This window comes from Aureimonas sp. AU20 (assembly GCF_001442755.1).
GTDB lineage: Bacteria > Pseudomonadota > Alphaproteobacteria > Rhizobiales > Rhizobiaceae > Aureimonas.
The window spans coordinates 1-114,598 of the sequence record NZ_CP006368.1; the positions used below are offsets into that span (position 1 = coordinate 1).

Sequence of the window (114,598 nt, forward strand, 5' to 3'; positions counted from 1 at the left end):
CCGGGGGCGGGGCGTCTTCGCCCCCTGCCCGCTCCTCACCGCCGAACGATTTTATGGCCGGCGCCTCTCACCGGGCGCCGGCCTTTTTTTATTGGCCGATGCCCCCTCGCATCCAAGTCGGGCCGAACAGACGACGCACCATCGGGGCCGGCCCCGCAGATCGATGTGTCGCCCTTCGCGTTACAGCAGGATTCTCGCTTGGGCGGTCGCATCGACACAGCGACCTCGTAACGGAACAATTCCGGATTTCGCTGGATATAAGGCAACGTCCGCTGCTCGTTTACGAACTGTATCGAAACGCGGCATCCAAACAAACCGATGCCCGAAGCCTCACCTCTCCCCGTTGCCTTGATCCGCCATCGCTGAATGAAGCTGTTCTTGTTTCAGGTTATGGGCTTCGGCGAGACTGGGAAGTCTCTGTATAAGGCCCGAGAACGCGGCCTCGCGGGAGCAGACCGGAGAATCGCATCTTGCTTGAGAATCAAAGTCTGTGAGATCGTTGTTTCGAGCCGGACGTCCCTGGTCGATGAGCGTTGAGAGCGATTGACAGATGTCAACGCGGCTTGGAAACCGAGAAACCATATTAAGACAATGCGTTGCGCGGCATCAGGGGTGTGGCAAGCTCACGGCCCGTCGGCAACACCCCCTTCATCTCTTACCAAAATATGAACCCCGTTTGACTCTCGGGTCCACTGGCCGCATCCTCGTTAACGGTTTGGGCCGTTACATGAGCAGAGTGCCGTTACTGATGGATAGGAGCGCAAGCCTCGGGATTGACCCGGATGCTTATGAACGGGCGGAGCCGGATGCTCAATCCGGTCGCCGGTCCGGCCGTGCCGCGTCGCGGAACGGAGATGATCAGCCGCACCCTGCCCGCTCGCGGGCCGCGCGGATTCCAAAACGAGGCCAAGCGGTGTCCAAGCCGAAATCCAGATCACTTGAGTTCAAGCCTGCCGACGAGCAGATTGCCGCCGACGCGCGCCTCCTGTCCAGCCAACTCCAGGCGATGCGCCAGCGGCTATTCCCGCCGACTTCGTCGAAGACGCTGCGCCCCTTCACCTCTGGCGAAGCGGCGCGACTGATCGGGGTATCGGACAGCTACCTCAGGCAATTGTCGATCTCGGGCGAAGGGCCGCAGCCCGAAGTCGGCCCCTCCGGCCGCCGCTCCTATACGCTCGGCGACATCAACGCCCTGCGCCGGCATCTGGCCTCGCAGCACGAGGCCGGCTCGCCCAAGGCGCGGCAGTATTTGAAATGGCGCCGACCCGAAAGCGACGAGCATCTGCAGATCATCGCCGTCACCAACTTCAAGGGCGGCTCGGGCAAGACCACGACCTCGGCGCATCTTGCGCAGTATCTCGCTCTCCAGGGCTACCGGACGCTGGCGGTCGATCTCGATCCGCAGGCATCCTTTTCCGCGCTCCTGGGCTACCAGCCCGAGCTCGACCTTACCGGCAACGACACGCTCTACGGCGCGATCCGCTACGACGAGGAGCGCGTCTCGCTGGAGAGCATCATCCGGCCGACCTATTTCGACGGGCTCGATCTCGTGCCCGGCAATCTCGAACTGCAGGAGTTCGAGCACGCGACGCCTCGGCAGCTGGCGGAGGCGCAGCGCGAGGGCCGCGCCGGAGAGCGCCTGTTCTTCGCCCGCGTGCAGGACGCTCTGCGCGAGGTTGAATCCAAATACGACATCGTCGTCATCGACTGCCCGCCCCAACTTGGCTTCCTGACCCTGGGTGCGCTTTGCGCAGCGACCTCGGTCCTTGTGACCGTGCATCCCCAGATGCTCGACGTCGCTTCGATGAGCCAGTTCCTGTTCATGACCTCGGACCTGCTTCAGGTCGTGCGAGAGGCCGGCGGCAATCTGAACTTCGACTTCTTGCGCTATCTCGTGACGCGCTATGAGCCGCATGACGGGCCACAGGCGCAGATCGCGGGCTTCCTGCGCGCGCAGTTCGGCAGCCGCGTCCTTACCAACCCCATGCTGAAGTCCACGGCGCTGAGCGACGCAGGCCTCACCAAGCAGACGCTCTACGAGGTGGCACGGGAGAATTTCTCCCGTTCGACCTACGACCGCGCGATGGAGTCGTTGACTGCTGTCAACAGCGAGGTCGAGGCGCTGATCCTGGAAAGCTGGGGGCGGGTGTGATGACGGGCGATTTCCCTCTCGTTCCGGGCATCGTGGATAGTCTTTTCGGAGGCGCGGCATGAGCCGGCGTCGCGACGAGTTGAAGGCGTTGCTCGGTGGCGCGCCGCCGGCGGAGGCGGAGACGCCCGCCGAGGCGGAAGCCGCCTCCGCCGCTCGGCCTCGCGCCCATGCGAGTTCCGGCGCGGTGAAGGCCATGGGCCTGGCGCTCGGAAACCTGCGCGCCGAGGCCGAGGACGCGAGAGCCCTGCGCGAACAAGTGGCTCGCGGTGAGCGCGTCGTGGAGATCGACCCGAACCGGATCGAGCCGGCTTTCGTAGCCGATCGCCTGTCGCAGCCCGATCGCTCCGACGAGGCCTTTGACGCGCTTTGTCGCTCGATCGAGGAAGGCGGACAGGAGGTGCCCGTGCTCCTGCGCCCGCATCCGGACGCGGAGCGGTCGCAGGCGGGCTGGTATCAGACTGCCTACGGCCATCGCCGCGTCGCCGCCGCGCGGGCTCTCGGCATCAAAGTGCGCGCCGTGGTGCGCCCGCTCAGCGATGTCGAGCTGGTGGTGGCGCAGGGCAAGGAAAACTCCGAGCGGCGTGATCTTTCCTTCATCGAGCGCGCGCTGTTTGCCGAGGCGCTCCTGCAACGCGGGTTCGAGCGGGCAACCGTCCAGTCCGCTCTGTCGCTTCACAAGGCGGAAATGACGCGGCTGCTCCAGGTGGCGGAGGCGGTGCCAGATGCGATCGCGCGGGCCATCGGCCCGGCGCCGCGCGCGGGCCGCACGCGCTGGATGCTCCTGGCCGAACAGCTGAGAACGGCCGGTGCACGCGATAAGGCCGAGCGCGAAATCGCGACGGAGCGGTTCGCCAAGGCGACGAGTGATGAGCGCTTCGTTCTTATGCTGGAGCGCCTGACCCGCCGCGCCAAGACGGTCAGCCGAACGGCCGAGGCGCTATCTGAGCCGAGCGGACGCGTCGTGGCGTCTTTTAAGCCAGACGGCAAGCGGTCCGTCATCGAGTTCAAGGGCGAGGGGGCCTTCGCCGCCTTCGTCGCTTCCGAAATTCCCGCGCTCTACGCCGCCTTCAAGGCGCGAGAGGGCGAGGACTGATCGGCGGGACCAACCGCCGGCGAGACAGACGACGCGCAACGAAACCAGGAAAGGACAGAGATCGAGGCGATCAAAAAAAGGCCCCCGAAACGTGATGCTCCGGAAGCCCTTTCAAGATGTAGCAATCTGAAAGAATCATGTCCGGCATGCTCTGTCAAGAGTCGGTCGCGTTCCGGCAACGCCTCTGCTTTGCCTCGAGCCTGAAGCAGAGCCATGTTCGAGATCCAATGGAACTCCCCTTTCGGGGCGCGGCCGATATCGGCTGCCCTGATTCGGCGGGAGGATGGCGTGCGCCGTGCGCAAGCGCGTCTGCGCGCCGAGAAACCGGATGCTGACGAGGACGCGGGCGCCGATGGCCCCGACAAGTGGGTGCTGCTGCGGGCGCTGACAGAGGCGCGTGCGCATTTCCGCTTGTCCGATCGCACTCTGTCCGTCTTGGAAGCGCTCTTGTCCTGCCATGGGCAAAAGCGCATCGATCCTTCGCGCCCGCAGATCGTCTTTCCTTCGAACCGCGAATTGTCGCTGCGCACGCGCGGCATGGCCGACGCGACTCTGCGCCGTCATCTCGCCAGCCTGATCGAGACTGGCCTGCTTCTGAGGCGGGACAGTCCCAACGGCAAGCGCTACCGTCGGCGCGACCTCGAAGAGGGGGACGAGGCGTTCGGGTTCGATCTGTCGCCGTTTGCCCTCTGCGCGACCGAGATCTTCGCACGGGCCGAGGAGGCACGCGCAGAAGCGCGTAAGCTGCGTCGTCTGCGGACCGAGATCGCCATCTGCCGACGAGACATCCGAAAGATCCTGGATGCTGCGTTGATCGAGGAGCGCGCGGGCAATTGGGGCGCGTTGGAGCAGGCTTGGCAAGAGCTTTCCCGGCCGCTGTCGCGGAGTGCCACCGCCAGTGAACTCGAACAGATGTCCGCGCATGCTATCGAACTTCGCGCTAAGAGCGAAACTCTTTATCTTTCAGTGCTTTCTGAACAAGAAATGAGCGGCAATGACGCGCACGGCGAGCGCCACTATCAAGATTCAAATGCAGACTCTCATACTGAAATAGCCCAGGAAGAAAAGAACGAAGAAAAATCCGAGGTCGAGCAACCGATGCGTCACGATGCAGACGCTGCACCAGTGGGGCAGGGGGGCGAGGCGTTGCGCCGGTTGGCGGAGCGAGAGGCGCCTGATGTCGGAACCGTTATGACGATCTGCCCGACATTGGCGGACTACAGCCGCACGCCCATCCGCTCCCGCCGCGACTTCGAGGTGACGGCCGACCTCGTTCGCGGCTTCCTCGGCATTTCGTCGGACGCCTACCGCGCGGCGCAGGCGGCGATGGGGCCCTATGAGGCCGCCATCACCATCGCGGCGCTTCTGGAGCGCGCCGATCGTGTACGCTCGCCCGGCGGCTATCTGCGCGCGTTGACGGCCAAGGCCGGCACCAAGCGGTTCCGCGTCGGCCCGATGCTGGAGGCATTGCGCAACCAGTCTCTGCGGTCGTGACGGGGTATCGAGGGGATGTCGGATCGGGTTGGGGGAGAGCGGTGGACGATCATTGCCGCCGACACGTCTCGATCCAGGACGGGGCAGGGGCTTTATGGCTCGTGTCGCGCGAGGGGACGGGGAATGCGGCGATGCCGTGGAAGGGCGATGCAACTCGAAGAACGCGACGGGATGGAAGGTTTCCTCACCTCGTTAGCCAGGCGGCGTCTTGCCGCCGTTGGCCGCAGCTTGCCGACGCGATTGCATTTGCCTCCCAGGACCGGAGGCTTTACGCAAAGGGAATGGGCGCAGGGAATCTTCCCGGACTTGTCGAACGGACTGCGCACCCGGGAATGGTCTTGCGCATGCATGCTCCTTCATCGCTCCCCTGTCAGGCTTCAAAGCCTTCGCGACCCCTTCAAGCCGTCGCTCGGCCGGATCGGACGCTCCCATGAGCGCTGAGGACAAGCAGGTCATGGCGCGAACCGGCGTTCCCGGCCTCGACGACATCCTCTCCGGCGGCCTGTCCAAAGGGCACGTCTTCCTGCTGGAAGGCAGTCCCGGCACGGGCAAGACGACGATCGCGCTCCGCTTTCTCCTGGCGGGCGGCGAAGACGGGGACAAGGGCCTCTACATCACGCTGTCGGAGACCGAGCGGGAACTGCGCGAGAGCGCGGCTTCGCATGGCTGGACGATCGGTGAGAGCGTCGAGGTCTTCGAACTCGTGCCGCCCGAAGTCGCGCTGGATTCCGATCGCGAGCAGAGCCTGCTTTATTCGTCCGACCTGGAACTGGGAGAGGCGACGCGCACGATCTTCGAGGCCTTCGAGCGCGTGCGGCCCGCCCGCGTCGTGCTGGACAGCCTGTCCGAGATCCGGCTGCTCGCGCAAAGCTCGCTGCGCTACCGCCGGCAGATCCTGTCGCTGAAACATTATTTCGCACAGCAGGGCGCCACCGTGCTGCTGCTGGACGATCTCACGTCCGAGTCCATGGACAAGACCGTCCACAGCGTCGCACATGGCGTCATCAAGCTGGAGGAACTGGCTCCGGCCTATGGCGCCGAGCGGCGCCGGCTGCGCGTCATGAAATATCGCGGCCGCGCTTTTCGCGGCGGTTATCACGACTTCACGATCCGCAATGGCGGCGTGTCGGTCTTTCCACGTCTCGTCGCGGCCGAGCACCGCACGGGCTTTACCCGCACGCGCATGACGAGCGATATCGCCGAGCTCGATGCGCTGCTGGGCGGCGGCATCGAACAAGGGTCGAGCACGCTTATTCTGGGCCCCGCCGGAACCGGAAAGAGCACCTTCACCTTCCAGTTCATCTCGGCCGCGATTGCGCGGGGCGAGAAAGCGGCCATGTTCATCTTCGACGAAGAACTGGGTCTTCTGTTCGACCGCACGAAAGCTATGGGCTTCGATTTCCAGGCCATGCAGAAGGAGGGGCTTCTCCACATCGAGCAGGTGGACGCGGCGGAGCTTTCGCCTGGCGAGTTCGCCCATCGCGTGCGCCAGCGCGTCGACGAAGGCGGTATGAAGACCGTTCTCATCGACAGCCTCAACGGCTATCAGGCTTCGATGCCGGAGGAGAATGCCCTCGTCCTGCACATTCACGAGCTTCTGCAATATCTCAATCGGCGGGGTGCGACGACCTTCCTGACCGTCGCCCAGCACGGGTTGGTCGGCGACATGAAGGCGCCGGTGGACATCACTTATCTCGCCGACACGGTGATCCTGCTGCGCTATTTCGAGGCACTGGGCACCGTTCGCCGGGCCGTTTCCGTCATCAAGAAGCGCGCCGGCTTCCACGAGGACACGATCCGAGAATACCGGATCGCCGAGAACGGGCTGACGCTGGGCCAGCCAATCAGGGGGTTCCAGGGCGTGCTGCGCGGCGTTCCCACGCTGATCGAGCAGGCAAACGCCGGCGTGGCCAACACGACCACCGACTGAGAAGCCTGACGTGCGCGAAACGAATGTCCTGGTCCTGGCGCCGCGCGGGCGCGACGCAGAAGTGGCGGCAGCTCTCCTGTCGGAATGCGGACTCGCGCCGCTGGTCTGCCCGGATTTCGAAACGCTGACTCGGCGGATCGACGATGACGCCTGTTTTGCGGTCGTGACGGAAGAAGCTTTGCGCCTGTCCGATCTCAGCGACTTGACCGAGCGGTTGAGCGCCCAGGCCCCCTGGTCGGACTTTCAGTTCATCGTGCTGACCCAGCGAGGCGGCGGGCCGGAGCGCAACCCCGCTGCCGCGCGATTGTCCGAACGTCTAAGAAACGTATCCTTCCTCGAGCGACCGTTCCATCCGACCTCCTTCGTCAGCCTCGCCACGACGGCCGCGCGCGGGCGCCATCGCCAGTTCGAGGCACGGGCGCGCATGGAGGAGCTGCACGAGGGCGAGGAGCGTCTGCGGACCGCGCTCCTGGCGGGCCATCTCGGCTCCTGGGAGCTCGACCTTTCGACTTGGACCCTGGTGGCCACGAGCACCTGCAAGGCCATTTTTGGATATGGCCTGGAGGAAGCCTTCTGTTATGACGACCTCCTCCGCAGCGTCCACCCCGGCGACCGCGAGCGGATGCAGGCGGCGGTAGAGCGCAGCGTCTCCGGGGGCGAGGATTACGCGATCGAATACCGCGTCCTGTGGCGCAACGGTTCGGTGCACTGGACCGCGATCAACGGTCGCCTGGTGCGGGACCGAAGCGGGCGGAAGATCCGGCTTGTCGGCGTTTCCGCCGACATCACCGCCCGCAAGGAGGCTGAAGCCGATCTGCAGCGCCTGAACGAAACGTTGGAAGCCCGCGTCGCGGAGCGCACGGCCGAGCTCGAGGCCGCGCACCGGATCGTGATGGCCGAGGTGGAGCAGCGCGAGCGCACCGAAACGCTTCTGCGCCAGTCGCAAAAGATGGAGGCGATCGGCCAGCTGACGGGCGGCGTCGCGCACGACTTCAACAACCTGTTGATGGCGGTGCTCGGCAATCTCGATCTCTTGCGCAAGCACATTCCCGACGACCCGCGCACGGCTCGCCTGATCGACGGCGCCTTGAAAGGCGCGCAACGCGGCGCGGCGCTGACCCAGCGTCTTCTCGCCTTCGCGCGCCGCCAGGATCTCGTGGTGGAAGCGCGCGACCTTGCCGATCTCGTGCGGGGCATGACGGATCTTCTTGAGCGCTCGCTCGGCGGCAATATCGAGCTGACGCTGGAACTCGACGACGCGCCGTCCACCGCGCTGGTCGATGCCAACCAGCTGGAACTCGCCATTCTCAATCTGGCCGTCAACGCGCGCGACGCCATGCCCAACGGCGGCGAATTGCGCATCCGCATCGATCGCGGCCAGGGCGAGGGCGAACTCAGTGCCGGCGACTATGTGCGCCTGTCGGTCAGCGACACCGGGCAGGGCATGAGCGCCGAAACGCTGAAGAAGGCGACGGAGCCGTTCTTCTCGACCAAGGGCGTGGGCAAGGGCACGGGCCTCGGCCTGTCGATGATTCACGGCCTCGCGGTTCAGCTGAACGGCGCCCTGCGGCTGACCAGCCATCCGGGGGAGGGAACGCGGGCCGAGCTTTGGCTGCCTGCGGCCGATGCCCTGCCTGCGGTCCGAGCCGAAGCACCGAGGGTCGAACCGAAAGCGGAGCGCGCGCCGGTGCGAGCCCGCATCTTGGCGGTAGACGACGATCCGCTGATCGCCATGAGCACGACCGACATGCTGGAAGATCTCGGGCATGAGGTGGTCGAGGCCCAGTCCGGAGCGCAGGCGCTACAGCTTCTGGGCCAGGGGTCCCCCTTCGATCTGATGATCACCGACTTTTCCATGCCGCGCATGAACGGGGCGGAACTCGCCGAAGCCGCTCTGGCGCTACGCCCAGGTCTGCCGATCCTTCTCGCGACGGGCTATGCCGAGCTGCCCGCCGGCGAGCGGCTCGGGCTGCCCCGCCTCGGCAAGCCCTATAGCCAGTCGCAGCTTGCCGACGAAATTCAAAAGCTTCTGGCGCGCTGACCCGCTGGTCGCTTCAAGGTATAACGCGACCCTGCAGCGAAGCGGCGAGGCGTGCCTGGCCGCTCAGCCGGCCCCGCCATCCGCGTCGCCGGTCTCCTTCTCGTCCGGCAGGCTGCCGGCGCCGGGCGTCGCATCGGGATTGGTGAGTTCTGGCTTGGCGTGAGGACCGGCGGACGGCGTCTTCTCCTTGGGCTCCTGCTCGTCGCGCGGCGGGGTGGACGGATGATCTGACATGGGTTCGCTTCCCTCGTGCGAAAGGCACGGATCTTCAACGATCCCGGCGCCCATCCGATCCGAGCGCGCCGTTCGTGGCTCGACTGCCGGGCCACGCCCTTCCCGTCGGAAGCAACACGAGCCTCGTCTTCACCTCCTTGCCTGTTGGCGGGCGGCGCGGAGGCGTGATAGCGAAGCGAGGGCTCGTTCGGGCCGGAACGGGCGGACCCGAAGACCGGCGGCCTCGCCGCGACCAAGAGGCGGAACCTTGCCGAGCGTGCCCCCATCTCCCAAGCCGAACGACGCCCCGCGCGGGGCAGGGCGCGTGGTGCGAAACACCCTGGCCAGCCAGATCACGGCCGAGATCCGCGCTCTGATCCTCGACGGCGCCTTTCCTGCCGGAAGCCAGCTCAACGAGTTCGCGCTTGCCACGCAGTTCGACGTCAGTCGGGGCCCGGTTCGCGAGGCGTTCCAGCGCCTGATTCAGGAAGGGCTGCTGCGCTCCGAGCCCCATCGCGGCGTCTTCGTGCCCGATCTCGGCACGAGCGACATCGTAGACATCTACTTCACCCGCAAGTCGCTGGAGATCGCCGCGATCCGCCGCGTCATGGCCGGGCCCGAGCGCCGTCGGCTATCGCAAGAGCTTCAGGGCCTGACCGACGAGATGGCCGAACGGCTGGCCAAGGGCGAGTGGCGCGAGATCGCCGATCTCGACCTGCACTATCACCTACGGATCGTGGAAGAGGCGCGCAGCGAGCGCCTGTCGCGCAGCTACCGCACGCTCCAGGCCGAAACGCGGCTTTGCCTGCGCATCATGATGGCGGGCTACCGGCAGAACCGGGCCTTGATCGAGGAGCACGAACGGCTCGCGGCTTTCATCGGACAAGGCAACCCGCGCGACGTGGAGGAGGAGATGGATACGCATTTCGGCGATCCCGTGCGCATTCTCGCCCGCGCAAAGGCGGCCTTGCGCGATCATCCGATCGGGGTCCCTGCTCCAGCGGGCGGCGCCGACTGAACGCTTGGCAACGGGCGCGCTCCCTGCCTCCTATGGGCGGAGGAGATGCTCCAAGGCTTTTCCGAGCGCTGCGATCCGCTCCGGCGTCGCGCCGCCGATACCGAACAGCAGGCCGGGGCGCGGCTCGTTCCTGTAGAAGGGCGAAAGCGCCATGGCGCCGATCTTCGCCGCGTGAAGCGCGCGCGCCACTTGCCCGTCGTCGGCATCGCGGTTCTTGAACCAGGCGGCGAGTTGAAGGCCGCCGTCCCCTGACCCAGGTTCGAGGACGCCATCCCCGCTTGCCAGCACCGCCGCGCGCGTCGCCCCCATGCGCTCGCGATAAACGGTCTGCATCCTTCGGATATGGGCGCGAAGGTGCCCCTCGTTCAGAAAGTCCGCGAGCGCCGCCTGAACATGGATCGGCACAGAGCTTCCCTCCCGGCGCAGAACCGCGCGCGCCTGCGATAGAAGCGAAGGGGGCAGAACCGCATAGGCAACGCGCAGGCCCGGCGCGAGCACCTTGGAAAAGGTGCCGACATAGACCACGCAGCCGGCGCGATCGAGCCCCTGCAGAGCCGCGAGCGGCCGCGAGGCGTAGTGAAACTCGCTGTCGTAATCGTCCTCGATGACAACAGCGCGGTTGGCCCGCGCAAAGTCCAGAAGCTCCAGGCGGCGGGAGAGGCTCATGGCCACCCCGGTCGGATACTGATGCGATGGCGTGACGTAGATCAGGCTCGGCGGCGGCCCTTCGCCGCGCGTGATCGCGATCCCTTCCGCGTCGCAGGGCACGGACACGAGACGGGCGCCCGCCGCCAGGAAAATGTCACGGGCGATGACATAGCCCGGCTCCTCCAGCCAGACGGGGCGCTGGCCGCGAACCCCCGCGATATCAGCCACCATCGCCAGAATCGAGGCGGCCGACGGCATGACGATCACCTGTTCGGGATCGGCCAGAACGGCGCGGGCGCGAACGACATGCGCGGCGATGGCCTGGCGCAGTTCCGGCAGGCCGGCTTCCTCGCCATAGCCGAGATCGTGAAGGCGCAGATGGCGCGCCCGCGCCGCCAGACATCGCGCCCAAAGCGCGGCGGGGAAACTGTCGAGATCCGGGAGACCGGGGCGGAAGGGAAGGAAGCGCTCCGGCTCGGGCGCAGCCCTCGGCAAGGGCTCGATCGGCCGGGCTCTAGCGCCCTGCGGCGGAGTGGCGAGGCGGGCGACCCGCATTGCCGCCCCTTGGGCGCCTTCGATGAAGCCTTCGGCGCGCAGCCGCTCGAAACCGCCGACCACGGTGGACCGCGCGATCCCGAGCGAAAGCGCGAGCGCGCGGGAGGAGGGCAGGCGCTCGCCCGCCTTCAGCCGCCCGTCCAGGATCTGCTCCCGGATCCCGGCCTGAATCTGCGTTTCGAGATTGCCGGCGGCGCGGTCGAGGAGGAGCCATGCGTCGGGGAGGGGAAGCGTCATGCGAGGGAGTGAACTGGACTGGCCGATTTTGCGCAAGTGGATGGTTTCGCCCATCCTGTTTTGCGGAACACTAGGCTTTCTTAGCGAGGAAACGCCTATGTCCCGCCCAAGCCCGACCCCGGAAAACCTCACCTATCTCGTGACCGAGCGCAGCCGGGTGCGCCGGCTGCACAAGCGCGCGAGCCATGAGGCGGCGGCTGTTCACGCCGTCTTGGACGCCGCGCCCTTGTGCCATGTCGGCTACGTCATCGACGGGCAGCCCTATGTGACGCCGACGATCCACTGGCGGGAGGGCGAACGTGTCTATTGGCATGGCTCAGCCGCCAGCCGCTTTCTTCGAAAGGTCGAGGGCGCGCGCGTCTGCCTGACGGTGAGCCTGATGGATGGCTACGTGCTGGCACGCTCGGCCTTCAACCATTCCGTCAACTATCGCTCGGCCATGGTGTTCGGCACGGCAAGGATCGTGGAAGAGCCCGACGCCATCGCCGGGGCGCTGCGCCGCTTCACCGACGGGCTCTTTCCAGGCCGCTGGGACACGCTCCGGCCCATGACGGCGCCCGAACTCAAGGGCACCAGCGTCCTTTATCTCGACATCGAGGAGGCCAGCGCCAAAACCCGCGCGGCGCCTCCGGGCGACGACGACGAGGCGGACTATCCCGTTTGGGCCGGCGTCCTGCCGATGGAAACGCGCCTGGGGATGCCGCAACCCGCGCCGGACCTAACCCAAGGCATCGCCCTGCCGGCGGGCTTGGCGGATTTGGTTTCTTCGGGCCGGCTGCGCTGAGCGTCGATCCGGACAAGGGCGATCGCCTTCGCCGCATCGCCCGTGTCCTAGTCCCGATAAGGCCCCTCGAAGAGGTCGCCGATCGCCTTGCTCGCCATCCATCGATAGCGGCGTCGGCGGCGATGCTCGGGGCGGTCGTGGTTGAGATGGCAGCGCTGGCAAAGGGCCGCGAGATTGCTGGAGGCGTTGTTGGCGGTGTCGTGGTCGAGATGGGCGCAGGCCAGCCAGACGCGGGTCCAGGTCAGCGACAACTCCGGGGGAAGCTCGGCCGGGGCGGGCCGCGTTCCGCGCAAGGGGCGGCCTCTTCCGTCCCGCCAAAGCGCCTCGCTCTCGTCCCACCAAGTGCCGTCGATGCCGACGCAGACCAGCGCCCCATGTGGGCGGCGGCAATGATCGCACCGGCCCTTGGCGCGCCGGAAGCGGACGGAGCGTGAGAGTTCCCGCCAATCGATGGGATAGAAGCCGCGCATGTCGCGCCGGATCGGCATGGTGGGTCTTGTGTCCTCGCAGCAGGTCGCCAGGGCGGATCGGATCGCTCAGCGGGACTCGATCCAACCCTCCTTGTCAAGCAGGGACGCCGGCTTCCGTCTATCCCCGACGCGGAATGCCTGCGATTCTTTCGGCTATCCCTCTGACAGACAAGCGATTCGCCGGGTTGCCAGCGGTCAACCCAGCGAATCACCCGAATCAGCTTAAGCCGCGATCGCGCGTCGGATGAGGTCGGCAAGGCGGGGAATGCCCTCAGTCACCGCGCGCTCATCCGCCAGCGTGAAGGAAAGGCGCAGCGTGTTCGCCCCGCTGCCGTCGGCATGGAAGGCATTGCCCGGCACGAAGGCGACCCGCGCCTCCGCGACGGAGCGAGCCAGCAGCGCCACGGCATCGACGGATTCGGGCAGCGTCATCCAGACGAACATGCCGCCCTCGGGGCGGGACCAGGAGACGCCCTCCGGCATATGCCGCTCCAGCGCGGCGAGCAGTGCGTCGCGCCGGGCGCTGTAAGCCTCGCGCGTGCGCTCGATCTGTTGGGCGTAACACCGCTCCGCGACGTGATGCACCACCATCTGGTTGATCGAGGGCGAGTGGAGGTCGGCGGCCTGCTTGGTCAGCACCAGCTTCTCGATCAGGCGGCGCGGCGCGACGATCCAGCCCATGCGAAGCCCCGGCGCCAGGATCTTCGAGAAGGAGCCGCAATAGACCGTGCGGCCCGCGTCCACCCCGCCCGAGCGCAGCGCGTCCAGCGCCGCGATGGGGGGCACCGGCTCGCCGCTGTAGCGAAGCGCGGCATAGGCGGCGTCCTCGATCACGGCGATGCCAAGCTCTTCGGCCAGATCCAGCACCGCCTCGCGCTGGGCGAGCGTCAGCGTCTCGCCGCTCGGATTGGCGAAATCGGGCACGAGATAGGCGAACTTCGCCGCGCCCCCGGCTTTCGCCGCCGCCTCTCGATAGGCGTCCGGCGTCATGTTGCCGCCGGCGGGCGAAAGCCGGTCGTAGCGCGGCTCGTAGGCACTGAAGGCCTGCAAGGCGCCGAGATAGGTCGGCCAGGTGACGAGCGCCGTGTCGCCCGGGGAGAGGAACAGCTTGCCGAGATAGTCCAGCCCCTGCTGCGAGCCGGACGTGATGAAGACGTTGCCCTCGTCGCAGGGAATGCCGATCCGCCCCATCTCGCCGGCAATCCAGCGGCGCAGCGGCAGATAGCCCTCGCTCACCTGATATTGTAGCGCCGCGTTGGCACTGGAGCCACCGAGGATCTCGGCATAGGCGGTGCGGAACGCTTCGTGCGGAAACAGCGCGGGGTCGGGAATGCCGCCGGCGAAGGAGATGATGTCGGGCTGGTCCAGGAGCTTCAGAAGCTCGCGGATCTCGGACGCCTTCATGCGTCCCGCGCGCGTGGCGAAAAGGTCGGTCATGTCCATGATGGTCCTCCTGGCTTGCCGGCGCGCTTCGTTCTGCAATCGGGGCGCGCATCTTGCGAGCGTGGGGCCTGTTAAAGCGCTCTTCCCCCAATTATGTCAACAATGCTGACCTACTTTCTCCAAGGCTCGGCTGCAAACCCTCGCCGCCCAGGCGAATGACAGCTGCCGACACGTCACAAAACGCTAGTGCGCGCGGGGCGCAGGCCCTATGTCCCGAAAGGCGACTTCGCTTCGGCGACTGGGATCGGGATGGCGCGACATGCTGACGGCGAAAGGCAAATACGGGTTGAAGGCCATGCTCCATCTGGCCGATGCCGAGCCGGACATGCTGGTCCTGTCCGAGGAGATCGCCAGCCAGAACACCATCTCGAAGAAGTTTCTCGACACGATTCTAGGCGAATTGCGCAACGCTGGGTTCATCTACGCCAAGAAGGGGCGGCGCGGCGGCTATGCGCTGGCCCGCCCGGCCGAGGAGATCGCCGTCGGCCATGTGCTGCGCGTGCTCGACGGCCCGCTGGCACCCATCGCCTGCGCCAGCCGCACGGCCTATCGCCGCTGCACGGACTGCTCGGATGTGGAGCGGTGCCGGGTGCGCCTCGTCATGCTGGAAGTGCGCAACGCCATCGCCACCGTGCTGGACAACAAGTCGTTGAGAGAACTCCAGGGCATGCGCGCGCTCCTAGAGATCGACCCCGTGCATTGGGCCGCCGCCGTCTGAGGCAGCGGGCCAATCGTTTGGCGTTTCCGGCATGAGGCGCGGCGCGCCTAGTCCCGCCGCGCCTTATCGCTGCCGGGCAGTTCGCGGTCGAGCCCAGCGCGAGGCCGACCAGAGTGGGGAGACCCAGGCGAAAGGCGATCTGCGAGGCGTCCATGCTCTCCTCCCTTGAGAGAAGTCAGAGCGCCGGTCGAGGCCGAGCGAGAGGAGGCGCGGCGGCCTCGAGATTTCGTGAGCGTCCGAGCGCGGCAGAGGCTTCCCCCTCCGCCGCGCCCGTCGCCTTGGCCGACCGCGCCTCAGACAGGCAGGGCGGCCTCGCGCGCGGCCGGTGCCTCCGGCGGGTGGCCGAGCGCGTGGAGAATGCCCCGAAGCTCGGCGAGGCCCCGCATGCGTCCGATCGCGGGATAGCCGGGCGTCACCGCCTTGTGGAGATCGTCCAGCATCCGGTGGCCGTGGTCGGAGCGGAAGACGATGGTGCCGTCGCCCGTGCGTTTGCCGTCCTCGGCCACCAGTTCGCGCAGCACGGCGACCATGTCCGTGTCCCCGTCGAGATGGGCCGATTCGTGGAAGCTCCGCGGCTCCGCCTCGCGGCGCGTGTTGCGTAAGTGCGCGAAATGGATGCGCGAGGCGAAGCGGCGGGCGATGGCCGGCAGGTCGTTGTCGGCGCGAACGCCGAGACTCCCCGTGCAGAAGCACATGCCGTTGGCCGGCGAGGGCACGGCGTCGAAGATCGCGGCATAGTCGTCCTCAGTGGACGCGATGCGCGGCAGGCCGAAGAGCGGGCGCGGGGGATCGTCCGGGTGCAGCGTCAGCTTCACGCCGACGCTCTCGGCGGCGGGCGTCACGGCCTCGAGAAATTCGACGAGGTGCCGGCGCAAGCGCGCCGCGTCGATGTCGCGATACTCCTGAAGCTTCTCGCGAAAGCCGGGAATCGTCATCGGCTCTGTGGTGGAGCCGGGCAGGGCGCTGGTGATGTTGCGGATGAGATCGGCCTTGGTGGCCTCGTTCATGGCGGCGAAGGCGCTTTTGGCGCGGGCCTGCTCGGCGGGCGTGTAGTCGCGCTCGGCGCCCGGCCGCTCCAGGATGAAGAGCTCGAACGCGGCGAACGTGTCGAAGTCGAAGCGCATGGCGGTGGCGCCGGTGTCGGTCACGAAGTCCAGCTCCGTGCGGCACCAGTCCACCACCGGCATGAAATTGTAGCAGACCACCGGAATGCCGGCGCGGCCGACCGCCTCCAGGCTGGCGATCCACGCCTCGATCTCTTCTTTTGCCGCCCCGCCCCGGCGCTTCACCGCGTCGGGAATCGGGATGCTCTCCACCACGCTCCAGCGCAGCGGCACGCGGCCGGGCGGTGTCGTCTCGATCAGGTCGCGCCGCGCTTCCACGGCCCCGCTCGTCCACGCCGCGCCGATCGGCTCCTCGTGCAGCGACGAGACGATGTCGCTCGCGCCGACATGGCGCACCTCGTCCAGCGTCACCGGGGCCTTCGGGCCGAACCATCTCCAGCCTTGCCGCATTCTGTCGTCTCCTCCCGCCCTGGCCGTCCGCCCGGGCTCCTAAATGAAATAGTCGGGGTAGCGCCCCTTGAGCGCGGCCACGTCCGGCAGCACGGCGCCGAGATGGTGTTCCATCGCCGCCTTGGCGCCCTCCACGTCGCGGGCCAGGAGGTGAGCGCGGATTTCCTCGTGCTCGGCGATCACCTGTTCCATGCGCCCCAGCACGGGCAGGGTGAGACGGCGGGCCCGGTCGATCTGAATCTTGACCTGCGTCAGCAGCGTCCAGATGCCGACATGGCCGGACAGTTCGGCGATCGCGGCATGAAACCCTTCGTCCGCCTCGTGAAAGGCGTCGGTGTCGCCAGCATGGGCGGCGCCCTTCTGGCGCCGGATCGCGAGATCAACGGCGCCGAGAGTGTCGGGCGTCGCCGCCCGCGCGGCGTGCTCCACCGTGATCCCCTCCAGCGCCTTGCGGATCAGCACCGCCTCGGGAATGGCGCCGACAGGCACGCGCGAAACGAAGGTGCCGGACTGGGGAAAGATGTCGACCAGACCGATCTCGGACAGGCGGATCAGCGCCTCGCGCACCGGCGTTCGGCTGACGCCGAAGCGCTCGATCAGCATCCGGTCCTGCAAGGGCGCGCCCGGCGGCAGGCGCGAGGCGACGATCTCGGCCCGCAGCGCTTCGAAGATCTGCGTGGCCGAGGTCACGCGCCGCGCCGGCGCGCTTCGGCGGGCGGGCGGCGAGGGCGCTTCGATCGGACTCTGGTCGGACATGACGGGCTCAAGCGCTCGGGCGAATTGACATTCTAGTATACTAGTTGCTAAGAACTGCCAAGGCCGATGGGAGCCCGCACGAAGGCGGGGCGGCTGGAGGGAGAAACGATGGCGCTCAATCCAGATAGGCTCCTGCCCGTCGAGGCATCCCTGCGCCCCATCGCGCGCCGGCTCTTCGCGGAGGTCGAGACGCTGCCGATCGTCTCCCCGCACGGGCACACCGAGCCGTCCTGGTATGCCGAGAACCCTCGCTTTCCCGATCCGGCCGCGCTCTTCGTGGTGCCCGACCATTACATCTTCCGCATGCTCTATTCGCAGGGCGTGCCGTTGGAGGCGCTCGGCGTGCCCCGCGCCGATGGCGGCCCGGTGGAGCGGGACGGGCGGCACATCTGGCGCCTCTTCGCCCAGCATTATCGCCTGTTTCGCGGCACCCCTTCGCGCCTCTGGTTCGAGCATTCGCTTCAGACCGTGTTCGGCATCGAGGAGCGCCTGTCGCCGCAAAGCGCCGATCGCATCTACGACGACATCGCCGCCGCGCTGGAGACGGACGCGCTACGCCCCCGCGCGCTCTACGACCGCTTCAACATCGAGGCTATCGCCACCACGGATTCGGCGCTGGACGATCTCGCCCATCACGACGCGGTGCGCGCCTCCGGTTGGCACGGCCGCATCCTGCCGACCTACCGGCCCGACGCAGTGGTGGACCCGGACCGGCCGGGCTTTGCCGAGGCGCTCCGCCGCTTCCTGGCGCTCGCCGGAGAGGCCGAGACCTGGAGCGGCTATCTCGACGCGCATCGCACGCGCCGCGCCTATTTCAAGGCGCGCGGGGCGACCGCGACCGATCACGGCCATCCGTCCGCCCGCACGGCCGATCTGGCCCCGGCCGAATGCGAGCTGCTCTTTTCCAAGGTCCTGGCGGGCAGCGGGAGCGCGGCCGAGAACGAGCTGTTCCGCGCCCAGATGCTGACGGAGATGGCGCGCATGAGCCTGGAGGATGGGCTGGTCATGCAGATCCATGCCGGCTCCTCGCGCAACCACAACCAGGCCCTGTTCGAGCGCTTCGGCTTCGACAAGGGCGCCGACATTCCCCAGCGGACCGACTATGTCGGGGCCCTGCGCCCGATGCTGAACGTGGTCGGCAACGAGCCGGGGCTGACCATCATTCTCTTCACGCTGGACGAGACGGTCTATGCCCGCGAACTCGCCCCGCTCGCCGGCCATTATCCCGCGCTGCGCCTCGGCCCGCCCTGGTGGTTCTTCGACAGCCCGGACGGGATGATGCGGTTCCGCGAGGCCGTGACCGAGACCGCCGGCTTCTACAACACGGTCGGCTTCAACGACGACACGCGCGCCTTCCTCTCCATTCCCGCCCGGCACGACGTCGCGCGCCGGGTGGACTGTGCCTTCCTCGCCAAGCTGGTGGGCGAGGGGCGGCTGGACGAGGACGAGGCGCGCGAGGTCGCCGTGGACCTGACATATCGCCTGGTCAAGGACGCCTATCGCATCTGAGGACTGCCCCGCCGGATGGGAGCCGGCGGGTTTCAAATTGGGAGGATCGACCGATGCACATCACCCGCAGACGCTTCATGGGAACCACGGCCGCCATGGCCGGCGCGACGCTCTTCGGCGGCCGCGCCTTCGCGGCGCTCAAAGCCCCGTCAAGCCCCGTCACCATCACGGTGGCCGACGTCGCCGGCAATCTGGCGCTGACGCAGGCGGCCATGGAGCGCTACACCGCCGCGCGGCCGGAATGGGCGAGCCGCATCGCCTTCACCAAGGCGCCGGCCCCCGAGCTTCCCGCCAAGCTGAAGGCGCAGCAGGCGGCGGGCCGGGTGGACATCGACCTCGTGCTCACCGGCACGGACGCGCTCGCCGCCGGCCTCGACCAGGGCATCTGGACCGACCTTTCGCCCTACAAGGCCGACCTGCCTCCTCTCGAAACCATCTACATTCCGCAGGCCTTCAAGATGCAGGCCATGGCGAAGGACCACGGCGTCGTCGTGTCCTACTATCCGTCCGGCCCCCTGATCGAATACATGCCGGACCGCGTCGCGACGCCGCCCAAGACCGCGGAAGAGCTGCTGGCCTGGACCAAGGCCAACAAGAACAAGTTCATCTACGCCCGCCCGTCCAATTCCGGCCCGGGCCGCACCTTCCTGATGGGCCTGCCCTATCTTCTGAAGGATTCCGATCCGCGCGATCCCGAAAAGGGCTGGGACAAGACCTGGGCCTTCTTGGAAGAGCTCGGCCAGAACATCGAATACTATGCCTCCGGGACGACGCAGACCATGCGCGAGCTGGGCGAGGGCACGCGCGACATCGTCGTCACCACGACGGGCTGGGACATCAACCCCCGCGTTCTCGGCACCGTCCCGGCCGAGGCCGAGGTCGGCACGCTGGCCGGTTTCCATTGGGTGACGGACGCCCATTACATGGTCGTGCCGAAGGGCGTGTCGGAGGAGAAGCTCGCCGTTCTCCTCGATCTCATGAACTTCATGCTGACGCCGGAAAGCCAGGCCTATGCCTACGACCAGGGCTATTTCTACCCCGGCCCGGCGGTGAAGGACGTGCCGCTTTCCATGGCGCCGCAGGAAAGCCAGGACGCGATCAAGGAATTCGGCCGCCCGCAATATGACGAGTGGATCGCCGGCAATCCGCTGGAAACCCCGCTCGACGCCGACAAGCTGGTCGTCGCCTTCCGCATCTGGGACGAGCGGATCGGCGCCAAGAAGAGCTGAGCGATTTGTCTCGCAGGGCGGCCGGGACCTCCGGCCGCCGCCTCGCGCTCACGGGTTCCCCCGGCGCCCACTTCCCTTCGGTTTCAGGAGGCCTTCTCGCGATGAACGCCCATCCCACGCATCTCAAGGTCGCCGGTCGCGCGGCGGACGCTGCCTCCGGCGGGGGGCGGCTCGAACTCCTGAACCTCCAGCGCGCCTTCGGCTCCTACCACGCGCTGGCCGGCATCGATCTTACCGTGGAGCGGGGTGAGTTCATCGCGTTGCTCGGGCCGTCGGGCTGCGGCAAGTCCACGGCGCTGAACTGCATCGCCGGCCTTCTGCCGCTAACGGGCGGGGAGATCCGCCTCGACGGGCGGCCGATCCACGAGCTGGAGCCGGAAAAGCGCGGCTTCGGCATGGTGTTCCAGAGCTACGCGCTCTTCCCGCACATGACCATCCGCAAGAATGTCGGCTTCGGCCTCGCTATGCAGGGCGTGCCCAAGGCCGAGGCCGAGCGGCGCATCGACGACGCGCTCGATCTCGTGCGCCTGCGCAGCCAGGGCGACAAGCTGCCCGGCCAGCTGTCGGGCGGCCAGCAGCAGCGCGTCGCCATCGCCCGCGCCATCGTCATCCGCCCGCCCATCGTTCTCATGGACGAGCCGCTCTCCAATCTCGACGCCAAGCTGCGCCTGGAAATGCGCGCCGAGATCCGCGCCATCCACGAGGCGATCGGCTCCACCACGATCTATGTCACGCACGACCAGGACGAGGCGCTGTCGCTGGCCGACCGCATCGTCGTCATGTCCGGCGGACTGATCCGGCAGGTCGGAACACCCGAAGACCTCTACGAGCGTCCGAACCATGTCGAGGTCGCCGACTTCATGGGCTATCGCACCCGCGTCTCGGGCCGCGTCGTCGACGGCAGCGGAACGGTGGAACTCGCCAAGGCGCGCATCGCCCTTCCGGCTGCGGCGAAGTTTGGCTCGGGAACCGCCGTCACCGTCTCGACCCGGCCGGAAGATTTGCTGGCCACGCGCGGCGGCGAGGGCCTGCCCGCCACGGTGCGCGCGATCGAATATCGCGGCCGCGCCTGGTTCGGCTCGGCGGCGCTGGCCGATGGCACGATCGCCTATTTCCGCGCCGACGGGGCCTTGTCCTCCGGCGAGAGCGTGACGCTGCGCTTCGACCCGGCCCGCACGCTGGTCTTCGAGGGGGAGGGGGCATGAGCGACGCGGCCTTCTCCACCCCGGCCCGGACCTTCGCGCGCCCATCGCTCAAGACGCGGCTCGCCGCCAAGGGCTTCGACGGCACGACGCTTCTCGTCCTGCCCGGCCTCGTCGCCGTGTTGGCGCTCTTCATCTACCCCTTTCTCTATGGCGTCGTGGATTCGCTGACGCCGGAGACAGGCGCCTGGTACGAGAACTATCGCCGCTTCTTCTCCGACCCGTTCCTTTACAACACGATCGCCGCGACGCTCTGGCTCGCCCTGCCGGTGACGATCCTGAACCTCGCGCTCGCCGTGCCCATCGCCTTTCGCGTGCGCCTCATGCGCCGGCAGAAGCTGCTCACCACGCTGCTCGTCCTGCCGATCACGCTCGGCACGGTGCTGGTGGCCGAAGGGCTCCTGAACTTTCTCGGCCCCCAAGGCTGGTTCAACCGGACGCTGGTGACGATCGGCCTTCTGGAAGCGCCGCTGCGCCTCACCAATAATTACTGGGGCGTCTTCGCCTCGCTGCTCATCACCGGCTTTCCTTTCGCCTTCCTGCTGACGCTCTCCTACGTCTCAGGGATAGACCCAGCGATCGAACAGGCGGCCGCGACGCTCGGCGCCAATGCGCGGCGGCGCTTCACCCGGGTCTTCCTGCCGCTTCTCGTGCCGGGGCTCGCCGTCACCTTTTGTCTGGCCTTCGTGCAGGCCTTCGCGGTCTTCCCTTCGGCGGTGCTGCTCGGCGCCCCGGCGGGGCCGACGCGAGTCATCTCGATCGCGGCCTATTCCGCGGCCTTCGAGGAATACAATCACTCGCTGGGTTCGGCGATCGCCATCATCATGGGGCTGGTGCAGCTTGCCGTGGTGCTGGCCGTGCTCGGGCTTCGCGGTCTCTTCTATCGCGGCCCGGCCGGCGGAACGAAAGGCTGACACCAGATGATCCGCGATCGTGGCATCGGCTCGAAACTCTGGCGCACGGCCGTCTGGGCCGTCGCCATTCTCTTCGTGCTCAATCTCCTCGGCGTCATCGCGACCGTGGTGATGAACTCGCTGGCGACGCGCTGGCTCGGCACCTGGCTGCCGGTCGACTTCACCACGCGCTGGTACTTCTCGGCTTGGCGCGAATTTCAGCTGACCGAGGTGCTGCTCGTCACCTTTCAGGTCGTGTTCGTCGTCACGCTCCTGTCGGGCCTGATCGGCATCACCACGGCCTATGCGCTGGCGCGGCGCGAGTTCGCGGGCAAGCGCTTCGCCATCCTCGTCTTTCTCCTGCCGCTTCTAGTGCCGCCGCTGACCTACGGCATTCCGCTCGCCACGCTGCTGTATCAGGTCGGGCTGGGCGGTTCCTTCTGGGGCGTCGTCATCATCAATCTCGTGCCCTCCATCCCCTTCGTGGTGCTGGTCATGATCCCCTTCATCGAGCAGATCGACCCGCGCGTGGAGGCCGCCGCCCGCGTCTTCGGGGCGGGCACGGGCAGCCTGTTCCTGCGCATTCTCCTCCCGCTGCTTCTGCCCGGCATGCTGGCGGCGCTCCTGCTCGTTCTCGTGCGCACCATCGCCATGTTCGAGTTGACCTTCCTAGTCGCCGGGCCGACCAGCCAGACGCTCGTGGTCTCGCTTTATTATGCCGTCTTCGCCTCGGGCGTCCGCGCTTCGCAGTCGATAGACGCCATGGCTGTGGTCTACATGGTGACGACCCTGTTCTGGCTCGTCCTGGCGCTGCGCTTCGTCAATCCGACGCAGATCGTCGCCCGCGCCAAGCAGTCCCAAGCCGCGCATTAGAAACGGTTCGAAGGAACTTTTGAAATCATCGCCGGCTAGGCTGGCCCCGGAGGTCGGAACTCTCGTTCCGGCTCCCCATCATCCCAAGACCTGCAGGGGAACCCGCATGAACCGCCTGTCCGAGACGACGCTTTCGACCTTGCCGGCCAGCGTCCGCAAGCCCTCCTACGAACGGTCCAAGGCGCGCGTCGGCATCGTCCATCTCGGCCTCGGCGCGTTTCACCGCGCGCATCAGGCGGTGATGACGGAACGCGTGCTGGCGGGCGGCGATCTCGCCTGGGGCATTGCCGGCGTGTCGCTGCGCAGCCCCGAGACGCGCGACGCCCTGGCGCCGCAGGACGGGCTCTACACCGTCGCCGTGCGCGGCGCGGAGGAGGACCGGTTCGAAATCGTCGGCGCGATCCTGCAGAGCCTCGTCGCGCCGGAGGACCCGGAAGCCGTCCTGGCGCTGATGGCGGCGCCCGATACGCGCATCGTCTCGCTCACCGTCACCGAGAAGGGCTATTGCCACAAGCCGGCAACGGGCGAACTCGACGAGGCCCATGCCGGCATCGTCCACGATCTGGCCGAACCCGCGCGCCCGCAGACGGCGATCGGCTTCCTGGTCGAGGCACTGGACCGGCGCCGCCGCGTGGGCCTTGCGCCCTTCACCGTGCTCTCCTGCGACAATCTCCCGTCCAACGGCCGCACCGTCGCCAAGGTCGTGCAGCGCTTCGCCGCCTTGCGCGATCCCGAGCTCGGCGCCTTCGTCACCGATAAGGTCGCCTTTCCCTCCACCATGGTGGACCGCATCGTTCCGGCGACGACGGATGCCGACCGCGCGCTGGTGGCCGAGGCGCTGGGCGTCGAGGACGCCTGGCCGGTCATGGCCGAGCCCTTCTCGCAATGGGTGGTGGAGGATCGCTTTCCCGCCGGGCGTCCGGCCTGGGAGCGGGCGGGCGCGACCTTCGTGGGCGATGTCGAGCCGTTCGAGCTGATGAAGCTGCGCCTTCTCAACGGCTCGCATTCGACGCTCGCCTATCTCGGCTATCTCGCCGGGCACGAGACGGTGGCCGACGCCATGGCCGCGCCCGGCTTTGCCGAGCTTCTGGAAGCCATGATGCGCGAGGAAATTACGCCGACCCTGCCGACCCTGCCGGGCTTCGATCTCGCCGGCTACCGCGCCGCGCTGATCCACCGGTTCCAGAATCCGGCCTTGCGCCATCGCACTTGGCAGATCGCGATGGACGGCTCGCAGAAGCTGCCGCAGCGCCTTCTCGGCACGATCCGCGACCGGCTGCGTGCCGGCCAGAGTTTCGACCGGCTGGCGCTCGGTGTCGCCGCCTGGATGATCTACGCCACCGGCCATGGCGAGCACGGCCACGCGATCGACGTGCGCGATCCCTTGGCCCAGCGCTTTGCGGCGGCAACGGCCGACAAGCGCACGGCGGAAGCCCTGGTGGAGGCCTATTTCGGCTTCCCCGAAGTGTTCGGCGCCGATCTCACGCACGAGCCCCGCTTCCGCGAGGCGGTGACGCGCGCGCTGGCGGGTCTTTTGTCGATCGGCGCGGCCCACACGGTCTTCGAAGTCGGCGGACACTGAGGAGCCGGAGCGCCCGAAGACGCTCCGGTTCGGGCGACGGCGGCGAGCGACCGCCGTCGCCTCGAAGCCCCCCACGCGCGCGCCCGACGACCTCGGCGTGTGGAGTTTTATAGTCTTTCCAAAGTAAGCCTCCCCTCCGGCGGGGGCGGACGCTTTGTTTCGCTTAGCAAAGCGAAGGGCTGAAGCGCCGATCGCTCCAGCAAAGGTGAGTATTTCCGGCTTGTTTTTGCGCGGGCGTGGGGATAGACGGCAGCCACAAGCTTTCTCGTCGGGGATCTGTTTCGTGCGTCTGTCCGCTCTTTCCACCGCTGCTGTGGCTCTTTCGCTTGGCTTCGGCCTTCTTCCCGCGCGGGCCGAGCCGACGCAGTACCCGCTGACGATCCAGAATTGCGGCGTCGAGGTGCGCTTCGACAAGGCCCCGGCGCGTACCGTCGCGCTCGGCCAGAACAGCGCCGAGATCATGCTGCTGCTCGGCCTGCAGGACCGCGTCGCCGGCACCGCCTTCTGGCCCAGCAAGGTCCTTCCCGAGCTGGCCGAGGCCAACGAGAAGGTGAAGCGGCTGACGGTCGAGATCCCGACCTTCGAGGCCGTGCTCGCCCAGGAGCCCGACTTCGTCGCCGCCCAGCTGCCCCTCCTGCTCGGCCCCGAGAGCAAGGTCGCCAGCCGCGAGGACTTCGCCAAGCTCGGCATCAACAGCTACCTGTCGCCGGGCGTGTGCAACACGCGCAAGGACACGGGCGACATCTACGGCAGCCGCGCCACGCTCTGGAACATGGATCTTCTCTACCAGGAGATCGACGAGATTTCCCGCATCTTCGACGTGCAGGACAAGGGGCAGGCGCTGATCGGCGAGTTCAAGCAGCGCGAGGCGGCGCTGCGCGAGCGGGCCAAGGCACGCGGAGAGAAGCAGTCCTTCCTCTTCTGGTTCTCCAGCCCGTCGCCGTCGGCCGACGCCTATCTCGCCGGCAAGAACGGCGCGACCGGCTTCATCGCCGACCTGCTCGGCGGTCGCAACGCGGTGGACAACGAGGCGGAATGGCCGACGCTCGGCTGGGAGGGCATCATCGCCACCAACCCGAACGTCATCGTCGTCGCCGATCTCGACCGCAACCGCTGGGAGCTCGACAAGCCCGCGGCCAAGATCGAGTTCCTGAAGACCGACCCCGCCGTCAGCCAGCTCGACGCCGTCAAGAACGGGCGCATCGTGGTCATGGACGGGCAGGCGATGAATCCCACGATCCGCACCATTCGCGGCGCGGAGCAGATCGAGAAGCAGTTGGAAGAACTCGAGGCGAAGACGAAGTGACGTCTCGCATCGCAAGCTGGAAGGGGCAGGCCGGACTCGGCCTGCTTTTTGCGCTGTGCCTGGTGCTGACGCTCGTCGCCGTCGCGCTCAGCGTGCGCACGGGCGATCTGCCGATCTCGCCCGAGACGACCTTCTACGCCGTCACCAATCGCCTGGGCTGGACCAGCGTCGCGCTGAACCGAATCCATGAAAGCGTGGTGATGGATTACCGGCTCAGCCGGGCGCTCGCCGCCGCCTGCTGCGGCGCGGGGCTGGCGCTGTGCGGCGCGGTGCTCCAGTCCCTCCTGCGCAACGCCTTGGCCGAGCCCTATGTGCTGGGCATCTCGGCCGGCGCCTCCACCGGCGCGGTGGCGGTGGTCGTGTTGGGTCTCGGCGCCGGCGCGGTGACGCTGTCCATGGGCGCCTTTGCCGGCGCCTTCGTCGCCTTCGCCTTCGTGGCGCTCCTGTCCAACGGCACGCGCGGCGGCTCGGATCGCACGATCCTGGCGGGCGTTGCCGCCTCGCAGCTCTTCAACGCGCTCACCTCCTATATCGTCACCACGGCAGCCGACGCGCAGCAGGCGCGCGACATCATGTTCTGGCTGCTCGGCAGCTTCGGCGGCGTGCGCTGGCCGGACGTGCAACTCGTTGCCGTCGTGGTCGCGATCGGCTTTCTCCTGTGCATCGTGCATGCGCGGGTTCTCGACGCCTTCACCTTCGGCGACGACGCGGCCGCCTCGCTCGGCATTCCGGTCGGGCGCACGCGGGTTCTCCTCTTCGCCGCGACCGCCCTGATGGCGGCCACCATCGTCAGCATGGTCGGGTCGATCGGCTTCGTCGGCCTCGTCGTGCCCCATGCCGCGCGCTTCGTAGTCGGGCCGCTTCATGCCCGCATGCTGCCGGCCTGTCTCGTCGCCGGGGCGATCTTCATGGTGCTGGCCGACATCGTCTCGCGCGTGGCGATCCACCAGCAGGTTCTGCCGATCGGCGTCGTCACGGCGCTGGTGGGCGTGCCCTTCTTCTCCCTCATCCTCTACCGGGCGCGGCGCTTCGCATGACCATCAGGGCCGAGAATCTCGTCTGGAAGGCCGGCAAGACGGTGATCGTCGACGACGTGTCGCTGGAGGCCGAGCCTGGGCGGATGCTCGGCCTGCTCGGGCCGAACGGCTCGGGCAAGACCTCGCTCCTGCGCATTCTCGCCGGCCTGCGCCGCGCCCATAGCGGGCGGGTGACGCTGGACGGAACCGAAATCGGCGCCCTGGCGCGCAAGGCGCTGGCGCGGCGCATCGCTTATGTCGAGCAGTCCGCCACCACGACGGCCGACCTCAAGGTGGTGGACGTGGTCAAGCTCGGCCGCATTCCGCATCGCTCCGCCCTGTCCCCCTGGACGGCGGCGGACGAGGCGGCGGTGGAGACGGCACTTGCCTCGGCCGGCATGAGCGCCAAGCGCGAGGCTTCCTGGGCGCATCTGTCGGGCGGAGAGCGCCAGCGCGTGCAGATCGCCCGCGCCCTGGCCCAAGCGCCGCGCGAGATCCTTCTGGACGAGCCGACCAACCATCTCGACGTCGAGCACCAGATCGCGCTGCTGCGCCTCGTTTCGGAGCTGAAGCTCACCAGCATCGTCGCGCTGCACGACCTCAACCACGCAGCCCTGTTCTGCGACCGGCTCGTGGTGATGAAGGGCGGCCGCGTCGTGGCGGCCGGTCCGCCCGAAGAGGTGCTGACCGAGGATCTCCTGCGCGAGGTCTTCAACGTGCGCGCCCATGTCGAGCCCTCGCGCCATCACGGGCGCCCGCACATTCAGTATCTCGTCTGAACGGCAAGGCCGGTATTTCCCCGCCCGACCCGAGCCCAAGCCTTGCGTGAGAACAGCCGCGCGCCGTGGCATGATGCCAGCCGGGAGACGGCCTGAGGCCGAATCGCTTCGCAGGGAGAACTGAACTTATGAGCCGAACCGTCGTCCTCGTGGACCCGCTGCCGCGCACGCTCGATCTCATCATGACGCCGGACATGCGCCGCCGCCTGGAAGCGCTGGGCGAGGTCGTGGTGTCGGAAGACGGCACGATGCCGGACGATCAGGTCGAGGCGCTTTTGCCCGACACTGTTCTAATCTTCGGTCAGACGGCGATGCCGCGCGAGCGGCTGGACCGCGCGCCGCGCCTCAAGGCGATCGTCAATGTCGAAACCAACTTTCTGCCCAATATCGACTATCAGGCCTGCACCGAGCGCGGCATTCCCGTCCTGACGCCGGCTTCCGCCTTTGCCGCGCCGGTGGCGGAAGCCGCGCTCGGCATGGCTCTGGATCTGGCGCGCGGCATCACCGCCGCCGACCGCGCCTTTCGTGCCGGCGAGGAAGTCTATGGTCTGGCCGGCAACGAGGCGACGTTCCGCTTTGCCGGGGCCAGCGTCGGGATCATCGGCCTCGGCGATCTCGGCCGAAACCTGCGCGAGCTGATCCGCCCCTTCCGCAACGAGGTGCGCGTCTTCGACCCCTGGCTGCCGGCGGCCGCGATCGAACGCTTGGACTGCCGCCCGTCCGACCTGGACGAATTGCTGCGCACGTCCCAGGTCGTCTTCGTCTTTGCCAGCGTCACGGCGGAGAACGAGCATTTCATCGGCGCGCGCGAATTCGCACTGATGCCACGCGGCGCGGCGTTCCTGCTCATGAGCCGAGCGGCGGTGGTGGATTTTCCCGCCATGCTGGACGCCGTGCGCTCAGGCCATATCCGCGCCGCCACCGATGTCTTCCCGGTCGAGCCGGTGCCGACAGATGATCCCTTGCGTCAGATTCCGGGCCTTCTCCTTTCGGCTCATCGCACCGGCGGCACGCGCGACGCCTTTTTCGAGATCGGCGCCATGGCCGTGGCCGATGCCGAACTGATCATGCGGGGCCTGCCGCCGCAGCTTTGCCGGCGCGCCGACCCGGCCACCGCCGCGCGCCTGCGCTCCAAGCCGGTGGACCTGTCCTGACGGTCTAATCGGCCGGCGCGGCCACGGATTCGCGCTCGATCAGCTCGGAGGGAAGCACCAGTCGCTCCGCCTCAGCGCGCCCCGCGATGCGCTCGGCCAGCATGCGCATCGCCTGCGAGCCCAGCGCGTGCGAGGGCTGGGCGAGCACGGTGACGGTGGGCGAGGCCGCGCTCATCCAGCCCGCGTCGTCGAAGGTGACGAGCGAGAGATCGCCCGGAATGCGAAGGCCCAGCGCCTTGGCCGTGCGCAGCACCTCGATCGCGATCACGCTGTCGGAGGCAAGGATCGCGCTCGGCGGCTGGGGCTCCCGGAGAAGCTCCGACAGCACCTCGCGCGCCGCCGCGCGCGACGAGGCGCCGAAGCGCAGGAAGCGCGCGGGGTCTGGCAGAGCCGCCGCCTCGGCCTCGGCCAGGAATCCCTCGATGCGCTGGCGCACGGTCGTCAGGCCGATCGTCTCAACGCCCGCAAAGCGCGGCCCCGGCAGGTGGCTCGCCGTGACATAGGCGATGCGGCGATGCCCCTTGGCGACGAGAAGGCGCATGGCGCGCCGGGCGGCGTCGCGATGGTCGGCGATGGCGGCGTCGAGATCGAGCCCGTCCGCCTCCCGGTCCACCAGCACCAGGGGCAGGCCGAGCGACAGCGCGTCGGTGAGATGCGCCTTGTCGCGCGAGGAGGCGGGCGCCACGATCAGCCCGTCCACCCGCTTGTTCACCAGCATGGAAACGGCGTCCTGTTCCTCGGCCACGTCCTCGCCCGAGTTGGACAGGAGGACGCCGAAGCCCCGCGCCTTGGCCTCGTCGGAAATGCCGCGCACCACCGAGCCGAAGAACGGGTTCTCGATATCGCCGACCACGACGCCGATCGTGCCCGAGCGCCCCGTCGCCATGGTGCGCGCCAGCTCGTTCGGCCGGTAGTCCAGCCGCTCGGCGGCGGCCAGGATCGCCGCGCGGCGCTCAAAGCTCACGGTTCCGTAGCCGCCCAGCACGCGGGCGGCGGTGGCCTTCGAAACCCCGGCCGCGCGAGCGACGTCGGCAACGGTGGCGGACTTTCGAGGCGGACGGGGGAGGGTCATTCCTGAGGCGTACAAACCATGGGCAATCTCGTCAATGGCATAAAAATTTCACAAAGAGACGGGTTTCCTCTTGCGAAGAGACCGGTCTCACGCTCTAATTTCCTCAATCTGGCCCGATGGGTCCGAGGCACAGCCGACCGACAGGTCCCGCCACCGCCGGAGCGCGGACGGGCAGATCGGGTTCTTGAAATTTCACCGTTGCCAGTTCGAGGGCGGCTTCCCCAGCCCTCGCCGATCCCGCGCGCCTTCGCGCCAGACCAGGAGACGACGTGATGACTCCCTTCAAAGGCGCCTTCAGCCGCCGCACCCTTCTGTCGACCGCCCTTGTCGGTCTCGCCCTGGTGACGGGCGGCCTGTCCCCCGCCTTCGCGCAGGACAATCCGCTCGGCCTCATCGAGCCCGGCACGATCAGCGTCGGCACGATGGGCGACGCCAAGCCCTACACGTTCACCAATTCCAACGGCGAGTTCACCGGCTTCGACATCGAGCTCTTCCTCGACGTCGCCCGTCGCATGGGCTTCGATAAGAGCCATGTCCTGTTCACCGGCCAGGAATTCTCCGCCCTCATGCCCTCGGTCGCCAACGGGCGCTTCGACGTCGCGGTGGCCGCGATCGGCACGACCGAGGCGCGCAAGAAGAATGTCGACTTCTCCGACGGCTATCTCGCCGGCTATCTCAGCGTCGTGACCTCCGAGCCGGCGATCAAGTCGGCCGACGATCTCGCCGGCAAGCGGCTCGGCGTCGTGCAGGGCACGCTGCAGGAAATCTACGCCGAGAAGAACTTCACCAAGGCCGACATCGTGAAGTTCCCCGACAACAACTCGGCGATCTCCGGCCTCAACAGCGGCTCGATCGACGCGCATTTCCTCGATTACGAGGCGGCCAAGCAGTATACCGAGCAGTTCAAGGGCCTCACCATCGCGGCCAACATTCCCTCCTTCGACGCCCCGGCCGGTTTCGTTGTCGCCAAGGGCAAGGACGCCTTCCGCACGGCGCTGAACAAGAGCCTGCACGAGGCCATGCAGGACGGCACCTGGAAGACGCTTTACGAGAAGTGGTTCCCCGGCTCGCCCATGCCCGCGGAATATCTCCCCAAGCCCTGACGCCTCCCCCGGCCGGGCGCCTCGCGGCGGCTCGGCCGGACCCATTCCACGGCCGGCATCGCGCGGGACCTTAAGCCTCGCGCCCCTGAAGGATCGGACCCCGCATGTCCTGGTACGAAATCCTCAAGCGCAGCTTCTTCGACTGGGAGGCCATGGCGGCCGTCCTGCCGAACATGCTGATGGTGGGGTTGAAGAACACGCTGATCCTGGCGGCGGCCTCCACGGTTCTCGGCATCGCGATCGGCATGTTGCTCGCGGTCATGGGCATTTCGCGCTCCGCCTGGCTGCGCGTGCCGGCCCGCGTCTACACCGACATCTTTCGCGGCCTGCCGGCGATCGTCACGATCCTTCTGATCGGACAGGGTTTCGCCCGCATCGGTCGCGAGCTTTTCGGCCCCTCGCCCTATCCGCTCGGCATCCTGGCGCTGAGCCTCATCGCCGGCGCCTATATCGGCGAGATCTTCCGCTCGGGCATCCAGAGCGTCGATCGCGGTCAGCTGGAGGCGACGCGGGCGCTCGGCATGACATACCCTAAGGGCATGCGCCTCATCGTCATCCCGCAAGGGGTGCGGCGCGTCCTGCCGGCGCTGGTCAACCAGTTCATCGGCAATATCAAGGATTCCAGCCTCGTCTACTTCCTTGGCCTCATGGCGTCCGAGCGCGAGCTGTTTCGCGTCGGGCAGGACCAGGCCGTGGTCTCGGGCAATCTATCGCCGCTCATGCTCGCTGGCGTCTTCTATCTCTTGATCACCGTTCCGCTGACCCATCTCGTCAACACCATCGACAAGCGCCTTCGCACCGGCCACCGCCCCGCCGCGCCGACCTCGGGCCTCCAGGAGGTCGAGGAGGAAGAGGCTGCGACCGCCAAGGCGAGCGAGACCCGGCCGCGTCTCAAGGGCGCCAGCCTCGACGTCGTCGATCTCGACATGAGCTACGGCAATTATCAGGTGTTGCGGCAGGTCGCGCTGTCGGCGCCGGCGGGCTCGATCACCTGCGTCATCGGCCCGTCCGGCTCGGGCAAGTCGACGCTGCTACGCTGTCTCAACCGGCTGGCCGAGCCGCAGGGCGGCGACATCCGGCTGGACGGGGCAAGCATCCTGCCGGTCAAGCCCGACGCGCTGCGCCGCCGGGTCGGCATGGTGTTCCAGCACTTCAACCTGTTTCCCGACCACACCGCGCTCGGCAACGTGATGCTCTCGCTGGAGAAGGTGAAGGGCTTGTCGCGATCCGAAGCCCGGCGCATCGCCGAGGCGCGGCTGGCGGAAGTGGGCCTTGCCGCCCGCATGGACCACCGCCCTGCCGACCTCTCCGGCGGCCAGCAGCAGCGCGTCGCCATCGCCCGCGCCCTGGCGCTGGAGCCCGAGCTGATGCTGTTCGACGAGGTGACGAGCGCGCTCGATCCCGAACTCGTCAAGGGCATCCTCAAGCTCATGGCCAATCTCGGCCAAAGCGGCATGACCATGGTCGTGGTCACGCACGAGATGAACTTCGCCCGGCGCGTCGCCACTCAGGTCGTCTTCATGGACGAGGGCCGCGTCGTCGAGCACGGCCCGCCCGAGGCGATCTTCGGCAATCCGCAGAGCCCCCGCCTCAAGCGCTTCCTGTCGGAAGTCCTGTGAGCCTGCCAGCGCAAGGAAAACCTATGTCCTCCAAGGTAAAATGGGGCGTTCTCTCCACCGCGCAGATCGGGCTGAACGCCGTGATCCCCGCCATCCAGGGGAGTGCCCTGTCGGAAGTGGCCGCCATCGCCTCGCGCGCCGAGGCCACGGCCAGGCAAGCCGCCGAGGCCGCCGGCATTCCGAAGGCCTACGGCTCCTACGAGGCGCTGCTCGCCGACCCCGCGATCGAGGCGATCTACAATCCGCTGCCCAATCATCTCCACGTGCCCTGGACGATCCGGGCGCTGGAAGCGGGTAAGCATGTCCTCTGCGAAAAGCCCATCGCGCTCACCGCCGAGGAGGCCGAGACCTTACAGGCCGTCTCGGCGCGCACCGGCCGGCTGGTGGCGGAGGCCTTCATGGTGCGCCATCACCCGCAATGGCGCCTGGCGCGCGAGATCGCGGCGAGCGGGCGGATAGGCGAGGCGCGCGCCCTGCAGACGATCTTCTCCTATTATCTCACCGACCCCGCCAACATCCGCAACCAGGCCGCCATCGGCGGCGGCGGGCTCTACGATGTCGGCTGCTACGCTGTCGCCACGGCCCGATACATTTTCGGGGCCGAGCCCGAGCGGGTCGTCAGCGCCTTCGACACGGACCCCGCTCTCGGCACAGACCGGATGATGTCGGGCCTCGCCGAGTTCCCCGGACACCGCCATCTCGGTTTCACCTGCGCCACGCAGCTCGGCCTTCGCCAGAGCGTCGAGATTCTGGGCACGAAGGGGCGCATCGCGATCGACATTCCCTTCAACGCGCCGGCGGGCCGGCCCGTCACCATCGCGGTGGACGACGGGCGCGATCTGGAAGGCGGCGGGCGCGAGGTGATCGAGATCCCGCCCTGCGACCAGTACGGGCTGCAGGCCGACGCCTTTTCGCGCGCCATCCGTTCGGGCGAGGCGCCGGAATGGGGCCTCGACGACGCGGTTCTCAACATGCGCGTGCTCGACGCCTTCTTCCGCTCCGGCCGCTCCGGCCAGTGGGAAGCGCCCTGACGCCCGGCGCCTTTCCCTCCCTTTCCCGATCCGAGACAGAAAGACAGACCCATGGCAGGTTCCCCCAAACGCCGCGTCGCCGTCATCGGCGGCGGGATCTTCGGCGTCTCCTCCGCGCTGCATCTGGCGCGCCTCGGCGCCGAGGTGACGCTGGTGACCGATGGCCCGATCGCCTCCGGCGCATCCAGCCGCTCGCTCGCCTGGCTGAACTCGGCGCGCTACCGCTCGCGCGCCTATCATGACCTGCGCATGGCCGGGCTCGACCGCTACCACACGCTCGCCCATGCCAACCCGTCCGCCAACTGGCTCCGCTTCGACGGCGCGCTGACCTGGGACGCCGACGAGGCCGAGAACGAGATCGACGCCGTCTTCGCCTACGAGACCAGCATCGGCTATGCCGCGCTGAAGCTCGAGCCCGGTGAGATCGCGGCGGTGACGCCCGGCGTCGACGCCGCCGCCGTCACGAAGCAGGGCGCGATCTTCAACCCGGCGGAGGGCTGGGTGGACCTGCCCTCGCTGATCCGCCTCCTTCTCATTCAGTTCGAAGCGATGGGCGGACGCCTCGTTCCCAATGCGGGTAAGGCGCGGATCATCGTGGAGGGCGGCCGCGCGCGCGGCGCGCTGCTGGGCGACGGCACGCGGGTCGAGAGCGACGCCGTCCTGCTCGCCACCGGCCCCTCTGTGCCACAGTCGCTGGCCGAGAACGGCATCCATTTGCCCGACCAGACGCCGATCGCGCTTCTGGTGAAGACCAAGCCGCATGCCCATCCGCTGCGCGCCGTTCTCAACACGCCGCGCGTCGCCGTGCGCCCGACGCCGGATGGTGGTTTCGTGCTGGACTCGGCCTGGTCGGAGGAGGGGATCGTGACGGCGGAGGACGGCACGCATTCCTTCCCCCCCGGCACCACCGAGCGCCTTCTCGAAGAGGCCTCCGCCGTTCTGGAGGGCCGGCCCCGGCTGGAACTGGAATCCTACGCGATGGGACCCAAGCCCATTCCGGCCGACGGCGATCCCGTCTTCGGCGAACTGGCGGAGATCCCCGGTTATTTCGTCGCCTTCAGCCATAGCGGCGCCACGCTCGGCCTGATCGCCGGCGAGATGCTGGCGCGCGAGATCGCGACCGGCGAGGCGTATCCCATGCTCGCGCCCTTTCGCGCATCCCGCTTCAAGTAAAGCTTTGAAGCTGCTTTCGGCCGCCATGGCGCGGCCGAGGGCACCCTGTCAATCGGCCGGCTGGATTTCGCCGGTCAGGACATAGGTCAGGCCCGTCGGCGCGAAGCTGCGCTCGGCGCGGCCGCCGAAATAGGCGGGAACGACCCGCTCCAGAAGCCGCGAGCCGAAGCCCATCGTCTCCGGCGTCGCCACCAGAGGCCCGTTGAGTTCCCGCCATTCGAAGCGGAACTGGCCGTCCTGGTGCTCCCAGATGATGCGCACCTGCCCCTCGGAGATCGACAGCGCGCCATACTTGGCGGCGTTGGTGGCCAGCTCGTGCAGCGCCAGAGCCAGACCCAGCGCGCGCTCGGAGGACAGCGTGACATGCGGCCCCGCGACGTCCACCCGCTGCTCGTTGTCGACATGGGGCGTCAGCGCCTTGCCGACGACCTCCTCCACGGTGGAGTCGGTGAGATCGGGCCGCACCAGCGTATCCTGCGCCCTCGCAAGCGCCGCAATGCGGCTGGTGATGCTTTCCGAGGCGTGCTCCAAGGACGTCGCGTGCCGGAAACTCTGCGAGACGATCGCCTGCACCATGGCGAGGCCGTTCTTCATACGGTGCGACAGCTCGCGCATGGCGACCTGCTGCATCTGCTCGGCGCGCCGCAGCTCGTCGATGTCGATCACCGCGCCGACATAGCCGAGAAACGTGCCGTCGGCGCCAAAGCGCGGCGTGCCGCTGTTGATGGCCGAGCGGAAGCTGCCGTCGCGCGAGCGCAGCCGGTATTCCATGCTGAATGGCTCTTGGCGCGCATTGGCTGAGAGAAGCACGCGGCGCGCGTCGGCCAGGTCGTCGGGATGCATGGCGTCGAGCCAGCCCGAGCCCTCCGCCTCCTCGCGCGACTGGCCGGTGACGGAGTACCAGGCGCGGTTCAGAAAGATGCAGCGCGCCTCCGGGTCGGTCACCCAGAGAATGGCTGGCGCATCCTCCGTCATGGCGCGAAACTCGGCCTCCGCCGCGCGCGAGGCGGAGAGAGCGCGCTCGCGCTCCACCAGCGCCTTGCGCAGCTCGAGCTGCGTCATCGCCTGCCGGGCGAGAAGATGCAGCGTGCGGATCTGGTGGCCGTCGAGTTCCTTGGGCTCGTAGCCGAGGACGCACATCGTGCCGATCGCAAGGCCCGCCTTGGTCTTCAACAGCGCGCCGGCGTAGAAGCGCAGGCCCGGCTCGCCTTGCACCAAGGGGCTGCACTCGAAGCGCGGGTCCTGCCGCGCGTCGGGCACCATCATGAAGTCCTCGGCCAGGATCGCCTGCCCGCAGAACGAGGTTTCCAGCGGCGTCTCGCGCACGCCCAAGCCCACCTCGGCCTTGAAGAACTGCCGCTTCGTGTCGACCAGATTCACGACGGCGATCGGCGTGCCGCAGACCTCGGCCGCGATGCGCGCCAGATCGTCGAACTCAGGCTCGCGCGGCGTGTCCAGCGCCTCATACGAGTGGAGCGCCGCCGAACGCGCCGCTTCGTCGGAAAGGCTGGAAGGCAGGTCGGGCGCGGCGCTGGCTGACAAGAGAGGACTCAGATTGAGAACACGGTTTGGTTCAGTCATAGGACGTTGCTGTGCGGTTGCGAAGAGCCGGCTGGCGATTTCGTCGCAGGTGATGCGTCAATGTTTTCCGTGTCATGCAGCGGTTCGGCGAAAAAACGAGAGGCTTTGTCACAACCTTGTCGTGTGAGGCCTGTCTGGCGCGAGCGAAAGGCCTGACCGAAAGGGCCGCCCGCCTTCCGCCCCCGTGTCGCGGGCGAAGAGGCGGGGCTTGCCGAAACACCGAACCTGCCGCATCTGCGCCTTCGACGCGCCGCCCCCATTCCGTTCGACCCAAAGGAGCCTTCCATGCCCGATCCCGTCTCGACTGGCCCCATCGCCGTTCTCGGCACCGGCATTATTGGCGCGGCGGTCGCGCGCAATCTTGCCCGCAAGGGCTTTTCGGTGCGCGCCTGGAACCGCTCGGCCGACAAGGCCAAGGCGCTGGAGCCCGATGGCGTGATGCCTTTCGAGGACGTGACGGAAGCCGTGCGCGGCGCGGCGATGGTGCTGACCGTCCTCAAGGATGGGCCTGCCGTTCTGGAGGCGATGGAGGCGGCACGGCCGGCGTTGGGCAAGGGCTCGATCTGGCTGCAGCTCAGCACCGTCGGCATCGAGGCGACGGATCGGCTGGCGGCGTTCGCCGGCGAGGCCGGCCTCGTTTTCTACGACGCGCCGGTGCTCGGCACGCGCCAGCCCGCCGAGCAGGGCAAGCTGGTGATCCTGGGTTCCGGCCCGGTGGAGGGGCGAGAGCACGCGCAGCCTGTGTTCGACGCGATCGGCCAGCGCACGATCTGGGTGGGCGAGGCGGCGGGCGCAAGCAGCCGGCTGAAGCTCGCGCTCAACTCCTATGTCTTCGTCTTGACCCATGGCACGGCCGAGACCCTGCGCATCGCCGAGGCGCTGGGCGTCGATCCGCGTCTGGTCCTCGAAGCGTTGACCGGTGGGCAGCTCGACAGCGGCTATCTCCAGGGCAAGGGCGGCGCCATGCTGTCGGGCGACTGGACCACCAGCTTCTCGCTGGACAACGGCATCAAGGACGCGCGTCTCATCGTGGAGGCACTGGCGGGAACGGGCGTTCGCGCCGACCTTGCGGAGGCTGGTCTCGCCCGCTTCGAGCGCGCGTCCGAGGCCGGGCATGGCGACAAGGACATCGCCGCCTCGTTCCTGGCCTGAAATAGTGACGGGCAGGCCCTGGGGCCTGCCCGGATCGCCTCTCGGCACGTTTTGGCTACCACTTTTGCCCGTTGGCGTTCGGCCCGAGCCGCCCGCCGGGGAGGCCGTGGCTCGGCCAACTGCGTAACGAGTGGACGTCGCGCCCGAGGGCCAGGGAGGGGCCGCGCTTGGGCCGTTCTCGCGCGTTTCGCACCAGCACCTCCACTGTGTCGGTGTCGGTCGAGCCGTCCGCTTCCGTGGCGGTGACGGTCAGGACATGCCGTCCGTCGGCCACCTCGCCGAAGCGCCCGCACCAGACTCCGTCCCCGTCGCGCGACAGCGTCAGGTCCCGCTCGCCGTCGAGACGCGCCGTCACCACGACTTCGTTTGAGGCCCCGAAGATCTCGGCGCGAACGGAGATCGCGGCTTCGGGGACTTGCGTGCGCGAGGTGAAGTCCGTGGCGAGCCGCCAGTCCGAGGGCGACGTAACGAGAACGAAGGGCCAGCCGCTGTCCAGCGTCTTGAAGCGCCAGGACACGACATCGCCGTCCAGCGCCGAGACGGACAGGCCGGGCGGTCCTTCCTCGATCTCGCCGGTGGAGCGTGTCGCGCCGTAGATCACGTGCCCATCGTTGAGAAGATCGTTGTAGTGGGTGTGGCCGGTGCCGACATAGGCGACGCCGCAGCGGGCGAACAGGGCGGCCACCTCCTCGCAGCCCTCCCGCAGATCGCCGGGAAAGGCGTGCATGAAGACGAGCGACCGGGCGCCGGGGCGCGCTTGGCCCAGGATCTGATGGAGCCAGGCCGTCTGCGTTTGACCCAGGCGGAAGTCCGGCCCGCCCGAGCCGGCGCTGACGATGTCGAGAAACAGGCATTGCGTCTCGCCGATCGTCTCGACGCGCGGCAGGCTCTGGGGCGCCAGATGCCGGCGGAAATCCTCGAGATGCCCGGCCTCGAAATCATGATCCCCCGGCAGGACATGAAGCGGCACGCGCAGCCGGCGCGCGACCTCGCCGACGCGCTCGAACTGTTCGGGCGTTGCGTGATTGGCGTTGTCGCCCGGCAGCACGGCGAACTGCACCCGCTCGGCAAAACCCCGATTGGCCTCGCTCACCAGCCGCTCGAAAAGGCGCAGGCTTTCCCAATCGTCGCCCTCGCAGGCATGGAGATCGCCGAACTGCAACCATCGGAGCATGGCCGAGACCTTTTCAAGACGCGCATGGAGAGGGGAAAGCGGGGAAAAGAGCGGGACGGCGAGCATGGGCTCGCCGTCCCTTCGCGAGCAGGGGTGAACGGGAGAGGGAGGATCTCCCGTTCGCCTGTGCTCAGCGCTTGGGAGGAGCGGGCTGGCGATCGGCCGGAGCCGGGGCACCCGGGGCGCCGGGAGTGCCGGGCTGCTGCGCGTCCGCCGGCGGCGGGGGAGGGGCGGGCGGCAGGGTGAGATTGGGGATCTTGTCGATCAGCGGCTTGGCTGCCGCGATGCAGCGCTCCAAGGGCTCGTCGCCGCACTCGATGCGAAGGCCCATGTCGCGGCCCATGCGCAGGTCGATGCCCTTGCCGGCATGCGGCGGCGGCGGAGGGGGCGCGTTCGGATCGCGCGGGCCGGGGCCGGGACCACGGGTGGGCGGCGGAGGCGGCATCTCGCCGGGGGCGCGGGGCGCATCGGCCGGGCCGCCGGGCGGAGGGGGCGGGGCAGCCTCGTTGGTCGGGGCGGCCGGCGCCGGAGCGCCCGCCGGTGCGGGCTGGGCCGAAGCCCAGGAAATCGAGCCGACGGCGATCGCCGTCGCAAGAAGAGCTTGCTTCATCATCCGCATCATCCTTTCACGGGGTTGTGATGTGCGGCCTGATAGCGAACCGCGAAGAGTTTGGTTCCCTCACAAATCGAAAGTCTGAAACTTTGCTTGTTGTAAGGTCGCGTTACTGATATTGTAATTGGTACTTACTTCAATAGACTCTCTTTAAAGCCTGCTGCATGCAACCTGTCGGCCGAGAGCGCATTAAGAGCCCGGTCGCCGTTGATCACGATCCTGTCAACGCAGGGAACGCGGCCGGGGGATTTTGCATGAGCATCGCGTCGGCAACGGCACTCAGTCCGGCCACAGAGCCCAAGTCCCGCTCGCTGAAAGCGTTGGGTGCGGTCAACTTCTTTCTCGCCGACGTGCGCGACGGGCTGGGCCCCTTCCTCGGCATCTTCCTGATCGGGCAAGGCTGGAGCACCGCGACGATCGGCCTCGTCATGACGATCGGCGGCATCGCGGGCATGTTGGCGACCACGCCGCTTGGGGCTCTCGCGGACGCTTCCAAGGCCAAGCGCTTCATGGTCGCCTTCTGCGCGGGCTTGGTGATCGTCGCCTCGCTCGCCATTCTCTTCCTGCCCAACTTCACCTTTGTCACCGCCTCGCAGATCGCCACCGGCATCGCGGGCGCGGCCATCGGCCCCGCCATCGCCGGCCTGACGCTCGGTCTCGTCGGGCAAGCGGGTCTGGCGCACCAGCTCGGCCGCAACGAAGCCTGGAACCATGGCGGCAACGTCTTCGCGGCGGCCGGGGCTGGCTTCTTCGGCTACGAGTTCGGCCTGACGGCGGTGTTCATCCTGATGACGGCCATGGCCGTGGGCTCGATCGCGTCCATCCTCATGATCGATCCCAAGGACATCGACCATGACGTGGCGCGCGGCCTGGACCCCAAGGCCGAGGGCGGCGACAAGGAAGCGCCCTCCGGCTTCAATGTCCTTTGGAAATCCACCCCGCTTCTGATCCTCGCCGCCACGCTGATGCTCTTCCATTTCGGCAACGGTGCGATGCTGCCGCTGCTCGGCCAGCAGGTGGCGAGCCAGGCCGAAAGCGGATCGGCGTCGTCCTCCGCCTCGGCCACCGCCGCCCCCGGCGCCTCCAGCCAGGGCGCGACACCCCCGGACGCTTCGACCCAGACTCAGGCCCGGACCGATGGCGCCACCACGATCGCCCCCGGACAGTCCACCGCCGGACGCCCGGCCACCGCGCCGGTCCAGCAGCATTCCACGCTCCAGACGCTTCTGAGCGACCCGGTTTCCTACACGGCGGCGACGGTCATCATCGCGCAGCTGACCATGATCCCGATCGCGCTTCTGGCGGCCGGCTTCGCTCGAAAGCGCGGCTATTTCCTTCTCCTCATCGCAGCGCTGGTGGCGCTTCCCGTGCGCGGTCTCATCGCCGGCCTCTGGCCCAGCCATTTCGCTCTGATTCCGGTGCAGATGCTGGACGGCATCGGCGCGGGCCTCCTCGGCGTCGCGGTCCCCGGACTTGTCGCGCGCATCCTGAAAGGCACGGGTCATATCAATGCCGGCCTCGGCGCCGTCATGACCGTGCAGGGCATCGGCGCCTCGCTGAGCCCGGCCATCGCCGGCGTGGTGGTCTCGCGCTACGGCTTCTCGGTCGCCTATCTCATGCTGGCGGGCTTCGCAATCCTGGGCCTCCTGCTCTGGCTCATCTCCGCGCCGAAGGTCGCCGCCGCCTGTAAGGGCGACTGATCCGGTACTCTCGATCCTCCTTCGAAAATCTGCTCGGCCGCGCCCGATCTCCCCTGCGCGGCGGGGCGCCATCCGCTCGCGCCTCGCCCTTGCCTGCCCCGCGCGCTTGACAGGGGCCGGGGCTTGGGGCTCACCCCTTCGCCACGCGTCCCGCCCTGCCTTTTCGAACCCCCGAGCACCATTCGATGACCCTTAGCCTGTTGCATATCGTTACCTGGGCCATCAGCGGCTTGACCGTTTTCGGCGTCATCTTCCGGCCCGGCCAATGGCCGGAATGGATCTTCGCCGTCGCGGGCGCGCTGCTACTCGTCGTCACCGGCCTTCTGCCCTGGCGCGAGGGGCTGGCCGGGGTCGAGGCGGGCATCGACGTCTATCTCTTTCTGGCCGGCATGATGCTTCTGGCCGAAACCGCGCGGCGCGAGGGGCTCTTCACCTATCTCGCGGCCTATGCCGCCCGCTCGGCGCGCGGCTCGCCCCGCCGTCTCTTCACCCTCGTCTATCTCATCGGAACGCTGGTCACGGTGTTCCTGTCCAACGACGCGACGGCGGTGGTGCTGACGCCTGCCGTGATCGCGGTCACGCGCGCGGCCAAGGTCGCCTCGCCCATTCCCTATCTCCTGATCTGCGCCTTCGTCGCCAATGCTGCCTCCTTCGTCCTGCCGATCTCGAACCCTGCCAATCTGGTGGTGTTCGGCGCGCATCTGCCGCCGCTCGGCGAATGGCTCGGCCGCTTCGCGCTCCCTTCCGTCCTGGCGATTCTGGCGACGTTCTTCATCCTGCGCTGGAACCAGGGGGACAATCTCAGCGGCACGACCGACAGCAATGTCGAAATCCCGACGCTGTCGCTCGGCGGCCGGATCGCGGCGATCGGCCTTGTGCTTGCCAGCCTCGTTCTTCTCGGCTCCTCCGCTCTCGGCCTGGAGCTCGGCTGGCCGACCTTGATCGCCGGGCTTCTCACGGCGCTGGCAGTCACGTTGGGCGAGCGCTCCAACCCGCTGCCCCTGGTCAAGGAAATCTCCTGGGACACGTTGGCCATGGTGGCCGGCCTCTTCGTCATCGTGCGTGCGCTGGAGGTCAGCGGCCTGCAGGCGACGCTGGTCGGCGCGCTGCAAGGCCCGCTCAATGCGTCGCCCGATAGCGGTGCCTTCCTGTCCGGCGTGGCGCTCGCCTTCGGCACCAATCTCACCAACAATCTGCCGCTGGGCCTGATGACCGGCGCCTTCACCAACGCCGCCGAACTGCCGCAACAGGTCGTCAACGCCATCCTGATCGGCATCGATATCGGCCCGAACCTCTCGGTGACCGGCTCGCTCGCCACGATCCTCTGGCTCAGCGCCCTGCGCCGCGAAGGGCTGTCCTTCGGCGCCTTGAACTTCCTGCGGATCGGCGCGCTGGTCATGCCGCCGGCCCTGGTCCTGGCACTGCTCGCCGTGCTGCTCCAGCCCTGGAGCTGAACCCCCCGTCGCTTCGTGCCTGAGTTTGGAAACAGGTCTGCTGAACTCGATCCCGCGAACCCATGGCGCGGGGTCGGCTCGCTGCTTCAGACGCTCTCCGCCCCGACCAGCGAGCGGTCTTGCGCCGCTTGCTGCGGCGGTTGCGTCGCCACTTGCCAGCGCTCGAACATGGCCTTCGTGTCGCGCGATTGCGTCGTGCCCCGGCCGCGCGCCTCGCGCGGGGAGCAGCCGAAGCGGCGGCGGAAGGCCTTGGAGAAGGTCGCGCTGTTCTCGAAGCCGAGCGTTTCCGCCAGTTCCCGAACGCTGCGGTGCTCCTCGGGGTGGAACAGGAGCGCGCAGGCCGTGTCCAGCCGGCGCAGTTGGATAAAGCTGGAGATGCCACCGAGCGGCGAAAAGGCGCGGTAGAGCGACGAGCGCGCGATGCCGAGATCGCGCGAGATCGCCTCGGGCGTCAGCTCTGGCGAGGCCAGATTGTGCTCGATATATCGTTCGACCCGCAGCCGAAGGGCAGGCTGGGCGGGCTGCGTCTCGGCCTTGGACAGGCGCTGGTCGTCGATCTCGCCCAGCGCGGCGGTGAGGATGGCCAGCGTGCCGCGCGTCAGGCGCGCCGCTTCTTCCTCGTGCAGCGCGGGCAGGCAGCGCATCAGCGCATCCAGATGGGCCGCGAGCACGAAGTTCCCCGCCGAGCGCAGCACCGTTCCGTGCAGGGCCGGGTTGCTCACGAGCGCATGCGGAAGCTTGTCGCGCGGGACGACCAGAAAGCGATGGTTCGAGAACGTGTTGACGACCCGAAAGGGGCGCGCCGTGTCGAAGCAGATCGTGTCGCCCTCCTCGGCTTCGATCGCGCGACCGTCCGCGTCGCCGGTCCACCGCCCCCGGATGCTTTGGATGAACTGGAACTGGCTGTAGCCATCGCCGATCTGCGAGAGCGTGCGCACGACGCGGATAGGCGCAAGGAGACCCGAACCGACGATCAGCGAATCCATCAGCCACGCCGTTTGCTCGACGCGGAAATCGGCCATGGCGGCGCCGTTCAGGTCCGTGCTGAATTGGGGCAGGGAGGCCTGCCAGGCGGCGAACGCGCCTTGCGCGCCGAGTTCATCGCTGCTGAGGCGGAGCGCCTTCAAACCGTTGTTCATTCCCACCCGTTCCTTCGCGGCTGCCTCCGCGCCATTCGGCCATTCGGCCCCTCAGGCGTCCGAGGCAGTTCCGGGCTTCCCCCATCCCGCGGCTGCCCTCGGGATCATACCCCTCTCGCCGAGGTGGTCGCGCTCTTTCCTCCCAACCCGGCCTGCCGTCAAGCGTTGGCGCGCAGCACGGATTGCCAACGCTCGAACAGCACCTGGCTGCTGGCCACGAAGGTCGAACCATTTTGGCGCGCCTCGCGCGGGGTACAGCCGAAGCGGCGCTGGAAGGACCGGGCGAAGCTCGTCGCGTTGCCGAAGCCGAGATGACGGGAGATCTCCTCCACGGACCGACGATCCTCGGGATGGAACAGGATGGCGCGCGCGGCGTCGAGGCGCCGGCTCTGGATATAGGCGGAGATGCCGCCGAAGGCGGAAAAGGCGCGGTAGAGCGTCGATCGCGGAATCTGTAGGTCGCGGCACAGCGTCTGGGGCGTGAGGTCCGGCGAGGTGAGGTTGCGCTCCACATGTCGCTCGACACGCAGGCGCACCGCCGGAATCAGGCTCCCCATATCGCCCTGCGCCTTGTCCGTGAGGTTGCCGACGCAGGCGGCCATCAGGGTCAGCGTGGCGTTGGCCATTCGCTCGGCTTCGCCCTGGTGCATCAGGGGAAGGGCGCGGCTGAGCGCGGCCAGATGATCGGCCAGAAGCCAGCCCGAGGCGGAATGCAGGACGCGGCCGTGAAGCAGGGGCAGGCTGGGCGCGAGCTCGATCAAGACCGCGCGCGGCACGTTGACCATGGCATAGCTCGAGGCCGTCGCCAGCCCATGGAAGGGGCGGGAGCCATCGAGCAGGATGACTTCGCCTTCGTTCAAGGTAAACGGCTTCCCGTCGGCCTCGCCCTGCCAGCGGCCCTTCATGAAGTGAACGAAGATGAAATTGTCGTAGCCATCGCTCAGCCGGTCGGCGTGGCGCTCCAGCCGAGTCGGCGAGGTCTGCCCATGGGTGAACACGACCTTGCGCAGCAGCCAGGCCGACAGGTCCATCCAGAAATCGTCGAGATCGGTGCCGAGCGAAATCTCGTATTGCGGCAGGGCGGCCTTCCAGGTGGCGAGAGCGGCTTGGCGGCCGAGCTTGGAACTCTGGAGGTCGAGGCGCGAGATCGGCTTGTTCATCGTTTGAAGATCGGGAATCGGGTTGCGGCGAGGTCGCATGTTCCTGGCCGCGCAGGACTGGACCCCAGGGAAAGGTCGCGAGCGCGGTCTCGGGCGAGGCAAGTCGATTGTTTCATGTGTGCCAGCATGGAGCAATTCTGAATTGCGCGATCGCGCCCGGCGCCGAGAAGGGAATCGCAAGCCGGTGGTTACGGCTCTCCCGCGCTGTCCCCATCGATTTCGCCGGCAGGCCCGCCTTTGGGCGCCAGCCCAAAGCATGGCCGGCAGCCCGACCTACGAGTTCAAGCCTCGCGCGGAAAATCCGGGCTGTTGTAGAGCGCCTCGATCTCGACGCCCTCGTAGCGCTTGGCGGAGGTATCGATCGCGCATTGATGGCGCGTCTCGCTCTTGTCGGTGACGACGAAGCGCACGGCTTCGGCCAGCGACGGGAAGGAGCGAAAGCGCATGGCGCCCTTGGCGGGGCGGCGCCGGGCGGAGGAGGACCAGAACAGATCGGCCTCGTCCGTGAAGTCGACCGGGCCCGCGCTTCCCATTATCGCGCCTTCTTGCGCACGGGCGCGGCGGGCTGGCTCTCGGCCTGCTCCATGCGGGCCTTGCGCAGGGCGTCGGCCTTGATGCGATTGGCGGCGGCCGTGGCGGCGACGCGCTCGAATGTCGTCAGCGGCGTGTCGGCCTGCACCGCCTTGAACAGACGGTCGGCATTGCTGCGTTGAACGGACAAAGTGCTCATAAGATTTTTCCTAGAGAAGAGAGTGCGCCGGGTGGGAGGGAACTTGAGCCTCAGCCTGAACCAGCGGGCAGCGGTCGACTCTTTGGATCGACGCGCGGCGGAGAGAATGAAATCGGCCCTTGCCCGGCGGCGAACCGACCGTGGGAAAGGGGAGGGGAAGATCGCGACTTGAGCCGGCACGCGGCAGGCGGCGCGACAGGGGTGAACATCCTCTGTGGGACGGACACCAGTTCGGACGGCCTGGAGACGGGATTCTTCGGGCGGAAGGCTGCGGGTCGCTGCCCTGTCGCGGCCAAGTGCCTGCAACAAAAACTTTTGGCTGCCTCGCTCGTGGTACGAGCACGCTGAAGCAGGGTTTGGATACGACGAAAAGAGGGGCCCGATCCCATTGGGCAGGTAGCTCAAGCCGCGCTGTCTGCGAAAGGGCTCGTGCTCTGCCGAGGAGGGCCGACGGCCAGGGGCTCTGGGGCCGCGTCTGGCTTGGGAGGACCGGCTCCAACCGGGCGAATCGAAATCGCCCGGTTTGCGTTCGAAAAGTCCGAGGTCTTTTCCATACCGCGCCGCGCCGAGATCGGCTGCGGGCGCAGGGTTCGGAAAAAACGGACAATGGGCGAGGTCCTGGACTCAGCGTGCGCCGCCGACCTTCGGGGTCAGGACCTTGCGCGGTGCCGAAGGAAGCAGACCCTCGCGCTGGGCGTTCTTGCGGGCGAGCTTCTTCATGCGGCGAATGGCTTCCTTCTTTTCCCGCACGCGGGCTTCTGAAGGCTTCTCATACGCGCGGCGCGCCTTCATTTCCCGAAACACGCCTTCGCGCTGAAGCTTCTTCTTCAGGACGCGGAGGGCTTGGTCGACATTGTTGTCACGAACGAGAACTTGCACGGCGTCATCCTGAATGGGGCTGGGAAGGGGGAAGCGGCGCGCGCGCCGCCCGCTTGATCTTGGGTTTGGGACTGGCCTTGGCTTTCGGGGCGGCTTTCGCCTTAGCCGGCTTTTCCGGCGGCGGCGCGGCCTCGATCGGGCCCTGCGCCAGGCGCAACGCCTTCAAACGCTCGGTCTTGTCCTGACGGCGCCGATTTTCCTCGGCGATCATCGTCATGGCGCTTCCCTTTTCGACCCGGTCCGGGCCGCGGGATCCCTTGACGGGTTCGTTCGTCTGGTCGGTCATGCCGTTACTCCCAGCGAAACAAAAAAGGCCGGGCAGTGCCCGACCTCCTCAATGTCGTCAGATCCGCGCCAGTACATCCGTGGTCGCGGACAGCGACAAATTACGCGTCGCGCAGGTTTTCGGCAGCGCTCTTGCCCGAACGGCGATCAGCGACGATGTCGAAGCTGACCTTCTGGCCGTCCGCGAGGGTCGACATGCCCGAACGCTCGACGGCGGAGATGTGAACGAACACATCGTTGCCGCCGCTTTCCGGGGTGATGAAGCCAAAGCCCTTGGTGGAATTGAAGAACTTAACGGTTCCGATGGTCATGACAGTCCCTTTCAAAGACGTGCCTTGTCGTCGACCGCACCGGATGCGCGGCCGCTCAAGTTTCGATATTGAGAGAGAAAATCGTGAGGCGCTAGAAGCGCATCGGAAAATCAGTCAACAAGTTCGATGGGCTAAACTTAGGCCCATCAGGCGACATTTGCAATGGCGCCGCGATTTTATTTTGACGCCGACATTTGGGCGGCGAGAGACAACTTTGCGAACGCCTTCGACGCTCACGATTTTGCACGCCGGCAATTACGCGGCAAGGCGCGGGCCACCGCCCAGCCGGCTTGGGGAGACTCAAACAGCGAGGCGCGCACGGCCGAACCGATGGGATGCGAACGCCTCGCGCGTTGGATGAAGGTCCAGGCTTGGACCTGCCGTTCGGTCAGACTCCTCCAGCCCATTCGGTTTTGACTGCGCGTCACGCTTAGGAAGTGTTAATACTAACAGCAGGTTTTCTTAGCTTTGTTCTACACTTTCATTTGAACGGGCCGATGCCGTTTGAAATACTGCGCTCAAGACGGCTCGGACCATCCTTCCCTGAACCCGCTCGAAGGCTGACGGCGCGACAGGCGCGCCGCGTCGCCGCGCGCTCAGTGGAGGCTTGCGTCGGGGGCGCCGGGGGCCAGTCGGCTCCCGCCGGGCGCCGGATGCGCCGAGTTCATTTGAAAGTCCCGGCGCCGGTGCGGCTGGGCGAAAGGGAACGCCATGAAGCCGATCGCTGCCATGAAGCCGATCGCTATTGTCGGGGCCGGTCTGGCCGGGCTGACCGCCGCTGCCGAGCTGCAGCGCAAGGGCCTGCCGGTGATCGTGTTTGAGGCCGGCAAAGCGATCGGCGGCATGGCCGCGTCCTTCAAAGACAAGGACGGGTTCGCCTACGATTTCGGCGCCCACTTCATCAGCAACCGGCTGGCCAACGCCCTGGGCGCCGCCGACACCTGCCGCACCGTGAAGCATTACGGCGAGGCCGTGCTCCTGAACGGTCGCTTCCGCAACTATCCGCTCGGCCTCCTGTTCGACCCGCGCCTCGTCGCCAGCGCCGTGAAGACCAAGCTCTCGGCGTCTGAGACGCCCCGCTCGGCCGCCGAGATGTTTCGCGCCAGCTACGGCGCGGCGCTGGCCGAGGACGTCGCTATTCCTTTGGCGGAAGCCTGGTCGGGCGCGGCGGCGAGCGAGCTTGCGCCCGCCGTCGGCCAGAAGTTCGGCGCCGGCATCCTGAAGTCGCTCTATCTCAACGTCGCCGCGCGCGTCAGCGGCCGGGCCGTGTGCAACGGCTATTCGCACGAGATGCCGGAGAGCGCCGGCGTCTACCACGTCTATCCCGAGGGCGGCCTGTCCAAGCTCTTGGAGCCGACCGTGCGCGCCGTGCAGCCGGCCATCCGCATGGAATCGCCGGTGGAGCGCATCGTGGTGCGCGGCGGGCGGGTCGCGGCCGTGCGCGTGCGCGGCGAGGAGATCGCGGTTTCCGCCGCGATCAGCACCGCGCCCGTCCATGTCCTGCCCAAGATCGTCGAGGGCACGGACGCGCTGGATGCGCTTTCCGCCTTCCGCTACCGGCCCATGGCCTTCGTGAACCTGCGCTTTTCCGGCCGCGACATTCTGCCCGACACGATGCTCTGGGTGCCCGATCGCCGGCAGCGCTTCTTCCGCGTCACCGAGGCGCCGGTCTCCATGCCTTGGCTCGCCCCGGAGGGGAAGACGCTGCTCACCTACGATCTCGGTTGCGAGGTCGGCGACGAGATCTGGCGCATGGCGGACGAGGATCTGGCCGAGCTTTGCCTGGAAGGCACCTGCCGCATCTTCGGCAACGACCTGCGCAAGCGCTATCTCGGCGCGGGCGGCACGCTGCGCACCCCGATCGCCTATCCCGTCTTCCTCCAGAGCTACGAGAGCGCCCGCCAGCGCTTCGCGCAGGACACCGGCGTCGCCGGCCTCTACAGCATCGGCCGCCACGGCGAGTTCGCCCATATCCTCATGGAGGACATCTACTGGCGCACGCTGCGGCGCATGAACGATGTCGCCGCCTATGTCGGCGAGCGGCCCGAGCCCTCGCAGGGCGCGCTGCGCGATTTCGCCTCGGCCTCCACCGATCTCCTGAGCGATCTGGTCAGCCCGCTTTCCCCCGCGCCCCACGCCTGAAAGTCCCGCTCTCCGGCTTGAAATCATCGGAATGAAACCCGCCGAGCCGGCATCCGGCTCGGCTTTTTTTCGTGCGTTGGCGGCGCGGCGTTTGCGCGGGGGGCTGGGCATCGAATCCAGAGGCGGTTATGGGCAATCCGTCCCGTTTTCCGTGCCTTGTCGGAGTTGTCTGCCCGATGCCGCATTCCGTCCCGACCGAGTCAGACCGCGCACAAGATCCCCTGGCGTTTCTCGCCGGTGGTGGCGAGGCGACGCGCCTGATCCTCTCGCGCGACTGGAACGGGCATGTTCTGGGGCCGCCGGAGGGCTGGCCGGTGGAGCTGAAGGCGGCGATCAGCCTCGTTCTCAACTCGCCGGAATCGATGATCCTCTCCTGGGGGCCGGAGCTCAGCTTCTTCTTCAACGAGACCTATTTCCCGCTTCTGGGCCCGCGCCTGCCCTGGGCCATGGGCGAGCGCTTCGACGTGGTCTGGGCCGACGGCTGGGCGCAGGCCAAGCCCATCATCGACGCCGCCTTCGCGGGCGAGCGGCAGCGCTTCGTGGACCTGCCCTGGAAGCTCGACACCGATCGCGGCGCGCGCGACACGTGGTGGACCTTCTCCTATTCGCGGGTGCTGGACGCCAGCGGCGCCATCGCCGGGCTCTTCATCTTCACCAACGAGACCACCGACCGCGTTTTGAGCGACACGGCGCTGCGCGAAAGCGAGGCGCAGTTCCGCGCCTTCGCCGAAGCCGTGCCGAACCATGTCTGGGCCGCGCGGCCGGACGGCTACCTTTACTGGTTCAACCAGCGCGTTTCCGCCTATTCCGGCCAACCCATGGAGGCGCTTGTCGGCGCCACGCAATGGGGCGCCATGGTCCACGACGAGGATCGGGACGGGGCGGCCGAGGCTTGGGCAGAGGCGCTGCGGACAGGCCGGACCTACGAGACGGAGTTTCGCGTTCGCCGCGCCGACGGGCAGTATCGCTGGTTCCTCGTGCGGGCCGAGCCTGTGCACGGCGCGGACGGCGCGATCCTGCGCTGGGTCGGCACCAACACCGACATTCACGAGCGGCGCCGGCAGGCGGCAGAGCTGGAACGGCTCACCGTCCGGCTGGAGGAGCAGGTGCGCGAACGCACGGCCGATCGCAACGCGCTCTGGCAGCTGACGCCGGACCTCATTCTGCGCTGCGGCTTCGACGGCACGATCAACGCCACCAATCCGGCCTGGGCCGACGTTCTCGGCTGGCACGAGCACGAATTGCTCGGCACCCAGCTCTTTGACCTCGTGCATCCCGACGACCGGGAGCGCACGCGGGAAGGCGCGCGGCAGCTGTCGCAGGGCGAGGGCCATGCCCGCTTCGACAACCGCTTCCGCCGCAAGGACGGCACCTATCGCTGGATCAGCTGGTCGACTCACCCGAGCGAAGGCGTCATCAACGCGATCGGCCGCGACGTCACGATCGAGCGTGAACGCGCCGAAGCCTTGGCGCAGGCCGAGGAGGCGCTGCGCCAGAGCCAGAAGATGGAGGCGGTGGGCCAGCTGACCGGCGGGCTCGCGCACGACTTCAACAATCTTCTCGCCGGCATTTCCGGCAGTCTGGAACTCATGGGCCGGCGCCTCGCGCAGGGGCAGGGCGTGGAGGCGGAGCGCTATCTCGCCGGAGCGCAGGGGGCGACGCGCCGGGCGGCGGCGCTGACGCATCGGCTTCTGGCCTTCTCGCGCCGCCAGACGCTGGACCCCAAGGCCACCGGCGTCGGCGAGCTCGTGGCCGGGCTGGAAGAGCTGGTGCGGCGCACGGTCGGGCCGGCCATCGCGCTCACGATCGAGCAGCCCGCCGATCTCTGGCCGGTGCTGGTGGACCCGAACCAGCTGGAAAACGCGCTTTTGAACCTCTGCATCAACGCGCGCGACGCCATGCCGGACGGCGGCGCGCTGGGCATCAAGGCGTTCAACGAGCGGCTGGACGCGAAGGGCGCGCGCGAGCGCGATCTGCCCGCCGGCGACTATGTCAGCCTCTGCGTGTCGGACACGGGGTTGGGCATGACGGCCGAGGTGCTGGAGCGCGCGATGGAGCCCTTCTTCACCACCAAGCCGATCGGCGTCGGCACCGGCCTCGGCCTGTCGATGATCTATGGTTTCGTGCGCCAGTCCGGCGGCCAGGTGCGCATCCAGTCGACGCTTGGCGAGGGAACCAGCGTCTGCCTCCACCTGCCGCGCCATCATGGCGAGGCCGACACGACTGAGGGCAACCAGCCGGCGCAGGCGATCCCGCCCGCCACGCAAGGGCAGACCGTGCTCGTCGTGGACGACGAGGCGCTGGTGCGCATGCTTATCGTGGAAGTTCTCGAAGACCTCGGCTTCGCCGCGCTGGAGGCGGAGGACGCGCCCTCCGCGCTGGTGCAGCTGCGGGGGCAAGGGCGGATCGACCTTCTGGTCAGCGATGTCGGCCTGCCGAACGGCATGAACGGGCGCCAGCTGGCGGAGGCGGCGCGCGAGCTGCGCCCCGGGCTGAAGGTCCTGTTCGTCACCGGCTATGCCGAGAACGCCGTTCTCAACGCCGAGCATCTGGGGCGCGACACGCAGGTCGTCACCAAGCCCTTCGTGCTGGACGATCTCGCCCGCCGCATCTCGCATCTCGTCTCAGGGGAGTGAGGGGTCAGACCCCGAACAATCGCCGGTCCCAGAAGACGGGCTCGTGCAGGCTCGCCTGGATCAGCGCGAACTCGGGATGGGCGGGGTTGATGAGGATGTTGCGCTCGGGCCGGGCGACGACGCTCGGCACGAGAAGAAGCGCGCTGCGCCGCTCCATGCACCATCGCTCGCCGAAATCCTTGCTGACCCCGGCCGGCATCGTGTCCCAGCCGGGCAGGGCGGGCGTCGAGACGATCTCGTAGCTGAGGCCGCGCGGCAGCGTCACCTCGATGAAATGCTGGTTCGGCGGCAGGCGCCCGCTGCCATGCACCAGCTTTTCCAGAAGCGCCGTGGCGAAATGCTCGCTCGTGTAGATCAGCGGGCTGCCCGGCGTGTTCCATCGGCCGGGCGCGATCGTCGAGCCGGTGGCATCGAAGATGGGATAGGCACCGGCGGGATCGCCGATGCGGTAGCTCGTCAGTGTTCTGTCCAGAACCTGAGGGGTCAAGCCGCGCTGCCGTATTTCAGACGGCCGAGGATATCGAGAACCAGCTCGGCGCCGATCTCGCCGCCGATCACCATGTCGATCGGCCGCCGGTCCTCCAGCATGGGATGGGTGCGGAACAGGAAGTCGCGCGCGGCCTCCTCCTCGCCCCAGACGTCGAGCGAGAGGCCCCAGACGCGGGCGACGCGCGCCAGCCGCGCGCCCTCGTCCGAAGACAAGCGATGCCGGCTCTTGCGCCGCTCGTAGGTTGCCTTGGGCACGAGCCGATATTTAAACTGCGCGTCGCCGGGCGCGAGCAGGCGCGCCACGCGGTCCAGCGCGCCGAGCGGCAAGCCGTCCTCGATGCGTGAGATCAGCCCGAAAGCGGAGAGGCTCGACGCCTCCTGCGCAGGCAGGCCCAGAACGTCGGCCATGGTGTTGAAGGCCAGCATGATGCATCTCCTCACTTGAGACCATAATTGGCCTCAGGTGAGGAAAAGCGCAAGGGCTCAGGCGCCGCGCACGCGCGTGTAGATCGAATAGATCGAGGTCGTTGCGGCGATGAAGAGCCGGTTGCCCTTCGGGCCGCCGAAGCAGAGATTGGCGACCGTTTCCGGCACGAGGATCTTGCCGAGCCGCGTTCCATCGGGGTGGAACACGTGGATGCCGTCCGCCGCGCTCGACCAGAGCCGCCCGTCGCGATCCATCCGCATTCCGTCCGGCACGCCCTTGTCGATCAGGGCGAAGACCTCGCCGCCAGTGAGAGTCTCGCCCTCCACCTTGAAGCGGCGGATATGGCGCGGGGCCTGCGCATCGTGGCTGGCGCCGGAATCGGCGATGTAGAGAAGCGAATGGTCGGGCGAGAAGCAGAGCCCGTTGGGCTGCCGGAAATCGCTGGCGACGCGCGTCACGGCGCCGCTGGCGGGGTCGATGCGGTAGACGCCCTGGCAGTCCTGCTCCTGGGTTCCCTTGTGGCCCTCGTAGTCGTCGCGGATGCCGTAATTGGGGTCGGTGAACCAGATCGACCCATCGCGATGCACGACGACATCGTTGGGCGAGTTCAGCCGCCTGCCGCCGAAGCTTGTCGCCAGAACCGTCAGCGAGCCGTCCGCCTCGGTGCGCGTGACGCGCCGCGCGCCATGCTCGCAGGAAACGAGGCGTCCGGTGCCGTCGCGCGTGTGGCCGTTGGTGTAGCCGGCGGGCGCGCGATAGACATGCGTTCCGACCTCGGGAATCCAGCGCATCATCCGGTCGTTCGGAATGTCGCTCCAGAGAAGATAGTTGCCGTCGCCGAACCAGACCGGCCCTTCCGTCCAGCGACAGCCGGTGTGGATCTGTTCCAGCGAGACGTTGATGAGGGCGACCTCGTCGAAGCGCGGGTCGAAGCGTTCATAGAGCATGGGCGACTCGGAGGAACAGGACAGGGAACAGGTTGGCGGGTCATGCGCGGCGGGATTTGGGATCGCCGGCGAGCGTGATGATGGCGATGATGATGAGGCCGGTCAGCAGCAACCGGAGCCCGGCGCCGACGCCGAACGTGTTCAGCATGGTGACGAGGAGATAGAGAAACAGCGAGGCGCCCCAGAGGCCGGCGACGTTGGACCGCCCGCCCGAAACGGACGAGCCGCCAACCACCACGACGGCGATCGAGGCGAGGAGATATTCCTCGCCCATGTTGAGCGAGGAGCCGCCGGAAAAGCCGGCGAGAACCGCGCCACAGAGCCCGGCCAGCACCGCTGAGAGCACATAGGTCGCAAAGCGCACCCGGTCGACGCGGATGCCCGCGAGCATGGCCGCGCGCGGGTTCTGCCCGATGGCCGAGACCGAGCGGCCATAGACCGTGCGGTGCAGGAGCAGCCCCATCAGACCGCACAGAACGAGGGTCGCGATGGCGAGATAGGGCACGCCGAGAATGCGCCCCGTGGCAAAGGCCGCGAAGCCCTCTGGCGGGCGAACGCGCAGTCCCCGGCCGTAGCTGATCGCGGTGGACTGGATCAGGAAGCTCGCCGACAGGGTCGCGATGATCGGCGGGATCGAAAGGAGGCGGATCAGGAGATAGTTGAAGGCGCCGACCAGGGCGCCGACGCTTAAGCCCGCCAGGAGGCCGAGAAGGATGCGCCCGTCCTGCTCGTTCATCACCACCATGGCGAACGTGCCGGCGAGCGCGATCGTGGAGGGGATGGAGAGATCGACATTGCCCGGGCCCGTCGTGATGACGAACATCTGCCCGAGGCCGACGATGACATACATGGTGGCGAAGGTCAGCGCAGTGGAGAGGATCTGCCCGCCGCCGGTGCCGCCGGTGAAGGCGAGCGTGGCGAGGAAGATCGCGAGCGCGCCGCCGAAGGAGAAGGCATAGGGGTGGCGCGTGGCGAAGCCTTCGGCCCGCGCGGAAGCTGCCGGGGCGCTCATGCCGCCCTCCTTTCGGTCTGATTGACGAGGGCGCGCAGCGCCAGGACGGCGATCAGGATCGCCCCTTGCGCGCCGATCTGCCAGTCCGGCGAAATGCGTAGGAAGGACAGGAGCGAGCCGGCGAGCGTCAGGGTCAGCGCGCCGATCACCGCGCCGACCGGCGAAACGCGCCCGCCCGTGAACTCGCCGCCGCCCAGAATGACACCCGCGATCGACAACAGCGTGTAGCGCAGGGCGATATTGGCGTCGGCCGAGGTGGTGAGGCCGACCAGGGTCAGCCCGCTCAGCACGCCGAACGTGCCGCAAAGCGCATACATCGCCATCTTCGCGCGCAGGAGCGACCAGCCGGCGCGGCGCACGGCCTGCGGATTGCCGCCCGCCCCGCGCAGCACGACGCCGAAGGACGAGCGCATCAGGAGGAAATGCACCCCGATCGCCAGCGCCGCGCTGGCGAGGATGGCGAAGGGCACGAGCGGCGTCTTCAGCTTGACCAGGGAGGAGAGCCAGGCCGGGGCCGAGCCGCCGGGCGAGGGGAGAAGCAGCACGGCGGCGCCGAGCCAGACGAAGCTGAGGCCGAGCGTCACGACGATGGAGGGCAGGTTGCGCCAATGGATCAGCGCGCCGATGCAGGCATAGGCGAGGATGCAGCCGAGGAGCATGGCGACGCCGAGCAGCGGCGTGTCCTTCAGCACCGTCGCGCCGATGCAGGCGACAAAGCTGACGAAGCCGCCGATCGACAGGTCGAGATCGTTGACCGTGATGACGCAGAGCTGCGCGATCGTGGCGAGCGCGATCGGCAGCGCCAGATTGAGCATGAGATTGAGCCCGAGATAGCTCATGGCCCGTGGCTGGATGATGAAGATCGCCGCCAGCAGAAGAATGAACGAGACCGGCGGCAGCAGCGCGCGCAGGACGCGGGGGGTGAAAAGCGCGTTCACGCCGCGTCCTCCTTGAACGAGGCGCTGAGAATGCGCGCTTCGCTCAAGGCAGCGCGCGGTAGCTCGTCCACGATCCGCCCGGTGCGCAGCACGTAGATGTGGTCGCAGCTCTTCAACTCGTCGAACTCCGTCGTGTACCAGATGAAGGTGCGGCCCTTCTCGGCCTCGGCGCGGATCTGCGCATAGACTTCCTGCTTGGTGCCGATGTCGACGCCGCGCATGGGGTCGTCCATCAGGATGATCTCGGCGTCCGAGCCCAGCGCCCGGGCGAACAGCGCCTTCTGCTGGTTGCCGCCCGAGAGGGTCAGGATGTTGTCCGTCATGTCGGGCGTGCGGATGGCGATGCGCCGCTGCCACTCCGCCTCCATGGCGCGTTCTCGCGCGGGGTCGACAAGCCCCAGGCGCGTCAGCCCTTTCAAGGAGCGGATCGTGACGTTCTGCCCGATCGACCAGAGCGGAAACACGCCGTCGCTCTGCCGGTCGCCGGCGACGAAGGCCGTGCGCCCCGCGACTTTGGCGAAGCGCGAGCCGCCCATCCCCGCGCTCTGGAGAAGCACGAGAAGCGCTGTCTGGCCATGGCCGGCAAGGCCCGCGAGGCCGATGATCTCGCCGCGCCGCGCCTCCAGCGCGCCGCCGCCGCGCGGGCTTCGAACGCTGGCGACAATGGGCGTCGAGGCACGCGACCGCGCTTCCACCAGCGCCTCGTCGGCATGGGCGACGACATGGCCCATGCTCTCCACCAGCGACTCGCGGGTGAAGCCGGAGGCGTCGCGAAGGTCCACCACGCGCCCGTCGCTCATCACGGCAATGCGGTCGCAGGTGGAGAGGATTTCGCCGAGGATATGCGAGATCAAGATGACGCTGCCGCCCTTGGCGACGAAGCTGCGGACATAGGCGAGAAGCTGGCTCGCGGCGCTGCCGTCGAGCGAGGAGGTCGGCTCGTCCAGGATCACGAGGCGCAGCGGCGTCTCGCCGCCGGCAAAGACGGTCGCGATCTCCACCATCTGCCGCTGGCCGAGCGCGAGGTCCGACAGGAGATCGCCCGGCGCGATGCCGTGGCCGGGAAAGATTTCGTCGAGCTTCTCGCGGATCAGCGCGCCGGCTTTGTGGCGCCAGCCGAAGCCGCGCAGCGAGCCGTGGCGCACGCGCGTGTTCTCGGCGACCGAAAGATTGGGGCAGAGCGAAAGCTCTTGAAAGACGCAGGCGATGCCGGCCTGGCGCGCGCGGGCGACGCCGCCCCGCCCCGCCCGGTCCTCGCCCGATATCTCCAGCCGCCCCGTGTCGGGCACGACATTGCCGGCCAGAACCTGCATGAGCGTCGACTTGCCCGCGCCGTTGTGGCCGGCGAGCCCGAGGCATTCGCCGGCCCTGATGTCGAGATCGACGCCGCGCAGCGCGCGCACGGCGCCGAAGCTCTTCTCGATCTGTTGGAGGCGCACGAAGACGCCGGCGGGTCCCGAACTGGTCATGGCTGCCTTTGGTGGAATGGAAAAGGCCGCCCGCCGAAGGGCGCGGCGGCCTCTGGAAAGACGCGCGGGCTCGCTCGAGCCTCACGCCTCTTACTTGGCGGCGATCACCTTCTTGGCGTCGTCCTGCGAGTACTCGACATTGGCGACGCCGCCCTTCTGGGTGGTCTTGACCGCTTCGTCGAGGCCGGCCTGGTCGATGCTGAGGAACGGCACGACGAGGTCCTTCGGGACCTGCTGCCCGTCGAGGATCTGCTGCGCCACCCAGAAGGCGAGGGTCGAGACGCCCGGCGCGATGGAGACCGACATGGTCTCGTAGCCGTTGGCGTCCTTCTGCTCCTTCCACCAACGAAGCTCGTCCTCGCGATTGCCGAGGATGATGGTGGGCGTCTTGCGGCCCGCCGCCTTGAAGGCCTCGGCCGCGCCGAACCCGTCGCCCCCCTGCGTCACCACGCCGGTGACTTCGGGGAGGCTCGGCAGGACGCCGGCGACCGACTTCTGCGCCACGGTCTGCGTCCAGTCGCCCTGCACTTCGCTGACGACCTTGAACTTGGAATGCGCGGCGACGCCGCTCTGGATGCCCTCGTGGATCTCGCCGTCCACCGACGTGCCGGCAAGGCCACGGATCTCCAGGAGGTTGCCGCCGTCGGGATAGCGCTTGGCGAGATAGTCGAGCTGGCCCGCGCCCATCTTCTTGAAGTCCACCGCCACGCGCCAAGCGCAGGGCTCGGTCACGATGCCGTCGAAGGAGACGACCACGATGCCGGCGTCGCAGGCCTCCTTCACCGCGCCGTTGAGCGCGGTGGGCGAGGCGGAGTTGATGACGATGGCGTTGTAGCCCTGCAGGATCATGTTCTGGATCTGCGCGGCCTGTTCGGTGGCCTGGTTCTCGGCGGTGGTGAAGGCGTCGGCGGACTTGACCACGCCGGCCTTCACGGCCTCGCCCGTCACCTTGGCCCAGCTTTCCAGCATGGCCTGGCGCCAGGAATTGCCGGCATAATTGTTGGACAGGGCGATCGTCTTGTCCGCCGTGTCGGCCAAGGCGCCGTTCGCGGCGCCGAGGCAGAGCGTTGCGGCCGACAGGGCCAGTGCGAGCTTCTTCATCATATCCTCCCCAAAGCCGGCGGTCCTGCCGGCACGCCGATCGGCCGGCCTCTTCTGGCCGGCCGGACGCCGATCGCTCTCCCAAGCGACTCTCGACACGCAGTCTGGAAGGCGCCTCGGCTTTTGTCCAAGGTGGAGCGCGCAGGTCGGATGCGGGAACCCGCAAAACCCCTGCATGCCGCCGCTCTGGCGCCGCTCCCGCGAACGTGATGGTGTCGCCCGATGAACCCGGCCACCCTTTCCCCGCCGACGCCCGCCTCCGCTCCCGGCCGAACGCGGCTCGGCAGCGAGACGCTGTTTCGCCATCTCATCCGCGTGTCGCAGGCGCTGGCGGGTCGGCTCGACATGCAGGCCGCTATCCAGGCCGTGTCGGACGAGCTTGCCGCCATCCTGCCGCACGACCATCTCGACGTCTGCATCCTGCGGCAGGATCATCACACCGCGTTCGAGGCCGGCGCCCACACGGACTGGAGCCTCAACGCCCATCCGCTGCCCATCGAGGGCAGTCCGATCCGCGCCGTGCTGCTGGGGCAGGAGCCCTATCTCATCTCGGGCGACGCGCTGGCCGACCCGCGCTTTCATTTCGACGGCGCCTTCGCCCACCCCATTCTCGACCAGAACCTTCAAAGTCGGCTGCACGTGCCGCTTCTCGTGCGCGGCGAGATCATCGGCGCGCTGTCCTGCTCCAAGCGGATGCGCGACTTCTACGACGCTAGGGATCTCGGTTTCGCCCGGCACGTCGCCGATGTGCTCGCGCCCTATTTCTACGCCCTGCGCACCGCCGAAGACGCGCGCCGCCTCGCGATCGAGGAGGCGGAAGGGCGCGCGCGGGAAGACGCCCTGCGCGAGGGCGCGCTGCGTCTGACGGAAGAGCTGGAGCGCGAGCGCCAGCGCATCGGCATGGACCTGCACGACCTGACGCTGGCCGATCTCACGCGCCTCCATCGGCGCATCGCGCGCATGCGCGAAGCCGGCATGGCGCGGCTGCGCGAGGCGGGCGGGCCAGGGCCGGAGGGCTGGGAGGCGCTGGAAGCGGTGGAGGCGGAGCTTGCCCGCACCATGGCGGGCCTGCGCGAGATCATCGACGACGCCCGCCCCAACATCCTCCAGCTCTTCGGCCTTGCCGAGGGGATCGAGGACTTTCTCGGCCGCGCGCTGGACGGATCGGGCAGCGGCATCGCCTGGCGCTTCGCCGATCAGAGCTTCGGGGCGGCGGACCATCTGTCCGAGACGCTGCGCGTCGCGCTGTTTCGCATCGTGCAGGAGGCGGTCAACAACGCCGCGCACCATGCCGAGCCCTCGCTGATCGAGGTCGAGCTTCGCCGCGAGGGTGAGGCGCTGGCGATCGAGGTGCGCGACGACGGGATCGGCTTCGCCTCGCTCGCCCAGCGCAAGCGCGTCGGTGGCATCCGCAACATGCAGACGCGCGCCCGGCTGGTGGGCGCGAGCTTCGCGATCGGCCGGCGCGGCGACCGGCAGGGCACGCTGGTGCAGATCCAGCTGCCGGTGGACGGCGCGGACAAGACGCAAGGTCCGGCCGGCGAGGGCGTGCGATGAACGTCCTGATCGCCGAGGACGACGCGGTGCACCGGGCCTTTCTCAGCGAGGTCATTGCCCAGACCCTGCCGGACTGCCGCGTGGTGGAGGCGGAAAACGGCGTCGTGGGCGAGCGGCTGGCGATCGAGCATGAGACGCTTCATGCCGTGGTGGATCTCCAGATGCCGCAGCGCACGGGGGTGGAACTCGCCCGCGCGCTTTGGGCACGGCGGCCGACCACAAGCATCGTCTTCTGGTCCAACTATGCCGACGAGGCCTATGTGCGGGGCGTCTCGCGCATCGTGCCGAGCGGCGCGGCCTATGGCTACATCCTGAAATCGGCCTCCGAGGAGCGCTTGAGTCTGGCGCTGCGCGGCGTCTTTCTCGAAGGCCAGTGCATCATCGACCGCGAGATCCGCTCCGTGCAGCAGCGCTCGGCGGACCGCTCGGAAAGCTTCACCGACGTCGAATACGAGATCCTGACCGATCTCGCCCTCGGCCTGACCGACCGGCTGATCGCGGAGCGGCGCGGCCTGTCGCTGCGCAGCGTGCAGAACCGGCTGCAGCAGGTCTACGACAAGCTCGGCGTCTACGAATCCGAGCGCGGATCGGACGTGTTCAACCTGCGCATGCGCGCTGTCACCCTCGCCATGCTGCGCAAGGCGCTGAACCGCGAAAGCCTGGAACAGGCCGAGATCGGCCTGCAGGACTGGCTGCGACGGCGCTGAGCGGCGCGCCGCTCGACTTGAGCCGACGGATCGTCAGCGAAGCCGTTTTCCCGCCATGTCGAACAGGCGCATGTCGGCCGTGTCGCAGGTGATCGCCATCTCGGCGCCGGCCTTCGGCGCCATGCCGCGCTCTCCCTGCACGACGAGCGAAAGACCCTCGCCGCAGCGGCCATAGAGGAAGCTGCTGCCGCCGAGATATTCCGTGAAATCCACGGTGAAGGGCAGCGAAGGCTCGCTGCCGCGCGCCGGGCGTAGATGCTCCGGGCGGATGCCGAGCTGGATGTCGCCGCCCTCGCCACCAGTCCCGAAAAGCGTCGGGCGCGGCAGCGACCGGCCGGCGACTTCCAGCCCGCTCTCGCTCAAGGTCGCGGGAAGGACGTTCATCTTGGGCGAGCCGACGAAGCCGGCGACGAAGAGATTGTCGGGGTCCTCGTAGAGCGTCGCTGGCGCGCCGACCTGCTCGATCCGCCCGCCGCGCAGCACCACGATCTTGTCGGCCAGCGTCATCGCCTCGGTCTGGTCGTGCGTGACATAGACCATCGTGTTGCCGAGCGTCTTGTGCAGGCGCGCGATCTCGATGCGCATCTCGACGCGCAATTCGGCGTCGAGATTGGACAGGGGTTCGTCGAACAGGAAGATCTGCGGATCGCGCACGATGGCGCGCCCGATCGCCACGCGCTGGCGCTGGCCGCCCGAAAGCTGGCCGGGGCGCCGGTCCAGAAGCTTGGTCAGTTGCAGGATCTCCGCCGCCGCGCGCACCTTCTGCTCTACCTCGGCGGCCGGGCGATGCGCCATCTTCAGGCCGAAGCCCATATTTTGCGCCACCGACATATGCGGGTAGAGAGCGTAGGACTGGAACACCATGGCGATGCCGCGCCGCGAGGGGTCGAGGTCGGTGACATCCTTCCCGCCGATCGCGATCTCGCCCTCGCTCACCTCCTCCAACCCGGCGATGAGGCGCAGAAGCGTGGACTTGCCGCAGCCGGACGGGCCGACGAAGACCACGAACTCGCCCTTGGCGATGGAAAGGTCGATGTCCCGAAGCACCTCGACCGCGCCGAAGGACTTGCCGACGCCCTTCAGTTCCAGGCTCGCCGTTGCGAGGCCGATGCCGGCCTCCAGGGGGGAATGGGCGTTCATCGCGCCCCCTCCTGCCGCAGCCAGACCAGCATCTCGCCGCCCTCGCGATTGTCCCAGGCGTGGTAGGGCACGGCGCGCAGCACCGCCTGTTCTCGCGCCGGCTCCTGGGGCGTGTAGAGCGCTTCGCCCGCCGCCGTCTCGCGGACGCCCTTGGCGACGAGACAGACCGCGCCGCCGAGATCGGCCGCCTCCTCGCAGCGGAAGGCGCTCTGGCGATCCAGCAAAAGCGAATGGAGATGCGCGCCGTTGTCCGTCTCCTCCAGGCAATAGACCAGCGGCCCGCGCTGGAGCGCGACGCGGCCCTGGTCGATCCCGACCTTCGGATGGGCATGAAGGCGTAGCACCGGCATCTCGAAGTCGAGTTCCACCGTGTCGCCCGCCGACCAAAGGCGCTCGATCGCGAGATAGCCGTTCCGCGACGAGGACGCGATGTCGAGCGCCTCGCCGTTGAGCTTCGCCACTGTTGCCCCGGCCCAGTCCGGCAGGCGAAGATGCAGCGTGAAACGGGCCGGCTCGGCGGGATCGACCGTGAGCTTCACCGCGCCGTCGGTGGGATAGGCCGTGGTCTGGCTCAGGCGCAGCTTGGTGCCGGCGACGTCGAGATCGGCCTCGCTCTCGCAATAGAGATGCACGGCGACCGCATCCTCTGCCTCGCCATACATATAGGTGCCGACCGAGGCGACGAGGCGGGCGATGTTGGGCGGGCAGCAGGGGCAGCGGTGCCAGGTCCAGCGGTGATGCGTGCCGCGGCTTTCCAGCGGGTTCTCGTAGAAGAAGCGCGTGCCGTCGAGCGACAGGCCGGAGAGCGCGCCGTTGTAGAGCGCGCGCTCCATCACGTCGCCATAGCGCCGGTCGGGGCCGAGGCCGAGCATGCGGTTCGCCCAGAACACCAGCGCCACCGCTGCGCAGGTTTCGGCATAGGCGGTCTCGTTGGGCAGGTCGTAGTCGAAGGTCAGGCCCTCGTTGTGGGCGGAGGGGCCGAAGCCGCCGGTGACATAGAGGTTCTTGTCGGTGAGATGGCCCCAGAGCGCGTCGAGCGCCGTCTTCAGGCTCTCGTCGCCGAACTCGGTCGAGACATCCGCCATGCCGGAATAGAGATAGGCGGCGCGCACGGCATGGCCGACGACATGGCGCTGCTGGCGCACGGGCTCGTGGCTCTGCGTGTATTGGTGATTCTCGAAATGGTAGTCCTTCGGGTCGCGTCCGCGCGCCCGCGCCTCCTCGTCGAAGAAGTGCGGCGGCTGCCGGCCGCGCTCGTCCACGAAGAAGCGGGCAAGGTCGAGATAGCGCTGCTCGCCCGTGGCGCGGCCGAGTTTGACCAGAGCCAGCTCGATCTCGGGATGGCCGCAATAGCCACGCGTCTGGCCGGCTTTGGGGCCGAACATCTGGTCGATGTGATCGGCATAGCGCGCCATGATGTCGAGCAGGCGCCGCTTGCCCGTGGCGTGGAAATAGGCGACCGCGCCTTCCATCAGATGACCGGCGTCGTAGAGCTCGTGACAATCGCGAAGGTTCGTCCAGCGCTTGCCGGGCTCGATGCGCTGATACCAGGAATTGAGATAGCCGTTCTCGTCCTGCAGGCGGGCATAGGCGTTGATCACCTCGTCCACCCGCGCTTCCAGCTCGGGGTCGGGCCGGCGATAGAGCGCATAGGCCGCCGTCTCGATGCTCTTTCCGAAGTCGGAATCCCAGAACATCTGGGTCGTTACCGTGTCGTTGCCGGCCTGGAAGGGAATGCTGAGGCCGGGATTGGGCCGGTCCGGGTCGATCTGATCCAGCATTCCCGCCTCGATGCAGCGGTTCAGAAGCGTGTGGGCCGTGGTGGTGGCGACCGTGTCGATGCGCGGGCCGAAGAAGCCCTGGACGCGGACCTGATGCACCGCCGGCGGCCGGAACTGGGCGCGGGGGCGCGTGACGTCGGAGGCGGGAGAGGGGCCGGCGGGGGAGGGCGTGTGCTGGTTCATGGAGGGCAAGTCCTTGCGGCTCACTTCACGGCCCCGGCCGTCAGGCCGCGGATGTAGAAGCGCTGGAGAATGAGGAAGAGAAGGAGGCAGGGGATCATCATGACGGTGACGCCGGCTTGCACCGCGCCCCAGTCCACCGCGCCGTAGTGGCCCGAGCGCACCGCCGTCATCAGGACGGGCAGCGTGAACTTGGACTGGTCGGTGAGCAGCACGAGCGCGGCGAGGAACTCGTTCCAGGCGTTCAGGAAGGCGAAGAGGCCGACGGTGACGATGCCCGGCAGAACGAGCGGGCCCATGACGAAGACGAGCAGCCGCAGCCCAGTGACGCCCTCGATCCTGGCCGCCTCCTCGATCTCTTTCGGTACGGCGTCGAAGGCGTTGCGCATCATGAAGACGGAGAAGGGCAGTTGCAGCGTCGTGTAGATGAGCACCAGGCCGCTCAGCGTGTTCTGCAGGCCGAGCTTGGCGAGGATCAGGAAGAGCGGCGTCAGGATCGACTGGAAAGGGATCATGATCGTCGACAGGATCAGGACGAAGGCGAAGCCCTTCATCGGGAAGCGGTGACGCGAGAAGCCGTAGCCCGCCAGCACCGAGACCAGGATGGTCAGCACCGTGGTGCCGAGCGCCACGAAGAGACTGTTGCCGGCATAGGTCAGGATGCCGTCGCCGAAGGCGTCGAGCCGGGCATAGCTGGCAAGGCTTGGCTCCCCTTCCGGCCAGGGCGGCAGGGGCGGGCGCACCGTCTCGCTGGCCGAGCGCAGCGAGCCCAGCACCACGAAGGCGATCGGCGCCAGGAACAGGGCCGCGCAGAGAACGCCCGTCACATGGAAGAGAACGCGCATCGGCCGGTTCTTGGCCGGACGCCGAGCGACCGGACGGTCAGTTCGTGCCTCGGAGGGAAGGGCGAGGGTCATCGGGCGTCCTCCCGGTCGCTGAGGAGCCGGAGCTGGATGAGGCTGAGGATCAGGAGGATCGCGAGCAGCACCATGGACAGGGCCGCGCCATAGCCGAGGCGGAACGAGACGAAGGACTGCGAGAAGATCCAGTAGACCGCAGTGACCGTCCGGTTCTGCGGGCCGCCGGCCAGGATGATGTAGAACTGATCGAAGGCCAGCATGGAGCCCGACACGCAGAGAATGAGCGCCAGCGCGAAGGGCCGGCGCACCAGCGGCAGGGTGATGTGGCGGAAGCGCTGGAGCGCGCTCGTCCCGTCGATCCGCGCAGCCTCGCTGAAGTCGGCGGGGATCGACTGCAGCCCGCTCATCAGGATCACCATGTAGAAGCCCGCCATTTTCCAGATCACCATGGCGGTGACGGACCAGAAGGCCGGCTCGAAGGTGGCGAGGATGTTGATCCGCCCGGCGGTGAGCCCCAGCCGCTCCATCAGCGGCGAGAAGAGGCCGCTGTCGACATTGGAGAGCCAGGCCCAGAGAAGGCTCGCCGAGGCGAAGCCGATCACCACCGGCAGGAAGAAAGCGGTGCGATAGACGCCCGCGAAGCGTCGCGGCTTCTCCACCAGAAGCGCCAGGGCGAGGCCGACGCCGAGGAGGCCGAGCGTCGCCGCCGCCGTGTAGCGAGCGGTGAAGCCGAGCGCGTTCCAGAAGTTGCGATCGTTCCAGAGCGCCTTGTAGTTGGCGGTGCCGACCCAGCGCGGCACGCCGAGAAGCGGCCAGTTGTGCAGCGACATCCAGGCCGTCATGCCGAGCGGCAGCGCGAAGAAGACGAGAACCAGCACCATGGCCGGGGCGACGTAGAGAAGACCGGACAGGTCGCGCCGACGCTTGCGGCGAGGCTTGGCTGCGGCGCGCGGCAGGCCGGGGGAAAGCGAGGTCGAGGGATGGCTGGCGACCGACATGGAAACGGCTCCCTGCATCTGGCGGAAGAGGCGCGCCTCGCGGCGGCGGGCGCCGCGAGGAAACTGGCCGGGGATCGCGCGCGGCGATCGATGGCTTGGGGGATCAGGGCGCGGTGTCGATGATGGTCTGCATCGCGTCCTGCGCCTCGCGCACGGCCGGCTCGATATCGTCCGGGCTGCCGAAGAAGGCGCGGTTCAGCATCGTGATCCAGGGGCCGTTGGCGGAGTTGATGAGGTCGTTGAAGACCGTGCTGTAGGGCGTCTTGCCCTTGGCCATGGCCTGGACGGCGGTGAGATAGCGCGCGTCGAGCCCGGCCAGCGCCTGCGTCGCCACATCGGCGCGCACCGGCAGCGAGCCGTTGCGGGCGAGCAGCGTCTGCCCGTCCAGCGAATAGGCATAGTCCAGGAAGGCCTTGATGCCGGCCTTCTTCTGAGTGCCCTTGGAGACCACGAAATTGTCGCCGCCGGCAAAGGAGGAAACGCCGCCGTCCTTGCCCGGCAGGTAGGTCACGCCGTATTCGAGATCGGGATATTGCTGGTTGAGCGCACCGATGGCGAAGGAGCCGGAGGGCGTGATGCCGATATTGCCGCTGGCGAAGGCGGCGAAGAAATTGGCGCCCGTGTCGGTCTGCGAGCCGGCCGGCACGAGCCCGTCCTTGACCATGCCCTGATAGAAGCCGAGCGCCTCGCGCATCTGCGGCGTGTCGAGCGTGGCGCGCTTGCCGTCGTCGGCGAAGATGTCGCCGCCCGAGGCCCAGATCAGCGGCGTGAAGGTGAAGATGTTGCAGCCGCCGCAATTGCCGGAGAAGTAGAAGCCCTTCCGCTCGCCGCCGAGCGCGGTCACCTTCTCGGCGTCGGTTCGGATCTCGGCCCAGGTCGTCGGCCCTTTTTCCGGGTCGAGCCCGGCTTCGCGGAAGAGCTTCTTGTTCCAGATCAGGACCGAGGCGTCGGCCGAGAAGGGCAGGCCGTAGATGCGCCCCTGCCACGTGCCGACCGCGACATGCGGCTTGGAGAGCTGGCTGAAATAGGGCAGCGACTGGGCGAGGTCGGTGATGTCCTCGAGCTGCCCGGCCGAGGCGAAGGCCGGCGTATAGATGAGGTCCAGCGAAAGGGCGTCCGGCGCCGTGCCTCCCGCCGCAGCCACGGCGTATTTCTGCACCAGCTCGTTGACCGGCACGATCTGCAGCTCGGCCTTGTGCTCGCCCTGGCTCTTGTTGAAGGCGTCCACGAGCTTGGGCATGAAGGTCGAGCCGTCCGAGCGCACCCAGAGGCTGAAGGTTTCCGCCCCGGCCGAAGCCGGCAGGGCAAGGGCGACGGCAAGTCCGCCGAGGCCGAAGAGCCAATTGCGCATAGATGTTCCTCCCCAGTGAAGCGCTCCGTTCGCGAGGCGCCGTCGATCGTTCGTTCTCGCCGCGCAGCCCTCCCGGCCGCGTGGCGAAGCATGGTCCTCGAAGCGCAGGGCACGACCGGCGCGGGGCCGGCCGCCCCGTCTTTCCTTGCGTGTCGCATCTTGCCCTCGGGCAAAAACCTCTCTTCTATCCGCCGTTCGCCCAGTCCATCGGGCGTTCCCGATCGTCCGCGACGCCGCAGGATCGGCGGGTCACCAGCCGGCAGGGGAGGCGCCGGAGGCCCGGCTCCACCGGCTTCCGATCGATCATATCGAGAAGCGTCAGCCCGGCCTGCCGGCCGAGATCCTTGAGCTCCATGTCGACCGTCGTCAGCGGCGGGCGCGTGGCCTGCGCGAACGGCTCCCAATTGTCGAAGCCGACCACGGCGACATCCTGCGGCACCCGCAGACCCATGAGCGTTAGGGCGTCGATCAGCCCGCGCGCGATCTGGTCGTTGCCGCAGAACACGGCGTCGGGGCGGTGCTTGGCCTCCGTTTCGGGTCCGAAGAGGCGCTGTCCGGTCTCGTAGCCGAATTGCTCCGACCATTCCCCGGACAGCGCCTCGCCGAGGCGTGGGAGACCCGCCTCGGAAAGCGCCCGCCGCCAGCCCTCCTCGCGCAGGGCCACGGCGGAAAAGCTCCTTGGGCCGGTGACATGGGCGATCCGCCGCCGCCCCAGCCGGGCGAGATGCGACACCGCCAGATGCGCCCCGCCCTCGTCGTCCGGCACGAAGCCGACGCCCCCCTCCGGGCAGGCCGAGACGACATGCACCACGGGCAGGCGCAGGACCGAGAGGTCGAGCGGCAGGGTCCGGTCGATCCGCCGTCCGGCGATCACCAGCCCGTCGATCTGCTTGTCGGTCAGCGCATCCAGGCTGATGCGCGCGCGCTCCGGGTCGTCCTCGACCGGACACAGGAACACCGAGACGCCGCGATCGGTCATGGCCGACGACAGGCCCGCCGCCACCGGCAGCGTGAAGCGGCCGTAGGAGTCGTTGGTGAGGAGGCCGAGCGTGAAGGAGCGCTGCGAAACCAGCGCGCGCGCCATGGCGTTCGGCCGAAACCCCAGTCGCTCCGCCGCCGCCTGCACCCGCTCCCGCGTTTCCGGCATCATGCGGCCCCGCTCGTTCAGCGCCTTCGAGGCCGTGGCGACCGAGACGCCCGCCGCCGACGCCACATCCCGAATGGTGATGCGCGCCGACCCCGCCGCAGGGCTATCCGCCAGACTCTCGGTTTGCGAACCATCCGCCATGAGACGACGCTGAACTCCCAATCCGCAATTAGGAAACCGTTTTCTCACGCTAGAGAAATCGGTTTCTCTGTCGTAGTCAACCGGTTTTGTACGAGGAATGGCAAAGGGCCAGAGGACGCTCCGGCCAGCGGGGTCGCAAGACCGACGGCGAAAGCCTGTCTCGCCCGGTCCATTGCAGGTCGGGTCAAGAGCGCTCGTCCCGACCCGCCGCCGTGAAACGGGCAGCGGCGCTTCGCCGCCAACGTCTGCGGGCGGAAGGGCGGTTCGCTCCGCCCGACCTTTTCGAAACAGCGCTTGCGCCTCGGCCTCAGGCCGAAAGGGCGAGCGCGCTTTCCGTTTCCAGCATCCGCACGGGGCGGCCGATCAGATACCCCTGCACCGCCTCGCAGCCGATCGAACGGAGGAAGTCCAGCTGGCTCGGCGTCTCCACCCCCTCGGCCAGAATGGCGATGCCGAGCTGGTGCGCGATCTGGGTGATGCCCTCGATCACCACGCGCGAATGCCGGTCCTCCTCCGCCGTCGCCACGAAGGAGCGGTCGATCTTGATGCGGTCGAGCGGAAAGTCGCGCAGGTGCGACAGCGAGGAATAGCCCGTGCCGAAATCGTCCATGGCGATCGACACGCCGAGCTGGCGGATGGCCGACAGGATTTCGACAATCTTGCGCCCGTCCTCGACGATCGCTGTTTCCGTCAGCTCGATCTCCAGCCGGTGCGGCGGCAGGCCGCTGGTGGCGAGAGCCGTCGTCAGGTGCGAGAGGAGCAGCGGCGAGCGGAACTGCACGGCCGACACGTTGACCGCGACATAGGCCTCGTCCGGAAGGGCCGCTACCTGCCGGCACGCCTCCCGCAGCACCCACGCGCCGATCGCCAGGATCTGGCCGGTTTCCTCCGCGAGAGGGATGAAGCGTGCGGGCGAGACGGGGCCGAGCAGTGGGTGGTCCCAGCGGATCAGTGCCTCGTAGCCGATCACCCGGTTCTCGCTAAGTGCCAGCACCGGCTGGTAGGCCAGATGCATCTCGCCGCGCTCGATCGCCAGGCGCATGTCGGCCTCGATCTGCACGCGCTCGGACATGGCCTCCATCATGCCGGTCGTATAGCAGCTGAGGCGCCCGCGCCCGTTCCGCTTGGATTCGTAGAGCGCGATGTCGGCGAACTGCATCAGTTCCGTCGCGTCGCGCGCGTCGTCCGTGCAGCAGAGGCCGATGCTGCAGCCGATGGTGATCGTCAGCTCGCCGATCTGGAAGGGGAAGGCGAGCACCTCGATCACCTGTTCCGCCACCGCCTTCGCCTTGTCGAGATCTCCCTGGATCAGGATCGCCAGCTCGTCGCCGCCCAGGCGCGCGACGAAGCCCTCCGGCCCGACGATTTCGCTCAGCCGCGTGGCGACCTGGATCAGGAGGAGATCGCCGACCCCGTGCCCATAGGTGTCGTTCACCGGCTTGAACCGGTCGAGATCGATGAGCAGCAGCTTGAACCACTGGCGGGGATGATAGTCCCGCTCGATGCGTGCGTTGAGGGCGCGCCGGTTGGGCAGCTTGGTCAAGGGGTCGAGGAAGGCCAGTTCCTCGATGCGCCGCTGGGCCTGGCGCTCGCCCGTCACGTCGTCGAAGGTCACGACCATGCCGCCGCGCGAGACCGGACGGATTTCGACCTGCATGATCCGGCCATCGTCCATTTCGTAGTCGATCGTGGAAAAGCTATCGACCCTTTCCCATTCCAAGAGGCGCCCGCGTGCCTTCTCACGACGCTCCGCGCTCCAGTCGTGCCGGTCGCCCACCGCCTCGACGATCTCGTGCGCGGTCATGCCCTTGAGCGACAGGCCGATCTCGAACCCGTAGATTTCGAGATAGCGGCGGTTGTAGAGCTGAACCCGGCCCCACTGGTCGAGATAGACCAGCCCGTTCGACATGTTCTCCAGCGCCGTCGACAAGACGGCCGAGTGCGCCTTTTCCTGCGCCTCGAAGCGGCGCGCCGTCAGGATCGTGGCGAAGGCGCCGAGAAACAGGATCGCCGCACCGGCCGAGGTAAAGACGCTGAGCACGATCTTGTTGTCGCCCGCGATGTCGGCGCCCTCCTGAACCACAAGCTCGGTTCCGCCGATGGCGAGGAAATGCATGCCGCCGACAGCGAAAGTGAAGAGAAGACAGGTCGCGAGCCGCGAACGGGCGAGGCGAGGGGCGCCGCGCGCGCCCGCCAGCGACAGAATGCCGATCAGCCCGGCGACGAGGCTGAGCCCCGGCGCGCGCACTTGAAGACAGCCCTCCAGCGCCTGCATTCCCGAGTAATGCATGGCCGCGATGCCTGCACCCGCAAGGCCGCCCCAGAGCGCGCGCGCCCGCCAGTCCGTCGCGCCGGCGGACAAGGCAAGGGGGCCGCCTGTCAGCGCGATGGCCAGGAGCGCCGAGGCCGCCGTGGTCCAGATCTCGTAGCTCAGCAGCATATCGGGCCGGTAGCCGAGCATCGCCACGAAATGCGTCGTCCAGACCCCGAGGCCGGCCACCACGGCGACGCCGAGCTGCCAGCGGCGGCGGACCACGCCGGAGGCTTCCGCGACCCGCGCGGACAGGTCGGCCAACAGCCATCCCGCCGCGAGGCAGATGAAGACGGCCGCCAGAACGAAGCCGACGGAATGCTGGGTCGCAAGTCTGGTGAGAAGCATCGGAGGATCGAACCCGTTTTTGACCCTCCCAGTAGAGGCGCGAAGACCTGACCAATGGGTTGCAACCATGACCCTGGGTTGGATTATTCCTTTGGCCGACTGCATAAGCCTGAGGCGTTCAATGGCCATGCGCAGAGCGGGTGCTGCCTTTTCGAGCGGCATACGAACGCCATTTTCCGTTCCTGACGGCCATCGCACGGGACGTGAGATCAGGCTGCGTCGTAACCGCGCAGGAGGCGATTGAGATGGGCGGGGCCGACTTCGTCTCCCGTCCCGTCCAGCGCCTCGTGGATCGCTTCGGGATCGAGACCCATGGCGCGCAGAAGGCAGGTCGGCTTGCGCGACAGGATCACCAAGTCTGGCCGAATTCGGCGGCTCTGCCGGCTCGGCGCCCACGGATTGACGGGTGATCGACCACGACGGACGGGCGTTTGGCGCGCGCCCTCTCGGAATGATAAGAGACTCATTGACACCTCGTCGGCGCAGAGCCGCAGAGTGATTTTGCGACGACCGCGAGGCGCCGGACTGGAGTTATGCGACGGCGCCTCCGCGAGGATTGGCAACCGTCCGTAAGGGCGAGCGAAACATTGGATGCGCTCGCGCACCACTGCCTCGCTCGCGCGGCACGTCTCGCCCAAGGCGTCGACGCAAAAGCGCCAACGGATCGGACCGAGTTGTCAAACAGTCTCTAGGATGTCTCATGTCGCTCAGCCGTCTCGAACGCCAGATCGCCTTTCTCGCGCAAGCCGACGCTCTGAAATCGGTCGAGCGGCAGAGCCGCATCGTCGGGGGGAGCCGGCGCGAGAACTCGGCCGAGCATTCCTGGCATCTCGCGCTGTTCGCGTTGGTGCTGGGGGCGGACCATCCCGCCATCGACACGGCGCGGGTGGTCGCCATGCTGCTCGTCCACGATCTCGTCGAGATCGATGCAGGCGATACGCCGATCCACGGGACGCATGACCTGGCCTTCGTCGCGCGAGCCGAGGAGGAAGCGGCCGAACGTCTGTTCGGCCTCCTGCCGGAGGACCAGCGCGACGGACTCCTTGCCCTGTGGCGCGAGTTCGAGCGGGCGGAAACGCCCGACGCGCGCTTCGCCAAGGCGCTCGACCGCCTGCAGCCCCTCCTTCTAAATACGCTCACCGCTGGCGGCACCTGGACCGAGAACGGCGTGACGCAAGATCAGGTCCACGCCCGCTACGGGCCGGTGATCGAGAAGGGCTCGCCGGATTGGTGGGCGCATGCCAGGACGCTCGTCGCGCGCCATTTCAGCGGCAGCGAGGGGTGAAAGCCCGGCCCATTTGAAGGCGGGCCGAGTGCGGTTTCGTCAGGCCGGCAGTTCGGCCAGGAGCGCCTTGATGTGGCGCGCGAGCTGGTCCGCGCCGTCTTCCGGCGTGCCGGAATTGTCGATGCGCAAGCTGCTATGCGTCCCCGGCGGCTGTTCGAGATGGGCGGGGCGCGAGAGGCGGGCGAGGATGTCCGCTTCGCTCTCCCGCCCTCGCGCAGCGATGCGCGCGGCGAGCACGGCGGGGGGCGCGGTAATTTCCACCAGCGCAAGGCGCCCGAAGCGCCGCGCCGCCTCGCTTAAGGCGCGGCGCGAGAGATTGGCCAGAACCAGCTTCCCCTCACCGACCTGCTCGCGCACCAGCATCGGCAGGCCGTAGGCCAGCCCATGCGCCCGCCAGGTCAGGCAGAAGGCGCCAGCCGCTTCCGCCCGCGCGAAGCCGGGCTCGTCCAGACTGTCATGCGCCTCCGACTGGCCGTCGCAGGCGCGCGTCACCACCCGGCGCGCCAGATGGAGGCGCGGCTCCGGGCCGAGACGCTCCAGCGCGAGGCGGATCAGCGTGTCCTTGCCGGCGCCGCTCGGGCCGACCACGGCCAGAAGCAGGCCGGCCTGGGGGGCGACGTGAGGGCCAGGGGGAAGACCCAGCGGATCAGGCGACACGGCGGCCCTCGCGCCACACGCCGCGCACCACGGGGGTCGAGACCCTCGCTTCCGGCGCGTGAACTCGGACGAGATCGGCGCGCAGCCCGGCCGCGATGGCGCCGCGATCCGCCAGCCCGGCGACGCGGGCCGGCGCCTGGCTCACCATGCGAACGGCGGCCGGCAGGCCGATCGACCCGGACAGGACGAAGGCGGCCTGGATCAGGCTGAAGGGCACGTAGTCCGAGGACAGGACGTCGAGCAGCCCCGCCTCCACCAGCGAGGCGGCGGAGATGTTGCCGGAATGCGAGCCGCCGCGCACCACGTTGGGCGCGCCCATCAGGACGGCGAGCCCGCCTTCGTGCGACAGGCGGGCGGCTTCCATCGTGGTGGGGAATTCGGCGAGCGCCACGCCCAGCGTGCGGCTTTCCGCGACATGGGCGGCCGTCGCGTCGTCATGCGAGGCGAGGCTGACGCCGGCATCGCGGCAACGCTCGGCGATGAGCTCGCGATGGCGTGTGGAAAACTCTTCGGATTCCTTGATGCGCCGCAGGCAGAAAGCGTCGAACACGGGGTCCGGCATGCCGGTCTTGCCCTGATAGTAGACGCGGTAGGTTTCGAGATCCACGAACTGCCGCTGCCCCGGCGCATGGTCCATCAGCGAGGCCAGACGCACGCGCGGGTTGGAAGCGAGGCGCTCGAAGCTCGGTATGACGTCGGGCGCCGAGACCTCGCAGCGCAGATGGAGGAAATGCTCGGCGCGAAGCGCCCCGGCCGCGCCCGCCGAGAGGATCGCCTCGGCCATCAAGCCCATGTCGGCCGCGCCGAGCTGGGCGTCCTCGTCCAGCCCGACGCGAAGCGCGTCGAAGACCGTGGTGATGCCGGACGCCGCGATCTCGGCGTCGTGCCCCTGAAGGGCGGCGTGGATGTTCCAGCGCACCTTGGGCCGGGGTAGGTAATGGCCTTCGAGATTGTCGGTGTGAAGCTCCACCAGGCCGGGCAGGAGATGGTCTCCCTCGCAGTCCACCCCGACCCGCGCGAGGCTGGGAGAGGCGGCGCCGGAGGAGATGTCCGCAATGCGCCCGTCGCGCACGAGGACGCTGCCCTCCACGATGTCGTCCGGCAGAACGATGATGGCGTTGGTGAAGACCTGTTCGCTCAAAGTCGCATTCATGGTGATCGCGTTCATGGCTCGCTGCGCAGCGGATGGAGGGAGTGGACGTGGAAAGGCTGGCCGGGCTCGGCCTGAAGAAACAGCGCAAGCCGGTCGACGGCGAGCGGCCGGCCAAGGACCGGCGCGAACCTCTCCTGCAACTCGGCCTCGACGGCGGGCGCGGCCTCGTCGGCCACGCGCCCGGTCAGCGTCATGTGGAAGCGGAAATCTTCGAACACATGGGGATAGCCCCATTGCAGGAGATGGGCGCGGGCGCGCTCGCTCAAGGTTTCGGGTTTGCGGCGCGCCCAGTCCTCGGGGCTGAGCGGCGCGCGAAACGGCTCGAAGGCGCGCACGGCCTCGCCCGCCAGCGCGTCCAGCGCGGGCTCGCCCTCGTTCGGCACCAGGGCGAAGAAGCCCGACAGACGGCGCAGCGCCAGCTGGCGGATAACGGGCGCCCGATTGGCGTTGCAGAACTGGCGCAGCGCCTCGTCCAGCGCCTCCAGAGAGCGTCCCTCGGCAAGGCGGAAGGGCGCCTTCATCGTGGCGTGGAAGCCGTAGCGCGCGGGCTCGCTCACGAGCGCCGCCCGGGCGGGATCGAGCGGTTCTGCGGGCGTGCCGGGAAAGGCGCTGCGGCCCAGCCAGTTGGCGGCCAGATGCGACAGGGGCGCTTCGGCCGGCGGCGTGTAGTAGATCGCGACGCGCATCAGATGACGCGCTTTCGCAGGGTCTGAGACAGGATATCCATAAGGCTGACCGTGGCGACGATGATGAGAAGCATGGCGGACGCCTGCGGATAGTAGAAGCCCCGAATGGATTCGAACAGGATCTGTCCGATGCCGCCAGCCCCGATCACGCCGAGCACGGTGGCGGAGCGGACGTTGGATTCCAGCCGGTAGAGCGAGAAGGAGATCCAGAGCGGCAGGACCTGCGGGATGACGCCATAGACGATCTGCTGGAGGCGCGAGGCGCCGGTGGTGCGGATCGCCTCGACCGGGCGTGGGTCGATCGCCTCCACCGCCTCGGAAAAGAGCTTGGCGAGAATGCCCGTCGTGTGGACGAACAGCGCCATCACCCCCGCGAAGGGGCCAAGTCCCACCGCCACGACGAAGAGCACGGCGAAGACCACCTCGTGAATGGCGCGGAATAAATCCATCAGGCGGCGCGAGGGCTGGTAGACCCACCAGGGCGCCATGTTCTTGGCCGACAGGATGCCGAAGGGCACCGACAGGACGACCGCCAGGAACGTGCCCCAGATGGCGATCTGCACGGTGACGACCATCTCCGAGAGATAGCTGCGCCAGGGCGAGAAGTCGGGATGCAGGAAGCCGGTGGCGTATTCCGCCATGTTGCCGGCATCTGTGAAGAGATGGGTCCATTGGCCCATCTCGGCTGGCCCCCAGCTCCAGGCGAGCGCGGCCACGACAAGGGCGGGCAGCGCCATGTGGGACAGGGCGCCGCGGGCCCGCGAGGCGTCCCGCATCGTTTGCGGCGCGCCGACCTCGGATATCGTCTTGGCTTGGGTCATGGAGCCTCGCTCGGCAAGGGTCTCGGGCGGCAGGCCGGGGCGCTGGGCGCCCCGGCCGCGACGAAGCGTTTGGCGATCAGCCCTGCGGAAGCTGGGCCATGCGGGCCTCGATGGCCGCCTTCTTCTCTTCCAGCGGCTTGATCTTCTCGGCCTTGGCGGCGTCGGAGAGCGAGGCGTCGCCCTTGGTCTGCGCGATGGTCTTGGTCAGTTCCATGACGCGAACGGGCAGAAGCTGGTCGTCGTTGGACGGACGGAAGACGGTCCAGGTCAGGTCGTTCAGGATCTTCAGCTCGGCCTGCCGGTCGCCCTTCGAGCGCTCCGTGCCGTAGTCGAGAACGAAGGTCCGCAGCTTAGTTTTGGTCTCGTCCGACAGGTCCTTGGACCAGACCAGCGGATCGGCCGCGATCAGTGGCGACTTCCAGATGATCTTGATCTTGCCGTAGGCGCCCGGCTGGTTCTTCTGCAGAAGCGCCAGGTTCTCGGTGTTGTTGGCCGCCGCGTCCAGCTGGCCGTTGGCCACGCCCATCGCGTTGGTCTCGTGATTGGCGTTGGTGACGTTCTTGAAGCAGGTCTTGGGGTCGATGTTGCGCGCCGAGAAGATGAAGGTCATCGGCACGAGATAGCCCGAGGTCGAGTTCGGATCGCCCAGGCCGAAATTCACCGACTTGTCGCACTTCAGGAGGTCGTCGAGCGAGTTGAGCTTCGAGGACGCGGGCGCCAGAATCAGCGAATAATATCCCGGCGTACCGTCGGCATGCACGGTCTGGGCGAAGACCTCGCCCTTGGCGCGGTCCACCGCTTCCATCGCGGACTTGTTGCCGTACCAGGCGAGCTGCACCTTGCCGAAGCGCATGCCCTCGATCACGCCGGCATAGTCGGTCGCGAAGAAGGGCTTGATGTCGAGGCCCGTTTCCTTGGCCATGTCGGCCAGGAACGGCTCCCACTTGGTGCGCAGGTTCTGCTGCGACTCGGTGGAGATGATGCCGAAATTCACCGTCTCGGCGAGCGCGGTGCCGGCGAAGGTGGAGGCGAGCCAAACCGCCGCCATGCCCTTGAGGAAAGCGTTCATTGCAGTCTCCGATGGTCGTTGGGAACTCAGACGGCCTCGAGGGCTCCGAGCGAGGGGTGGCGTGCCGGCTCCGGCCGGCGGCTGGGGGCTGCGGCCGGCGCATCCGGCAGGAGCAGCTCTTCCGAGGCCGAGCCGTAGAGCTCGGACAGGAATTCGTTGGTGAGGGCCGAGGACGGCCCGTCGAACACGACGCGCCCGTCGCGCATGGCGACCGTGCGGGCGAAATAGCGGCGGGCGTAGTCCACCTGATGCAGCGACACGAGAACGGTGATCCCGTCGTCGCGATTGATCGCGGCGAGCACGTCCATCACGCGCCGGGCAGAGGCGGGGTCGAGCGAGGCGATCGGCTCGTCGGCGATCAGGATGCGGGCGCGCTGCACCAGCGTGCGGGCGATCGCGGCGCGCTGCTGCTGGCCGCCCGACAGCGTGGAGGCGCGCTGCGTTCCGGCATGGCCGATGCCGACGCGCGCCAAAGCCTCGAGCGCTGCCGCCTTGTCGCCGCGCCGGAACAGGCCGAACGTGCCACGCCAGCGAGGAATGCGGCCGAGCGTGCCGATCAGGACGTTGGTGAGCACCGACAGGCGATGCACGAGGTTGAACTGCTGGAAGATCACCGACACCTCGCCGCGCACGGCGTCCGCGCCCTTCAGCATCCGCCCGCCGGCCTGGACGGGCGTGCCGAAGATGGCGATGCGGCTGCCTTCGCCTTCGCCGGTTTCCAGCCCGGCGATGTGGCGGATGAGGGTGGACTTGCCGGAGCCGGAGGCGCCGATCAGCGCCACCATCTCGCCGGGGGCGACGGAGAGGTCGACCTCGCTGAGGGCCTGCGTGGTGCCGAAGCGCTTGGAAAGTCGGGTCACGGTAATCGCGGTCATGGCGTTCGTGCCTCTCTGCTGCGGGGGCAGCCTGACATACCGAGTTGGGCTGGCAGTGACGGTTTCGTTAAGCTTGGATGACAGTCGCGTAAGCCTGACGCTCGTAGGCATCGAGAAAGGCCTCGGCGCCCAGCCGGCGGAAGTCGGCCAGCGCCTCGAAGAGCCGGTCGTGCGACCAGTTCCACCAGGCGAGCGCGTCCATGCGCGCGCCGGTCTTTTGAGAGAAGCGTTCGCGGATGAGGCGCGCTGGCACGCCGCCGACGATCGTGTAGGGCGCGACGTCGCGGCTCACCACCGCACCGGAGCCGACCACCGCGCCGTTGCCGATCGTGACGCCCGGCAGGACCGTGGCGCCATGGCCGATCCAGGTGTCGTGGCCGATCGTGACCACCTTCGAGCGGCGCTCTTCGAAAAACTCGGCCTCGTCGTCGGCGCCTTCGAAATAGTCGCCGGCCCGGTAGGTGAAATGGTGCAGCGTCGCGCGGTGAACCGGATGGTTCGTGGCGTTGATGCGCACGGCGGCGGCGATGTTGGCGAACTTGCCGATCCGGGCGCGCCAGATCCGGCAGTCCTGCATAACATAGGAATAGTCGCCGAGTTCGGTTTCGCAGACATAGGACCGCGCCTCCACCTCGGTGAAGCGGCCGAACGTGGTGTCCGACACTTCGGCGCTGGGATGGATGAGCGGAACGTGCTCGTTCAGCTTGGTGCTCATGCGGCCCTCCGGGCGGAAAAGGCGGAAACGTCGAGAATGCGGGTGGCAACCGCCGCGCGCACCGGCTCGTCGTGGAAGATGCCGAGAATGGCCGTGCCGGCGGCGAGCTTCTCGCCAATCATCGCGACCACGACATCGCGATTGGCGCTGTCCAGCGAGGCGGTCGGCTCGTCGAGAAGGAGGATCGGCTGGTCGGTGAGGAAGCCGCGCGCGATGTTGACGCGCTGCTTCTCGCCGCCCGAGAAAGTGGCGGGCGGCAGGTCGAACAGCGCTTGCGGAAGGTTCAGGCGCGTCAGCATGGCGCTCGCGCGCTCTCGCGCTGTCTCCCGCGCCACGCCGAGCCGCACCAGCGGATCGGCCACCACGTCCAGCGCCGAAGCGCGGGGAACGGCGCGCAGGAACTGGCTGACATAGCCGATGGAGCGCTCGCGCAGCGCGAGGACCGTGCGCGGATCGCCCGCGCCGAGATCGCGCATCTGCCCGTCGCCTACGTCCCGCACCAGAATGGCGCCGCGATCGACCGCGTAGTTGCCGTAGATCATCCGCAGTATCGAGGACTTGCCGACGCCGGACGGGCCGCCGAGCACCACGCATTCGCCGGGGCGAAGATCGAAGGCGACGTTCTCCACCACCGGCAGCTGAATGCCGCCGCGCAAGTGCATGGTGAAGGACTTGGCGACGCCGCTGACCGACAGGAGCGGGGCGGCCTTGTTGGAAAGCTCCGACATGGTCAGGACTCCGGGATCGAGGCGACGAGAAGCTGGGTGTAGGGATGGTGCGGATCGTCCAGCACGCGGTCCGTCAGCCCCTGCTCCACGATGCGGCCCGCCTTCATCACGATCATCCGCTGCGACAGGAGCCGCGCCACGGCGAGATCGTGCGTGACGAGGATCACCGACAGGCCAAGATCGGCCACCAGCGTGCGCAGGAGATCGAGCACCCGCGCCTGCACCGAGACGTCGAGCCCGCCGGTCGGCTCGTCCATGAAGACGAGGCGGGGATGGGTCACGAGATTGCGCGCGATCTGCAGCCGCTGGCGCATGCCGCCGGAAAACTCCACCGGCCGGTCGTCGATGCGGCGCGGGTCGATCTCGACGCGGCCGAGCCAGTCCGACGCCGCCTCGCGAAGCGCGCCGTAATGACGCCCGCCCACCGCCATCAGCCGCTCGCCGACATTGGCGCCGGCCGACACGCGCATGCGCAGGCCCTCGGCCGGGTTCTGGTGCACGAAGCCCCAGTCGGTCCGCATGAGAAAGCGCCGCTCGGCCTCGGTGAGCGTTGCGAGATCGCGCATCTCGCCGTCGCGCATGGCGTAGCGCACCGTGCCCGCGCTCGGCTCCAGCCGGGCCGAGAGGCAGGAAAGAAGCGTCGTCTTGCCGGATCCGGACTCGCCGACGATCGCCAGGACTTCGCCCGGCCAGAGATCGAGCGAGATGTCGGTGCAGCCGATCCGCGCGCCGTAGCGCTTTTCGAGGCCCTCGACGGAGAGAAGCGGGGTGGCGCTCGCGCTCATGCCGGGACCTTTCCCAGAAGCGCGCCGACATGGCCGTCTGCGCGACGGGTTTCGCAATGGTCGGTGTCGGAGCAGACGAACATGCGCCCGCCCCGGTCGTCGGTCACGACCTCGTCGAGATAGACGCCGGTCGCCGCGCAGAGCGCGCAAGGGGTGTGGAACTTTTGGATCGCGAAGGGGTGGTCGTCGAAATCGAGGCTCTGCACGTCGGTGAAGGGCGGCAGGGCGTAGATGCGCTTTTCGCGGCCAGCGCCGAAGAGTTGCAGCGCCGGCGAGCGGTGCATCTTGGGATTGTCGAACTTCGGGATGGGCGAGGGGTCCATGACGTAGCGCCCCTCGACCTTGACCGGGTAGGCGTAGGTCGTGGCGATCTCGCCGTGGCGGGCGATGTCCTCGTAGAGCTTCACATGCATGAGCCCGTATTCCTCCAGCGCATGGAGGGTGCGGGTCTCGCTTTCGCGCGGCTCCAGAAAGCGCAGCGGCTCGGGGATCGGCACCTGATAGACGAGGATCTGCCCGGCTTTCAGCGGCGCCTCGGGAATGCGGTGCCGGGTCTGGATGATGGTCGCCGCGCCCGTGCGGGTCGTGGTCTCGACCTTGGCGACGCTCTCGAAGAAGGCGCGGATGGAGACGGCGTTGGTCGTGTCGTCGGCGCCCTGGTCGATGACCTTCAGCACGTCCCGCGGCCCGATGATCGCCGCCGTCACCTGCACGCCCCCCGTGCCCCAGCCGTAGGGCATGGGCATTTCGCGGCTGGCGAAAGGGACCTGGTAGCCGGGCACGGCGATGCCCTTGAGAATGGCGCGGCGGATCATCCGCTTCGTCGCCTCGTCGAGATAGGCGAAGTTGATGGCGGGAAGGGTGAGGGTCATTGCGCGGCCTCCGCCGGCTCGGCCCCGGTCGCGTCCGCTTCGGCCGGAGCCGCCGCGCGCTCGGCGTTCAGCCGGCGCAGGAGGTGGAGCTCGGCCTGGAAGTCGACGTAATGGGGCAGTTTCAGATGTTCCACGAAGCCGGTCGAGGCGACGTTGTCGCAATGGGACAGGACGAACTCTTCGTCCTGCGCCGGGGCCAGACGCTCCTCGTCGAACTCGTCCGCCCGCAAGGCGCGGTCGACGAGGCTCATGGCCATGGCCTTGCGCTCGCTCTGGCCGAAGACGAGGCCGTAGCCGCGCGTGAAGCGGGCCTCGCCCCCCTTGGGCGCGGAGAATTGCGCGATCATCTGGCATTCGGTCAGCCGCGCGCGGCCGATCACGACGGGAAAGCCGAGTTCGGGCAGGTCCACCTCGATCTCCACCAGCCCGATGCGGATCTCGCCGACGAACGGGTGGTTGCGCCCGTAGCCGCGCTGGGTGGAATAGCCGAGGGCCAGGAGAAAGCCCTCGTCGCCGCGCGCCAGCGCCTGGAGCCGGAGGTCGCGCCCGGCCGGAAAGTCCAGCGGATCGCGCGTGATGTCGCCGGGCTCGCCCCAGCCCTCCGCCGGCCCATCGCCGTCCGGCTCGATCAGGCCTTCGCCGCGCAGAAGATCGGTGACGCGCGGCGCCTTCGCCTCGTCCTCGCGGGCGCGGCGCTCCGGCTGGGGAACCGGCTCGTCGCCGGCCATGGCGGGGTCGAGCAGCCGGTGCGTGTAGTCGAAGGTCGGCCCCAGCAGCTGGCCGCCGGGCAGGTCCTTGTAGGTGGCCGAAACGCGGCGCTCCAGCTGCATGGCGCCCGTGTCCACCGGCTCGGCGGCGCGAAAACGCGGCAGCGTGGTGCGATAGGCGCGCAGCAGGAAGATCGCCTCGATCAGGTCGCCCCGCGCCTGCCGGATGGCGATGGCGGCAAGCTCGGGATCGTAGAGCGAGCCCTCGGCCATGACTCGGTCCACCGCCAGCGAAAGCTGTCCGGTGATCTGGTCGAGCGTCAGCGCGGGCACGTCCCGCTCGCCGCGCCGACGGTCGGCGAGCAGCTTGTGGGCGTTGCGGATGGCGGCTTCCCCGCCCTTGACGGCGACGTACATTTCAAGCCTCCGCGATGCGTGTGGAGCGCGGCAGGGCGATCAGCCCGTCGCCCGCCACGAGAACGAGATCGTGACCGCGCGGAAACAGCGCGCGATTGCCGGCGCGGGCCGCGAGGAACCCCGCCGGCAGGCCTTGCGGGGCGATGGTGCGGACCGTCTCGATGCCGGGGCCCGTGAGAACGAGCGGCGCGCCGCCTTCCAGGCATTCCACCGGCAGGATCAGGGTCGCGGCGCGGTCGGGATAGGCGTCGGTGCCGATACCGAAGCGGCCCCAGCCGGCGGGGTCCGAACCGAGGGTGAGCAGCGCGAAGGCGGCCTCGCCCGGCGCCGCGACGAGGCTGGCGCCGGTGTGGAAGCCGAGCCAGGCGGCAGCCGCGCCGGCCTCCGCGCCCTCCAGAAAGATCGACGCGTCGGCATCGGCCAGCGTCAGCAGAAACACGGCGGCGGCCGGCGCGAGCGGTGCCGGCGCCTCCACCGAGGCGGCGAGACGGGCGATCGTGCCGGGCGCGGCGAAGGCGTCCATCACGGCGCGAAAGGCGTCTTGCGAGCCCAGAACCGGGTCCTGGAAGCCGCCCGAGACGGCGAGGGCGGAAAGGGAAGCCTGTGTCATGCCTGATCCTCGCCTCGAACCAGCGTGAAGAAATCCACCCGCGTCGCCTCGGTCTCGGCGGCACGATCGCTCTGCGTGTCAGTGTCGGCCTGGAGGAGCGGGGCGACGATCTCGCGCTCGATCCGCTCCTGCCACTCCGGGTGCTGCCAGAGCGCGTCGCAATGGGCGGCGAGCCGCGCCTTGTCGCTGTCGCGCCCCAGGATCATGGCGTGTCCGACCTCGCCGGTGCCCAGCCGCACCGTGGCGCGGCAGACGCTGGCCTCGCCCAGATTGAACGGCGCTCCGCCTCCGCCCGCCCGGCCGCGCAGCATGACGAGGCCGATCTCGGGCCCGCGCACCGGCCGCGCCGGCGGGGCGGCCTCGCAGACCTGGCCGTGCAGCACGCGCAGCACGGCACCATCGGCCAGCGCGAAGGCGCCGATGGCGCGGCGACGGCGTTCCTGAAACGAGATGTCCGGGTCGGAGGAGGGCTGGAGCATGGGTCGGTCCGCTCATTGGTCTATTTGTTTAGACATTTAGTCTGGACGATCCTTCTTTATCCGTCCATCGGTGACATCAGGATGACAGGCGCGAATCTTTGGGCGCGAATCTTTTGGCGGGAGCGGGCGTGAACGAGACGGACGAGGGCGTGACGCGCTGGCGGCGGGTGGCCGACAAGATCCGCTCCGCGATCATGGACGGCGCCTTCGCGGACAAGCTGCCGCCGGAAACGGAGCTGGCCGACAGTTTCGGCGTGAACCGGCACACGGTTCGGCGCGCGATCCAGTCGCTCGCCAGCGAAGGGCTGCTGCGGGCCGAGCGCGGCCGGGGCACGTTCGTCAACGCGCCGGCGCGCCGGCTCGCCTATCCCATCGGCCCGCGCACGCGCTTCTCCGAAAACGTCACGGCGCAGGGGCGCACGCCGGGCGGGCGCCTGATCCGGGCGGACGCCACGCGCGCCGACGCCGCGCTCGCCGCGCTTCTCGGCTGCGCGCCGGGCGCGCCGCTGCATCGGCTGGAAACGCTCAGCGTCGCCAATGGCGTTCCGCTGTCGATCGCGACCTCGCATTTCAGCGTGGAGCGCTTTCCCGGCATCGTGCGAGCCTATGCCGAGACCGGCTCGGTGACGGAGGCGCTGAAGCTGGAAGGCGTCTCGGACTATCGTCGGCGCGAAACGCGCATCACGGCCGAGCGCGTCCACCCGCTCGACGCCGACCATCTGGCGACCTCGCCCGACTCGATCGTGCTGGTCAGCATGGCGGTGGATGTCGATCTCGACAACCGCCCGGTGCAGGTGATCCGGGCGCGCTTCCCCGCCGATCGCATGGAGCTGGTGCTGCGGCCTTGACCTCGCGCGCGGCGCGCAGAAGCCCGAACGACGAAAGGGCAGCCCGCGCCGCCCCTTTTGCTTTCAATCGAATGTCCGGCCCCGCGTGGCCTCAGGCCAGCATCTCGCGCAGCGCCGCCACGGTGCCGGGCACGTCAAGGCGCCAGCGGCGCTGGCTCGGGCGCGGGTCGGTCCGGTCCTCCTCGCCGATCACGACGCCGTAGGCGAGACCGAGCGAGCTGAAGAGATTGGTGTGCGCGTCGAGAAAGACGCCCGTGCTTTCGATCGTCACGACCTGCGTCTCGGGCTGGCAGAACACGGTGTTGAACATGGCCGCGCCGCCGAGGCCCACCACCACCCGCGCCTTGGCGAAGAGCGCCACCTGCTCGGCGAAGGAAAGATGCTCCGGCTCCACCACGGTGAAGCCGAGCGGCACCAGCGCGTCGATCAGCTCCTCCTCGTTCAGGAGGCCGCGATAGGCGCCGCCCTTGCGGGTTCGGCTGAGGCGGGACAGGAAGACGCGCTCCGGTGCGGGCGCCGCGCTGCCATGGGCCAGCCGCTCCGCCAGATCGCGAAAGATGTCGCGCTCGTGCGGGGCGAGGATCAGGTCCCGCCCGACCATGCGCAGGAGGCTGACGCTCTCGCACCAATAGGTCGCGCCGCGCCGCTGCTCGACGATGTCCTCGTCGGCGAGGCCGAAGGTCTGGAGAAGGCTGCGCTGCCAGGGATGCTGGCGCTCGCACAGGAAACGGTCGTACCGGTCCCGATGGCTCGCGAAGTGATGCATGCCGGGCAGGCCGAGAAGCAGCCACATGCCCCAATTGTCCGGCTCGTCCGGCGTGCCGAGAAAGATCGACCCTTCGAGATGCTCGGCCCGCTCCAGCGCCTCGCGCGCCAGAACCGCCCCGCCTTCGTGCAGCTGCAGGCCGGTCGCGGCGTTCTCGTAGGTGCCGTGCGCGCGGGCCATGCGCAGAAGATCGTCCTCGCCATGCACGGTGTATCGGTCGAAGAAGCGGCCCGAGCGGACGATCCCGTTGAAGCCGACGATCCCGGCATTCTCGAAACGGTCCACCGCGCGGCCCTGCGTCAGCCGCTCCACTTTGTAGATGCGCGAGACGTCGGGCTCCTCGCCCGAAAGGTTCAGGAGAAAGCGCGGCAGGGTCTTGGCCCAGGTCTCGCGCGGCGCCATGATCTCGCGAGAGAACAGGCTCTCGTCCCCCGGCCGGGGCGCGACCACCGGCACGAAGGCGGCCTCCGCCGCTTCGGGCGGCTCGGCGTCGGGTTCGGCGGGTTCCAGTTGAACCGCGCGCAGGGCGACCACGGAGCGCTCGCCCGTCTGCAACTCGTTGAGCGTGGTGGCGCGAAGGCGCACTCGCAGCCCGTCCCGCGCCCGGGCGGGGAAGGCGAGCGACAGAGTGGCGGCGCGCGACCCGTCCGACATCTCGCACGCGGTGCGGGCGATCTCTGCTTCGCCCTGGAAGGCCGTCAGTTCGAGGCGCAGGGGCGCCACCGTCGCGATGGGGATTTCCGCCTCGGCCCGAAGCCGCGTCGCCCCAAGCAGGCGAACGTTTCGCCATTCCAGCGCGGTCTCCGGCTTCGAGGGCTCGGAGGCATGAAGCAGGAACTGGCTGTCCACCTGGCGGGACCAGTCGTGGCCATGGAGAAGCACGGCCTCGCCCCAGCCGAAATCATGCTCGCCGCCCGTGCTGCCGACCTCCGTCTTGGAGGGAAAAGGCAGCGCGCGAGGCCCGGGCCCCAGATGCGCTGCGACGGCGCCTTGCACTGCTTCCCATTCGGCGAAGGGCGCGGCTTCCAGCGCTTGGCGCAAAAGGGCCGAAAGCGCCTCGCCCTTCGATCCCGAGCGGGGGAGGGAGGCGGCGAGGACCCGCTCCGACAGGGTTTCGAGGCGGGCGAAATACGCCGCTTGGTCCGTCTCGCCCAGCACGAGCAGCCAGAAGGGCGCGCCCCCGCCAAGCCGCGTCAGTTCCGCCTGGATCATGGCGAGAAGCGCCGGTTCGACCGGCTCGGCGCCCGCAAGCACCAGGATCAAGCCGCCGCCGGCGAGGCGCGCGCGAAAACGGCGGCCGAGGTCCCGCATCCGATCCGCCTCGCGCCGATACAAGCCGCGCTCGCGCATGGCGTCGCGATCGAAACGCCAGTCGTCCCCGGCCGGCATTTCGGTGAGGTCCGAGCGCCATTCTGCGCCATGATGGCGCTCGCGCACCCAGCCCGGCGAAGCGGGCGAAAGGTCGGCTCGCCGGAAGAGGCGCGTCAGGTCGTCGTGAAGCAGGGTGAGAAGCTGATGGGGGCGAAGGCGGGCGCGGCCGAACAGGCTGTCCCCCTCGACGCCGAGCTGTCGCAGGGGCGCAAGGAACTTGTCCTGCCCCAGGAGAATTTCGAAACGCGCCGCGTCCGAGGTGCTGAAAGGGGCCAGCGGGGGCTCGCTCGGTGCTGGTGGCGTGACCGACGCCTTGGGTCCTATCAGCGAGTGGCCGAGGTCGACCCCGGCGGGGTCGGGTGGAGTCAGGAACGGCGGTATGGTCGACAAGACCCGGCGGGCCAATGCCAGCGACGTTTCAGACGGGCTTTCGGGCGTCGGGGCGAGGGCGTCGGACATGGCGGCGGGCAATCCAGCAAGGCAGGCTGCAGCCTAAAGATGGATCGTTGAGGAAGCGATAAAGCGGCGGGCTCTCCCGCAAGGCCGTGGCTCGTAGGCGCTATGATTCAGGGACGTAAAGCAGATCTGCGCGGTCTCCCTGCGTCGATCCCAAGCGTGACGCCTTTCCAAATGAAGGGCGTGGAAATGCTCTGTCGCAAAGTTTCCCCGGCCTTTCCGAAGCTGGAGTGGTCATCCCGCCATGCGTCCATCCGACAGACCATCCAACCGAGCGCGGGATGAAACAAGAAAGCTGAAGCTGGCGGAAGCGGGGACGACATCGCGGGTTCTTGACAGCCCTTCGCCAGCCGGCGTCACATGCCGGCTTCGTGCCTCGATCCGCTATCCCAGATGGAGCGGCATTTGGTACACAGCGACATGAGCATCCTCCACACGCCCGTGTCAGAGTCGCGAGCCCGGCAAGACATCAAGAAGAGCCGGTTTCTCGCCATTGCCGACACAATCTCGAGCGTCGAGGCGGCGCAGGCGTTCGTGGGGCTGCATGCCGATCCCACAGCCCATCACAATTGTTGGGCTTGGCGGTTCGGACAGAGCTACCGGTTCACGGACGATGGCGAGCCGAGCGGAACGGCTGGGAAGCCCATCCTGCAGGCGATCGATGGGCAAGGGCTGGATCGCGTCGTCGTGATGGTAACGCGGTGGTTCGGAGGCGTTCGTCTTGGCACCGGTGGTCTCATCCGCGCCTATGGCGGCACGGCCGCGCTCTGCCTCCATAATGCCGAGAAGGTGCCGCTTCTTGAAACGATACCGGCCACTTTGACGTGCCAGTTCGGCGATCTCGCGCTTCTGCAAGCTCGGATCGGCGCCCAGGCTGGCGTGGAAATTCAAAGCACGCGCTTCAACGACACGGGCGCCCAATGGTCGCTCGCCATCCCCCGCGACAAGGTCGATACGATGTCGCGCCTGGTGAACGATCTGACGCATGGGCGGGCCGACCTGCGCTTCGATGAGCTCTGCCGCGAATAGTCAGCCGGACCGCGAAGCTTCCTGTTTTTTACTTCTGAGGGGATGGAAGGCTGAACGAGCCGTTCCCAGGCCGAAGCCTCACATCGGGTCCGCCTATTCGGCATACGGAGCGAAGTGGCTCTATCTATTGCGCTCGCCTCTCAAGCCATCGCGCTCTCGTCTCGTTCCCTGTCCTGACAGGATACGACTATCCCCCCTCGCTTTCCGATTGGTCGGGTCTGCTCAAGACGTTCTTCCAGAAGTCGAAGAGCATTCGACCACTCAGCGGGAAGCGGGTCGTCCCTGTCGATCTCGCAACGCGCGGAGAACAGCCGAAACGACGATTGAAGGCTTTCGAGAAATGCGCCGTGCTGTCGAAGCCGAGGAGGTTTGCGATCTCGCCGATCGACCGATGATCTTCCGGGTGGAAGAGAATGGCGCGGGCCGCCTCCAGCCGCAGTTCCATGATGAACCTGGAAACGCCTCCAAGAGGCTGGAAGGCGCGATAGAGCGTCGAGCGGGCGATCTCGAGATCGACGGAGATCGATTCCGGCGTGAGATGGGAAGCCGATAGGTTCTGCCGGATATGCCGCTCCACTCTGGTTCGAATGGCGGAGGGCGCAAAGGCTCGGTTCGTGTCCTGGCACAGCAGGAGTTCGTCGAGCGCGGCGGCGATCAGGCAAAGCGAGGCGCGAGTGATCCGTTCGGCTTCCTCCACCGGCAGCATCGGCAGGTGACGGGCAAGGGAGATCATGTGGTCCATCAGAAACTGTGCGCTGACCGACCGGAAGACGTGACCATGCAAGTCCGGGATCGATGGAACCAGCTTGGCCAATGCCTGCCTTGGAACGTTGATCATCACCCACCGGCTATCGGTCGAAAGGCCAACCGATGGTCGGGCCGTGTCCAGACCGATCAACTCGCCGTCGCCGAAGTCGAACAGCTTGCCGTCGGCGTTCCCCGCCCAGCGCCCTTCGGCAAAAACGACGAAGACGAGATTCGTCTCGTCACCCTTGGTTGCGTTCGGCGGACGGTCCACCCAGGCGGAGGTGGTCTTCCCAGCCATGACGACGAGCGGATCGAGCAGCCAGGCGGCTGCGTCCATCTCGAAGTCTTGCATATCGCGCCCGGCCGGAAGGCGAATATCATATTGCGGGAGAACAGCTCGCCACCGATGGAAGGCCCCCTCCGGGCCGAGGTCGGCGCTGCTGATCCGAACGGACGGCAAGTGCTGGCTCATGGACGCGTGACCTCGCGGATCGACGCCGTCCTTCCCGAACCTGTTGTCGTCAGCCTGCCCGATGGCACCGCTGGGTCAGGGACCGTTCGCGCGTCCGTGTCATGCCGGGTTCGAAACCGGATATCGATGGAAACCGGATAAGCCATATTCCCCCCTATAACTTACCGACTCTTCTCTACTCGACCGGTCGAATTGATAAGAGCCGGTATTCTACATTGAGACGAACAGCCAAAACCCCGAACTTGCAGCTGGTCCGTCCATGCCGCTAGCTCGCCGTCGCAGGTATCGCAACGGGAAAGTCCAGGCCGTGCTCGACCCCAACAAAGTCCGTCTCATCCTCAAAGAGAATCCGCATTTCAAGGCGGCGACGGCGACGTTCTTATTGAGCAAGGCGAACAAGGACAGCTATCCCCCCAATCCCTGGATGACGCTCAACGGGCATGAAGGCGACAGCCCGCTGACGCAGCGAAACCTGAGCCGTCGCAAATGGAAGTCGAGGACCAGTGCGGCCTTCGACGGGGCGGGGACCGTCGGTGCTCATTTCGGGTCCGTCGTCAACACGACGAAGATCGCGAGGCATGGCGTTGCGCTCGGCTCCACCATCGCCCATGCGGTTCGGCTGGAGGCGATGGCGAAGAGGGTCCAGGACGGTGGCTCGCTTCGGGCCATGCTCGAAGCCCTCATCGTCATGAAGGGTCTGAAGGGTGTTCATCGCACCGGAAATCTCGCGCTGACCGCCATTCCCGATGTCGGAATGGTGGGAACGGCGGCCGGTCTCGTGCTGACGGTCGCTCGAAAGTTGCAGTTGAAGGCAACCGCGATCACCGACCTCGATCTGGCGCTTCGGCTGCACTGGCAGGCCTATCGCGAGTTGAAGCTCCTGGGCAGGCGGGCGGGCCGGGACCGGCCCTTTCGCTCGTCCACGAATTGACCACGAAAGGATTGCGGGGGCGCTTCGACTTCGGCGACCTTCACTCCTTCGAGCAGAACAAGCGGATCATGCTTGAGCCCGCCGGCTATGCCGTGATCCTTCTCAAGCTGACCCAGGACTGAAGCCTCGAGCCCTCCTCGTCTCGTGGCGCGCCACGCTTCGGGGCCGACCGCCCCGCTGGGCGTGGTCGCGGGACGCGAGGCCGCTCGCCAGATTGCGTCACGGACCCTGAGCATGCCGATCCCACCATCAGACCCCGACTACGAAACATGGTGCTTGGGCGAGCTGACAATCTCCGCTGAGACAGGCTCCCATGGTCAGGCCCTGAAGGCGCCGGCCACGCGCAAGCGTCGCGAGAGCAGCCTCGTCCTTCTGCTTCCGCGAGAGGGCGAAATGAGGGGCGAGGTCGAGGGGCGTCCTGTCGTGGTCGGCGCTGGCGACCTCATCGGGTTCGACGCCGCCCGCCCCTTCTGGTCTTCGACCGCCAATTGTCGATGGATCACGATCGAGGCTCCCGTCCGGAGGCTGGTCGATTTCGCGCCCGTCATGTCGGATCTTCATGGTCATGTCTTCCGGTCGCCCGGCGCGAAGATCCTTGCCCGGCACATGCCAGCCCTGGTCGAAGGCTTGCCGGAAGCGACCCCGGACGAGGCGGCTTTCGTCATGCAGGCAACTTTGCTGCTCGTGCGCGCGGCCCTGTGCGAAAGATCGACCCATCGCGGCCCTGAGAAAAAGGGCACGGCCTGCATGATCCTCAGCCGCGTCGAGCGGTATATCCTCGACAATCTGTCGTCCAACAGGCTCGCCCCGGACAGCATCGCGAGGAGTCTCGAGATTTCGCGAGCCACGCTCTACAGGGCTTTTCGAGAGCATGGCGGGATCGTCGCGTTCATCACCGAGCGCAGGCTCGACGCGGCCGAGACGATCCTTCTTCATCCGGAAGAGCACCGGTCCATCGGCGAGATCGCCGAGAACCTGGGCTTCGACAGCGCCGCGCGTTTTTCGAAGGTCTTCCACCGCCGGTTTGGTTGCGCCCCTCGCGATGCCAGGCGGTTCAGGTCCGTGCGAGGCTCGTCGTCCCGCGGAAGCCCGTCCCAGCTCGGTAACCTCCCTTGAGGCGCCGATCCCGGCTAGGGCCTGTCCATTCGAAGCGGAGGCGCTTGGCCCTTGGACGCGTTCCGCCATTCACGCGGGCTGCAACCGTAGGTCTCCCGGAAGGCGCGGCTGAACGTGTCGTTTCTGGTGTATCCGACGCTGTGGGCGATTTCCGAGATCAGTCGTTTGTCCCGCGGGTCGTGCAACGCCGCAGCGGCCTTGCGCAGGCGCAGGCGGGTCAGGGCCGACGTGATGCCGCTCGGATCGTCGAAGGCCCGGTACAAGGTGGCGCGCGAGACGCGCGCCAGCGTCGCGATCCGATCGATGTCGAGTTCCGGTTCGCGGAAGCGCTGCTCGAGGATCCAGCGGATCTCCGTCTTGAGCCGCCTTTGCGCCGCGTCCTCCGAAAGGACGCAAGGCGCCGAGGTTCCAACGCACGACAGGAACGTGCCGATCAGCCGCTCCGCCACAAGGGGGCCGTCGGCCTCCTCGAGCGCCGGCAACTCGCCCAGGTCGGACAGAACCTGCCGCACGAGCGGTTGCGCGTCGTGCCCCGACAGGACCAAGCCGTGAAGCGTTTCGACGCGCGGAACCAGGCGCGCCATCGCTTTCCGCTCCAGAGTCAAGGTGATGCAACGCGCGTTGGTCGAGGACTGGACGAACGCCATGCTCATGTCACCGATCAGGATGCTGCTCGCGGCTCCGCGATAGGCCCCGACCGACGTCACGCCATGATAGCGGCCCTCCAGGGTGATCGCGATGCTCACCCTGTCGAACCCGTCGGAACTGGCCATGGAAGAGGTTCGCTCGTAGGTCTGCCCGGTCATGCGGGTGTCGTTGAGAACGAGCGGCCCTAGGTCGAAGGCACGGGAATGCGAATAGAAGCCGCCGGCAGGGGGCTGGGTCCGCATGAGCTTGGACATGCTCGGCCACGGACGTTCGCGCCACGCGTCGTAACGCTCCCTGGCCGCGATGCTGCTGGTGGTGAAATCGATGAAACGCATACGGACTGCTGGTGCGGACGCCTCGTTCTCTTGAAGCACGAGACGCCGGTCGATGAAACGATTCTTGGCGGCGGCCTCGCAGCGCGCACGCCCGCCCGAGCCCGCGCGGAATTGCCCTATGGTGACCAGCCCTCAACGCTGGCCCCAGCGGCTCCCCTCAATACCAGACCTTTCGGTTGGCATTGTCCATCGTTCGGGTGGCCCCGGCCTGTTCGCTCAGAGCCCTTCGATCGCTGCGCGGACGGGTCTCCACGGGCGCTGGGGCGTTCAGGCTGTTGGTCTGCCCCAGGAGACCATCCCCCACCCAGCCTTTCCCGGTCCCGCTCTGCCTGACGTTGACATCCGGGATGACGATCGAACGGCCTTCGCCGACGAAGCCGACCGACCCCGTATAGCCGGTGACCGTCAGGCGATTGAAGCCCTTGGCTTTCAACGCCGAGCAGAGTTGGCCCGCGAAAGGCGCGTCCGAGGCTTTCCGGTTCAAGTTGTGGGTGGCCTTGCCGTCGTTCCAGGCGGTGGAGGCGCCGACATAGCCGCCCCAACAGACCAGCAGGCGGAGATCCTTGAAGCTTTTCGACAGCTTGTGCTTCACGAGTTCGCTCGCCAGTTCGGCTGCGGTCTTCCGGGCCGTTTTCTGTCCGAACAGCCCTTTCACGGTCCCGGCGATGACGGAGCCGCTCTTGTAGCTTCCATGGGCGAGAATGTAGAGAATGTCGTCCTGCGCGATCGTGCCGAGATCGGGTTTCTGGTGCGACAGGAAAACGGTGCCGACGCCTCCGAAGTGCTCGGCGCCATGTTTCAATTCCTTGTCTTCGAACGGGACATAGATATGGAACAAGCACGCACCTTCATTGCTCGTCGCTGACGGAACCGCCGAGGGCTCGACCTTGGAGCCCGCCGGACACGCATACCCTATCCTCATCGGACCCCTTCGACGCCTCGAAAGACTTTGCAGCGTGTCTCAAGCGCGCATCCCTCGATCCGATTGAGCGTCTTTGTGGTGGGATCGAGGAGACGGCTGACCAACGCGGGGCGCATTTGCCTCTGCGTCTCACAATCGGTTGTTTCATCCTCAAGAACATCCGAAAGCCTTGCGGCCTCTTGTCTTGGCACCCGGCCTTCCTGTTCATCCGTCTCAACGGAAGCAGGGATTCTCACATGGACGCCGTCGTTGAGGAACTCGGTACGGCCGATGGCGGATCGCTTAAAAGGTGGCGCCCCGGCCAGCCGCCAGGGCGTATGGGGTTTGCCGGGCTGACTCCGATGCGACCGGCCTTCGGCTTCACAGATGCCGACCGCTGATGTGCTCCGGCGAGTTCGTTGGCTTGTTCGGCGGCCGTTAGGGGCGCACGGAAGAAGCCTTCCTGATGGTTTCTTACGCGATCCGGCCCGACCGCTGGCCGAGGTCGGTCATTCCCTGTCCGGATCATGGCTGACATGCGTGCTTGGAGCGTCGAACGGCTGGTTGATCGGTAAGGATGCAAGTCAACGCAAAGGCAAAGCCTTACTCCACACTCGTATCTGAAAGGATCGGCCAATGCCTGCTCACATTTCTTTCAACGATAAAGTTAAAGCCCTCGGCTATTCCGTTGCCTTCACGGCGATCGGCGTAAAAGGTGGCATTCGTTGGCGGGTCGCGAAGTTGACAGGGAAAAAGGACGGATTCAAACCATCCAATATCGAGAATATGTTTCATAATCGCGGACCCCTTTCACCTGGATCGATCATGGGACACATGAGCGATCAAGAGCAGCGCGCCCGTGAAACGGATGTTTGTACCTACAAGGACTATCGGGACCATCTCGCCAAGTTTGCGCCCACCAGGACCACCGGACCCGTCGCGGGCGGGCATCGGCAGAAGGCCATCCCGGTCGCCAGCGACGAATGGGATTTGTACCTCGCCCCCGACACGGCGTTCGATCTGACGATGCAGGCCATTTTCAAGGAGAACGATGGCCGGGTCTTGGGTACCAAAACGCAAGATGTCGACATTTCCGAGCGCAAGGGCTTCTTCCGAAAAAAGGAGGTCGTGCAGGTCACGGCCCCCTATTCCGCTAGCGAGGCGGTCGTCACCTTCATCAGCAGCGCAAAAGGTGTGATCGACATCAAGCGCATCGAACTGAATGCGGCTGGGCAGGAAATTATTGCCTGGTCTCGGAGCAAGTAGGCTGTCAACGCGGCGATCCACCCTCGGCGTCAATGGGTGCTGTCAGGAGTGATCAACGAGACCTCCAGGCGACGGATGGCCTAGGAATTCCGGGGCAGGGGCGAGGAACGAGGCTCAAGCGATGCGAGGGAGGGAAGGGCCAGGCACTGGCGGCGGCAGCCACGGCGAAAAAAGCGATGCACCCGACACGAGGAGGTGTCGTCAGGTGCTCTTAAGCACGCTGGGTAGGGAAACATCCACCGGGCAGGGGGTAAGGTTCACTGAACAACGGGAGAGTGGAAGGCCAGACGCGGTGCCGCCGCGTTGCGCCGGTTCGCCGCAACCCGCCAGGCCGCCTGGACCGTCGCCTCTGCCGCGCGGGAATCTGGGCATTCCGGCCCGGGGCGTTGCGAGTGGGCGTTCGGCTTCCGGTCTTCCCTCGTCCCAGGTCGCGGTGCCGGCCGGCTTATCAGGAACGACCCTAGAATGCAGACCACCGCGCTGAACCCGACCTCGCCCCGCAGCCCGCTGCGTTGGACCATCCGCCTTCGCTTCGGCCTGGCAGCGCTGACGGTGCTCGTCCTGGCGCAGCTGCTCTCGGGCGTTCTGACGGTCTCCGCCATTCGCAAGACCGCTTTCGACGGAACCGTGACGGCCGTGCGCATCGTCGGGCACGACTGGTCCTTCCGCATCCAGAACTCGCTGCGTTTCGGCAAGCCGATCACGCAGATGTTCGGCCTGCCGGAAATTCTGGCCGGCATTCGCTCCGACCTGCCGTTTCTATCCGGCGCGCTGGTCACGCTGCCGGACGGCTCGATCGTGGAAGGTAATCCCGCCGCGGGCCTGCCGCGAGACCTCGGCGCTCTCGTGGCGGAACGGTTGGCCGCCGCCCCATCGGCGGGCCAAGGCCGGGCGCTAGGGCAGGCCAAGCTCGGCGATACGCATGTCTTCGTGCTGCCCGTATCCGGCGCCGGCGGCAGCCTTGCGGGCGCGCTGGTGATGCTGGTGCCAGCCGAGGCGATCTCGCAGGCGACGGCCGGACCGGTTTCGGACGCCGTCGCCTCGCTCGCCATCACAACGCTGCTCGGCACGCTCGCCGTGTTTCTGGCCGCTTTCGTGCTGCCCATCGGCGCGGACGGAACGGTGGGGCGCTGGAAGCTGCTCCTCGTTCCGGGTCTCGTTCTCGTGCTGGTGCAGGGCGGCTCCTCCTGGCGCAACATCGTGACCTTTCGCGACACCTATGTTCAGGCCGCGACGGAAAACGTGCAGCGCTCGGTGGATCGGTTCGGCACCGATCTCCAGCGTCTGGTCGACAAGGGCGTCAAGCTCGACCGCCTGTCCGACTACGGCTCGCCCTTCGCACGCATGGCCAGCGATATTCCCGAGCTCGCCTCCGTGCGGCTGGAGGACATGTCGGGGCGCGACATCGCCGCGTTGGACGCCACGCGCGAGCCCACCGCTCATCGCGCGCCCATCACCTACGAGATCCGTTCCGCCGACGGGACCCGCCCGGCGGCCCGCCTGAGCGCGAGCCTGTCCGACACGGCGATCGGCGAGGGCGTGTGGCATCGCGCGCTCGACGCCGGCACCGTGCTCCTGACCTCGGCCCTCTTCGGCTTCGAGCTGCTGGTCCTGTTCGGCATCCTGATGCGCCGGCTCGCTGTACGCGCGGAGGAGGGGGCGGCGGTGGACCGGGACGGGCATCATCTCCTGGCGCGCCCGGCCTCTTTCCTTCTCGTCTTCGGCTGGGCGCTACCGTTGTCCTTCGTGCCGTTGCAGATGGGCGCGCTCGCCAGCGAGCCCTTGTTCGGCCTGTCGCGGGCGGTGACGCTGGCCTTGCCGATCTCCGCCGAGATGGGGTGCGCCCTGGTCACCGCGCTGATCGCCGGCATCCTGACGGACCGTCGCGGCTGGCACGTGCCCTTCGTGCTCGGTGGCCTCGTCTGCGCCGCCGGGGCGCTGGCGGGAACGCTCGCCACGGGACCGATCACCTATATCCTGGCGCGTGCCGTGGTCGGGCTCGGATATGGCCTGGCCTGGATGGGCATCCAGGGCTACGTCTTCTCCTGGTCCAGCCCGCGCACGCGCACCCAGGCCGTCGCCAATCTGGTCGCGGGCATCTTCGCCGGGCAGATCTGCGGCAACGTGACAGGCGCCATGCTGGCCGACCAGATCGGCTTCTCCTCCGTCTTCACCATCGCGGCCGTTCTCGGGCTGGCGCCGATCCTCTTCGCATTCGGTTTCATGCGCCCTTATTTCGGTCGGCCGGCAAGCGGGCCAAACGCGGCGGCGGCGGCCCCTGCGCCTTTGCCGCTTGCACCGGCGGCGGGCTCCGCGCTCGGCGGCCTGCTGAAAGATCGCAACTTCGTCGCGTTGCTTCTGCTCAGCGTCGTGCCGTTTTCCATCGCGCAGGTCGGCCTGCTCTACTACACGCTGCCCGTCTACCTGTCGCAGCAGGGGATCGAGCAGGGCAATATCGGCCGTATCATGATGATCTACGGCCTGTCCGTGATCTACATCGCGCCGCTGCTCGGCCGCTGGGTCGACCGGCACATGCGCAAGAAGCCCTTCATCGTCATGGGCGGCCTGCTAGGCGGCCTCGGCCTCGCGTTCACCTATCTCGACATCGGTCTGGCCGCGCTCGTGGGCTCGGTCTTTCTTCTGGGCTTGGCCAGCAGCCTCGGCGGTCCGGCGCAGACGAGCTTCGCCCTGCATCTGCCGAGCGTGCAGCGCTTGGGCACGGGGCGGGCCATGGGTATCCAGCGCGCCGCCGACAAGCTCGGCCAGATGATCGGCCCGCTCGCCGTGGGCGCGCTCTTCACGTTCCTCGGAACGCGCGACGGTCTGGCGGTGACCGGCATCTACTATCTCGGCTCCACGCTTCTCTTCTTCCTGATCGCGCGGGATCATGCGTCCGGTGCGTCGTTACTGCGAAAGGGCGCTGCCGGCCATGGCTAACATGCGCACCCATCCGACGCTGGGCGTCGAACTCGAAATGCCCGTGGTCGATCTGGCATCGGGGGCGAGCTTCGATGGACGCGAGCTCTTCCCGCGTCTTTTCGAGTCGCGTCGGGGGCGACACGAGGCCGTGACGCCGGTTCTGGCGTCCGGCAGCCTGATCGGTGTCGCCGGCCCGCAGGTCGTCTCGTCCGTCGACAACGGCTTCAACAACCTGGAAAGCGCCATCGGCATCGTCGGCGGGCCGGCGCGCCCCGGCTCGAACCTCAACGATCTGGCCGGTCTCGTGCACCGGGAACTGACCGAGCTCGTGGGCGCGCTCAGCGAACTCGGCGCCGGCATCGCCAATCTTTCCCAGCATCCCGCGACGCCGATCGATGAGGCCTTCTACCAGGCCATGCGCGCGCCCAAGCCCATCTACGACTATTGGCGGGACGTGCGCGGCTGGCGGCACGAAACCGGCATGGATGCCAAGGCCCAGAACGGGCCGACCACGGGCGTCGATGCCGAGCATGCGGTCGAAGCGCTGAATCTCGCGCTCCTGGCGGCGCCGGCCATGATCGCGCTTTTCGCCAACAGTCCGTTCGAGGCTGGCGAGCCGACGGGCTGCAAGGAAAACCGGCTGCGCATCTGGACGCGCATGTTCGCCGCGCCGACCTTTCCCGGCGACCGCGCGACCCATCGCCCGCCGGTTCAACCCTTCGAGGATCTCGCGCATTACTTACGCTGGATGTTCGAAGGCAACCGCGCCATGCAGGCGCTGCCGCTCGGCGCCAATTCCTACAAAGGGTTCGGCGAGCTCGCTCGGATGGACGGCGACCCCTCGCTCTTCGCCTTCCTCCGCGCGCAGAGCTGGAGCGGCCGGCGGCTGAGCGACGGAGCGGCGATCGAGGTGACCCCCGATCTACGGCATCTGGAAAGCCTGCAGTTCTCCCAGTTCTCGGACGCGCGCATCCGGTTCAGCTTCGGCACGGCGCCGACGGTGGAAGACTTCTTCCAGGCGCTGGCGGAGCGCAAGGTCGAGGCGTTGTTCGCCGACCATTGCCAGTCTCTCTATATCGAGGGGCGAGCGGCTGGCGCGAACTTCCCGGACGCCGAACTCTGCGATCTCGACGATCCGCTCGTATCCGCCTCGGTGGCGATGGCCCCGTCGGCGATCCAGAAGGGCTTGCAGTGCAATCCCGGCAGCCTCCACCGCTTGTCCCGACAGCTCCCCTGGCGGGATCTCGGCCTCGCACGCGAAGAGGCGGTTCGCCATGGCCTCGACGGCCGGGCGGGTCTCGTTTCGCTGGCCCGCTTCGCGCGGGCCGTGGTGGAGGAGGCGGAAGAGGGCCTTTGCCCGAGCGAACGCTGGATGCTGGCCTATCCGCTCCATGTTCTCGAAACCGGCCGCAATGGCGCCGATCGGGCCCTAGCGGCGTTCGAGCGAGGAAGCGGTAGCCGCGCGACGCGCTTGCGCGAACTCGTGACGAGCCGGCTCCTGCGCCGCGTGCCGCCCGTGCCCTTCCCGCAGCGCGAGCGGATGTTCGAGGCGCCGGAGTTCGCTACGGCGTCCGTTGCGTGAGATCGGAGCCAAAGATCTCGTCGCTCGCCAAGAGAATGTCCACCGACGGATCGTAGCCGATCTCTTCGGCCGTCCGCAGGTTCAGCGCGATCTTGGCCGGCGCCTGCCAGACCTGGGGCAGGTCGCGCGGCTTGGCGCCGTTGAAGATGCGGGCGATCGTCTCGGCATGGAAGCGGCCGACATAGATGAAGTCAGACTGCGCGACGCTCATCAGCGCTCCGAGCCGCACCTCCGACTCCCCCGCCATGGAGAAGGTCGGCAGGTCGTGCTCGATCAGCGGTGCCAGGCTCTTGGGCAGGGTCGTGCCCGTCAGGCCGCGATGGACGGTGATGTAGACCGCGTCGCTCTTGGACGCGATCTCGGCGTAGCAGGCCTCGACCTTCCCCTCGGCTTCCTCCTGCGGGATGTTGTTGAAGGGCGCGAAGCAGGAAACGATCTCGAAGCCCCGGTCCCGAGCGATGCGCTCGATATCGTCCACGGCCGCGAAGGTGCGGCCCTCCGCACTGTTCTCGTAGACGAGGCCGAGCTTCTTGAAGTGGAAGATGTCGTCGAACAGCTCGACCTGCCGCGCGTAGCGCTGCGGCTCGACCTTGGCGTTGAGGTGGTCGTGACCCGAATCCGTCTCGCTCTTGACGATCTTGGAGCCGATCGGATCGCTGGTCGAGGCGACGACGACGGCGGTCGAAATCTCGTCCGTTGAAAGGTCCTGCCCGGCCCAGGTGCCGAGCGCCAGCATCAGGTCGATGTCGCCGCGCGTCTTCAGCCGGTCGAGAAGCTCGGCCTTGACCTGCGGACGCCGCTCCTTGTCGAAATTGCCGGCGGCGTAATAGGCGTCGCTGGGAAACTCCACATAGTCGCTCACCGCGTTGGCCGAGAGCCAGCGCCAGAAGCCGCCCGGCTCGGCATTGTTGCCGATTGGCAGGTCCATCGGCTTGATCCAGCCGATCGCCATCAGGCCGCGCACCGTCGCCTTGAGGATGACCTCGTAATCCTTGTACTGGCCGCCTTCGTAATAGCCGATGCGCCATTTCGTGCCGTCGGGCTTGAGGCGCGGCTCGGAGGGCCAGATGCGGGCGCCCGCCTGAGGGGCAGGGGCGGCCTGGGGCTCGGCAGCCGGTGTCTGCGCCTGCGCGCCGCCGCAGGAAGCGGCCAGCAGACCCAGGCCGAAAAGGGCGGTGCCGAAACGGGCGAAGCGGATCATGACGGCCTCTTGGACGGCTGGTGGAAGCGAAGGGCGACGAGCGTGATGTCGTCGGATTGCGCGGTGTCGCCGGCATGGGCCTGGACGTCGGCCATGATCCGCCCCACCAGCATCTCGGCCGGCAGGAACGGGTCCTGGGATTCCAGAAGCTGGACGAGGCGCTCGTCTTCGTAGAGTTCGTTGCGCGCGTTCATCGCTTCCGTCACGCCGTCCGTGTAGAGAACCAGCGTCTCGCCCGGGGCGAGGCGCGTGGCGAGGGGCTCGTAGTCCATTCCCTCCACCACGCCGAGGGCCGGGCCGCTGATCGGGCGCAGGCACTCCACCCGGCCGCCCTCGCGGATGATGAGCGGCGGATTGTGGCCGCCATTGGCATATCGGATCTCGCCCGTCAGGCAGTCGAGAACGCCGATCAGGCTGGTGACGAAGATCGAGTTCGGATTGTCGCTCGCCAGCGCGTCGTTCACGGCCGTCATCATCTGGGACGGGTCCGCCAGACGGTCCGCCGCCGATTTGATGAGGGTCTTGGTGATCGCCATGAAGAGCGCCGCCGGAACGCCCTTGCCCGCGACGTCGCCGATCGTGAAGCAGAGATGGCGCTCGTCGATGAAATAGAAGTCGTAGAGATCGCCGCCGACTTCCTTGGCGGACACCAGCGCGGCGTGAATGTCGATTTCGGAGCGGTGCGGGAAGGCCGGGAAGATCTTGGGCAGAAGGCCGAGCTGGATGTCGCGGGCGACGTTCAACTCGCCCTCGATCCTTTCGCGCTCCTGCGTCACCTGCATCACCGTCTGCACGTTGCGATGGAGCGAGTCCTCCATGAACGAGAAGGCGGACGCCAGACGGCCGATCTCGTCGCGGCCCGCCGGCCGACGCTCGGCGGAAACGGGGGGCGGAGCCTGCGTGAAATCGGTTTCCGACAGAGCCCGTGCGCGGTGCGTCAGCGCGACCAGCGGCCTGCTGATCCGCTGGGCGAGGAACCAGGCGAGAATGGCGGCCAGGAGAATGCCGCCCGAAAACACCAGCCCCTGGTTGAAGATCAGGTCCTGCGCGGGCTTGGCCAGCGCGGAGGAGGACACCACGGCCGCCACATACCAGTCGAGCGCCTTCAGGCGGAAGACCTGCGCCTCGACCTCATTCTGACCTCCAGCGGAGGCGAGCGGCGCGAGCCGCGAGGGCGCGTCGCCGTCGGAGGCCATGCCCTTCAGATCCGCCAGAACGGAGGGCGTCATCCAGCCTTCCTCGCCGGCCTTTGGGGCCACGACCGACCGTCCGCTTCCGTCGAATACGAAGACGAAACCCTTGCCCGCCAGTTTCAGCGCGTCGAGGCTGGAGCGCAGGCGCTCGACCAGCTCGGTCCGGCGCACGTCCGTTTCGCGTTGGAGATCGCCGACATCGCCGACGATGCCGATCATCCAGCCCCAGCGGGGAAAGGGCACGAACAGCCCGTATTTCTGCTCGGTGTCCGCGCCCTTCAGCGACTTCCAGCCATAGGTCAGAAAGCTCGAGCCGTAGAGTTCGCTGTCGCTCCAGGCCGTCTGCGTCACCGAGCGGCCGCGGATGTCGCGGAACCCCGACAGATCGTGGCCGACCATGGTTCGGTCGGGATAGACGAGGGCCCGGCCGTCGCGGTCGAACACGACGATGTATTCGCCCGAGACCGGGGCGAGGCCGGACAGCCAGTCGAGCGCGTTGGCGCGGGCGGCCTCATCGCTCGTCCCGGCGCGGCGGGATTGGGCCGACAGCGTGTCGAGAGTCGAGCGGACGGTCTGCCCGAACTGCCGGAAGGCTTCCTTGCGGTCCTGGATCGTGCCGACCTTGTCGGATAGGAGCTGGAGATACTGGCTGCGGATGGCGAGTTCGGCCATCTGGAGCACGTTCTCGACCGAGCGCTGCTCGGCATCCACCATGGCGGTGCGCACGGCCTGACGCGAATAGGCCATGATGCCGCCCGCCATCATCGCCAGAATGGCGATGACGCCCACGAAGATCTTGACCCTGAGGCTGTTCACGCGTCGAATCCTGTCCAGGAAGGCCGCCACCCTAGACGGTCGCCGTGAACAAATCCTTCCCCAAATCAAGCCCGACTTGGCTCTGCGTCCCACGAACCGCCCTCTGCGTCCAAGCCGTCTTTCCTTGGTCGGTCGAAGAACTTATGGGTTGTGGTGAGGTCGAAGGGTTCCCCGGACGACCGGTCCGAAAGGTGGCGTCGGATGAATCGACTGGGATACGCGGCGTTGGCGCTCGCCGTTCTCGCGACGGGCGGGGGAGCCGCCTTTTCGGCCACGAGCGCGGCGACGCCGCATGAGACGGCGGGGGCGCAGGGAAACCTCGCGACGGCGCGGATGTTGGCCGCCATGCTCCAATCGGCCCGCAGCGTCGTGTCCGCCCACCAGGGCGACATCAACGATCCCGCGCGGGGAGACAAGGCGCTTCCCGGCCGCCGGGTCCTGGCGGAGGCGGTCGACCGGTTCCGGCAGCAGACCGGCCTCGACCCCGCGAAGGTCGATCCGCAATCCTATGCCGGGCGCCTGCTGCGCGTGCAGATGGACGCCATCGTCGAGGTCATGGACGCCAACCAGACGACGATCAACCAGGAGGGCGTAGGGTTCAAGGGCTTCATTCCCGCCACCTTCGCCCGGCTGGTCAACGAGGCGTTCGAAAGGCGCGTGGGGCAGGACGCGCGCATCAAGGTGACGGCGCCACCCCAGCTCGTGCGCAACCGACAGTCGAGGCCCGACGCTTGGGAGACCGAGACGATCGAGACCCGTTTCGAGAAGCCGGACTGGTCCAAGGGCGAGCTCTTCTCGGCTCTGACCGGCGAAGGGGCGGAGCAGCGCCTGCGGGTCGCCGTCCCCGAATATTATTCGCAATCCTGCCTGTCCTGCCACGGCTCGCCGGCGGGCGAACTCGACATCACGGGTTATCCGCGCGAGGGCGCAGCGCTCGGCGATCTCGGCGGCGTCATCTCCATCCAGCTCCTGCCGCAATGAGCGAGGCGGCTCTCTCCCAGCCGGTCGCCGGCAGCGCGGTTGGCCGGCTGGACGCGCTTCGCCGCTTTTCCATCCGCGCCCGGCTCATCGTGCTGGCGGCCGGCTTCTTCGTGGCCATGATCGGCACGAGCCTCTATGTCGGCGGCATGCTCGCCCGCTCCTGGGAAACCGCCGCCGGCGCCAGCCGCATTGCCGCGACGATCGAGGTGGCCGATCGCGCCCGCACCGCCTTCAACGATCTGCGCTACTGGCAGACCGATCTCGCCGTCAGTCTTCTCACCCTGTCGGAGCGCAACGCCGCTTCGGCGCGGGACCGGCTTCGAAGCGAGCTTTCGCGCCTGTCGGAAAGCCATCCGGAGGTTTCGGCGAGCATCGCCGAGGATGCGAACCGCTTCGACAACCTCGCCCAGGCCGCCGTCGAAGCCTATACGAGCGACCAGCGCGTCATCGGCAACACGCAGTTCGCACAGGCGCGCCAGTTCGGCATCGCGGTCGACAAGGCCTTTTCCTCGCTGTCCGAAGACCTTCGGCGCGAAGCGCAGGCGGCCCGCACCGGCATTCTCGACCAGTTCTCCTCCGCCGCGTGGGTGTCGGCCATCGTCACGCTGGCGGCCGTGCTGATCGGGGCGGTGATGACGCTGGTGATCCTCGCCTCGATCCTTCGCCCGCTGCAGGGCATCGTCGCGGCCGTGCGCGCCATCACGCGCGGGGAAACGGAGGTGGACTTGCCGCCGACCTCGCGCGACGAACTCGGCCGCGTGACGGAGGCGCTTCAGCTTCTGCGCGAGAACATGGCGGAGCGCGCGCGTCTGACGCAGGAGGCGGAGCGGCAGCGCGCCACCTTGTCGGATGCGATCGAGAGCATTGCCCAGGGTTTCGCGCTCTACGGCCCCGACAACCGGCTGCGCGTCACCAACGCGCGGTTCCGCAGCTTCCATCCCGGGTTCGGCGCGATGGCCGCGGCCCATGCGACCTTCGAAGAGGTCGTCGCGCTTGCCGGGCGCGACCTGATCGAAACGGACGGCGATGCCGAGGGCTGGCTCGGCTCGCGCCTGTCCAGCCACGGCGCGCGGGAAAGCCGGACCGACCGGTTTCGCGATGGGCGCTGGATGCAGATCACCGAGCGGCCGACGCATGAGGGCGGCTTCACCGTGCTCTATGCCGATATCAGCGAACTTCGCCGACGTCAGCAGGAGCTGGAAGAGGCACGCGACGAGGCCGAACGGGCGACGCGCGTGAAGTCCGAATTTCTCGCCAATATGAGTCACGAGCTGCGAACGCCGCTCAACGCCATCATCGGCTACAGCCAGATTCTTCAGGAGGATGCGCGCGATATCGGCCAGGACGAGTTCCTTCCCGATCTCGCCAAGATCGAATCCGCCGGCAACCACCTGCTCGGGCTCATCAACGGCATTCTCGACCTGTCCAAGATCGAGGCCGGTCGGATGGAAGTCTATGACGAGAGCTTCCCCGTCGGCGCCATGCTGCGCGACGTCGAAGCGCTGATCCAGCCGCTCGCCCGACAGAACGGCAACACGCTCGTCATGGTGATCCAACCCGACCTCGGCTCCATCGTGTCGGATGCGACCAAGGTGAAACAGGCAATCATCAACCTGCTCAGCAACGCCTCGAAATTCACGCGGGACGGCACGGTGACCTTGCGGGCCGAAGCGGTGGAGGGCGAGGCCACGCGCTGGCTGCGCATCGCCGTGGAGGATACCGGCATCGGCATGACCGAGGAGCAGATGGGCCGCCTGTTCCAGGCCTTCAGCCAAGCGGACAATTCCACGACGCGCAAGTTCGGGGGCACCGGCCTCGGCCTTGCCATCAGCCGCTCCTTCGCTCGCATGCTGGGCGGCGACATCACGGTTTCGAGCCGGCCGGGCGAAGGTTCGACCTTCGTCCTGTCCTTGCCCTTCGACCCGTCCGACCGCGAAGCCAAACCTCTTTATGGCGCGGCGGCAGAGGCGCCGCGGCCCGGAGGCTCGGGCCTCGTACTCGTGGTGGACGACGACCCGGCAAGCGCGCACATCATCGGCTCGCATCTGACGCGGGAAGGCTACCGCCTGATCTACGCCGGGGACGGGCGCGAGGCGCTCGACCTTGCCCGGCAGGAGCGCCCCGACATCGTGACGCTCGACATCGTCATGCCGCATCTCGACGGCTGGAGCACCTTGTCGGCGTTGAAGGACGATCCGGCGCTCGCCGAAATCCCCGTCGTCATCGTCAGCGTGTCAAACGACAAGGCGCTCGGCTTTTCGCTCGGCGCGGCGGCGATGATGACGAAACCGATCGACCGAAACGCGCTGGGCGAGGTCGTGCGCCGGCTTGCCGGGCCGAGCGGGCAAGGAACGGTTCTGATCGTGGAGGACGATGCCCCGACCCGCGAACTCATGGCCCGCGCGGTGGAGCGTCTCAGCCTTGCCGTCGCATCCGCCGCGCATGGGCGCGCGGCACTGGAATGGCTGGCCGGGCGCGAACCGCCCGCGGCGATCCTTCTCGACCTCCAAATGCCTGAGATGGACGGGTTCGAGTTTCTGGCGAGACTTCGGGCCGAGCCGCGCTGGGCCAGCGTTCCCGTCGTCGTCGTGACCGCCAAGGAACTGACGCTGGAGGAGCGCCGCGTCCTGGAAGCGGGCTCGCAACGCATCGTCGCCAAGGGCAAGGCGGCCTATCTCGAATTGACCGACGCGTTGCGTCAGGCGCGCGCCGGCGTCCGCGCCGCATCGGGTGAGGAGAGCGAGGCGTGACGCGCCGTATTCTTCTGGTCGAAGACAACGAGCTCAATCGCGACATGCTGTCCCGCCGCCTGATCCGGGCGGGCTTCGCGGTGACTTTCGCTCAGGACGGACAGGAGGCGGTGGACGCCGCCTTTCGCGACGCGCCCGATCTCGTTCTGATGGATCTCGGTCTGCCGGTTCTGGATGGCTGGGAGGCAACGCGCCAGATCCGGGCCAGGGGTTGGGCGGGACCGATCATCGCGCTGACCGCCCATGCCATGAGCGGCGAGCGCGAGCGGGCGCTGGCGGCGGGCTGCGACGATTTCGACACGAAGCCGGTCGACATCGCGCGGCTTCTGGAAAAGATGCGCGCCCTCCTGCCCGAAAGCTGACATCAGCTCAGTCGGCGGATCGCCAGCAGCGTCACGTCGTCGAAGGGAGGGGCACCGTCCGCAAAAGTCCGTGCCGCCTCTGTCAGCCCGTCCAACGTGCTCTGCGCCCCGGTTCCCGCCAGCGTCGCGGCCTGGGCGAGAATGAGGTCGCTTTCCAAAGGCTCGCCCTGCCGGTTCTGCGTGTCTCCCAGTCCGTCCGTCGCGAGAAGAAGCGTTTCGCCGGGCTGGATCCAGACTTGGTGGTCCGCGAAGTCGAAATCCTCGATCACTCCAAGGGCCGGATCGGCCGGTGTTCGGATTTCCTCCGCATGCGCGGGAGCGGACAGGCGCAGCGGATAGACATGCCCGGCATTGCAGAAGTCGAGACGACCGGACTCGAGATCGAGAAGTCCGAGGAAAAGCGTGACGAAGGTCGTGTCGGGATTGTTCTTGGACAGTTCGACATTGAGCAGCGCCGCCATTTCGGAGGGGCGCGGCAGCGCGCCGGCGAGCGCCACATGCTGCAGGAGGCCGCCGCGCAGCAGACTGCGGGTCCGGGCCATGAACAGAGCGGCCGGCATGCCCTTTCCCGCCACATCGCCGATCGCCACGCAGAGCGTTCCCGGGCGCACCTCGAACAGGTCGTAGAGATCGCCGCCGACCTCCAGCGCCGGCTCCATGCAGGCGGCGATGTCCCAGCGCGCGGGGTCGAAGGCGAAATGATCCGGCACCATGCGCAGCTGCAGCATGCGCGCACGGTCGAGCTCCAGGGTCAGCCGTTCGAGCTGCCGACGGTTCTCGCCCCGCAGATGACGTCGTTCCAGGGCGGCCCGCACCCGCGCCGTCAGCAAAGCCGGGTTGAAGGGCTTGGGCAGATAGTCCTCGGCGCCGAGCTCGACGCATTCCACGACCTTCTCGATCTCGGACGCCGCCGAGATCATCACCACCGGCATCTCGTTGAGACGGCCTTCCTCGCGCAGGATGCGCAGGACCTCGATCCCGTTCATTTCCGGCATCATGACGTCGAGAAGCACGAGGTCGAACGGTTCCTGGCGGATGAGGCGAAGCGCTTCGCGCCCGTCGGCCGCCTCCGCCGTATCGGTCAGCTGCATACGCCGCAGCCGCCGCAGGAGAAGGTCGCGATTTTCCGCGACGTCGTCCACCACGAGGATGCGGGAAGGGGGCAAGAGCACAGGACGGGAGCTTTCGGTGGAACGGATCGTGGGCGGCGCGTCGCCCCTTCGCCTTCCGTTATAGCGCAGCCGATCCGGCTGCAAATCGCGAGCTTGTGCACAAGGCCGAAAGGAACGCGGCCGCTGTCGGCCGGCCGGCCGGGCCCGGCGAAAGGCACCGGCGAACCAGCTCCCCCAGAGGCGAGGGGAGAGCTCCAGGCTCCGCTTGGCCGCTCAGCCAAAGGGCAAGGCGGCCGAGCGACCAGAGATCGGCGGCGGGCGCGGGCGCCGCCCCGGCCCATTGCTCCGGCGCCGCCCAGGCCTGCGCGCCGACGGCCTCCCGGCCGGCCAGCGGATCGCCGGCGACGAGGCCGGCCGCGCCGAGATCGACGAGGACGACCGTGCCATCGGCGCGCAATAGGACATGGGCGGGTTTGAGGTCCTGATGCACGATGCCGCGCCCATGCAGATAGGCGAGCGTGCCGGCGATCGCACACAGGAGAAACGCGGCCAACTCCGGCGGCGAGAACGCGATGCGGCAGTCCAGGAGGCGAAGCGGCAAAGCCTCGAAAGCAAGCCATCCCTCGCCTCCGCCCAGCATGTTCGGCAGGCCGGGATGGGCAAGCATCTTCGCCAGCCGTTGTTCGCGTTCGAAGCGCAACCGAGCGATCGCGTCCGCCGCGTCGAGGTCGAGGCGCTTGAGAATGGCGGAGCGCCCGTCCGGCGTTTCGGCCCGATGGACGCCGACCCCATTGCGGCAGGACAAGGCCGATAGGACGCGCCAGCCGGGAGTCTCGACGAACTGCGGTCCCTTCCGCTCAGAACGCACCGATGCGTCGCCAGACCGGCAGGTCGATCGCGAGAATGGCCTCGGCCTTCTTGCGCATCACGGCGAGCACGTCGTCCCGGTCTTGTATGATCTCTCCGTCGCGCCGGAGATGTTCGCCCCTCGCCTGGAGCAGGTCCACGCATCGCTCGGCCAAGGCCTCGACCGTTTCCGGGGTCTGCGTCGCCAGAGCCTCGTAGGCCAGCATGGACAGAAGCGGGATCTGCAGACCGCTTTGGATCGCGAAGGCGGCCAGGGTTATGGACGGGCGCGCATGCTCGATCGCGTTGCGCACGAAGGCCAGATTGACCGAACGCAGATGGTCGAGTTCGTGCGCCGTCGGCTGGCGCTGGATCAGGATGGCGTTGCGGGTCTCCACGCCGACCGTCAGAAGCTCCTCGTTGTCGGGCGAGGGCGGGGCGTCGGGCCGAGCGCGGATCTCCGCCAGCGAGGCGTCGCCCTCGGTCAGGATCTGCGCCATGAAGGCGTAGAAGGGGGATTTGAATTCGATCTCGCCGCTTGGCAAGGTCAGCTTCGGGGCAAGCTGCGCCTCCGCATCCGCCAGGGTCAGGCGCTTGCGCTCCAGCATCCGCGCCTTCGGCAGGGGCGCGATGGCGCGCGCGCCGCGCACGAAGACGTCGCGCCGGAAGATTCGTGGATTGAAATGGTCCTTCACGGTCTCGCGCATGGCGGCCGGGACGGTGGCCACCAGCCGGCGCTGCTCTTCCGACAGAAAGATCGCGGGAAAGTTCTCCAGAAGCGTCGCGCTCCCGACATAGGACAGCTTGGCCCGCGCCAGATCGGCGGCGAGATCGGCATGATAGACCGGCTGCCAGGCGCCGTTCAGATATTCATGGGCGAGATAGGTGAGGCCGCGCTCGCGCTTGCCGAAGAGGAACGTCATGAATTCCCTGTCGATCGCCATCGAGCCGGCTCGCTGCACGGCATCCGTGAAGTCCAGCGCCGCATGGACGCGGGCATCGCTCCGCCCGTCCTGCGTGGCCGCGAAATCATAAAGTAGGCGCTGGATCGGCATCTGCCGGCTCCAGCCGGGCTGGGCATTGTAGGTGACGGCGACGACGCCGCCCGGCCGCACGAAGCGCGACAGGACCTCGATGATCTCCAGCTGATGCTCGCGCGCGATCCAGGTCCAGATTCCGTGCAGCGTGACATAGTCGAAGAGCGGAAGCTCGCCCTCTGGGCTCTTGGCCAGATCCGCGAAGGAGCGTTCGGCAAACCGCACATTGGTGAGGCCGGCGCGGCGCGCCGTTTCCGTGGCATAGGCGATATGGGCGGGATTGAAGTCGAAGGCGTGGATCTCCGCCTCCGGATGGCAGGCGGCGAGCGTCAGCGCCGTTTCGCCCAGGCCGCAGCCGAGCTCGCAATAGGTGAAGCGCTCGTTGCCCTGGCGGGGCGGGTAGACGCCCTGGATCAGGCAGGCGAGATCGAGATGCGAGGGCATCTGCTCGGCATAGAAGCCGGGAACGTAGTCGATGTCGGCGACATAGCCCGAGGCCCAGTCGGTCATGGCGAACCTTTCGCGTGCGGAGAAAGTGCGGAAGCGGGGGCGATGTCGACGACGCCCGGCTCTCGGCGTGGGGCGCTTGTTCCCGTCCAGGTGTTCCAGCCGAGCCGGCTGGCGCCCAGACCGCTCGCCGCGCCACCGAGGCGCAGCGGCGGCACGGCCTCGGCCTTCAGCGTCAGGCGCTGGACGAAGGACAGGTCCGGTCCCAACGCGAAGGCGGCCAGATCGCTCAACTGCTTCTGTCGCCACCCACCCGGCAGGAAGCTTTCGAAAGGCGCATGGTCGAGCGGGCCGACGAGGAGCCGCACGCGGCCCTGCACGCTCCAACTCTTCTGCCCCACCACGGCGTCCCGCCCCAGGCTGGAAAAGGCACCGCCGCCAAGGCCCGGCCGCCCCAGGCGCGTGCGCTCGGCAGACGCGATCGGCAGCCATTCGCCCACGAACTGCTCGACCCGGATCGGCTGGCCGAAGGCGTTGGACAGGACCTTCTCTATGGCATGAGCGGAGCGCGACTGCCGCCCGAGAAGCCCGGCGTGATGCAGAACGGCGCTGTCGGGCAGCGCGAGCCGCTCCCGGAACTGGGGCGGCGCGAGGCCCAGCACGGCCCGCATCGCCTCGTCGCTCGTGGCCTTGCCCGTCAGGGGCCGGCGCTCGGCCTCGATCACCGGCCGATACTTGGCGAAGGCCTCGTAGAGAAGCGCCGCCAGCCGGTCGTTGAACAGGTCGAGAAAGTCGCGCAGGCCCGGATTGCGCTCGCGCAGCGAACTTTGCACCAGTTCGCTGAAGGCATGGGGCATAGCGCCGTTCGTGCCCGTCAGGCCGATCACGGCCTGGGTCAGTCGCGCCGGCGCGCCCGGTTCGAAGCGTATCCGCGTGACCTCGCCATTGGCGAAGGACAGGCTCGAAGAAGCCTCGATGCGCAAGGCGGCCCGGCGCGGGTCCACGCCATGGCCGATCGCGTCGGGCAATGCGCCCCCGCTTCGCTGGCGTTCCTGAGCAACGATGCGCTCCACGAGGCGGATCGCCTGAAACAGCTCGAACCCGCCGGGATCGCGCTCGAGCGTCTCGATCAGAGAAGAACGCGGTCGCCGGCGCGGCTTGGCCATTGGCGCAGAACTCCTGTGCGACCCTTGATGCGGGCGGTGAGGCGGGAAAAGGAGTTGACGGAAGCGTAGAGGCCGAGAAAGCGCTCCAGAATGCTGGCCAGCAGGAAGACGCTGGAACCGGAGAAGTTGGCGTCGTCGAACAGGATCTCGACATCGACGCCACGGCAGAAGGCAATCTGATCGACACCCCGCACGCGGGCCGAGCCCAGCTTGGCCGACACCGACAGGACGCCGTCGATCAGGGCGCGCGTCTCGGCAGAATCCTTGATGTCGTAAAGGGTCAGAAGTTCGCGGATCGCGCTGGCGTCCTCGGCTTCCACCAACGAAAGATGGTTGAGCGCGAGATGCGAGATCAGCCGCCAGCGCCCGGCCTGGCCGAACAGATTGCGCAGTGTCGCAGTGGGCGGGGTCAGCAGGCGCAGCCGCGCGATGGCGGGCGATGGCCGCACCATAGAGAGGTGCGGCTGCGATCCGCCGAAGGGCAGGCGTTCGGGGAGATCCCTGTTGAGGCACATCGTGTCGACCGACAGGACCGCGTTGGGCAGGCTCCGACCGTCGAAATCGGGGTCCACCAGCGAGATCAGCGTTTCCGTGCCGGGATTGTCGGCCACACCCTCGCGCTGGCTGGTCAGCCACCAGACCTCGTGCGAGCGATCCTCCGTGCGGCCCTGCGAGGCGTCCGCATGGCTGAGACTGTAGAAGGGAAAGGCCTCCTGCGGCGATTCCCGCCCGCCGCCGCTGATCCAGACCCGATCGACGCTGTAGACTTCCAGCGCCGAGCGCCGCCGGCTGTCGGGAACGACCCGGTAGTCGCTCGTCCTGTGGTCGAGGCGGATCGGTTCGGCCGCCTGGGGAAAGAGATTGACCACCGGCGTGCAGCCGAGCGCGAACGCGTCCGGCGACACGGCTCGCTCGATCGAGGCGGCCGAGCGCTTGAGATAGACGAAAATGTCGAGCCGGCGCGCCTGCGGGTCGAGCCGCGCGGCCTCCGGCAGCTCCAGATCGACGAACAGGAACTTCTCGGGAAAGACGAAGAACTCCGTCAGCAGCCGATAGCCGGCATGAGCCGTCTCGGGATAGAGCAGCAGCCCTTCGTCGGTTCCAAAGCCCACGGGACGCAGGACACTCGGCTCGGCGACGATCGGCGCCGGATCGCCCGGCCCTTTGGCGAAGGCCACCGCCAAGGCGTCGTTCAGGAGCAGTTCGTGAAGCTGATAGGTCAGCGAGGGCTGGCCGCGCAGGAAGAAGCGCAGTTTGCCCGGCGCGATGTCCGCAAAGCTGCGCTCGCCGCTGGTCGGCTCCAGCGTCAGCCGCAGGCAGGAAACGGCTCCGGCGGCGGCGGGCACCGCAGGCGCCTGGAACGGCCGGCTCGCAAGGCTCGCACCCGCCAACCGTACCGGATGCAGTTCCACGGGATAGGCGGTGCGGAACCGGCAGGTCTCGCCTTCGACCGGCTCGGTGTCGAGCATGGCGCCAGCCTCGACGAGGTAGCGCTCCTGCAGATCGGCCGGCGGCTCCATCTGAAGCACGGCCATGGAGGGGACCGGCCGCTGATAATGGGGATAGAGAATGCCGAGCAAGGCGTCGGTGAGCTCTGGAAAGTCGTCGTCCAGCTTCTGCCGCACGCGAGCGGTCAGGAAGGCGAAGCTCTCGATCAGGCGTCCGACCGAAGGGTCTTCCACCGCGTCCGCCGACACGCGCAGGCGGCCGGCGATGCGCGGATGCTCGGCCGCGAACTCCGCCGCGCCGCGCCGGATCGCCAGAAGCTCCCGATTGTAATGGGTCAGAAAACTGTCGGACATCCCGCCTCTTCAGCCGATCATGCGCCGCCGGCCTCGACGCCGGTGATCGACAGATTGCGCGCCGCCGGATCGATCGCCGTATCGTAGACGATCGCGTCGACCCCCGCCTCTGTTACCAGAAGCCCGCGGATTCGAAAGCGCAAGGTCCGGTCGAGCGTGGTGGCGAAACCGGTCATCTCGACGCTGACGTCGCGCAGGCGCGGTTCGAACCGCCGGATCACGTCCTCGAACTGGCGACGGAAGGCGTCGCGCTGACCGTCCGACGCCATCGGACGGGTCTGCAGGTCGCTCAGCCCATAGGTCAGAAGCGAAGTGTGCAACTCCTTGAGTTCCGCCGGGGCGGAGACCTGGCATGGGCGCGTGTTGAACAGCGCCTCCAGATCGCGGCGCACGCTGTTGCGCAGCGCCGCCACATTGGCCAGCGTCTCGCGGCTCCCTTCCGGCGCGTCACCGGCGAGCAGCCGGTCGAGCACGGACAGGCGGACGGGCTGGCGGGGTCTGATGTTCGACATGCCAGCCCTCAGCGCCCGCGCAGACCGTTCAGTTCCGTGTAGAGACGGAACGAGGCCACCATCTGATCGATCTGGAAATGCGGCTTCAACTGCATGATGCAGGCGAACGAACCCGGCTTGCCCGGCACCTCGCGGATTTCCACACTGGAACTGTTGAGCGGATACTGCGCCTTGAGCTCATCCGGCGCATCGGCATTGCCGGTCACATATTGCTGCAGCCACGTGCTCAGGCGCGATTGCAGCTCATCGGCTGTCGTCAAGGCGCCCGTCACGTCCCGCGCGATGACCTTGATGTAATGGGCAAAGCGGCTGACGCAGAGAATGTATTGCAGCATCGAGGAGATGCGTTCGTTGGCCGCGCGCACGTCGGTTCCCGCCTGGGCGGGCACATGCAGGGAGGGCGTTCCAAGAAAGGCCGAGTTCGGCGTGTAGCGACAGGGGCTCAGCGTCATCAGGCCGATCTCCTCCATCTGCTTCTGCTTGCGATCGGTCAGTTCCACCTCCAGCGGGCGGCGATAGGCGCGGGCCTCGCCGGTGGAGAAGGGCGCGCTCGGCAGGTGCTCGACCAGGCCGGCACCGCCTTCGTCCTGCCGGGTGCCGCGAATGTCGGCGAACCAGCTCCAATCCCGAAAGGCGTTGATGACGACGGCACCGAAGGCATAGACGCCATTGCCGAACAGCCAGTCGTCGACCGAGAGACCTTCGCGCCCCTCGTCGTAGCGAAATCCGTCCGCCCGCACGCCGTCGTCGCCATGGCGTCGACGCAGAAGAATGCGCGGCGCGGTGACGGTGAGAAAGCGGCTGTCGTCCTGCGCCTGAAGGGCGCGCCAGCGGGCGTAGTCCAGGCCGCGAAAGGGCAGGGCGATGTCCTGCACGAAGGACAGTTCGGAAAAGTCCTCCACCCCCAGAAGCGCGGGGCTGGCGCCGATGACGCAGGGCGCGAAGGCCGCCGCCGCCACGCCCGCCAGCGAGGACAGGGTGGAGATATCGTCGCCCGGAATTCCACGCGCCGTGCCGTGCCGGTGCTGGATCTCGTAGTCGCACAGGACGAGGCCATAGGGCAGGCCGCCCGGCATACCGAACTCGTCGCTGTAGAGACGCTCGAACAGGAGGCTGCGATCGAACTCCGCCGTGCGGTTGAAGTCGCGCGCCAGTTCGGCCCAGGTGGCGGAAAGAACGCGCACCACCACGCGCTCGTCCCCTCCGGCCGAGGCCAGAAGATGGTCGAGCCCGCGCCAGGACGCTTCGAGCGCCTGGAAATCCTGGTGATGAAGGATTGCGTCGACCTGCCCCGACAGCATGTCGTCGATGGCGGCGATCTCGCGGTCGATCGCCGCTCGAAGACCCGCCCCGCCCCGCGTGAGGAGGCTGCGCAGGCCGTCTCCGAACCAAAGCTGAAGAGCCTCGGCCGAATTGTCTTCCCTGAGGAAGCGGGCGAGATCGCTCTCGCCCACTTCCTCCTTATCGAACAGGGCTTCGACCAAGCGAAGCCCCAGAGGCAGCGCGGCGGCGCCGGCGATCCGCTTCCCCCGATCAGGGATGGAGGGTTTCACCTGCACGCCGCGCCGCCCGTCAGGCCGAAGCCGGGATGCGAGCCACGAGGCGCATGGACGTGGTGAGCTCTTCCATCTGCAGCCAGGGGCGCAGATAGGCGACCGCGTTGTAGGAACCGGGCGCGCCCGGGACTTCCTTCACCGTGACCTTCGCCTCGGCCAGCGGGAAGCGGGCCTTGGTTTCCTGGCCGGCGGCCGCGTTGCCGTTCACGTAATTGCTGATCCAGCTGTTCAGCCAGCTCTCGGCGTCGCTCGCTTCGAGGAACGAGCCGACCTTGTCGCGACCCATGACCTTCAGGTAGTGCGCGATGCGGCCCGTGGCCATGATGTAGGGCAGGCGGGCCGAGATGGCGGCGTTGGCCGTCGCCTCGGGCGTGTCGTACTTCTTGGGCTTCTGCGTGGTCTGTGCGCCGAAGAACACGGCATAGTCAGTGTTCTTGTAGTGGCAGATCGGCAGGAAGCCGAGCTTGGAGAGTTCCGCCTCGCGCCGGTCGGTGATGCCGATCTCGGTCGGGCACTGCTGGTCCGTGTCGCCGCTGTCGGAGACGAAGGTGAAGCTCGGCAGGTTTTCCACCTTGCCGCCGCCCTCGGCGCCGCGAATGGCCGTGCACCAGCCGGTCTGGGCGAAGGCGTCGGTCAGGCGCGTACCGAGCGAGAAGGCCGCGTTGGTCCAGGTGAACTTGTCGGGCGTCATGGCCGTGGTGCGGCCGTCGGCGTCGACGGGAGCTTCCTGGAAATCGAATTCCTCGATCTGCGTGCCGGCCGAGCCGTAGGGCAGGCGCGACAGGACGCGCGGCATGGCGAGCGTGACGAAGCGGCTGTCCTCGCTTTCGCGGAACGAGCGCCATTTGATGTAATCCGGGGTCTCGAAAATCTTCTCGAGGTCACGCGGCTTGGACAGTTCCGTGAAGGAATCGAGGCCGAACATCTGCGGCGCGGCGGCCGCCACGAAGGGCGCGAAGGCGGCGGCGGCGACGTTCGACATGCTCTGCAGCGTCGCCATGTCGTCGGCACCGGGGCCAAAATCGTAGTTGCCGATCAGCGCGCCATAAGGCTCGCCGCCCGACAGGCCGAACTCGTTCTCGTAGATCTTCTTGAAGATCGTGC

At 67.7% G+C, this 114,598-nt stretch carries 99 protein-coding genes (1 of these 99 cut by a window edge); 40 read left to right on the forward strand and 59 right to left on the reverse strand.

Going from position 1 to position 114,598, the window contains the following annotated elements; all coding sequences use genetic code 11:
* Positions 1-892: 892 nt before the first annotated feature.
* The 5 genes from repA (at position 893) to M673_RS17055 (ending at position 8,710) form a co-directional block, all read left to right on the forward strand.
* Entirely contained in the window at positions 893-2,152 is a 1,260-nt protein-coding gene (gene repA / locus M673_RS17035; protein WP_148640190.1) for a plasmid partitioning protein RepA, read from the forward strand.
* A 58-nt stretch (positions 2,153-2,210) separates the two neighbouring features.
* Entirely contained in the window at positions 2,211-3,245 is a 1,035-nt protein-coding gene (repB, locus tag M673_RS17040) for a plasmid partitioning protein RepB (protein WP_061977917.1), read from the forward strand.
* Between the two features lie 213 nt (positions 3,246-3,458).
* Entirely contained in the window at positions 3,459-4,739 is a 1,281-nt protein-coding gene (gene repC / locus M673_RS17045; protein WP_061977918.1) for a plasmid replication protein RepC, read from the forward strand.
* Positions 4,740-5,169: 430 nt separating this feature from the next.
* Positions 5,170-6,669: an ATPase domain-containing protein gene (locus tag M673_RS17050; protein WP_061977919.1), complete on the forward strand. Its 1,500-nt coding sequence runs from the start codon at positions 5,170-5,172 to the stop codon at positions 6,667-6,669.
* 10 nt (positions 6,670-6,679) lie between these two features.
* Entirely contained in the window at positions 6,680-8,710 is a 2,031-nt protein-coding gene (locus M673_RS17055; RefSeq protein ID WP_061977920.1) for a hybrid sensor histidine kinase/response regulator, read from the forward strand.
* A gap of 63 nt (positions 8,711-8,773) precedes the next feature.
* On the opposite strand, the gene M673_RS24695 is transcribed toward M673_RS17055, so the two are convergent.
* Positions 8,774-8,944 (reverse strand): hypothetical protein, encoded by a 171-nt coding sequence (locus M673_RS24695; RefSeq protein ID WP_187301343.1) that lies wholly within the window; start codon positions 8,942-8,944, stop codon positions 8,774-8,776.
* Between the two features lie 256 nt (positions 8,945-9,200).
* Between M673_RS24695 and M673_RS17060 the strand changes: the two genes are divergently transcribed.
* Positions 9,201-9,941, forward strand: coding sequence for a GntR family transcriptional regulator (locus M673_RS17060; protein ID WP_202814313.1), 741 nt, complete (start codon positions 9,201-9,203; stop codon positions 9,939-9,941).
* Positions 9,942-9,971: 30 nt separating this feature from the next.
* Here the strand turns inward: M673_RS17060 and pdxR are convergent, their stop codons facing one another.
* Positions 9,972-11,381 carry a MocR-like pyridoxine biosynthesis transcription factor PdxR gene (pdxR, locus tag M673_RS17065; protein ID WP_061978274.1) on the reverse strand — a complete coding sequence of 470 codons (1,410 nt, stop codon included), beginning with the start codon at positions 11,379-11,381 and terminating at the stop codon, positions 9,972-9,974.
* A gap of 97 nt (positions 11,382-11,478) precedes the next feature.
* On the opposite strand from pdxR, the gene M673_RS17070 reads away from it, so the two are divergent.
* Positions 11,479-12,165 carry a pyridoxamine 5'-phosphate oxidase family protein gene (locus M673_RS17070; RefSeq protein WP_061977922.1) on the forward strand — a complete coding sequence of 229 codons (687 nt, stop codon included), beginning with the start codon at positions 11,479-11,481 and terminating at the stop codon, positions 12,163-12,165.
* A gap of 47 nt (positions 12,166-12,212) precedes the next feature.
* On the opposite strand, the gene M673_RS17075 is transcribed toward M673_RS17070, so the two are convergent.
* Both M673_RS17075 and M673_RS17080 read right to left on the reverse strand, forming a co-directional pair.
* Positions 12,213-12,653 (reverse strand): hypothetical protein, encoded by a 441-nt coding sequence (locus M673_RS17075; protein ID WP_061977923.1) that lies wholly within the window; start codon positions 12,651-12,653, stop codon positions 12,213-12,215.
* 204 nt (positions 12,654-12,857) lie between these two features.
* The gene (locus M673_RS17080; protein ID WP_082639784.1) at positions 12,858-14,078 is read right to left on the reverse strand and encodes an aminotransferase-like domain-containing protein; all 1,221 of its coding nucleotides are present in this window, start codon (positions 14,076-14,078) and stop codon (positions 12,858-12,860) included.
* 259 nt (positions 14,079-14,337) lie between these two features.
* On the opposite strand from M673_RS17080, the gene M673_RS17085 reads away from it, so the two are divergent.
* Complete coding sequence (locus M673_RS17085; protein ID WP_061977924.1) at positions 14,338-14,796, forward strand: RrF2 family transcriptional regulator; 459 nt, start codon at positions 14,338-14,340, stop codon at positions 14,794-14,796.
* 293 nt (positions 14,797-15,089) lie between these two features.
* Here M673_RS17085 and uxuA read toward each other — a convergent pair whose 3' ends face one another.
* Both uxuA and M673_RS17095 read right to left on the reverse strand, forming a co-directional pair.
* Positions 15,090-16,310, reverse strand: a complete 1,221-nt coding sequence (gene uxuA, locus M673_RS17090) for a mannonate dehydratase (RefSeq protein ID WP_061977925.1) — start codon at positions 16,308-16,310, stop codon at positions 15,090-15,092.
* Positions 16,311-16,349: 39 nt separating this feature from the next.
* Positions 16,350-17,066 carry a GntR family transcriptional regulator gene (locus M673_RS17095; protein WP_061977926.1) on the reverse strand — a complete coding sequence of 239 codons (717 nt, stop codon included), beginning with the start codon at positions 17,064-17,066 and terminating at the stop codon, positions 16,350-16,352.
* A 108-nt stretch (positions 17,067-17,174) separates the two neighbouring features.
* Between M673_RS17095 and uxaC the strand changes: the two genes are divergently transcribed.
* The 10 genes from uxaC to M673_RS17145 all read left to right on the forward strand — a co-directional run bounded on the left by uxaC (position 17,175) and on the right by M673_RS17145 (position 28,609).
* Positions 17,175-18,575, forward strand: a complete 1,401-nt coding sequence (gene uxaC, locus M673_RS17100) for a glucuronate isomerase (RefSeq protein ID WP_061977927.1) — start codon at positions 17,175-17,177, stop codon at positions 18,573-18,575.
* Positions 18,576-18,628: 53 nt separating this feature from the next.
* Positions 18,629-19,804, forward strand: coding sequence for an ABC transporter substrate-binding protein (locus M673_RS17105; RefSeq protein WP_061977928.1), 1,176 nt, complete (start codon positions 18,629-18,631; stop codon positions 19,802-19,804).
* A gap of 101 nt (positions 19,805-19,905) precedes the next feature.
* Positions 19,906-21,009, forward strand: coding sequence for an ABC transporter ATP-binding protein (locus M673_RS17110; protein ID WP_061977929.1), 1,104 nt, complete (start codon positions 19,906-19,908; stop codon positions 21,007-21,009).
* Positions 21,006-21,920 carry an ABC transporter permease gene (locus tag M673_RS17115; RefSeq protein WP_061977930.1) on the forward strand — a complete coding sequence of 305 codons (915 nt, stop codon included), beginning with the start codon at positions 21,006-21,008 and terminating at the stop codon, positions 21,918-21,920. The genes M673_RS17110 and M673_RS17115 overlap by 4 nt, the downstream gene beginning before the upstream one ends.
* A gap of 6 nt (positions 21,921-21,926) precedes the next feature.
* A complete protein-coding gene (locus tag M673_RS17120) occupies positions 21,927-22,772 on the forward strand; it encodes an ABC transporter permease (protein WP_061977931.1) in 846 nt (281 codons plus the stop codon).
* 106 nt (positions 22,773-22,878) lie between these two features.
* Positions 22,879-24,354 (forward strand): mannitol dehydrogenase family protein, encoded by a 1,476-nt coding sequence (locus M673_RS17125; RefSeq protein WP_061977932.1) that lies wholly within the window; start codon positions 22,879-22,881, stop codon positions 24,352-24,354.
* Between the two features lie 274 nt (positions 24,355-24,628).
* Positions 24,629-25,660 carry an ABC transporter substrate-binding protein gene (locus tag M673_RS17130; RefSeq protein ID WP_374755553.1) on the forward strand — a complete coding sequence of 344 codons (1,032 nt, stop codon included), beginning with the start codon at positions 24,629-24,631 and terminating at the stop codon, positions 25,658-25,660.
* Positions 25,657-26,697: a FecCD family ABC transporter permease gene (locus M673_RS17135; RefSeq protein WP_082639786.1), complete on the forward strand. Its 1,041-nt coding sequence runs from the start codon at positions 25,657-25,659 to the stop codon at positions 26,695-26,697. Before M673_RS17130 ends, M673_RS17135 begins: the two co-directional genes overlap by 4 nt.
* Positions 26,694-27,455, forward strand: coding sequence for an ABC transporter ATP-binding protein (locus M673_RS17140; protein ID WP_061977933.1), 762 nt, complete (start codon positions 26,694-26,696; stop codon positions 27,453-27,455). The genes M673_RS17135 and M673_RS17140 overlap by 4 nt, the downstream gene beginning before the upstream one ends.
* Before the next feature lie 128 nt (positions 27,456-27,583).
* Complete coding sequence (locus tag M673_RS17145; protein WP_061977934.1) at positions 27,584-28,609, forward strand: hydroxyacid dehydrogenase; 1,026 nt, start codon at positions 27,584-27,586, stop codon at positions 28,607-28,609.
* Positions 28,610-28,613: 4 nt separating this feature from the next.
* On the opposite strand, the gene M673_RS17150 is transcribed toward M673_RS17145, so the two are convergent.
* A complete protein-coding gene (locus M673_RS17150; RefSeq protein WP_061977935.1) occupies positions 28,614-29,681 on the reverse strand; it encodes a LacI family DNA-binding transcriptional regulator in 1,068 nt (355 codons plus the stop codon).
* Positions 29,682-29,953: 272 nt separating this feature from the next.
* Between M673_RS17150 and M673_RS17155 the strand changes: the two genes are divergently transcribed.
* From M673_RS17155 to M673_RS17170, 4 genes are all read left to right on the forward strand, one after another.
* Positions 29,954-30,784, forward strand: coding sequence for an ABC transporter substrate-binding protein (locus M673_RS17155; protein ID WP_082639788.1), 831 nt, complete (start codon positions 29,954-29,956; stop codon positions 30,782-30,784).
* Between the two features lie 104 nt (positions 30,785-30,888).
* A complete protein-coding gene (locus M673_RS25115; RefSeq protein ID WP_061977936.1) occupies positions 30,889-32,403 on the forward strand; it encodes an amino acid ABC transporter permease/ATP-binding protein in 1,515 nt (504 codons plus the stop codon).
* A 23-nt stretch (positions 32,404-32,426) separates the two neighbouring features.
* Positions 32,427-33,434, forward strand: coding sequence for a Gfo/Idh/MocA family protein (locus M673_RS17165; RefSeq protein ID WP_061977937.1), 1,008 nt, complete (start codon positions 32,427-32,429; stop codon positions 33,432-33,434).
* A gap of 51 nt (positions 33,435-33,485) precedes the next feature.
* Complete coding sequence (locus M673_RS17170) at positions 33,486-34,607, forward strand: NAD(P)/FAD-dependent oxidoreductase (protein WP_061977938.1); 1,122 nt, start codon at positions 33,486-33,488, stop codon at positions 34,605-34,607.
* 48 nt (positions 34,608-34,655) lie between these two features.
* On the opposite strand, the gene M673_RS17175 is transcribed toward M673_RS17170, so the two are convergent.
* Entirely contained in the window at positions 34,656-36,149 is a 1,494-nt protein-coding gene (locus M673_RS17175; RefSeq protein WP_187301344.1) for a sensor histidine kinase, read from the reverse strand.
* 324 nt (positions 36,150-36,473) lie between these two features.
* On the opposite strand from M673_RS17175, the gene M673_RS17180 reads away from it, so the two are divergent.
* Positions 36,474-37,340, forward strand: coding sequence for an NAD(P)-dependent oxidoreductase (locus M673_RS17180; RefSeq protein WP_061977940.1), 867 nt, complete (start codon positions 36,474-36,476; stop codon positions 37,338-37,340).
* Positions 37,341-37,395: 55 nt separating this feature from the next.
* Here the strand turns inward: M673_RS17180 and M673_RS17185 are convergent, their stop codons facing one another.
* Positions 37,396-38,514, reverse strand: a complete 1,119-nt coding sequence (locus M673_RS17185; RefSeq protein ID WP_187301345.1) for a metallophosphoesterase — start codon at positions 38,512-38,514, stop codon at positions 37,396-37,398.
* Positions 38,515-38,644: 130 nt separating this feature from the next.
* Positions 38,645-39,127 (reverse strand): hypothetical protein, encoded by a 483-nt coding sequence (locus M673_RS17190; RefSeq protein WP_062215158.1) that lies wholly within the window; start codon positions 39,125-39,127, stop codon positions 38,645-38,647.
* Positions 39,128-39,381: 254 nt separating this feature from the next.
* Here M673_RS17190 and M673_RS17195 point away from each other — a divergent pair, with 254 nt between their 5' ends.
* Positions 39,382-40,827, forward strand: coding sequence for an MFS transporter (locus M673_RS17195; protein WP_061977943.1), 1,446 nt, complete (start codon positions 39,382-39,384; stop codon positions 40,825-40,827).
* 155 nt (positions 40,828-40,982) lie between these two features.
* Positions 40,983-42,281, forward strand: coding sequence for an arsenic transporter (locus M673_RS17200; protein ID WP_274534680.1), 1,299 nt, complete (start codon positions 40,983-40,985; stop codon positions 42,279-42,281).
* 86 nt (positions 42,282-42,367) lie between these two features.
* Here M673_RS17200 and M673_RS17205 read toward each other — a convergent pair whose 3' ends face one another.
* The 7 genes from M673_RS17205 to M673_RS17235 form a co-directional block, all read right to left on the reverse strand.
* On the reverse strand, positions 42,368-43,420 hold the full coding sequence (locus tag M673_RS17205; protein ID WP_061977945.1) for a helix-turn-helix domain-containing protein: 1,053 nt from the start codon (positions 43,418-43,420) through the stop codon (positions 42,368-42,370).
* 158 nt (positions 43,421-43,578) lie between these two features.
* Positions 43,579-44,619 (reverse strand): helix-turn-helix domain-containing protein, encoded by a 1,041-nt coding sequence (locus tag M673_RS17210; protein ID WP_187301346.1) that lies wholly within the window; start codon positions 44,617-44,619, stop codon positions 43,579-43,581.
* Positions 44,620-44,861: 242 nt separating this feature from the next.
* A complete protein-coding gene (locus M673_RS17215) occupies positions 44,862-45,113 on the reverse strand; it encodes a hypothetical protein (protein ID WP_061977947.1) in 252 nt (83 codons plus the stop codon).
* A complete protein-coding gene (locus M673_RS17220; protein ID WP_061977948.1) occupies positions 45,113-45,310 on the reverse strand; it encodes a hypothetical protein in 198 nt (65 codons plus the stop codon). The genes M673_RS17215 and M673_RS17220 overlap by 1 nt, the downstream gene beginning before the upstream one ends.
* Positions 45,311-45,934: 624 nt before the next feature.
* Entirely contained in the window at positions 45,935-46,189 is a 255-nt protein-coding gene (rpsU, locus tag M673_RS17225) for a 30S ribosomal protein S21 (RefSeq protein WP_061977949.1), read from the reverse strand.
* 4 nt (positions 46,190-46,193) lie between these two features.
* Positions 46,194-46,475, reverse strand: coding sequence for a hypothetical protein (locus M673_RS17230; protein ID WP_061977950.1), 282 nt, complete (start codon positions 46,473-46,475; stop codon positions 46,194-46,196).
* Positions 46,476-46,575: 100 nt separating this feature from the next.
* Complete coding sequence (locus tag M673_RS17235) at positions 46,576-46,785, reverse strand: cold-shock protein (RefSeq protein ID WP_061977951.1); 210 nt, start codon at positions 46,783-46,785, stop codon at positions 46,576-46,578.
* Between the two features lie 711 nt (positions 46,786-47,496).
* On the opposite strand from M673_RS17235, the gene M673_RS17240 reads away from it, so the two are divergent.
* Both M673_RS17240 and M673_RS25120 read left to right on the forward strand, forming a co-directional pair.
* Positions 47,497-48,927, forward strand: coding sequence for a protoporphyrinogen/coproporphyrinogen oxidase (locus tag M673_RS17240; protein ID WP_244493129.1), 1,431 nt, complete (start codon positions 47,497-47,499; stop codon positions 48,925-48,927).
* Between the two features lie 176 nt (positions 48,928-49,103).
* Complete coding sequence (locus tag M673_RS25120; protein WP_061977952.1) at positions 49,104-51,563, forward strand: hybrid sensor histidine kinase/response regulator; 2,460 nt, start codon at positions 49,104-49,106, stop codon at positions 51,561-51,563.
* Between the two features lie 4 nt (positions 51,564-51,567).
* On the opposite strand, the gene M673_RS17250 is transcribed toward M673_RS25120, so the two are convergent.
* The 7 genes from M673_RS17250 to M673_RS17280 form a co-directional block, all read right to left on the reverse strand.
* Positions 51,568-52,050 carry an RES family NAD+ phosphorylase gene (locus M673_RS17250; protein WP_061977953.1) on the reverse strand — a complete coding sequence of 161 codons (483 nt, stop codon included), beginning with the start codon at positions 52,048-52,050 and terminating at the stop codon, positions 51,568-51,570.
* Positions 52,047-52,478 carry an antitoxin Xre-like helix-turn-helix domain-containing protein gene (locus M673_RS17255; protein WP_061977954.1) on the reverse strand — a complete coding sequence of 144 codons (432 nt, stop codon included), beginning with the start codon at positions 52,476-52,478 and terminating at the stop codon, positions 52,047-52,049. Before M673_RS17255 ends, M673_RS17250 begins: the two co-directional genes overlap by 4 nt.
* Before the next feature lie 57 nt (positions 52,479-52,535).
* Positions 52,536-53,426 carry an SMP-30/gluconolactonase/LRE family protein gene (locus M673_RS17260; RefSeq protein WP_061977955.1) on the reverse strand — a complete coding sequence of 297 codons (891 nt, stop codon included), beginning with the start codon at positions 53,424-53,426 and terminating at the stop codon, positions 52,536-52,538.
* A gap of 40 nt (positions 53,427-53,466) precedes the next feature.
* On the reverse strand, positions 53,467-54,438 hold the full coding sequence (locus M673_RS17265) for an ABC transporter permease (protein ID WP_061977956.1): 972 nt from the start codon (positions 54,436-54,438) through the stop codon (positions 53,467-53,469).
* Positions 54,435-55,376 (reverse strand): ABC transporter permease, encoded by a 942-nt coding sequence (locus tag M673_RS17270; protein ID WP_061977957.1) that lies wholly within the window; start codon positions 55,374-55,376, stop codon positions 54,435-54,437. Before M673_RS17270 ends, M673_RS17265 begins: the two co-directional genes overlap by 4 nt.
* Positions 55,373-56,845, reverse strand: a complete 1,473-nt coding sequence (locus M673_RS17275; RefSeq protein WP_061977958.1) for a sugar ABC transporter ATP-binding protein — start codon at positions 56,843-56,845, stop codon at positions 55,373-55,375. Before M673_RS17275 ends, M673_RS17270 begins: the two co-directional genes overlap by 4 nt.
* Positions 56,846-56,935: 90 nt before the next feature.
* Positions 56,936-57,946, reverse strand: coding sequence for an ABC transporter substrate-binding protein (locus M673_RS17280; protein WP_061977959.1), 1,011 nt, complete (start codon positions 57,944-57,946; stop codon positions 56,936-56,938).
* Positions 57,947-58,168: 222 nt separating this feature from the next.
* On the opposite strand from M673_RS17280, the gene M673_RS17285 reads away from it, so the two are divergent.
* Positions 58,169-59,503, forward strand: coding sequence for a GAF domain-containing sensor histidine kinase (locus tag M673_RS17285; protein ID WP_082639790.1), 1,335 nt, complete (start codon positions 58,169-58,171; stop codon positions 59,501-59,503).
* On the forward strand, positions 59,500-60,210 hold the full coding sequence (locus M673_RS17290; protein WP_061977960.1) for a response regulator transcription factor: 711 nt from the start codon (positions 59,500-59,502) through the stop codon (positions 60,208-60,210). The genes M673_RS17285 and M673_RS17290 overlap by 4 nt, the downstream gene beginning before the upstream one ends.
* Positions 60,211-60,243: 33 nt before the next feature.
* Here the strand turns inward: M673_RS17290 and M673_RS17295 are convergent, their stop codons facing one another.
* From M673_RS17295 to M673_RS24700, 8 genes are all read right to left on the reverse strand, one after another.
* A complete protein-coding gene (locus tag M673_RS17295) occupies positions 60,244-61,350 on the reverse strand; it encodes an ABC transporter ATP-binding protein (protein ID WP_061977961.1) in 1,107 nt (368 codons plus the stop codon).
* The gene (locus M673_RS17300; RefSeq protein WP_061977962.1) at positions 61,347-63,314 is read right to left on the reverse strand and encodes a glycoside hydrolase family 127 protein; all 1,968 of its coding nucleotides are present in this window, start codon (positions 63,312-63,314) and stop codon (positions 61,347-61,349) included. Before M673_RS17300 ends, M673_RS17295 begins: the two co-directional genes overlap by 4 nt.
* 20 nt (positions 63,315-63,334) lie before the next feature.
* The gene (locus M673_RS17305) at positions 63,335-64,228 is read right to left on the reverse strand and encodes a carbohydrate ABC transporter permease (RefSeq protein ID WP_082639791.1); all 894 of its coding nucleotides are present in this window, start codon (positions 64,226-64,228) and stop codon (positions 63,335-63,337) included.
* Positions 64,225-65,169 (reverse strand): carbohydrate ABC transporter permease, encoded by a 945-nt coding sequence (locus tag M673_RS17310; RefSeq protein ID WP_061977964.1) that lies wholly within the window; start codon positions 65,167-65,169, stop codon positions 64,225-64,227. Before M673_RS17310 ends, M673_RS17305 begins: the two co-directional genes overlap by 4 nt.
* 103 nt (positions 65,170-65,272) lie before the next feature.
* On the reverse strand, positions 65,273-66,520 hold the full coding sequence (locus M673_RS17315) for an ABC transporter substrate-binding protein (protein ID WP_061977965.1): 1,248 nt from the start codon (positions 66,518-66,520) through the stop codon (positions 65,273-65,275).
* Between the two features lie 184 nt (positions 66,521-66,704).
* On the reverse strand, positions 66,705-67,808 hold the full coding sequence (locus M673_RS17320) for a LacI family DNA-binding transcriptional regulator (RefSeq protein WP_061977966.1): 1,104 nt from the start codon (positions 67,806-67,808) through the stop codon (positions 66,705-66,707).
* Positions 67,809-68,115: 307 nt separating this feature from the next.
* Positions 68,116-70,467, reverse strand: coding sequence for an EAL domain-containing protein (locus tag M673_RS17325; protein WP_061977967.1), 2,352 nt, complete (start codon positions 70,465-70,467; stop codon positions 68,116-68,118).
* Positions 70,468-70,676: 209 nt separating this feature from the next.
* On the reverse strand, positions 70,677-70,823 hold the full coding sequence (locus M673_RS24700) for a hypothetical protein (protein ID WP_156421112.1): 147 nt from the start codon (positions 70,821-70,823) through the stop codon (positions 70,677-70,679).
* Positions 70,824-71,167: 344 nt separating this feature from the next.
* Here M673_RS24700 and M673_RS17330 point away from each other — a divergent pair, with 344 nt between their 5' ends.
* The gene (locus M673_RS17330; RefSeq protein WP_061977968.1) at positions 71,168-71,752 is read left to right on the forward strand and encodes an HD domain-containing protein; all 585 of its coding nucleotides are present in this window, start codon (positions 71,168-71,170) and stop codon (positions 71,750-71,752) included.
* Positions 71,753-71,791: 39 nt separating this feature from the next.
* Here the strand turns inward: M673_RS17330 and phnN are convergent, their stop codons facing one another.
* The 13 genes from phnN to phnG form a co-directional block, all read right to left on the reverse strand.
* Complete coding sequence (gene phnN, locus M673_RS17335; RefSeq protein ID WP_061977969.1) at positions 71,792-72,409, reverse strand: phosphonate metabolism protein/1,5-bisphosphokinase (PRPP-forming) PhnN; 618 nt, start codon at positions 72,407-72,409, stop codon at positions 71,792-71,794.
* Positions 72,399-73,577, reverse strand: a complete 1,179-nt coding sequence (locus M673_RS17340) for an alpha-D-ribose 1-methylphosphonate 5-triphosphate diphosphatase (protein WP_061977970.1) — start codon at positions 73,575-73,577, stop codon at positions 72,399-72,401. Before M673_RS17340 ends, phnN begins: the two co-directional genes overlap by 11 nt.
* Positions 73,574-74,248 carry a DUF1045 domain-containing protein gene (locus M673_RS17345; RefSeq protein WP_061977971.1) on the reverse strand — a complete coding sequence of 225 codons (675 nt, stop codon included), beginning with the start codon at positions 74,246-74,248 and terminating at the stop codon, positions 73,574-73,576. Before M673_RS17345 ends, M673_RS17340 begins: the two co-directional genes overlap by 4 nt.
* Complete coding sequence (gene phnE / locus M673_RS17350; RefSeq protein ID WP_061977972.1) at positions 74,248-75,069, reverse strand: phosphonate ABC transporter, permease protein PhnE; 822 nt, start codon at positions 75,067-75,069, stop codon at positions 74,248-74,250. Before phnE ends, M673_RS17345 begins: the two co-directional genes overlap by 1 nt.
* 76 nt (positions 75,070-75,145) lie before the next feature.
* A complete protein-coding gene (gene phnD, locus M673_RS17355; RefSeq protein ID WP_061977973.1) occupies positions 75,146-76,138 on the reverse strand; it encodes a phosphonate ABC transporter substrate-binding protein in 993 nt (330 codons plus the stop codon).
* A 26-nt stretch (positions 76,139-76,164) separates the two neighbouring features.
* Entirely contained in the window at positions 76,165-77,013 is an 849-nt protein-coding gene (gene phnC / locus M673_RS17360) for a phosphonate ABC transporter ATP-binding protein (protein ID WP_061977974.1), read from the reverse strand.
* Between the two features lie 67 nt (positions 77,014-77,080).
* Complete coding sequence (locus tag M673_RS17365; RefSeq protein WP_061977975.1) at positions 77,081-77,728, reverse strand: DapH/DapD/GlmU-related protein; 648 nt, start codon at positions 77,726-77,728, stop codon at positions 77,081-77,083.
* On the reverse strand, positions 77,725-78,456 hold the full coding sequence (gene phnL, locus M673_RS17370; RefSeq protein WP_061977976.1) for a phosphonate C-P lyase system protein PhnL: 732 nt from the start codon (positions 78,454-78,456) through the stop codon (positions 77,725-77,727). The genes M673_RS17365 and phnL overlap by 4 nt, the downstream gene beginning before the upstream one ends.
* A 2-nt stretch (positions 78,457-78,458) precedes the next feature.
* On the reverse strand, positions 78,459-79,241 hold the full coding sequence (phnK, locus tag M673_RS17375; protein WP_061977977.1) for a phosphonate C-P lyase system protein PhnK: 783 nt from the start codon (positions 79,239-79,241) through the stop codon (positions 78,459-78,461).
* Positions 79,238-80,113 (reverse strand): alpha-D-ribose 1-methylphosphonate 5-phosphate C-P-lyase PhnJ, encoded by an 876-nt coding sequence (locus M673_RS17380; RefSeq protein ID WP_061977978.1) that lies wholly within the window; start codon positions 80,111-80,113, stop codon positions 79,238-79,240. The genes phnK and M673_RS17380 overlap by 4 nt, the downstream gene beginning before the upstream one ends.
* Positions 80,110-81,237: a carbon-phosphorus lyase complex subunit PhnI gene (locus tag M673_RS17385; RefSeq protein WP_061977979.1), complete on the reverse strand. Its 1,128-nt coding sequence runs from the start codon at positions 81,235-81,237 to the stop codon at positions 80,110-80,112. Before M673_RS17385 ends, M673_RS17380 begins: the two co-directional genes overlap by 4 nt.
* Before the next feature lies 1 nt (position 81,238).
* Entirely contained in the window at positions 81,239-81,847 is a 609-nt protein-coding gene (gene phnH / locus M673_RS17390) for a phosphonate C-P lyase system protein PhnH (protein WP_061977980.1), read from the reverse strand.
* On the reverse strand, positions 81,844-82,326 hold the full coding sequence (gene phnG / locus M673_RS17395) for a phosphonate C-P lyase system protein PhnG (RefSeq protein ID WP_061977981.1): 483 nt from the start codon (positions 82,324-82,326) through the stop codon (positions 81,844-81,846). The genes phnH and phnG overlap by 4 nt, the downstream gene beginning before the upstream one ends.
* A gap of 128 nt (positions 82,327-82,454) precedes the next feature.
* Here phnG and phnF point away from each other — a divergent pair, with 128 nt between their 5' ends.
* Positions 82,455-83,174 (forward strand): phosphonate metabolism transcriptional regulator PhnF, encoded by a 720-nt coding sequence (phnF, locus tag M673_RS17400; RefSeq protein WP_061978281.1) that lies wholly within the window; start codon positions 82,455-82,457, stop codon positions 83,172-83,174.
* Between the two features lie 91 nt (positions 83,175-83,265).
* Here phnF and M673_RS17405 read toward each other — a convergent pair whose 3' ends face one another.
* Complete coding sequence (locus tag M673_RS17405; RefSeq protein ID WP_148640167.1) at positions 83,266-85,770, reverse strand: glycosyltransferase family 61 protein; 2,505 nt, start codon at positions 85,768-85,770, stop codon at positions 83,266-83,268.
* A gap of 417 nt (positions 85,771-86,187) precedes the next feature.
* On the opposite strand from M673_RS17405, the gene M673_RS17410 reads away from it, so the two are divergent.
* Positions 86,188-86,796 (forward strand): IMPACT family protein, encoded by a 609-nt coding sequence (locus M673_RS17410; RefSeq protein ID WP_061977983.1) that lies wholly within the window; start codon positions 86,188-86,190, stop codon positions 86,794-86,796.
* Between the two features lie 187 nt (positions 86,797-86,983).
* On the opposite strand, the gene M673_RS17415 is transcribed toward M673_RS17410, so the two are convergent.
* Positions 86,984-88,015 (reverse strand): helix-turn-helix domain-containing protein, encoded by a 1,032-nt coding sequence (locus M673_RS17415; protein WP_061977984.1) that lies wholly within the window; start codon positions 88,013-88,015, stop codon positions 86,984-86,986.
* Between the two features lie 382 nt (positions 88,016-88,397).
* Here M673_RS17415 and M673_RS17420 point away from each other — a divergent pair, with 382 nt between their 5' ends.
* Complete coding sequence (locus tag M673_RS17420) at positions 88,398-88,946, forward strand: hypothetical protein (RefSeq protein WP_148640168.1); 549 nt, start codon at positions 88,398-88,400, stop codon at positions 88,944-88,946.
* 276 nt (positions 88,947-89,222) lie between these two features.
* Positions 89,223-90,062: a helix-turn-helix domain-containing protein gene (locus tag M673_RS17425; RefSeq protein ID WP_061977986.1), complete on the forward strand. Its 840-nt coding sequence runs from the start codon at positions 89,223-89,225 to the stop codon at positions 90,060-90,062.
* 14 nt (positions 90,063-90,076) lie between these two features.
* On the opposite strand, the gene M673_RS17430 is transcribed toward M673_RS17425, so the two are convergent.
* A complete protein-coding gene (locus M673_RS17430) occupies positions 90,077-91,045 on the reverse strand; it encodes a helix-turn-helix transcriptional regulator (RefSeq protein ID WP_061977987.1) in 969 nt (322 codons plus the stop codon).
* Between the two features lie 157 nt (positions 91,046-91,202).
* Positions 91,203-91,883, reverse strand: coding sequence for a hypothetical protein (locus M673_RS17435; protein ID WP_061977988.1), 681 nt, complete (start codon positions 91,881-91,883; stop codon positions 91,203-91,205).
* A gap of 699 nt (positions 91,884-92,582) precedes the next feature.
* Between M673_RS17435 and M673_RS17440 the strand changes: the two genes are divergently transcribed.
* From M673_RS17440 to M673_RS17450, 3 genes are all read left to right on the forward strand, one after another.
* A complete protein-coding gene (locus M673_RS17440; protein ID WP_148640169.1) occupies positions 92,583-93,212 on the forward strand; it encodes a hypothetical protein in 630 nt (209 codons plus the stop codon).
* 465 nt (positions 93,213-93,677) lie between these two features.
* Positions 93,678-96,149, forward strand: a complete 2,472-nt coding sequence (locus tag M673_RS17445) for an MFS transporter (protein WP_061977990.1) — start codon at positions 93,678-93,680, stop codon at positions 96,147-96,149.
* Positions 96,142-97,713, forward strand: coding sequence for a glutamate-cysteine ligase family protein (locus M673_RS17450; protein WP_187301347.1), 1,572 nt, complete (start codon positions 96,142-96,144; stop codon positions 97,711-97,713). Before M673_RS17445 ends, M673_RS17450 begins: the two co-directional genes overlap by 8 nt.
* Here M673_RS17450 and M673_RS17455 read toward each other — a convergent pair.
* Positions 97,694-98,914: an ABC transporter substrate-binding protein gene (locus M673_RS17455; protein ID WP_061977992.1), complete on the reverse strand. Its 1,221-nt coding sequence runs from the start codon at positions 98,912-98,914 to the stop codon at positions 97,694-97,696. The genes M673_RS17450 and M673_RS17455 overlap by 20 nt on opposite strands.
* Positions 98,911-100,923 carry a SpoIIE family protein phosphatase gene (locus M673_RS17460; protein WP_148640170.1) on the reverse strand — a complete coding sequence of 671 codons (2,013 nt, stop codon included), beginning with the start codon at positions 100,921-100,923 and terminating at the stop codon, positions 98,911-98,913. Before M673_RS17460 ends, M673_RS17455 begins: the two co-directional genes overlap by 4 nt.
* Before the next feature lie 201 nt (positions 100,924-101,124).
* On the opposite strand from M673_RS17460, the gene M673_RS17465 reads away from it, so the two are divergent.
* Genes M673_RS17465 through M673_RS17475 form a run of 3 tightly spaced genes read left to right on the forward strand, consistent with a single transcriptional unit; the run spans position 101,125 to position 105,016 of the window.
* On the forward strand, positions 101,125-101,904 hold the full coding sequence (locus M673_RS17465; protein WP_061977994.1) for a Tll0287-like domain-containing protein: 780 nt from the start codon (positions 101,125-101,127) through the stop codon (positions 101,902-101,904).
* The gene (locus M673_RS17470; RefSeq protein WP_061977995.1) at positions 101,901-104,654 is read left to right on the forward strand and encodes a hybrid sensor histidine kinase/response regulator; all 2,754 of its coding nucleotides are present in this window, start codon (positions 101,901-101,903) and stop codon (positions 104,652-104,654) included. The genes M673_RS17465 and M673_RS17470 overlap by 4 nt, the downstream gene beginning before the upstream one ends.
* The gene (locus M673_RS17475) at positions 104,651-105,016 is read left to right on the forward strand and encodes a response regulator (protein ID WP_148640171.1); all 366 of its coding nucleotides are present in this window, start codon (positions 104,651-104,653) and stop codon (positions 105,014-105,016) included. The genes M673_RS17470 and M673_RS17475 overlap by 4 nt, the downstream gene beginning before the upstream one ends.
* 2 nt (positions 105,017-105,018) lie before the next feature.
* Here M673_RS17475 and M673_RS17480 read toward each other — a convergent pair whose 3' ends face one another.
* The 8 genes in view from M673_RS17480 to tssC (M673_RS17515) are tightly spaced (at most 58 nt apart) and all read right to left on the reverse strand, a layout consistent with a single transcriptional unit that may run on beyond the window.
* The gene (locus tag M673_RS17480) at positions 105,019-106,188 is read right to left on the reverse strand and encodes a PP2C family protein-serine/threonine phosphatase (RefSeq protein WP_061977996.1); all 1,170 of its coding nucleotides are present in this window, start codon (positions 106,186-106,188) and stop codon (positions 105,019-105,021) included.
* 58 nt (positions 106,189-106,246) lie between these two features.
* Positions 106,247-106,996, reverse strand: a complete 750-nt coding sequence (locus tag M673_RS17485; protein ID WP_082639797.1) for a protein kinase domain-containing protein — start codon at positions 106,994-106,996, stop codon at positions 106,247-106,249.
* On the reverse strand, positions 106,986-108,521 hold the full coding sequence (locus M673_RS17490; protein ID WP_061977998.1) for a class I SAM-dependent methyltransferase: 1,536 nt from the start codon (positions 108,519-108,521) through the stop codon (positions 106,986-106,988). Before M673_RS17490 ends, M673_RS17485 begins: the two co-directional genes overlap by 11 nt.
* Positions 108,518-109,624, reverse strand: a complete 1,107-nt coding sequence (gene tssG / locus M673_RS17495) for a type VI secretion system baseplate subunit TssG (protein WP_061977999.1) — start codon at positions 109,622-109,624, stop codon at positions 108,518-108,520. The genes M673_RS17490 and tssG overlap by 4 nt, the downstream gene beginning before the upstream one ends.
* Complete coding sequence (tssF, locus tag M673_RS17500; protein WP_061978000.1) at positions 109,588-111,426, reverse strand: type VI secretion system baseplate subunit TssF; 1,839 nt, start codon at positions 111,424-111,426, stop codon at positions 109,588-109,590. Before tssF ends, tssG begins: the two co-directional genes overlap by 37 nt.
* 17 nt (positions 111,427-111,443) lie before the next feature.
* On the reverse strand, positions 111,444-111,938 hold the full coding sequence (gene tssE / locus M673_RS17505) for a type VI secretion system baseplate subunit TssE (RefSeq protein ID WP_061978001.1): 495 nt from the start codon (positions 111,936-111,938) through the stop codon (positions 111,444-111,446).
* A gap of 8 nt (positions 111,939-111,946) precedes the next feature.
* The gene (gene tssC / locus M673_RS17510; RefSeq protein WP_148640172.1) at positions 111,947-113,491 is read right to left on the reverse strand and encodes a type VI secretion system contractile sheath large subunit; all 1,545 of its coding nucleotides are present in this window, start codon (positions 113,489-113,491) and stop codon (positions 111,947-111,949) included.
* A gap of 19 nt (positions 113,492-113,510) precedes the next feature.
* Positions 113,511-114,598: the 3' portion of a type VI secretion system contractile sheath large subunit gene (gene tssC / locus M673_RS17515; protein WP_061978003.1), read on the reverse strand. Its footprint extends 403 nt past the window's final position; the window shows 1,088 of its 1,491 coding nt (coding positions 404-1,491); its start codon lies off the right edge, out of view; the stop codon is at positions 113,511-113,513.

Excerpts from the sequence above, each read along its gene's own strand:
- repB (WP_061977917.1), top strand. The coding sequence starts at position 2,211 with ATGAGCCGGCGTCGCGACGAGTTGAAGGCGTTGCTCGGTGGCGCGCCG.
- repC (WP_061977918.1), top strand. The coding sequence starts at position 3,459 with ATGTTCGAGATCCAATGGAACTCCCCTTTCGGGGCGCGGCCGATATCG.
- M673_RS17050 (WP_061977919.1), top strand. The coding sequence starts at position 5,170 with ATGAGCGCTGAGGACAAGCAGGTCATGGCGCGAACCGGCGTTCCCGGC.
- M673_RS24695 (WP_187301343.1), bottom strand. The coding sequence starts at position 8,944 with ATGTCAGATCATCCGTCCACCCCGCCGCGCGACGAGCAGGAGCCCAAG.
- pdxR (WP_061978274.1), bottom strand. The coding sequence starts at position 11,381 with ATGACGCTTCCCCTCCCCGACGCATGGCTCCTCCTCGACCGCGCCGCC.
- M673_RS17070 (WP_061977922.1), top strand. The coding sequence starts at position 11,479 with ATGTCCCGCCCAAGCCCGACCCCGGAAAACCTCACCTATCTCGTGACC.
- M673_RS17075 (WP_061977923.1), bottom strand. The coding sequence starts at position 12,653 with ATGCCGATCCGGCGCGACATGCGCGGCTTCTATCCCATCGATTGGCGG.
- M673_RS17080 (WP_082639784.1), bottom strand. The coding sequence starts at position 14,078 with ATGGACATGACCGACCTTTTCGCCACGCGCGCGGGACGCATGAAGGCG.
- M673_RS17085 (WP_061977924.1), top strand. The coding sequence starts at position 14,338 with ATGCTGACGGCGAAAGGCAAATACGGGTTGAAGGCCATGCTCCATCTG.
- uxuA (WP_061977925.1), bottom strand. The coding sequence starts at position 16,310 with ATGCGGCAAGGCTGGAGATGGTTCGGCCCGAAGGCCCCGGTGACGCTG.
- M673_RS17095 (WP_061977926.1), bottom strand. The coding sequence starts at position 17,066 with ATGTCCGACCAGAGTCCGATCGAAGCGCCCTCGCCGCCCGCCCGCCGA.
- uxaC (WP_061977927.1), top strand. The coding sequence starts at position 17,175 with ATGGCGCTCAATCCAGATAGGCTCCTGCCCGTCGAGGCATCCCTGCGC.
- M673_RS17105 (WP_061977928.1), top strand. The coding sequence starts at position 18,629 with ATGCACATCACCCGCAGACGCTTCATGGGAACCACGGCCGCCATGGCC.
- M673_RS17110 (WP_061977929.1), top strand. The coding sequence starts at position 19,906 with ATGAACGCCCATCCCACGCATCTCAAGGTCGCCGGTCGCGCGGCGGAC.
- M673_RS17115 (WP_061977930.1), top strand. The coding sequence starts at position 21,006 with ATGAGCGACGCGGCCTTCTCCACCCCGGCCCGGACCTTCGCGCGCCCA.
- M673_RS17120 (WP_061977931.1), top strand. The coding sequence starts at position 21,927 with ATGATCCGCGATCGTGGCATCGGCTCGAAACTCTGGCGCACGGCCGTC.
- M673_RS17125 (WP_061977932.1), top strand. The coding sequence starts at position 22,879 with ATGAACCGCCTGTCCGAGACGACGCTTTCGACCTTGCCGGCCAGCGTC.
- M673_RS17140 (WP_061977933.1), top strand. The coding sequence starts at position 26,694 with ATGACCATCAGGGCCGAGAATCTCGTCTGGAAGGCCGGCAAGACGGTG.
- M673_RS17145 (WP_061977934.1), top strand. The coding sequence starts at position 27,584 with ATGAGCCGAACCGTCGTCCTCGTGGACCCGCTGCCGCGCACGCTCGAT.
- M673_RS17150 (WP_061977935.1), bottom strand. The coding sequence starts at position 29,681 with ATGACCCTCCCCCGTCCGCCTCGAAAGTCCGCCACCGTTGCCGACGTC.
- M673_RS17155 (WP_082639788.1), top strand. The coding sequence starts at position 29,954 with ATGACTCCCTTCAAAGGCGCCTTCAGCCGCCGCACCCTTCTGTCGACC.
- M673_RS25115 (WP_061977936.1), top strand. The coding sequence starts at position 30,889 with ATGTCCTGGTACGAAATCCTCAAGCGCAGCTTCTTCGACTGGGAGGCC.
- M673_RS17165 (WP_061977937.1), top strand. The coding sequence starts at position 32,427 with ATGTCCTCCAAGGTAAAATGGGGCGTTCTCTCCACCGCGCAGATCGGG.
- M673_RS17170 (WP_061977938.1), top strand. The coding sequence starts at position 33,486 with ATGGCAGGTTCCCCCAAACGCCGCGTCGCCGTCATCGGCGGCGGGATC.
- M673_RS17180 (WP_061977940.1), top strand. The coding sequence starts at position 36,474 with ATGCCCGATCCCGTCTCGACTGGCCCCATCGCCGTTCTCGGCACCGGC.
- M673_RS17185 (WP_187301345.1), bottom strand. The coding sequence starts at position 38,514 with ATGCTCCGATGGTTGCAGTTCGGCGATCTCCATGCCTGCGAGGGCGAC.
- M673_RS17190 (WP_062215158.1), bottom strand. The coding sequence starts at position 39,127 with ATGATGAAGCAAGCTCTTCTTGCGACGGCGATCGCCGTCGGCTCGATT.
- M673_RS17195 (WP_061977943.1), top strand. The coding sequence starts at position 39,382 with ATGAGCATCGCGTCGGCAACGGCACTCAGTCCGGCCACAGAGCCCAAG.
- M673_RS17205 (WP_061977945.1), bottom strand. The coding sequence starts at position 43,420 with ATGAACAACGGTTTGAAGGCGCTCCGCCTCAGCAGCGATGAACTCGGC.
- M673_RS17210 (WP_187301346.1), bottom strand. The coding sequence starts at position 44,619 with ATGCGACCTCGCCGCAACCCGATTCCCGATCTTCAAACGATGAACAAG.
- M673_RS17215 (WP_061977947.1), bottom strand. The coding sequence starts at position 45,113 with ATGGGAAGCGCGGGCCCGGTCGACTTCACGGACGAGGCCGATCTGTTC.
- M673_RS17220 (WP_061977948.1), bottom strand. The coding sequence starts at position 45,310 with ATGAGCACTTTGTCCGTTCAACGCAGCAATGCCGACCGTCTGTTCAAG.
- M673_RS17230 (WP_061977950.1), bottom strand. The coding sequence starts at position 46,475 with ATGACCGACCAGACGAACGAACCCGTCAAGGGATCCCGCGGCCCGGAC.
- M673_RS17235 (WP_061977951.1), bottom strand. The coding sequence starts at position 46,785 with ATGACCATCGGAACCGTTAAGTTCTTCAATTCCACCAAGGGCTTTGGC.
- M673_RS17240 (WP_244493129.1), top strand. The coding sequence starts at position 47,497 with ATGAAGCCGATCGCTGCCATGAAGCCGATCGCTATTGTCGGGGCCGGT.
- M673_RS25120 (WP_061977952.1), top strand. The coding sequence starts at position 49,104 with ATGCCGCATTCCGTCCCGACCGAGTCAGACCGCGCACAAGATCCCCTG.
- M673_RS17255 (WP_061977954.1), bottom strand. The coding sequence starts at position 52,478 with ATGCTGGCCTTCAACACCATGGCCGACGTTCTGGGCCTGCCTGCGCAG.
- M673_RS17260 (WP_061977955.1), bottom strand. The coding sequence starts at position 53,426 with ATGCTCTATGAACGCTTCGACCCGCGCTTCGACGAGGTCGCCCTCATC.
- M673_RS17265 (WP_061977956.1), bottom strand. The coding sequence starts at position 54,438 with ATGAGCGCCCCGGCAGCTTCCGCGCGGGCCGAAGGCTTCGCCACGCGC.
- M673_RS17275 (WP_061977958.1), bottom strand. The coding sequence starts at position 56,845 with ATGACCAGTTCGGGACCCGCCGGCGTCTTCGTGCGCCTCCAACAGATC.
- M673_RS17280 (WP_061977959.1), bottom strand. The coding sequence starts at position 57,946 with ATGAAGAAGCTCGCACTGGCCCTGTCGGCCGCAACGCTCTGCCTCGGC.
- M673_RS17285 (WP_082639790.1), top strand. The coding sequence starts at position 58,169 with ATGAACCCGGCCACCCTTTCCCCGCCGACGCCCGCCTCCGCTCCCGGC.
- M673_RS17290 (WP_061977960.1), top strand. The coding sequence starts at position 59,500 with ATGAACGTCCTGATCGCCGAGGACGACGCGGTGCACCGGGCCTTTCTC.
- M673_RS17295 (WP_061977961.1), bottom strand. The coding sequence starts at position 61,350 with ATGAACGCCCATTCCCCCCTGGAGGCCGGCATCGGCCTCGCAACGGCG.
- M673_RS17300 (WP_061977962.1), bottom strand. The coding sequence starts at position 63,314 with ATGAACCAGCACACGCCCTCCCCCGCCGGCCCCTCTCCCGCCTCCGAC.
- M673_RS17305 (WP_082639791.1), bottom strand. The coding sequence starts at position 64,228 with ATGACCCTCGCCCTTCCCTCCGAGGCACGAACTGACCGTCCGGTCGCT.
- M673_RS17310 (WP_061977964.1), bottom strand. The coding sequence starts at position 65,169 with ATGTCGGTCGCCAGCCATCCCTCGACCTCGCTTTCCCCCGGCCTGCCG.
- M673_RS17315 (WP_061977965.1), bottom strand. The coding sequence starts at position 66,520 with ATGCGCAATTGGCTCTTCGGCCTCGGCGGACTTGCCGTCGCCCTTGCC.
- M673_RS17320 (WP_061977966.1), bottom strand. The coding sequence starts at position 67,808 with ATGGCGGATGGTTCGCAAACCGAGAGTCTGGCGGATAGCCCTGCGGCG.
- M673_RS17325 (WP_061977967.1), bottom strand. The coding sequence starts at position 70,467 with ATGCTTCTCACCAGACTTGCGACCCAGCATTCCGTCGGCTTCGTTCTG.
- M673_RS17330 (WP_061977968.1), top strand. The coding sequence starts at position 71,168 with ATGTCGCTCAGCCGTCTCGAACGCCAGATCGCCTTTCTCGCGCAAGCC.
- M673_RS17340 (WP_061977970.1), bottom strand. The coding sequence starts at position 73,577 with ATGAACGCGATCACCATGAATGCGACTTTGAGCGAACAGGTCTTCACC.
- M673_RS17345 (WP_061977971.1), bottom strand. The coding sequence starts at position 74,248 with ATGCGCGTCGCGATCTACTACACGCCGCCGGCCGAAGCGCCCCTGTCG.
- phnE (WP_061977972.1), bottom strand. The coding sequence starts at position 75,069 with ATGACCCAAGCCAAGACGATATCCGAGGTCGGCGCGCCGCAAACGATG.
- phnD (WP_061977973.1), bottom strand. The coding sequence starts at position 76,138 with ATGAACGCTTTCCTCAAGGGCATGGCGGCGGTTTGGCTCGCCTCCACC.
- phnC (WP_061977974.1), bottom strand. The coding sequence starts at position 77,013 with ATGACCGCGATTACCGTGACCCGACTTTCCAAGCGCTTCGGCACCACG.
- M673_RS17365 (WP_061977975.1), bottom strand. The coding sequence starts at position 77,728 with ATGAGCACCAAGCTGAACGAGCACGTTCCGCTCATCCATCCCAGCGCC.
- phnL (WP_061977976.1), bottom strand. The coding sequence starts at position 78,456 with ATGTCGGAGCTTTCCAACAAGGCCGCCCCGCTCCTGTCGGTCAGCGGC.
- phnK (WP_061977977.1), bottom strand. The coding sequence starts at position 79,241 with ATGAGCGCGAGCGCCACCCCGCTTCTCTCCGTCGAGGGCCTCGAAAAG.
- M673_RS17380 (WP_061977978.1), bottom strand. The coding sequence starts at position 80,113 with ATGACCCTCACCCTTCCCGCCATCAACTTCGCCTATCTCGACGAGGCG.
- M673_RS17385 (WP_061977979.1), bottom strand. The coding sequence starts at position 81,237 with ATGTACGTCGCCGTCAAGGGCGGGGAAGCCGCCATCCGCAACGCCCAC.
- phnH (WP_061977980.1), bottom strand. The coding sequence starts at position 81,847 with ATGACACAGGCTTCCCTTTCCGCCCTCGCCGTCTCGGGCGGCTTCCAG.
- phnG (WP_061977981.1), bottom strand. The coding sequence starts at position 82,326 with ATGCTCCAGCCCTCCTCCGACCCGGACATCTCGTTTCAGGAACGCCGT.
- M673_RS17405 (WP_148640167.1), bottom strand. The coding sequence starts at position 85,770 with ATGTCCGACGCCCTCGCCCCGACGCCCGAAAGCCCGTCTGAAACGTCG.
- M673_RS17410 (WP_061977983.1), top strand. The coding sequence starts at position 86,188 with ATGAGCATCCTCCACACGCCCGTGTCAGAGTCGCGAGCCCGGCAAGAC.
- M673_RS17415 (WP_061977984.1), bottom strand. The coding sequence starts at position 88,015 with ATGAGCCAGCACTTGCCGTCCGTTCGGATCAGCAGCGCCGACCTCGGC.
- M673_RS17430 (WP_061977987.1), bottom strand. The coding sequence starts at position 91,045 with ATGCGTTTCATCGATTTCACCACCAGCAGCATCGCGGCCAGGGAGCGT.
- M673_RS17440 (WP_148640169.1), top strand. The coding sequence starts at position 92,583 with ATGCCTGCTCACATTTCTTTCAACGATAAAGTTAAAGCCCTCGGCTAT.
- M673_RS17445 (WP_061977990.1), top strand. The coding sequence starts at position 93,678 with ATGCAGACCACCGCGCTGAACCCGACCTCGCCCCGCAGCCCGCTGCGT.
- M673_RS17450 (WP_187301347.1), top strand. The coding sequence starts at position 96,142 with ATGGCTAACATGCGCACCCATCCGACGCTGGGCGTCGAACTCGAAATG.
- M673_RS17455 (WP_061977992.1), bottom strand. The coding sequence starts at position 98,914 with ATGATCCGCTTCGCCCGTTTCGGCACCGCCCTTTTCGGCCTGGGTCTG.
- M673_RS17465 (WP_061977994.1), top strand. The coding sequence starts at position 101,125 with ATGAATCGACTGGGATACGCGGCGTTGGCGCTCGCCGTTCTCGCGACG.
- M673_RS17470 (WP_061977995.1), top strand. The coding sequence starts at position 101,901 with ATGAGCGAGGCGGCTCTCTCCCAGCCGGTCGCCGGCAGCGCGGTTGGC.
- M673_RS17490 (WP_061977998.1), bottom strand. The coding sequence starts at position 108,521 with ATGACCGACTGGGCCTCGGGCTATGTCGCCGACATCGACTACGTTCCC.
- tssG (WP_061977999.1), bottom strand. The coding sequence starts at position 109,624 with ATGGCCAAGCCGCGCCGGCGACCGCGTTCTTCTCTGATCGAGACGCTC.
- tssF (WP_061978000.1), bottom strand. The coding sequence starts at position 111,426 with ATGTCCGACAGTTTTCTGACCCATTACAATCGGGAGCTTCTGGCGATC.
- tssE (WP_061978001.1), bottom strand. The coding sequence starts at position 111,938 with ATGTCGAACATCAGACCCCGCCAGCCCGTCCGCCTGTCCGTGCTCGAC.